Source organism: Pseudomonas sp. S31 (assembly GCF_016648105.1).
In the GTDB taxonomy this organism is placed as follows: Bacteria; Pseudomonadota; Gammaproteobacteria; order Pseudomonadales; family Pseudomonadaceae; genus Aquipseudomonas.
Genome location: NZ_JACVVE010000009.1, coordinates 1 through 115,343, shown reverse-complemented (window position 1 = coordinate 115,343; position 115,343 = coordinate 1). Strand labels below are relative to the sequence as shown.

General features: G+C 63.6%; 96 protein-coding genes and 1 tRNA gene (1 of these 97 running past the window's edge). 41 read left to right on the top strand and 56 right to left on the bottom strand.

Features of this window, described 5'->3' with window-relative positions:
* Together IAE37_RS09480 and IAE37_RS09475 are read right to left on the bottom strand one after the other, a co-directional pair.
* A protein-coding gene (locus IAE37_RS09480) for an XRE family transcriptional regulator (RefSeq protein ID WP_201172659.1) crosses the window boundary here: on the bottom strand, positions 1-244 show its 5' portion. It extends 86 nt beyond the left edge of the window; 244 of the gene's 330 nt are visible here — the first part of the coding sequence; the start codon lies at positions 242-244; the stop codon falls past the left edge of the window.
* Positions 228-596, bottom strand: a complete 369-nt coding sequence (locus IAE37_RS09475; protein ID WP_201172656.1) for a type II toxin-antitoxin system RelE/ParE family toxin — start codon at positions 594-596, stop codon at positions 228-230. The genes IAE37_RS09480 and IAE37_RS09475 overlap by 17 nt, the downstream gene beginning before the upstream one ends.
* Before the next feature lie 400 nt (positions 597-996).
* Here IAE37_RS09475 and IAE37_RS09470 point away from each other — a divergent pair, with 400 nt between their 5' ends.
* From IAE37_RS09470 to IAE37_RS09455, 4 genes are read left to right on the top strand one after another with little or no spacing between them, the layout of a single operon-like run.
* A complete protein-coding gene (locus tag IAE37_RS09470; protein WP_201172653.1) occupies positions 997-1,710 on the top strand; it encodes an ABC transporter permease in 714 nt (237 codons plus the stop codon).
* 12 nt (positions 1,711-1,722) lie between these two features.
* Positions 1,723-2,634, top strand: a complete 912-nt coding sequence (locus IAE37_RS09465) for a glycine betaine ABC transporter substrate-binding protein (RefSeq protein ID WP_201172650.1) — start codon at positions 1,723-1,725, stop codon at positions 2,632-2,634.
* Positions 2,631-3,284 carry an ABC transporter permease gene (locus IAE37_RS09460; RefSeq protein ID WP_201172647.1) on the top strand — a complete coding sequence of 218 codons (654 nt, stop codon included), beginning with the start codon at positions 2,631-2,633 and terminating at the stop codon, positions 3,282-3,284. Before IAE37_RS09465 ends, IAE37_RS09460 begins: the two co-directional genes overlap by 4 nt.
* Complete coding sequence (locus IAE37_RS09455; protein ID WP_201172645.1) at positions 3,281-4,438, top strand: osmoprotectant ABC transporter ATP-binding protein OsmV; 1,158 nt, start codon at positions 3,281-3,283, stop codon at positions 4,436-4,438. Before IAE37_RS09460 ends, IAE37_RS09455 begins: the two co-directional genes overlap by 4 nt.
* 87 nt (positions 4,439-4,525) lie before the next feature.
* Here IAE37_RS09455 and IAE37_RS09450 read toward each other — a convergent pair whose 3' ends face one another.
* The 3 genes from IAE37_RS09450 to IAE37_RS09440 all read right to left on the bottom strand — a co-directional run bounded on the left by IAE37_RS09450 (position 4,526) and on the right by IAE37_RS09440 (position 8,532).
* The gene (locus IAE37_RS09450) at positions 4,526-6,955 is read right to left on the bottom strand and encodes a TonB-dependent receptor family protein (RefSeq protein WP_201172643.1); all 2,430 of its coding nucleotides are present in this window, start codon (positions 6,953-6,955) and stop codon (positions 4,526-4,528) included.
* Positions 6,956-7,063: 108 nt separating this feature from the next.
* Entirely contained in the window at positions 7,064-8,026 is a 963-nt protein-coding gene (locus IAE37_RS09445) for a FecR family protein (protein ID WP_201172642.1), read from the bottom strand.
* A 17-nt stretch (positions 8,027-8,043) separates the two neighbouring features.
* Positions 8,044-8,532 (bottom strand): sigma-70 family RNA polymerase sigma factor, encoded by a 489-nt coding sequence (locus IAE37_RS09440; RefSeq protein WP_201172641.1) that lies wholly within the window; start codon positions 8,530-8,532, stop codon positions 8,044-8,046.
* Between the two features lie 506 nt (positions 8,533-9,038).
* On the opposite strand from IAE37_RS09440, the gene IAE37_RS09435 reads away from it, so the two are divergent.
* The gene (locus tag IAE37_RS09435) at positions 9,039-10,202 is read left to right on the top strand and encodes a type III PLP-dependent enzyme (RefSeq protein WP_201172639.1); all 1,164 of its coding nucleotides are present in this window, start codon (positions 9,039-9,041) and stop codon (positions 10,200-10,202) included.
* A gap of 172 nt (positions 10,203-10,374) precedes the next feature.
* Here IAE37_RS09435 and IAE37_RS09430 read toward each other — a convergent pair whose 3' ends face one another.
* Together IAE37_RS09430 and IAE37_RS09425 are read right to left on the bottom strand one after the other, a co-directional pair.
* Positions 10,375-11,124, bottom strand: a complete 750-nt coding sequence (locus tag IAE37_RS09430) for a tetratricopeptide repeat protein (protein WP_201172637.1) — start codon at positions 11,122-11,124, stop codon at positions 10,375-10,377.
* 2 nt (positions 11,125-11,126) lie between these two features.
* On the bottom strand, positions 11,127-11,807 hold the full coding sequence (locus tag IAE37_RS09425; RefSeq protein WP_201172635.1) for a Fe2+-dependent dioxygenase: 681 nt from the start codon (positions 11,805-11,807) through the stop codon (positions 11,127-11,129).
* Between the two features lie 221 nt (positions 11,808-12,028).
* Here IAE37_RS09425 and IAE37_RS09420 point away from each other — a divergent pair, with 221 nt between their 5' ends.
* Both IAE37_RS09420 and IAE37_RS09415 read left to right on the top strand, forming a co-directional pair.
* Positions 12,029-14,269 (top strand): TonB-dependent receptor, encoded by a 2,241-nt coding sequence (locus IAE37_RS09420; protein WP_201172633.1) that lies wholly within the window; start codon positions 12,029-12,031, stop codon positions 14,267-14,269.
* Between the two features lie 102 nt (positions 14,270-14,371).
* Complete coding sequence (locus IAE37_RS09415; protein ID WP_201172632.1) at positions 14,372-16,924, top strand: PepSY domain-containing protein; 2,553 nt, start codon at positions 14,372-14,374, stop codon at positions 16,922-16,924.
* A 108-nt stretch (positions 16,925-17,032) separates the two neighbouring features.
* Here IAE37_RS09415 and IAE37_RS09410 read toward each other — a convergent pair whose 3' ends face one another.
* The 21 genes from IAE37_RS09410 to trmJ form a co-directional block, all read right to left on the bottom strand.
* Entirely contained in the window at positions 17,033-17,824 is a 792-nt protein-coding gene (locus tag IAE37_RS09410; protein ID WP_201172631.1) for an amidohydrolase, read from the bottom strand.
* Positions 17,812-18,960: a pyridoxal phosphate-dependent aminotransferase gene (locus tag IAE37_RS09405; protein WP_201172630.1), complete on the bottom strand. Its 1,149-nt coding sequence runs from the start codon at positions 18,958-18,960 to the stop codon at positions 17,812-17,814. The genes IAE37_RS09410 and IAE37_RS09405 overlap by 13 nt, the downstream gene beginning before the upstream one ends.
* A gap of 148 nt (positions 18,961-19,108) precedes the next feature.
* The gene (der, locus tag IAE37_RS09400) at positions 19,109-20,572 is read right to left on the bottom strand and encodes a ribosome biogenesis GTPase Der (protein WP_201172629.1); all 1,464 of its coding nucleotides are present in this window, start codon (positions 20,570-20,572) and stop codon (positions 19,109-19,111) included.
* A 117-nt stretch (positions 20,573-20,689) separates the two neighbouring features.
* Complete coding sequence (bamB, locus tag IAE37_RS09395; protein WP_201172628.1) at positions 20,690-21,832, bottom strand: outer membrane protein assembly factor BamB; 1,143 nt, start codon at positions 21,830-21,832, stop codon at positions 20,690-20,692.
* A 1-nt stretch (position 21,833) separates the two neighbouring features.
* Positions 21,834-22,475 carry a tetratricopeptide repeat protein gene (locus tag IAE37_RS09390; protein WP_201172626.1) on the bottom strand — a complete coding sequence of 214 codons (642 nt, stop codon included), beginning with the start codon at positions 22,473-22,475 and terminating at the stop codon, positions 21,834-21,836.
* A 39-nt stretch (positions 22,476-22,514) separates the two neighbouring features.
* Positions 22,515-23,804 (bottom strand): histidine--tRNA ligase, encoded by a 1,290-nt coding sequence (gene hisS, locus IAE37_RS09385; protein ID WP_201172624.1) that lies wholly within the window; start codon positions 23,802-23,804, stop codon positions 22,515-22,517.
* A gap of 24 nt (positions 23,805-23,828) precedes the next feature.
* Entirely contained in the window at positions 23,829-24,938 is a 1,110-nt protein-coding gene (gene ispG / locus IAE37_RS09380) for a flavodoxin-dependent (E)-4-hydroxy-3-methylbut-2-enyl-diphosphate synthase (RefSeq protein WP_201172621.1), read from the bottom strand.
* A 3-nt stretch (positions 24,939-24,941) separates the two neighbouring features.
* Entirely contained in the window at positions 24,942-25,961 is a 1,020-nt protein-coding gene (locus tag IAE37_RS09375; protein WP_201172618.1) for a RodZ domain-containing protein, read from the bottom strand.
* On the bottom strand, positions 25,958-26,719 hold the full coding sequence (gene pilW, locus IAE37_RS09370; protein ID WP_201172615.1) for a type IV pilus biogenesis/stability protein PilW: 762 nt from the start codon (positions 26,717-26,719) through the stop codon (positions 25,958-25,960). The genes IAE37_RS09375 and pilW overlap by 4 nt, the downstream gene beginning before the upstream one ends.
* Positions 26,720-26,732: 13 nt before the next feature.
* Positions 26,733-27,878 (bottom strand): 23S rRNA (adenine(2503)-C(2))-methyltransferase RlmN, encoded by a 1,146-nt coding sequence (gene rlmN / locus IAE37_RS09365; RefSeq protein ID WP_201172614.1) that lies wholly within the window; start codon positions 27,876-27,878, stop codon positions 26,733-26,735.
* A 24-nt stretch (positions 27,879-27,902) separates the two neighbouring features.
* On the bottom strand, positions 27,903-28,334 hold the full coding sequence (gene ndk, locus IAE37_RS09360) for a nucleoside-diphosphate kinase (protein ID WP_013971021.1): 432 nt from the start codon (positions 28,332-28,334) through the stop codon (positions 27,903-27,905).
* An 89-nt stretch (positions 28,335-28,423) separates the two neighbouring features.
* The gene (gene iscX, locus IAE37_RS09355) at positions 28,424-28,624 is read right to left on the bottom strand and encodes a Fe-S cluster assembly protein IscX (protein WP_133326497.1); all 201 of its coding nucleotides are present in this window, start codon (positions 28,622-28,624) and stop codon (positions 28,424-28,426) included.
* Between the two features lie 10 nt (positions 28,625-28,634).
* Entirely contained in the window at positions 28,635-28,976 is a 342-nt protein-coding gene (gene fdx / locus IAE37_RS09350; protein ID WP_201172613.1) for an ISC system 2Fe-2S type ferredoxin, read from the bottom strand.
* 3 nt (positions 28,977-28,979) lie between these two features.
* Positions 28,980-30,842 carry a Fe-S protein assembly chaperone HscA gene (gene hscA, locus IAE37_RS09345; protein WP_201172612.1) on the bottom strand — a complete coding sequence of 621 codons (1,863 nt, stop codon included), beginning with the start codon at positions 30,840-30,842 and terminating at the stop codon, positions 28,980-28,982.
* A gap of 42 nt (positions 30,843-30,884) precedes the next feature.
* Positions 30,885-31,406 carry a co-chaperone HscB gene (hscB, locus tag IAE37_RS09340; protein WP_201172610.1) on the bottom strand — a complete coding sequence of 174 codons (522 nt, stop codon included), beginning with the start codon at positions 31,404-31,406 and terminating at the stop codon, positions 30,885-30,887.
* Between the two features lie 8 nt (positions 31,407-31,414).
* Positions 31,415-31,738 carry an iron-sulfur cluster assembly protein IscA gene (gene iscA, locus IAE37_RS09335; RefSeq protein WP_136916535.1) on the bottom strand — a complete coding sequence of 108 codons (324 nt, stop codon included), beginning with the start codon at positions 31,736-31,738 and terminating at the stop codon, positions 31,415-31,417.
* 32 nt (positions 31,739-31,770) lie between these two features.
* On the bottom strand, positions 31,771-32,157 hold the full coding sequence (iscU, locus tag IAE37_RS09330) for a Fe-S cluster assembly scaffold IscU (protein WP_007929523.1): 387 nt from the start codon (positions 32,155-32,157) through the stop codon (positions 31,771-31,773).
* 46 nt (positions 32,158-32,203) lie between these two features.
* Positions 32,204-33,418: an IscS subfamily cysteine desulfurase gene (locus tag IAE37_RS09325; RefSeq protein ID WP_201172607.1), complete on the bottom strand. Its 1,215-nt coding sequence runs from the start codon at positions 33,416-33,418 to the stop codon at positions 32,204-32,206.
* Positions 33,419-33,471: 53 nt separating this feature from the next.
* Positions 33,472-33,963 carry a Fe-S cluster assembly transcriptional regulator IscR gene (gene iscR / locus IAE37_RS09320; protein ID WP_136916537.1) on the bottom strand — a complete coding sequence of 164 codons (492 nt, stop codon included), beginning with the start codon at positions 33,961-33,963 and terminating at the stop codon, positions 33,472-33,474.
* Positions 33,964-34,142: 179 nt separating this feature from the next.
* Complete coding sequence (gene cysE / locus IAE37_RS09315; protein WP_201172602.1) at positions 34,143-34,928, bottom strand: serine O-acetyltransferase; 786 nt, start codon at positions 34,926-34,928, stop codon at positions 34,143-34,145.
* 4 nt (positions 34,929-34,932) lie between these two features.
* Positions 34,933-35,703 (bottom strand): tRNA (cytosine(32)/uridine(32)-2'-O)-methyltransferase TrmJ, encoded by a 771-nt coding sequence (gene trmJ / locus IAE37_RS09310; RefSeq protein WP_201172598.1) that lies wholly within the window; start codon positions 35,701-35,703, stop codon positions 34,933-34,935.
* 151 nt (positions 35,704-35,854) lie between these two features.
* Here trmJ and suhB point away from each other — a divergent pair, with 151 nt between their 5' ends.
* Positions 35,855-36,673, top strand: coding sequence for a type III secretion system regulator SuhB (suhB, locus tag IAE37_RS09305; protein ID WP_201172582.1), 819 nt, complete (start codon positions 35,855-35,857; stop codon positions 36,671-36,673).
* Between the two features lie 157 nt (positions 36,674-36,830).
* Here the strand turns inward: suhB and IAE37_RS09300 are convergent, their stop codons facing one another.
* The 6 genes from IAE37_RS09300 to queA all read right to left on the bottom strand — a co-directional run bounded on the left by IAE37_RS09300 (position 36,831) and on the right by queA (position 42,897).
* Entirely contained in the window at positions 36,831-37,373 is a 543-nt protein-coding gene (locus IAE37_RS09300) for a glycine zipper 2TM domain-containing protein (RefSeq protein ID WP_201172580.1), read from the bottom strand.
* 119 nt (positions 37,374-37,492) lie between these two features.
* Positions 37,493-38,401, bottom strand: coding sequence for a protein translocase subunit SecF (gene secF / locus IAE37_RS09295; protein ID WP_201172578.1), 909 nt, complete (start codon positions 38,399-38,401; stop codon positions 37,493-37,495).
* A 10-nt stretch (positions 38,402-38,411) separates the two neighbouring features.
* The gene (gene secD / locus IAE37_RS09290) at positions 38,412-40,274 is read right to left on the bottom strand and encodes a protein translocase subunit SecD (RefSeq protein ID WP_201172575.1); all 1,863 of its coding nucleotides are present in this window, start codon (positions 40,272-40,274) and stop codon (positions 38,412-38,414) included.
* A gap of 65 nt (positions 40,275-40,339) precedes the next feature.
* Complete coding sequence (gene yajC, locus IAE37_RS09285) at positions 40,340-40,675, bottom strand: preprotein translocase subunit YajC (RefSeq protein WP_201172566.1); 336 nt, start codon at positions 40,673-40,675, stop codon at positions 40,340-40,342.
* Positions 40,676-40,717: 42 nt separating this feature from the next.
* Positions 40,718-41,833, bottom strand: a complete 1,116-nt coding sequence (gene tgt / locus IAE37_RS09280) for a tRNA guanosine(34) transglycosylase Tgt (protein ID WP_201172743.1) — start codon at positions 41,831-41,833, stop codon at positions 40,718-40,720.
* A gap of 14 nt (positions 41,834-41,847) precedes the next feature.
* Positions 41,848-42,897, bottom strand: coding sequence for a tRNA preQ1(34) S-adenosylmethionine ribosyltransferase-isomerase QueA (gene queA, locus IAE37_RS09275; RefSeq protein ID WP_201172563.1), 1,050 nt, complete (start codon positions 42,895-42,897; stop codon positions 41,848-41,850).
* Positions 42,898-43,004: 107 nt separating this feature from the next.
* Between queA and IAE37_RS09270 the strand changes: the two genes are divergently transcribed.
* The 3 genes from IAE37_RS09270 (at position 43,005) to IAE37_RS09260 (ending at position 46,459) form a co-directional block, all read left to right on the top strand.
* Positions 43,005-43,089, top strand: a tRNA-Leu gene (locus IAE37_RS09270).
* A 163-nt stretch (positions 43,090-43,252) separates the two neighbouring features.
* A complete protein-coding gene (locus IAE37_RS09265; RefSeq protein WP_201172560.1) occupies positions 43,253-44,572 on the top strand; it encodes a tyrosine-type recombinase/integrase in 1,320 nt (439 codons plus the stop codon).
* An 894-nt stretch (positions 44,573-45,466) separates the two neighbouring features.
* The gene (locus IAE37_RS09260; RefSeq protein ID WP_201172558.1) at positions 45,467-46,459 is read left to right on the top strand and encodes an integrase domain-containing protein; all 993 of its coding nucleotides are present in this window, start codon (positions 45,467-45,469) and stop codon (positions 46,457-46,459) included.
* A gap of 299 nt (positions 46,460-46,758) precedes the next feature.
* Here the strand turns inward: IAE37_RS09260 and IAE37_RS28775 are convergent, their stop codons facing one another.
* Together IAE37_RS28775 and IAE37_RS09255 are read right to left on the bottom strand one after the other, a co-directional pair.
* Positions 46,759-46,965: a DUF3131 domain-containing protein gene (locus IAE37_RS28775; protein ID WP_236409865.1), complete on the bottom strand. Its 207-nt coding sequence runs from the start codon at positions 46,963-46,965 to the stop codon at positions 46,759-46,761.
* 15 nt (positions 46,966-46,980) lie between these two features.
* Positions 46,981-47,190 (bottom strand): hypothetical protein, encoded by a 210-nt coding sequence (locus IAE37_RS09255; protein ID WP_201172556.1) that lies wholly within the window; start codon positions 47,188-47,190, stop codon positions 46,981-46,983.
* Between the two features lie 610 nt (positions 47,191-47,800).
* On the opposite strand from IAE37_RS09255, the gene IAE37_RS09250 reads away from it, so the two are divergent.
* From IAE37_RS09250 to IAE37_RS09210, 9 genes are all read left to right on the top strand, one after another.
* The gene (locus IAE37_RS09250; RefSeq protein WP_201172553.1) at positions 47,801-49,354 is read left to right on the top strand and encodes a recombinase family protein; all 1,554 of its coding nucleotides are present in this window, start codon (positions 47,801-47,803) and stop codon (positions 49,352-49,354) included.
* Positions 49,354-50,250, top strand: a complete 897-nt coding sequence (locus IAE37_RS09245) for a ParB/RepB/Spo0J family partition protein (protein ID WP_201172550.1) — start codon at positions 49,354-49,356, stop codon at positions 50,248-50,250. The genes IAE37_RS09250 and IAE37_RS09245 overlap by 1 nt, the downstream gene beginning before the upstream one ends.
* Positions 50,247-51,152 carry a ParB/RepB/Spo0J family partition protein gene (locus IAE37_RS09240; RefSeq protein ID WP_201172548.1) on the top strand — a complete coding sequence of 302 codons (906 nt, stop codon included), beginning with the start codon at positions 50,247-50,249 and terminating at the stop codon, positions 51,150-51,152. Before IAE37_RS09245 ends, IAE37_RS09240 begins: the two co-directional genes overlap by 4 nt.
* 361 nt (positions 51,153-51,513) lie before the next feature.
* Positions 51,514-51,930, top strand: a complete 417-nt coding sequence (locus IAE37_RS09235) for a hypothetical protein (protein WP_201172546.1) — start codon at positions 51,514-51,516, stop codon at positions 51,928-51,930.
* A gap of 230 nt (positions 51,931-52,160) precedes the next feature.
* A complete protein-coding gene (locus IAE37_RS09230) occupies positions 52,161-52,469 on the top strand; it encodes a hypothetical protein (RefSeq protein ID WP_328822710.1) in 309 nt (102 codons plus the stop codon).
* Between the two features lie 27 nt (positions 52,470-52,496).
* Complete coding sequence (locus tag IAE37_RS09225) at positions 52,497-53,090, top strand: sugar O-acetyltransferase (RefSeq protein ID WP_201172544.1); 594 nt, start codon at positions 52,497-52,499, stop codon at positions 53,088-53,090.
* A 94-nt stretch (positions 53,091-53,184) separates the two neighbouring features.
* Complete coding sequence (locus tag IAE37_RS09220) at positions 53,185-53,697, top strand: sigma-70 family RNA polymerase sigma factor (protein ID WP_201172542.1); 513 nt, start codon at positions 53,185-53,187, stop codon at positions 53,695-53,697.
* Positions 53,698-53,700: 3 nt separating this feature from the next.
* A complete protein-coding gene (locus IAE37_RS09215; RefSeq protein ID WP_201172540.1) occupies positions 53,701-54,648 on the top strand; it encodes a FecR domain-containing protein in 948 nt (315 codons plus the stop codon).
* Between the two features lie 103 nt (positions 54,649-54,751).
* Positions 54,752-57,238 carry a TonB-dependent siderophore receptor gene (locus tag IAE37_RS09210; RefSeq protein ID WP_201172539.1) on the top strand — a complete coding sequence of 829 codons (2,487 nt, stop codon included), beginning with the start codon at positions 54,752-54,754 and terminating at the stop codon, positions 57,236-57,238.
* A gap of 125 nt (positions 57,239-57,363) precedes the next feature.
* Here IAE37_RS09210 and IAE37_RS09205 read toward each other — a convergent pair whose 3' ends face one another.
* The 4 genes from IAE37_RS09205 to IAE37_RS09190 all read right to left on the bottom strand — a co-directional run bounded on the left by IAE37_RS09205 (position 57,364) and on the right by IAE37_RS09190 (position 62,373).
* Positions 57,364-58,287 carry a 2-hydroxyacid dehydrogenase gene (locus IAE37_RS09205; protein ID WP_201172538.1) on the bottom strand — a complete coding sequence of 308 codons (924 nt, stop codon included), beginning with the start codon at positions 58,285-58,287 and terminating at the stop codon, positions 57,364-57,366.
* Complete coding sequence (locus tag IAE37_RS09200; protein WP_201172536.1) at positions 58,284-59,651, bottom strand: MFS transporter; 1,368 nt, start codon at positions 59,649-59,651, stop codon at positions 58,284-58,286. The genes IAE37_RS09205 and IAE37_RS09200 overlap by 4 nt, the downstream gene beginning before the upstream one ends.
* 92 nt (positions 59,652-59,743) lie before the next feature.
* Positions 59,744-61,327, bottom strand: a complete 1,584-nt coding sequence (locus IAE37_RS09195) for an aldehyde dehydrogenase (NADP(+)) (RefSeq protein WP_201172534.1) — start codon at positions 61,325-61,327, stop codon at positions 59,744-59,746.
* A 101-nt stretch (positions 61,328-61,428) separates the two neighbouring features.
* A complete protein-coding gene (locus tag IAE37_RS09190; RefSeq protein ID WP_201172531.1) occupies positions 61,429-62,373 on the bottom strand; it encodes a LysR family transcriptional regulator in 945 nt (314 codons plus the stop codon).
* A 116-nt stretch (positions 62,374-62,489) separates the two neighbouring features.
* Here IAE37_RS09190 and IAE37_RS09185 point away from each other — a divergent pair, with 116 nt between their 5' ends.
* The 6 genes from IAE37_RS09185 to IAE37_RS09160 all read left to right on the top strand — a co-directional run bounded on the left by IAE37_RS09185 (position 62,490) and on the right by IAE37_RS09160 (position 70,088).
* Complete coding sequence (locus tag IAE37_RS09185) at positions 62,490-63,671, top strand: fumarylacetoacetate hydrolase family protein (RefSeq protein WP_201172529.1); 1,182 nt, start codon at positions 62,490-62,492, stop codon at positions 63,669-63,671.
* Positions 63,672-63,719: 48 nt separating this feature from the next.
* Positions 63,720-65,108, top strand: coding sequence for an MFS transporter (locus tag IAE37_RS09180; RefSeq protein ID WP_201172527.1), 1,389 nt, complete (start codon positions 63,720-63,722; stop codon positions 65,106-65,108).
* A gap of 30 nt (positions 65,109-65,138) precedes the next feature.
* Complete coding sequence (locus tag IAE37_RS09175; protein WP_201172524.1) at positions 65,139-66,926, top strand: IlvD/Edd family dehydratase; 1,788 nt, start codon at positions 65,139-65,141, stop codon at positions 66,924-66,926.
* Between the two features lie 162 nt (positions 66,927-67,088).
* Positions 67,089-68,168: a hypothetical protein gene (locus tag IAE37_RS09170; protein WP_201172520.1), complete on the top strand. Its 1,080-nt coding sequence runs from the start codon at positions 67,089-67,091 to the stop codon at positions 68,166-68,168.
* Positions 68,169-68,374: 206 nt separating this feature from the next.
* Positions 68,375-69,022: a trypsin-like peptidase domain-containing protein gene (locus IAE37_RS09165; RefSeq protein ID WP_201172740.1), complete on the top strand. Its 648-nt coding sequence runs from the start codon at positions 68,375-68,377 to the stop codon at positions 69,020-69,022.
* A 175-nt stretch (positions 69,023-69,197) separates the two neighbouring features.
* Entirely contained in the window at positions 69,198-70,088 is an 891-nt protein-coding gene (locus IAE37_RS09160; protein ID WP_201172518.1) for a bestrophin family protein, read from the top strand.
* 68 nt (positions 70,089-70,156) lie between these two features.
* Here the strand turns inward: IAE37_RS09160 and phnE are convergent, their stop codons facing one another.
* From phnE to IAE37_RS09140, 4 genes are read right to left on the bottom strand one after another with little or no spacing between them, the layout of a single operon-like run.
* Positions 70,157-70,924 (bottom strand): phosphonate ABC transporter, permease protein PhnE, encoded by a 768-nt coding sequence (gene phnE / locus IAE37_RS09155; RefSeq protein WP_201172516.1) that lies wholly within the window; start codon positions 70,922-70,924, stop codon positions 70,157-70,159.
* A complete protein-coding gene (locus IAE37_RS09150) occupies positions 70,921-71,748 on the bottom strand; it encodes a PhnE/PtxC family ABC transporter permease (protein ID WP_201172513.1) in 828 nt (275 codons plus the stop codon). The genes phnE and IAE37_RS09150 overlap by 4 nt, the downstream gene beginning before the upstream one ends.
* Positions 71,742-72,536 (bottom strand): phosphonate ABC transporter ATP-binding protein, encoded by a 795-nt coding sequence (locus IAE37_RS09145; protein ID WP_201172510.1) that lies wholly within the window; start codon positions 72,534-72,536, stop codon positions 71,742-71,744. Before IAE37_RS09145 ends, IAE37_RS09150 begins: the two co-directional genes overlap by 7 nt.
* Positions 72,533-73,387 (bottom strand): putative selenate ABC transporter substrate-binding protein, encoded by an 855-nt coding sequence (locus IAE37_RS09140; RefSeq protein ID WP_201172507.1) that lies wholly within the window; start codon positions 73,385-73,387, stop codon positions 72,533-72,535. The genes IAE37_RS09145 and IAE37_RS09140 overlap by 4 nt, the downstream gene beginning before the upstream one ends.
* 129 nt (positions 73,388-73,516) lie before the next feature.
* Here IAE37_RS09140 and selD point away from each other — a divergent pair, with 129 nt between their 5' ends.
* Positions 73,517-74,551: a selenide, water dikinase SelD gene (gene selD, locus IAE37_RS09135; protein WP_201172504.1), complete on the top strand. Its 1,035-nt coding sequence runs from the start codon at positions 73,517-73,519 to the stop codon at positions 74,549-74,551.
* The gene (gene mnmH, locus IAE37_RS09130; RefSeq protein ID WP_201172501.1) at positions 74,551-75,657 is read left to right on the top strand and encodes a tRNA 2-selenouridine(34) synthase MnmH; all 1,107 of its coding nucleotides are present in this window, start codon (positions 74,551-74,553) and stop codon (positions 75,655-75,657) included. The genes selD and mnmH overlap by 1 nt, the downstream gene beginning before the upstream one ends.
* Positions 75,658-75,680: 23 nt before the next feature.
* Here the strand turns inward: mnmH and IAE37_RS09125 are convergent, their stop codons facing one another.
* The 12 genes from IAE37_RS09125 to hmpA form a co-directional block, all read right to left on the bottom strand.
* Entirely contained in the window at positions 75,681-76,067 is a 387-nt protein-coding gene (locus tag IAE37_RS09125) for a lysozyme inhibitor LprI family protein (protein ID WP_201172499.1), read from the bottom strand.
* Between the two features lie 22 nt (positions 76,068-76,089).
* The gene (locus tag IAE37_RS09120; RefSeq protein WP_201172496.1) at positions 76,090-76,629 is read right to left on the bottom strand and encodes a hypothetical protein; all 540 of its coding nucleotides are present in this window, start codon (positions 76,627-76,629) and stop codon (positions 76,090-76,092) included.
* Positions 76,630-76,682: 53 nt separating this feature from the next.
* Complete coding sequence (locus IAE37_RS09115) at positions 76,683-77,246, bottom strand: GNAT family N-acetyltransferase (RefSeq protein ID WP_201172493.1); 564 nt, start codon at positions 77,244-77,246, stop codon at positions 76,683-76,685.
* 100 nt (positions 77,247-77,346) lie between these two features.
* Positions 77,347-77,730 carry a YkgJ family cysteine cluster protein gene (locus IAE37_RS09110; RefSeq protein WP_201172490.1) on the bottom strand — a complete coding sequence of 128 codons (384 nt, stop codon included), beginning with the start codon at positions 77,728-77,730 and terminating at the stop codon, positions 77,347-77,349.
* Between the two features lie 149 nt (positions 77,731-77,879).
* Positions 77,880-79,088, bottom strand: coding sequence for an alanine transaminase (gene alaC, locus IAE37_RS09105; protein WP_201172487.1), 1,209 nt, complete (start codon positions 79,086-79,088; stop codon positions 77,880-77,882).
* Between the two features lie 316 nt (positions 79,089-79,404).
* Entirely contained in the window at positions 79,405-80,292 is an 888-nt protein-coding gene (gene cyoE / locus IAE37_RS09100; RefSeq protein ID WP_201172484.1) for a heme o synthase, read from the bottom strand.
* 11 nt (positions 80,293-80,303) lie between these two features.
* Positions 80,304-80,636 carry a cytochrome o ubiquinol oxidase subunit IV gene (gene cyoD, locus IAE37_RS09095; protein ID WP_201172483.1) on the bottom strand — a complete coding sequence of 111 codons (333 nt, stop codon included), beginning with the start codon at positions 80,634-80,636 and terminating at the stop codon, positions 80,304-80,306.
* Complete coding sequence (gene cyoC / locus IAE37_RS09090) at positions 80,636-81,259, bottom strand: cytochrome o ubiquinol oxidase subunit III (RefSeq protein WP_201172481.1); 624 nt, start codon at positions 81,257-81,259, stop codon at positions 80,636-80,638. Before cyoC ends, cyoD begins: the two co-directional genes overlap by 1 nt.
* 3 nt (positions 81,260-81,262) lie before the next feature.
* A complete protein-coding gene (cyoB, locus tag IAE37_RS09085) occupies positions 81,263-83,281 on the bottom strand; it encodes a cytochrome o ubiquinol oxidase subunit I (RefSeq protein ID WP_201172480.1) in 2,019 nt (672 codons plus the stop codon).
* A 3-nt stretch (positions 83,282-83,284) separates the two neighbouring features.
* Entirely contained in the window at positions 83,285-84,226 is a 942-nt protein-coding gene (gene cyoA, locus IAE37_RS09080; RefSeq protein ID WP_201172479.1) for a ubiquinol oxidase subunit II, read from the bottom strand.
* Between the two features lie 557 nt (positions 84,227-84,783).
* Positions 84,784-85,290 carry a disulfide bond formation protein B gene (locus IAE37_RS09075; protein ID WP_201172478.1) on the bottom strand — a complete coding sequence of 169 codons (507 nt, stop codon included), beginning with the start codon at positions 85,288-85,290 and terminating at the stop codon, positions 84,784-84,786.
* Positions 85,291-85,694: 404 nt separating this feature from the next.
* Positions 85,695-86,873 carry an NO-inducible flavohemoprotein gene (hmpA, locus tag IAE37_RS09070; RefSeq protein WP_201172477.1) on the bottom strand — a complete coding sequence of 393 codons (1,179 nt, stop codon included), beginning with the start codon at positions 86,871-86,873 and terminating at the stop codon, positions 85,695-85,697.
* Positions 86,874-87,029: 156 nt separating this feature from the next.
* Between hmpA and norR the strand changes: the two genes are divergently transcribed.
* The 13 genes from norR (at position 87,030) to IAE37_RS09005 (ending at position 115,237) form a co-directional block, all read left to right on the top strand.
* Complete coding sequence (norR, locus tag IAE37_RS09065) at positions 87,030-88,580, top strand: nitric oxide reductase transcriptional regulator NorR (protein ID WP_201172476.1); 1,551 nt, start codon at positions 87,030-87,032, stop codon at positions 88,578-88,580.
* A gap of 199 nt (positions 88,581-88,779) precedes the next feature.
* Positions 88,780-100,521, top strand: a complete 11,742-nt coding sequence (locus tag IAE37_RS09060) for a BapA/Bap/LapF family large adhesin (RefSeq protein ID WP_201172474.1) — start codon at positions 88,780-88,782, stop codon at positions 100,519-100,521.
* A gap of 62 nt (positions 100,522-100,583) precedes the next feature.
* The gene (locus IAE37_RS09055) at positions 100,584-102,017 is read left to right on the top strand and encodes a TolC family outer membrane protein (protein ID WP_201172471.1); all 1,434 of its coding nucleotides are present in this window, start codon (positions 100,584-100,586) and stop codon (positions 102,015-102,017) included.
* Positions 102,014-104,182, top strand: a complete 2,169-nt coding sequence (locus IAE37_RS09050; protein ID WP_201172469.1) for a type I secretion system permease/ATPase — start codon at positions 102,014-102,016, stop codon at positions 104,180-104,182. The genes IAE37_RS09055 and IAE37_RS09050 overlap by 4 nt, the downstream gene beginning before the upstream one ends.
* Complete coding sequence (locus IAE37_RS09045) at positions 104,179-105,363, top strand: HlyD family type I secretion periplasmic adaptor subunit (protein ID WP_201172467.1); 1,185 nt, start codon at positions 104,179-104,181, stop codon at positions 105,361-105,363. Before IAE37_RS09050 ends, IAE37_RS09045 begins: the two co-directional genes overlap by 4 nt.
* Positions 105,364-105,526: 163 nt before the next feature.
* Positions 105,527-106,426: a chemotaxis protein gene (locus IAE37_RS09040; protein ID WP_201172465.1), complete on the top strand. Its 900-nt coding sequence runs from the start codon at positions 105,527-105,529 to the stop codon at positions 106,424-106,426.
* A 135-nt stretch (positions 106,427-106,561) separates the two neighbouring features.
* Positions 106,562-106,873, top strand: coding sequence for a hypothetical protein (locus tag IAE37_RS09035; protein ID WP_201172463.1), 312 nt, complete (start codon positions 106,562-106,564; stop codon positions 106,871-106,873).
* Between the two features lie 134 nt (positions 106,874-107,007).
* Positions 107,008-108,171 carry an efflux RND transporter periplasmic adaptor subunit gene (locus tag IAE37_RS09030; protein ID WP_201172461.1) on the top strand — a complete coding sequence of 388 codons (1,164 nt, stop codon included), beginning with the start codon at positions 107,008-107,010 and terminating at the stop codon, positions 108,169-108,171.
* Positions 108,168-111,260 (top strand): multidrug efflux RND transporter permease subunit, encoded by a 3,093-nt coding sequence (locus tag IAE37_RS09025; RefSeq protein ID WP_201172459.1) that lies wholly within the window; start codon positions 108,168-108,170, stop codon positions 111,258-111,260. The genes IAE37_RS09030 and IAE37_RS09025 overlap by 4 nt, the downstream gene beginning before the upstream one ends.
* Before the next feature lie 9 nt (positions 111,261-111,269).
* Positions 111,270-111,944: a heavy metal response regulator transcription factor gene (locus tag IAE37_RS09020; RefSeq protein WP_201172456.1), complete on the top strand. Its 675-nt coding sequence runs from the start codon at positions 111,270-111,272 to the stop codon at positions 111,942-111,944.
* Entirely contained in the window at positions 111,919-113,316 is a 1,398-nt protein-coding gene (locus IAE37_RS09015) for a heavy metal sensor histidine kinase (RefSeq protein WP_201172453.1), read from the top strand. Before IAE37_RS09020 ends, IAE37_RS09015 begins: the two co-directional genes overlap by 26 nt.
* Before the next feature lie 156 nt (positions 113,317-113,472).
* Entirely contained in the window at positions 113,473-113,694 is a 222-nt protein-coding gene (locus IAE37_RS09010) for a hypothetical protein (protein ID WP_201172450.1), read from the top strand.
* 205 nt (positions 113,695-113,899) lie between these two features.
* Entirely contained in the window at positions 113,900-115,237 is a 1,338-nt protein-coding gene (locus IAE37_RS09005) for an OprD family porin (RefSeq protein WP_201172448.1), read from the top strand.
* The last annotated feature ends 106 nt before the right edge of the window (positions 115,238-115,343 follow it).

Here is a 115,343-nt window from a genome sequence, read left to right as displayed (position 1 = left end):
CCCCCATCGCCTCTACATAGCCCCGTAGCGTCGAAATCAGCATGTCAGTACGCTTCTCGACCTTGGATATATTGGCCTGGCGAATGTCCAGTCGCTGGGCCATGCCTTCTTGCGTCAACTCCAGCTGCTTACGCAGCGCCTGCAAAGTCATCTCCTCACGGATCAGCTCGCGCCCACGTTCCTCAGCCGCAGCCCGGAGCTCCGCGGGCAAGCTGTTCATTACCTCATCAAGCGTCTTGGACATTACGTTCTCCCCTGAGCAAATACTTGTCAAAACGATCATCGGCACGCTTTATCAGGCGCCGATAAAAAAGCTTCTCGCGTAACCCCGCCTTATCCCCTGCAACCAGGATCACGGCACTTCGCGCTGGATCGAATGCAAAAGCAACTCGCCAGACGCCATTGCCTGCGCAGAACCTCAACTCCTTCATGTTGTGATGCCGGGATCCCTTCAGCGTATCGACTCGCGGACGCCCCAGTACCGGCCCCAGAAGCTCCAGCAACCTGAGCTGACCTACCAGCTCTTTCTTGATCGCACTCTCGAGCCCGTCGAAATCGGCAACGAACTCCGTGCAAAAACTGATCGACCACGCCAACAAAATACCTCCAGAGGAATATTCCCTCAAGCGAATATTGAAAAAATCAGGAAGAGAATTTTGTCGATAGGCGAAGGTAGATCGATAGCAGGTAATTCAACGCCTTGAAGTAAGAATTACGCTTATTTTTTGTGCGAAATATACATAGTTCCAGTGATTAACGCTGGCCAAATGCCGCCTCAGATGGGAACCTTTACGCCCACGGAGACGTCCACTCCCCTGCAACCCGCTTCGGTTGGGGACTGGTTTCATCAGCATTTTCGGGCCCGACGGGGTTCGGCTCATGGCCTGATCGCAGCCTTCGGTTGCCTCACGCTGCTACTCGCGAACACACCCACCGCCGCCAAGAAAAGGCGGCAACAAAAGAAGTGTGCTCGCCGACAACACAAGGAGTCCGCCTGTGGCTAAACGCTACGGAAAGGGGCTGTTGGGATGGGCCGCCGTGCTCGTCATCCTGGCCCTGCTGGTCCACTGGATCGGCATCGACACGATCGCGCGTTATCGCGACGATCTTGGTTTCTACCTGCAAGCGCACCTGGTCCTGGTGCTGGCTTCGATGGCGGCGGCGTTGGCCGTGGGCATCCCTGCCGGCATTGCCTTGAGTCGACCGCACCGGGTCGACAAAGCCGAACGCTTCATGCAGTTCTTCAACGTAGGCAACACCGTTCCCCCTCTGGCCGTTCTGGCCATCGCCCTGAGTATCCTGGGCATCGGCGCCGGTCCCGCGATCTTCGCGCTCTTCCTCGCCTCCCTCCTGCCCATCGTGCGCAACACCTACGAAGGCCTGAAAAACGTCCCCGCCTCGCTCAAGGAGGCCGCCACCGGCATCGGCATGACCCCGCGCCAGCAACTGTGGCAGGTCGAGTTGCCCAATGCCGTGCCGATCATCGTCGGAGGTGTGCGCGTGGCCCTGGCCCTGAACGTCGGCACCGCGCCACTGGCCTTCCTGATCGGCGCCAACAGCCTTGGCAGCCTGATCTTCCCCGGCATCGCCCTGAACAACCAGCCACAGCTGCTGCTGGGCGCCGCCTGCACCGCGCTGCTGGCCCTGGTGCTGGACGCCGCGGTGAGTTTCTCCAGCAAGCGCTGGTTGGAACGTGGCCTGGCCCAATAACAGAGGGAACGTATGAAGAAGAGAATCGCCTTGCTGCTGGGCGCGGCCCTGCTGTTCGCAGGATTTGCCCAGGCAGCGGAAAAACCGCTGATCCGCATCGGCGCGCGCGTCTTCACCGAACAGACCGTGCTCGCCGAGATCACCGCACAGTACCTGCGCGCCAACGGTTTTGACGTACGCGTGACCACCGGCCTTGGCAGCAGCATCGCCCGCCAGGCCCAGGAAACCGGCCAGCTCGACCTGATGTGGGAGTACACCGGGGTCTCGCTGGTGTCCTACAACCATATCGACGAACGTATGCCCGACGCCGCGGCCACCTACGCCAAGGTCAAGGAACTGGATGCCAAGAAAGACCTGATCTGGCTGACTCCGTCCAAGTTCAGCAACACCTATGCCTTGGGTCTGCCCAAGGAAGTTGCCTTGCAATACCCGCAGGTCAACACCATCAGCGATCTGAACCAGGTGCTGCGCGATGAAAGCAAGCGCAATCACCTGGTGGCACTGGACACCGAGTTCGCCAACCGCCCGGATGGCCTGGTCGGCCTCAAGGAGCTGTACGACCTGCAAGTGGGTCGCGCCAACATCCGCCAAATGGATGCCGGCCTGGTCTATACCGCCATGCACAACAACCAGGTGTTTGCCGGCCTGGTCTACACCACCGACGGCCGCCTCAACGCGTTCAACCTCAAGCTACTCGAGGACGACAAGCACTACTTCCCCGACTACACCGCCGCCCCGGTGATCCGCAAGCCGGTGCTCGACGCCAACCCGCAATTGGCCGGCCTGCTCAAGCCGCTGGCCGAGCAGCTCGACGACGAGACCATGCGCCAGCTCAACGCCAAGGTCGACGTCGAGCACCAGAGCCCGACCGCCGTGGCCGCTGACTTCCTGCGCGAACACCCCCTCAGCGAGGTACAGCCATGAACCTGCTCGACACCTTCGCCCACCTTGACTGGGCCCAGGTCCTGCAACTGACCTGGCAGCACGTCATGCTGGTCGGCATCGCCGTCGGCCTGGCCATCCTCGTCGGCGTGCCGCTGGGCATCCTGATGACCCGCTTCCCGGCCCTCGCCGGCCCGTTGCAGGCCAGTGCCACGGTGCTGCTGACCATCCCGTCGATCGCCCTGTTCGGCCTGCTGCTGCCGTTCTACTCCAAGTTCGGCCAGGGCCTGGGGCCGCTTCCGGCGATTACCGCAGTGTTCCTTTATTCACTGCTGCCGATCCTGCGCAACACCTACCTGGCCCTGACCAACGTCGAGCCCGGCATCCGTGAAGCCGCGCGCGGCATCGGCATGACCTTCGGCCAGCGCCTGCGCATGGTCGAACTGCCCATCGCGGTGCCGGTGATCCTCGCTGGCGTGCGCACCGCCGTGGTCATGAACATCGGCGTCATGACCATCGCCGCGACCATCGGTGCCGGTGGCCTTGGCGTGCTCATCCTCACCTCCATCAGCCGCAGCGACATGTCGATGCTGCTGGTCGGCGCCGTGCTGGTCAGCCTGCTGGCCATCGTCGCCGACCTGCTCCTGCAAACCCTGCAACGTGCCCTGACTCCAGAAGGACTGCGCTCATGATCGAACTCAAGAACCTCAGCAAGACCTTCAACGTCAACGGCAAGGACGTCAAGGCGGTCGACTCGGTAAGCCTCACCGTCAACGAAGGCGAGATCTGCGTGTTCCTCGGCCCCTCGGGCTGCGGCAAGAGCACCACGCTGAAGATGATCAACCGCCTGATCACGCCCACCTCCGGGCAGGTGTTCATCAACGGCGAGGACACCAGTGCCCTGGACGAAGTGACCCTGCGCCGCCATATCGGCTACGTGATCCAGCAGATCGGCCTGTTCCCCAACATGACCATCGAGGAGAACATCACCGTGGTGCCGCGCCTGCTCGGCTGGGACAAGCAGAAGTGCCACGAGCGTGCCCGCGAGCTGATGCACATGATCAAGCTCGAGCCCAAGCAGTACCTGCAACGCTACCCGCGTGAACTGTCCGGCGGCCAGCAACAGCGCATCGGCGTGATCCGCGCACTGGCCGCCGAAGCGCCCGTGCTGCTGATGGACGAGCCGTTCGGCGCGGTCGACCCGATCAACCGCGAGATGATCCAGAACGAGTTCTTCGAGATGCAGCGGGCGCTGAACAAGACGGTGATCATGGTCAGCCATGACATCGACGAAGCCATCAAGCTGGGCGACAAGATCGCCATCTTCCGCGCCGGCAAGCTACTCCAACTGGACCACCCGGACACCTTGCTGGCGCATCCGGTGGATGACTTCGTCAGCAACTTCGTCGGCCAGGACAGCACGCTCAAGCGCCTGTTGCTGGTCCGCGCCGAGGATGCCGCGGACAACGCCCCGTCGGTGAGCCCGGAAACGCCGGTGGCCGATGCCCTGGAGCTGCTGGACGAACACGACCGCCGCTACGTGGTGGTGACCGATGCGCAGAACAAGGCGCTGGGCTATGTGCGTCGACGCGACATGCACCGCCAGCAAGGCAGCTGTGGCGACTTCCTGCGCCAGTTCAATGCCACCGCCTCGCACGACGAGCACCTGCGCATCCTGCTGTCGCGGATGTACGAGTTCAATCGGGCGTGGTTGCCGGTGCTCGATGCCGAGCAGGTGTTCCTGGGTGAGGTGACGCAGGAATCGATTGCAGCTTACTTGAGCTCGGGGCGTTCGCGGGGGGCGAAGACCAGTATCGTTTCGCCGGCCGAGGTGGCGGCGTCCTGATAGGGCTCTTTCGCGGGTAAACCCGCTCCTACAGGTACAGCACGACCCTGTAGGAGCGGGTTCACCCGCGAAGCAGCCGACGCGGTGTCAGAACCCTACACTGGCCTGCACATAGAAGGTCCGTGGCTCACCCACGTAGATGCCGGCATTGTTGTCGCTGGAGCGGGTGAAGTACTGCTTGTCGAACAGGTTCTTCACCCCCGCCGCCAGCTTCAGGTTGGACATCTGCGGCCCGAAGTCGTAGCCACCACGGGCATGCCAGGTCACATACCCCGGAATGTCGCCATACTGCCCATCCGCACTCGGCTCGGTGATGTAGTCACCGGTGAAGCTGCCATCGCTGTTGATCCCGGTCCCCGGCGCGCGCTGCTTGGATTGGGCATAGGCGTCCAGGTTCCAGGTCCAGTGATTGACCTCATATCGCACCCCGGCAGTCGCCACCTGGCGCGAATAGAACGGCAGGTCGCGGCCCTTGAAGCCTGGGATCTCGCCTTCGTAGGTAGCTCGGGTGTAGGTGTAGCCACCATTCACCGAGAGCCCTTCCAGCCGCGGGTCCAGCCCCGCCAGGTCATAGCGCACCGACGCTTCGATGCCCTGGTGCTTGGTCGCGCCCAGGTTGGTCCAGCCCACGTCGTTGCTGATGTACTGCAGCTCGTCGTCGAAGTCGATGTAGAACGCCGTCAACTCCCCGGCGAAACCGCCGTTGTCGTACCGAGTGCCGATTTCATAGGTCTTGGCCTTTTCCGGCTCCAGGCCATTGGCCGTGCTGTCGCCGCTGCCACCCTGGCCCAGCTGGAAGTACTGCAGGCTGCCGAAGGAAGTCTCGTAGTTGGCGAACAGCTTCCAGGCATCGGAGACGTGATACATCACGCTCAGCGCCGGCAGCGGCTCGTTGCTGGTGATGCTTCGGTTCTTCTCCGGCACCGGCTGGCCGTTGGTTCCCAGCACAGGGCGGTCACGCCAGTCGGTATTGATGTGCTCGAAGCGGATGCCTGGGGTAATGGTCCAGTTGCCGACGTCGATCTTGTCATCGATGTAGTAGGCGCTCGCCTCGGTACCACCGCTGCGGTCCTGGAACACGTGGCCGTCGGACGTCGGCGTGGAGGTCGGCACGTTGTCGATCAGTGCCAGGCGCGACGACTGCTCGCGCATGCCTTCCTTCAGGTAGCGATAGCCGACGCTGACTTCCTGGGTGGTCGGGCCGGCGAAGAAGATTCGCGACAAGCGTGGCTCGATGGCGAAGGTGTGGTAGTTGCGCGGGAATGACGACAAGGTTTTCATGTCCCGAGAGGCGATGGCGCTGCCGCGGAAACTGTCGGTGTAGTAGGTCAGCACTTCGAACTGGGTAGCATCGTCGAGCTGGCGTTGCCACTTGAACGACACATCCTTGCGCCGCCCGGCGAAGTAGTCGTAGTCGCGCAGCGACTGGAACGGCTTGCTGTCGTACTGGGCCTGGGTCAGGCCACCCGGCATGTCCGCGCGGCCGTCGTAGTAGTGGAAATTGAGCCAGAATTCGTCGACGTCGGTAGGCGCCCAGTGGGTCTTGAGGATCACGTCGTCGATGTCGTTGCCGTTGTTGCTCTCCCGATAGCCATTGCCGTTGACCCCGGTGTACAGCAAGGCCACGCCCATGCCATTGTCGGCCGTACCGCCGACGAACGCCGACTCGGTGTGCTTCCAGCCACCATGCTGGGAGGTTTCCAGGGTGGTGGAAAGCTCCGCCGAAGCCTTCTCGGGGATCGCCCGGGTGACGAAGTTGATCACCCCGCCGACGTTCTGCGGGCCATAGCGCACGGAGCCTGCACCGCGCACCACGTCGATGCTGTCGAGGTTGCCGGAGGATATCGGTGCCATCGACAACTGCGGCTGGCCATACGGCGCGAAGGCCGCTGGAATGCCGTCGATGAGCACCGTCGAACGGGGCGACAGGCGCGAGGTCAGGCCACGCACGCCAACGTTGAGCGACAGGTCGCTGCCACCGGTGCCGTTGGACTCCTGCACCTGCACGCCAGGGATACCACGCAGCACGTCGCGCACGTTCATCGCGCCCTTCTCCACCATGGCCTCGCGGCGCACCACCGTGCGTGCGCCCGGGTGGTTCTGCACCACGGCCTGGTCGGCATCGCCCAGCCAGTCGCCGACCACCTTGACGTCGGTCGGGGCCAGCTCCAGGCTGCCAGTGGTGAGTGTGCCAGCGGTTTCGGCTGGCTTGACCACCACGGTGTCCTGGGACATCTCGTAGGTCAGCCCGCTGCCCTGCAGCAACAGCTGCAGCGCCTGTTCTGGCGCCAGGCTGCCGGACACCTGCGGCGCCTGCTTGCCGGCCACCAGCTCCGGGCTGAAGAACAATTGCAGGTTGGTCTGCTGGCCCAGTTGGGTCAGCGCCGTGGCCAAGGGCTGCGCCTGGATCTGGATCGTGCTGATGGCTTGGTCGGCCTGGCTGTTGGCAGTGACGGCAGCGACCGCTAGGGCCAGCGCCAGGGCGCGCCAGCGTGGGAATGGCTTGTTGTTGTTCACGTCGTCGAAACATCCTGAAGATTCGGAATGGACCCAACCGCATGCAAATGAAAATGCTTGGCAGTTGCAGCTGGCGGGGAAGACGAACGAGCGAAAAAAAACCTGAATCTATTTCGCGATTATTTCGCGGGAACCATCTTCGTGGGCCTTGATGGCCACCGGCAGGATGTTCGGCAAGGCGCGCAACAGCGCGTCCGTGTCATCGGTGCTGAAGGTGCTGGACAAGCGCAGTCGAGCCACCTTGCCCGGGGCGACCCGCAGTGGCTGGGCACGATAACGCGAGGCTTCGGCTACGACCTCGGCCAGCGTGGCGTTTTCGAACACCAGCTTGCCCTGGCGCCAGGCGGTCAGCGCGGCCGCGTTGACCGCGTAGGGCGCGGCTACCTCGCCCTGCGCATCGATCTGCGTCCCCTGGCCGGCCCCCAGTTGCGCCAGCGAGGCGTCCTTGCCCTGGACCCGGACCGAACCCTGCTCGACCGCCACGCGGGTGGCGGCCGGATCGAGCCGCACATCGAAGCGGGTGCCGGTCACGGTGACACTGCCCTGGGCGGTGGCGACCACGAACGGCCGGCTGCTGTCGTGGGCGACGATGAACATCGCCTCACCCGCATCCAGCTGGATATGCCGGCGCGCACCACTGAAATCGACCTGCAGCCGGGTTGCGCCGTTGAGCTCCAGGCGAGAACCATCGGGCAGCTCGACCTGGCGCCGCTCACCGAAGGCCGTCTGCAAATCATCCTGATGGTTGAGCTGCTGGTACTTCCAGGCGCCCCACCCCAGGCCCAGCGCCAGCACCGCGACACTGGCCGCCAGCGCCTGGTGCAGCAAGCGCCGGCGTGGCAAGCGCTGCACAGGGTCGGCCTGGCACAACGCTTCGAGGCGCTGGCGCGGCACCAGGTCGACCGCCTGCCAGAGCCGAGTCAGGTGCAGGTACTCCTGAGCATGCAGCGGGTCGGCGGCCAGCCAGGCTTGCAAGCGGGCCTGCAGCGCGGCATCGCCAGGCGCATCCTGCGCGCGGGCGAACCATTCGGCTGCCTGTTCGCGGACCGTTTCGCTACCGTGCTGTTTCATGGGAAAGGTCTCCTGCCTCATCTTGCCGACACATCCAGGTGCTCACGCAGATGCCGGAGCGTGCGGATCATATACTTTTCGACCATGTTCTTGGACAACCCCATGCGCTCGGCGATCTCGGCCTGGGTCAGGCCTTCGAGCTTCTGCCAGATGAACACCCGGCGGCAGTTCAGCGGCAGCTCGGCCAGGGCACGCTCGATGCTGTCGGCCAGCTCCAGGGCATGCACATAGGCTTCTGGGTCGCCGTTGGCGGCTGTGCCTTCGTCCAGGGCCTCGCGCTCCAGGCTCTGGCGGCGGTCTTCACGGCGAAAGCCATCCACCGCGATATTACGTGCGGTCTGATGGAGATAGGCGCGAGGCTGCTCTACCTGCTCGCGCGAGGTTTCCAGTACCCGGACGAAAGCATCATGGGTGAGGTCCTCGGCCTGCTGACGACTGCGCAGCTTGCGCGTCCAGGTGCCGATCAGCTCTTGGTAATGGTCGAGAAAGCCTTTGTGTCCAGCCACGGGAGGAGTCGTCAGGGAGGCAGATGAGGGTGCGAATAGTAATGTTTCTCATCAATGGCGGCAAATCCGCATGTCGGTAACAAAAAAATTCATGATTTTTTTCATGTGCCGATGGGCGCCTGAACGTGGCCATAAATATGAACACCGTGAGGGCCTTCGCGGGTAAACCCGCTCCTACAGAAATCTGCAAAACCCTGTAGGAGCGGGTTCACCCGCGAAGGGGTCGACAGCGTCCATTCCACAATTTTTTACGCCTGAAACCTGCGATGGAACATCAGCCGGTCACATGAGTCGGTTATTCAAATGGCTGCTCGTCGATCCGCGACGAACACGCCCGGATTGCCTGTTGATTCTGCATTCTTCACGCCCTAAAGTGCGCGCCGAACGTCCATGCTGGAAACGATCCATCCGGCTCAAGTACTGAGTAGGCGAACCAAAGTGGGGATACGGAGGACGTTCAGTTTGCAGCCACTTAATCTTTCAGTTTGCCCATGGAGTCCCTGAGCATGTCGATCCAGGTCGAAGACTATTTCGCGCGTGACACCTTCCAGAAAATGAAGGCATTCGCCGACAAGCAGGAAACCCCGTTCGTACTCATCGACACCCAGATGATCAGCCAGGCCTACGACGACCTGCGCGCAGGTTTCGAGTTCGCCAAGGTCTACTACGCCGTCAAGGCCAACCCTGCCGTCGAGATCATCGACCTGCTCAAGGAAAAAGGTTCGAGCTTCGACATCGCATCGATCTACGAGCTGGACAAAGTACTGAGCCGCGGCGTCGGCGCCGACCGCATCAGCTATGGCAACACCATCAAGAAGTCCAAGGACATCCGCTACTTCTACGAGAAGGGCGTGCGCCTGTATGCCACCGACTCGGAAGCCGACCTGCGCAACATCGCCAAGGCCGCGCCGGGCTCGAAAGTGTACGTGCGTATCCTCACCGAAGGCTCGACCACTGCCGATTGGCCGCTGTCGCGCAAGTTCGGCTGCCAGACCGACATGGCCATGGACCTGCTGATCCTCGCCCGCGACCTGGGCCTGGTGCCGTACGGCATCTCCTTCCACGTAGGGTCCCAGCAGCGCGACATCAGCGTCTGGGATGCCGCCATCGCCAAGGTCAAAGTGATCTTCGAGCGCCTGAAGGAAGAAGACGGCATCGAGCTCAAGCTGATCAATATGGGTGGCGGCTTCCCGGCCAACTACATCACCCGGACCAACAGCCTGGAAACCTACGCCGAAGAGATCATCCGCTTCCTCAAGGAAGACTTCGGTGACGAGCTGCCAGAGATCATCCTCGAACCCGGCCGTTCGCTGATCGCCAACGCCGGCATCCTGGTCAGCGAAGTGGTGCTGGTCGCCCGCAAGTCGCGCACCGCCGTCGAGCGCTGGATCTACACCGACGTGGGCAAGTTCTCCGGCCTGATCGAAACCATGGACGAAGCCATCAAGTTCCCGATCTGGACCGAAAAGAAAGGCGAGGCCGAAGAAGTGGTCATCGCCGGCCCGACCTGCGACAGCGCCGACATCATGTACGAAAACTACAAGTACGGCCTGCCGCTGAACCTGGCCATCGGTGACCGCCTGTACTGGCTGTCGACCGGTGCCTACACCACCAGCTACAGCGCGGTGGAATTCAACGGCTTCCCGCCGCTGAAGGCTTACTACCTGTAATGCGAAACGGGGCCGAAAGGCCCCGTTTCCATATGTGCCGTCCTGCACCGGCCTCTCGCGGGACAAGCCCGCTCCCACAGGAGCAGTGTTTCCTCAGGTCAGTCACTGTACCTGTGGAAACACTGCTCCTGTAGGAGCGGGTTTACCCGCGAAGAGGCCGGCACAGGTAACATCAGGCCTCGCGCCGTTCGATCTCCTCGGCATAACGCCCGGCAAAGCTCATCAGCACCGGCCCCGCGTCCTGCAATGTCACCAACGCAGCCCGCAGGAAGTTCAGGTTGCCCTCGATCCTGGCTCGCTCCAGCCAGGGCGCAGCCTCGCCCACCTGACCCCGCTCGACCAGCACCATCGCCAGGCTGAACATCCCACGAAAATCCCCCGCCTCGGCCGAGCGCCGATACCAGCGCACCGCGCGCACCGGGCTCGGCGTGGTGGCGATGCCATGCTCCAGGTAGCGCCCATAAAGGTTCATCGACTTGGCATGGCCCATCTGCGCGGCCTTTTCGTAGCAGTTCAGCGCCTGGGCCTGATCGGCCGGTAGCCCACGCCCGGTCGCCAGCAGGTTGCCCAGGTTGTACAGGCCCCAATCAAGGCCGGCGTCTGCCGCTCGCGCATAGTGGATGGCGGCCTGGGACGGGTCCACCGCGCCTCCCCAGCCATGCTCCAGGCAGCGCCCGAGCATGTTGTGGGCCATGGCGCTACCGCCCTGCGCGGCGATGCCGAACCAACGCCGTGCCACGCTGGCGTCCTGCTGGATACCACGCCCGTCGAGCAGAATCTGCCCGAGCAACAGCTGCGCCTCGCTCACGCCCTGCCCCGCCGCCGCCAGAATCGCCTGGGCCGCCTTGCCTGGGCTGTGCTCGAGCATCGCCTGCAGGCCAGCGACATCCAGCACTTCCTCACGACGCAATTGATAGGACATGGTCAGACCTCGGCCCAGCGGCGCAGCAGGTTATGGTAGGTGCCGGTCAGTTGCAGCAAGGACGGATGGTCCGGCACGTCGGCGGTGAGTTGCTGGATGGCATTGTCCATCTCGAACAGCAACGCCCGCTGGCTGTCCTCGCGCACCAGGCTCTGGGTCCAGAAGAACGCAGCAAGACGGGTACCACGGGTCACCGGGTTGACCTTGTGCAGGCTGGTGCCGGGGTACAACACCAGGTCGCCGGCCGCCAGCTTGACCTGATGGGTGCCGTAGGTGTCCTGGATCACCAGCTCGCCGCCGTCGTAGCTGTCCGGCTCGCTGAGGAACAGGGTCGAGGACAGGTCGGTGCGCACCCGCTCGACGCTGCCTTTGGGCTGGCGCAGGGCGTTGTCGATGTGGAAGCCGAAGCTGCCGCCTTCGCGGTAGCAGTTGATCAGCGGCGGGAACACCTTGTGCGGCAGCGCGGCCGACATGAAGCGCGGGTTGCGCCACAGGCGCTCGATCAGTGCGCCGCCGATCTCCTTGGCCAGCGCGTGCCCTTCGGGCAGTTGCAGGTTGTACTTGGCTTTGGCCGATTGGTAGCCAGCGGTGACCTTGCCATCCGCCCAGTCGGCTTGCTCCAGGGCCTCGCGGATACGGGCGAGCTCGCCTTGGTCGAACAAGCCGGGGATATGAAGCAGCATGGCGGCGGCACCGTGAAGAAATGTAAAGGGCCAATGATATTGATTCCCTTTTACACCGCACAAGCCCTTTTGTGACGTTTCACGTTTCAGCAAATGTAAACCAGAAACCGAAATTGTAAAGAATGTAAATTTCTAACGAATGGTAATGACTCTCAATTGTTAGTCACAATTGCTTACATTAAGATCCGCGGCCTTCACACCTTGGGGAAGGTCCTACAACCATGAGTCACGTACCATCTGCAGTGAGTTCGCCACGCCGAATTGCTTCTGCCATCGGAGTCGCCATTTCCGCCGCGTCATCTACACAGATCGCCCTGGCGGCCGACACCGACAACAGCTCCGTAGTATCGCTGGATGCAACCAGCGTCAACGCGACTCAGGACGTCACCAGCTACAAGACTGACGTCTCCAGTTCGAAGAAATACACGGCGCCCCTGCGCGAAACGCCTAAGAGCGTGACCGTCATTCCCCAGCAGGTGATCCGCGATACCGCAGCTACCAGCCTGGCGGATGCGCTGCGTACAACGCCTGGCATCACTTTCGGAGCCGGTGAAGGTGGCAACCCGGCAGGTGACCGCCCGATCATCCGCGGTTTCAACGCCGAGAGCGATGTCTTCGTCGATGGCATGCGTGATGTAGCGTCGCAAAGCCGCGAGATTTTCAACGTCGAGTCCATCGAAGTCAGCAAAGGCCCAGGCTCGGCCTTCACTGGAGCAGGCTCCACAGGCGGCAGTCTGAACCTGGTGACCAAATCGGCGAAGCTGGGTGACAGCTACAACGGTGGTTTCACCTGGGGCTCGGATCAGACCAAACGCACTACCCTGGACTTGAACAAGCAACTTACCGATTCCTCGGCATTTCGTCTGAACCTGATGAAGCACGAGGCCAACGTCGCAGGGCGTGACGACGTCGATGTGAGCCGGTGGGGGGTCGCCCCTTCCTTCGCCTTCGGTCTGGGCACCGATACACGTGTGACCGTCGGCTACTACCATCTCAAGACGGACGACATGCCCGACTACGGCATTCCACTGAACCGAAGCGCCGATCGCAGCAAGTACAACGTCGACGGCCCCGCGCATGTCGACCGAGACAACTTCTACGGCCTCAATGATCGCGACTACCGCAAGACAACCAACGACAGCGGTACGATTCGCATCGAACATGATCTGAACGATAGCCTGACGTTGTCGAACAGCTTCCGCATGTCCCGCTCGACGCTGGACTACATCGTCACCAACCCAGATGACAGCAAGGGCAACGTGGCCAACGGCACGGTGTACCGCTCGACCAAAAACCGCAACTCGACATCCAAGGGGTGGGTCAACCAGACCGACCTGAGCGCCAAATTCAATACCGGGTTCGTCGAGCACAGCCTGGTAACCGGGTTGGAGTTCACCTACACCGACACCCACAATCGCGGCTATGTGATCACTTCGGACGCCGGCACCGGCACCGTTTGCACCCCTGCCCTGCTGGCCTCGGGGGACTGCACCAGCCTGCACGATCCGTCGCCGGACGACAGCTGGTCGGGCACCATCACCGACAGCAAGGCCTTTACCGACACTGACACCAAAACCAGTGCCGCCTACGTGTTCGACACCCTGACGTTCAATGAGCAGTGGTCGTTGAACCTCGGCCTGCGCTACGACGACTACCGGACCAAGTCCAGCGGCTACAGCACGGGCGGTCGTGGCTCGGTGGCCGGAGATTTCTCTCGCGAGAACAATGCCCACCTGTGGAACTACCAGGTTGGCGTGGTCTACAAGCCATTGCCGAACGGCAGCATCTATGCTGCCTGGTCGACCTCAAGCAACCCATCCGGCGAAACTAGCGGTAACGGCGGCCTGGAACTGGCCACCAACAACAGCGATCTGGATCCGGAACGCAACCGCAACTACGAGATCGGCACGAAGTGGGACTTCTTCGATGAGAACCTGTCGCTGACCGCCGCTCTGTTCCGTACCGACAAGACCAATGCCCGGGTCACCGATCCTGACAACGCGACCTACCAGGTTCTGGATGGCGAACAACGCGTGCGGGGCGTGGAGCTTACCTACTCTGGCAACCTGACCAGCAAATGGAAGGTCTACGGCGGCTACACCTACATGGAAAGCGAGATCGTCAAGACCAGCACTGCGGCCAACGAAGGCAACCACATGCCAAGCACGCCTCGGAACAACTTCACCTTCTGGTCGACCTACGACATCATCCCGCAGTTGACCGTCGGGGCCGGTGCCACTTTCGTCGACTCACGCTTCGGCGACGAAGCCAACTCGGTCGAGGTGCCCTCGTACTGGCGCTACGACGCCATGGCCACCTATCGTCTGACCAAGAACGTCGATCTGCAACTGAACGTGCAGAACCTCACGGACAAACGCTACTTCGACCAGGTGTTCGCCCCTCACTACGCTCACGTAGCGCCAGGACGCACCGCCCTGATGAGCGCGAACTTCCACTTCTAAAGCAGCCTCCCCGAGCCCCGTTCATTCCAGTGAGCGGGGCTTTTGCGTATCGAGGCATAATGCACGCCGCGCAGAACGCGGCGGCAATACAAGGTGAGAGATGTGGTGAAGAAGACGCTGTTCCAACTGCACTGGTTCTTTGGCATCACCGCTGGCCTGGTGCTGGCCTTGATGGGCATCACCGGGGCGCTCTACTCGTTCCAGGAAGAACTGCTGCGCGCGTTCAACGCCGATGTGCTCAAGGTCGAGGTACGCCCCGAGGGCGTGCTGCCGCCCGCTGAGCTGGTGCGTCGGGTCGAAGCCGAGCAAGGCGACAAGGTCTCGATGTTGTGGGTCGATGTGCGCGAAGGCAATGCCGCACGGATCTTCTTCACCCCACCGCCGGGCGAACGCCGTGGCGAGCTGCGCTATGCCGACCCGTACACCGGCGAGCTCAAGGGCGAGGCAACTGGGCAAGGCTTCTTCAACCTGATGCTGACCCTGCACCGCTTCCTCGCCATGGGCGATACCGGCCGGCAGATCACCGGTGCCTGTACCCTGATGCTGGTGTTCTTCTGCCTCTCCGGCCTGTACCTGCGCTGGCCGCGCAAGGCGCTGAACTGGCGCACCTGGCTGACCTTCGACTGGGCCAAGAAAGGCCGGGCCTTCAACTGGGACCTGCACGCCGTGGCGGGTACCTGGTGCCTGCTGTTCTATCTGCTGTTCGCCCTCACCGGGCTGTTCTGGTCCTATGAGTGGTACCGTTCGGGCCTGAACAAGCTGCTGGCCGACGCACCCGCTGCCGGGCAGCAGAAGCGCGGTGAAGGCCGTGGCCGACATGGCCCGCCCAAGGTCGACAAGAACGCACCGCCGCTGGTGGTCGACTACGACGCCATCTGGGCCAATCTCAAGGATGCCGCAGGTCCCGGCCTGGCCATGTACAACCTGCGCCTGCCACCGGCCGGCGGCCAGCCGGCCAATCTGTTCTACCTGCTCGAGGACGCCGCTCACCCGCGCGCCTTCAACACCCTGGTGATCGACCCGGCCAGCGGCCAGGTGAAAAGCCACGACCGCTACACCGACAAATCCTTCAAGGCACAGCTGCTGCAAAGCGTCTACGCCCTGCACGTGGGTGAGTACTTCGGCCTGCCGGGGCGGATCATCGTCACCATTGCCAGCCTGACCATGCCACTGTTCTTCGTCACCGGCTGGCTGCTCTACCTCGACCGCCGCCGCAAGAAGCGCCAGGTGCGCGCAGCCCGCGGCAGCGTGGGTGCCACGGCGGCCAGCGACGACAGCTGGCTGATCGGTTTCGCCAGCCAGAGCGGCTTCGCCGAACAACTGGCCTGGCAGAGCGCCGGGCAATTGCAGGCCGCTGGCCTGCCGGTACAGGTACGCGCTCTGGCCGACCTCGGCGAAGACGACCTGCGCCACGCCCGCCGCGCCTTGTTCGTGGTCAGTACCTTCGGCGACGGCGAAGCACCCGACAGCGCCCGTGGCTTCGAACGCAAGGTACTGGGCCAACCTTGGGCCCTGGACAACCTCAGCTACGCCCTGCTCGCCCTGGGCGACCGCCAGTATCCGCACTTCTGCGGTTTCGCCCGACGCCTGCAGGCCTGGCTCGGCGAACGCGGTGCCAGCAGTGCGTTCAGCCCGGTCGAGGTGGACAACGCCGACCAGGCCGCCCTGCAACAGTGGCAACAGGAGCTGGCACAACTGACCGGCGCCCAGCCGGTGGCGGCCTGGCAACCGCCGAGCTTCGGCAACTGGAGCCTGGTAAGCCGCGAACGCCTCAACCCCGGTAGCCAGGGGCAACCGGTCTATCTCCTCGGCCTGCGCCCGGAACAACCCGCGCAGTGGCAGGCCGGCGACCTGGTGGAGATCCTGCCGCTCAATGGCCAGCCCCGCATCAGCGCCTTCCTCGCAGGCCTGGCGCTGGATGCCGATACCAAGGTACAGGTCGATGGCCTCGCGGAAACCCTTGGCCAGGCGCTGTCCGGCCGCCAGTTGCCGATACGCCGCGACCATTTGGTCGGCCTGCATGCGCAGGCGCTGGTCGATGCGCTGGTGCCGATCGGCAGCCGCGAGTATTCGATCGCCTCGATCGCCAGCGATGGCGTGCTGGAGCTGATCGTGCGCCAGGAGCGCCACGCTGATGGGCACCTGGGCCTCGGCTCGGGCTGGCTGACCGAGTACCTGCCGCTGGGTGGCACCTTGAGCCTGCGCCTGCGTCGCAACAGCGGGTTCCACCTGCCGGAAACCTCTGCACCGATGATCCTGATCGGCAACGGCACTGGCCTGGCCGGCCTGCGCAGCCTGATCAAGGCACGTATCGGCAATGGCGAGCAGCGTAACTGGCTGCTGTTCGGCGAACGCAACCGGGCGCATGACCTGCTGTGTGGCGCCGAGTTGCAGGGCTGGCTCGATAGTGGCGACCTGGCACGGCTGGACCTGGCATTTTCCCGGGATCAGGCCGAGAAGGTGTATGTGCAGGATGTGCTGTTGCAGCACGGCGATGAGTTCAAGCGCTGGGTGGCCGATGGGGCTTGCGTGTATGTCTGTGGCAGCCTGCAGGGCATGGCTGCGGGCGTGGATGCGGCGCTGCATGGGCTGCTGGGCGAGGAAGCGGTGCAACAGCTGATCGAGGATGGGCGGTATCGGCGGGATGTGTATTGATCTGAAATCGAGGTAGTCAGGGCCGGCCTCTTCGCGGGTAAACCCGCTCCTACAGGGATCACACGGTACCTGTAGGAGCGGGTTTACCCGCGAAGAGGCCGGGCCTGCTCAATGCAACTCGAAGGTATCGGCATCCAGATTCGCCGGGAAGCGCGTCCGGTAGCTCGCCAGCTCCGCCGCGCTCAGCACCGCCGTGAACACCCCATCCGCCTCGCCCGCGCTCAGCAGGCTCTCGCCCTGGAAGTCCAGCACCTGGCTATCCCCTGAATAGGCGAAGCCCTTGCCGTCCGTCCCCACCCGGTTCACCGCCGCCACATAACACAGGTTCTCTATGCCCCGCGCCGGCAGCAACCGGTTCCAGTGCTGGCGGCGCGCTGCCGGCCAGTTGGCGGTGTACAGCAATAGGTCGGTGTCCTGAGCGTCGCGGCTCCACACCGGGAAACGTAGGTCGTAGCAGATCAGCGGGCGCACGCGCCAGCCCTTGACCTCGAACTGCACCTGGCGCTCACCGGGGGTGTAGTGCTTGTGCTCGCCGGCCATGCGGAACAGGTGGCGCTTGTCGTAATGCAGGATCTCGCCATCCGGTCGCGCCCACAGCAGGCGGTTGCGGTGGCTGCCGTCGGCATCCTGGACGATGATGCTACCGGTGATCACCGCGTCGATTTTCTTCGCCTGGGCCTTGAGCCATTTGTAGGTCGGGCCATTCTCGGGCTCTGCCAGGCGCTCGGACTCCATCGAGAAGCCGGTGGTGAACATCTCTGGCAGGATCACCAGGTCGGCGTCACCGACCTGCTCCAGCAACACCTCGAAATGCGCATGGTTGGCCTCGCGGTCGTGCCAAGCCAGGGTGGTCTGCACCAGGGCGATTTTCAGGTTGGGCAGTTGACTCAGATCGCGCATAGTTTTTCCGCCGCCTGACGCAGCGTCTCCTCTCGTTTGGCAAAGCACAGGCGCACCAGGCGTTGCTCGGGGATGGGTTGCTGGTAGAACACCGACACCGGAATGGTCGCCACGCCGTGCTCGCGGGTCAGCCACAGGGCCATGTCGACATCATTGAGGTCGGGGCGGAGCTGCGAATAGTCCACCAGTTGGAAGTATGTACCCGCCGTGCGGGTGAAGCGCAGCCGCGAGCCTTCGAGCAGGTCGCAGAACAGGTCACGCTTGGCCTGGTAGAAGCCCGGCAGCTCGTCGATGTGCTGCGGATGCTCGGCCATGAAGTCGGCCAGCGCACACTGCAGCGGCGTGACGCCACAGAAGTTGACGTACTGGTGCACCTTGCGCAACTCGGCGCTGAGCGCTGCCGGGGCGACCACATAGCCGGTCTTCCAGCCGGTCACGTGATAGGTCTTGCCGAACGAGCTGACCACGAAGGCGCGGGCGTACAGTTCGGCGTGGGCCAGCACGCTGGCGTGCTGCACACCGTCGTACACCAGATGTTCGTAGACCTCGTCGCTGACCAGGTAGATGTCGCGGTTGGCGATCAGCCGGGCGAGCTGGTCCAGGTCTTCGCGGGTGATCAGCGCGCCACTGGGGTTGTGCGGCGAATTGAGGATGACCATGCGCGTGCGCGGGCTCAGCGCATCACTGAAGGCCTGCCAGTCGATGCGAAAGTCGCCGTCGCCCAGTTGTACATGCACGCAACGCCCGCCAGCCAGGGTCACCGAGGGCTCGTAGCTGTCGTAACAGGGGTCGAAGACGATCACTTCGTCGCCGGCCTGGACCACCGCCTGTATCGCACAGAAGATCGCCTCGGTGGCGCCGGGGGTGATGGTCACTTCCTGGTCGGCATCGACCTTGGCGCCATACAGGCGCTCGACCTTGGCCGCCACCTGTTCGCGCAGAGCCGGCAGGCCGGTCATCGGGGAATACTGGTTATGCCCGGCAGCCACATGCCGGCCCACTGCATCGAGCAGTGCCTGGGGACCGTTGAAGTCGGGAAAACCCTGGGAGAGGTTGAGCGCGCCGGTTTGCGCAGCGAGCTGGGACATGGTGGTGAAGATGGTCGTGCCGACGTTCGGCAGTTTGCTGCAGATCATGGAGCCCTCTTTCCTGGGGTGTATCCGGCACGGGGTGGAGTCCGAGCATAGCGGATCGAGCAGTCAGGAAAAAGGTTGAAACAATAGGGGGATTGCCTGGAGTCAGAAGACCTCTTCGCGGGAAAAACCGCGAAGAGGTCGGCGGGCATCAGCGCTTGTCGCGGCGCTTCTTCTCAGCCTTCTTGTGGTGCGACATCAAGCGGCGCTTCTTGTTGACCTGACGATCGGTAAGGGTGTTCTTCTTGCCCTCGTACGGATTTTCCCCGCCCTTGTACTCGATGCGGATCGGCGTACCGACCAGTTTCAGCACGCGGCGGTAGGTGTTTTCCAGGTAGCGCGAGTACGACTTGGGAATCTTCTCGGTCTGGTTGCCGTGGATCACGATCAGCGGCGGGTTGGCACCACCCAGGTGGGCATAGCGCAGCTTGATACGGCGGCCGTTGACCAACGGCGGCTGGTGCTCGCTGACCGCATCCTCGAGGATCTGCGTCAGGCGGCTGGTCGGCCAACGGGTAACTGCCGACTTGAACGCAGCCTGCACCGACTTGTACAGGTGACCCACGCCGGTACCATGCAGCGCCGAAATGAAGTGGATATCGGCGAAGTCGACGAAGAACAGCCGGCGCTCGAGCTCGGTCTTGACGTAGTCACGCTCGCCAGGCTCCATGCCATCCCACTTGTTCAGGGCGATGACGATGGCGCGGCCGGCTTCCAGAGCGAAGCCCAGCAGGTTGAGGTCATGGTCGACCACGCCTTCGCGGGCATCCATGACGAAGATCACCACGTTGGCGTCCTTGATCGCCTGCAGCGTCTTCACCACCGAGAACTTCTCGACTTCCTCGTGGATCTTGCCGCGCTTGCGCACACCCGCAGTGTCGATGAAGGTGTACTTCTCGCCATCACGCTCGAACGGGATGTAGATACTGTCGCGGGTGGTGCCCGGCTGGTCATACACCACCACGCGCTCTTCGCCGAGCATGCGGTTGACCAGGGTCGACTTGCCCACGTTCGGACGGCCGATGATGGCGATCTTGATGCCATCCTTTTCACTCGGGCCAGGAATGCGTACCGCTTCCTCGCCTTCGGCGACTTCCTGGTCGAGGGCTTCTTCTTCGGCGTCGCGTGGAATGTGGCCGAGTACCGACTCCATCAGGGCATTGATACCACGGCCCTGGGAGCCGGCCACAGGAATGGCGTTGCCCATGCCCAGTGGCGAGAACTCGGCGCGCGCGACGTCGGCGTCGATGTTGTCGATCTTGTTGGCCACCAGGATCGCCGACTTGTTGCGCTTGCGCAGATGCTCGGCAATCATCTGGTCGGCAGCGGTCATGCCGGCGCGGGCATCGACCAGGAACAGGACGTAGTCGGCTTCCTCGATGGCCATGAGCGACTGCTCGGCCATCTTCTCGTCCATGCCCACTTCATCACCGGTGATGCCACCAGTGTCGATCAGGATGAACGAACGACCCTGCCAGGAAGCGTCGCCGTACTGGCGGTCGCGGGTCAGTCCCGACAAGTCGCCGACGATGGCATCGCGGGTCTTGGTCAGGCGGTTGAACATGGTGGATTTGCCGACGTTCGGCCGGCCCACCAGGGCGATTACGGGAACCATGCGGCTCTCCACTCTTGAATTCTTGAAAATGCAAAGGCCGCTGCAAGGCAGCGGCCGGAGTTCGGGCGGCGTGTCCTACGCCGCGGCTTGAAGCCCGCCAAGGCTTCAAGCATAGCTTCAGCGGATGGTCAGTGCCTCGAGCTTGCCGCTGTTGCCGAAGACATAGATGGTGTCGCCGACCACCAGGGGCCGAGCGCGCAGGCCATCGCTGTCGATACGCTCACGGCCGACGAAGCGGCCATCGACCTGGCTGAGCAAGTGCAGGTAACCCTCGAAGTCACCCACCGCCACGTAGCTGGAGAACACCTCGGGGGCGGTCAGCTGGCGGCGGGCCATCGAGTCGTTGCTCCACAAGGCGCTGGTCGAGCGCTCGTCAACGCCTTCGACGGTGCCGGAGGCCTCGCTGACATAGACGTTGCCGAAGCCCTGGGCGACACCGACGTAGCTGGAGGCATCACGCTGCCACAGCACGCGGCCGCTCTCCAGGTCGAGGCCAGCCATACGGCCCTGGTAGGTGCTGACATACAGGGTACCACCGGACAGCAGCAGGCCACCGTCGATGTCGACCACGCGATCCAGCTCGGAACGGCCCTGCGGGATGGCCACGCGGCTTTCCCACACCGGCACGCCGTTGTTGATGTCGACTGCCACCACCTTGCCGGTGGACAGGCCGGCAACGGCCAGGCGGTTGGTGGCGATCGGCGCACCGGTGCCACGCAGGGTCAGCACGGCCGGAGTGTTATCGTAGGTCCAGCGGCGGTCGCCGGTGGCGGCGTCGAGGCCGATCAGGCGGTCGTCCTGGGTCTGCACGACGACGACATCACCGTTGGTCGCAGGCGGGGCCAGCACTTCGCTGGTCACGCGCGAGCGCCAGCGTTCCTCGCCAGTGCTGGAGTCGAGGGCGATGACCTCGCCTTTGAGGGTACCCAGCATGACCAGGCCGTAGCCGACGCCGACAGCACCGGAAACCGGCAGGTCGAGGTCCTTGTTCCAGACCACCTTGCCGGTGATGCGGTCGAGGGCGTAGACCTCGCCGTTGACATCGGAGGCGTAGATGCGGTCGTTCTCGATGGCCGGAACCAGGGTGTTGTAAGTCTCACCCTGGCCGTCACCGATCGAACGGCTCCACTGTTTCTTCAGCACCACTTCCTCGGTGAACTTGGTCAGCTCGGCCGGGGGCAGTTCCTTCTTGCTGTTGCTGCTGCAACCTGCGGCCAATACGGCCAGGGTCAGCACTGCTGCTTGTTTCCAACCGATCACGTCACGCGTCCCCTTTGGCCAGGTCGTCCAGCTTCAGTTGCAAGCCACCGACCGCGGCGTCATCCGACAGCGCAGCCTTGGCTTTTTCATATGCAGCGTGGGCATCGTCGGCGCGACCCAGCTGTACCAGCAGGTCGCCCTTCAATTCCTCGCGGCTGGCCAGGAAGGCCTTGTCGGTGTCGCCATCGAGCAGTTTGAGGGCATCGGCGGCCTTGTCCTGTGCAGCCAGCACACGCGCCAGGCGCTGACGCGAGATCTCGCCCAGGGTCACATCGGCGGGTTTGTCCAGCACACCCTTAAGCTCGGCGACGGCGTCGTCGAGCTTGCCGCTCTCGACCGCGACCTTGGCGACGAACAGGCTGCCGTACTGGGCATAGGCGGTACCGCCGAACTCGCTCTTGAGCTTGCCGGCCAGTTCCGCGACCTTGGTCGCGTCAGGCTGACCGCTTGGCGTGAGGCTGGTTTCCAGCAGGGCCTGGTACAACTGCGAGGCACCTTGCGACTGGTTGCTCTGGTACTTGTGCCAGGTGTTCCAGCCCAGCACCACCACACCGGCCAGCAGCGCGCCGGTCAGCAGCGGCTTGCCGTTGCGGTTCCACCAGTCCTTGACCCCTGCCAGGTCATCATCATCGGTACTCGACACCCCAATACTCCTTTTCGCCTATTCGCTTGTCGGACCGCGTTACGCCTGGGCGATCGCGGTTTCCAGGTGCTCAGCCAGAGCATCCCAGGCAATGTTCTGTTGTTCGCCCTGGCCACGCAGGGGCTTCAGGCCGATCTCTTGCTTGGCCAGTTCGTCGTCGCCGAGGATCAGGGCGAACAGCGCCCCGCTCTTGTCGGCCTTCTTGAACTGGCTCTTGAAGCTGCCACCGCCGGCATTCACCGCCAGGCGCAGGCCCGGCAGACGGTCACGCAGGCTTTCGGACAGGCGCAGGCCGGCAATTTCGGCCTGTTCGCCGAAAGCGCACAGGTAGACGTCGATCTGGCGGTTGATCGACTCGGGCACCTTGCCCAGGGTCTCCAGCAGCAGGATCAGGCGCTCGATACCCATGGCGAAACCCACGCCCGGAGTCGGCTTGCCGCCCATCTGCTCGACCAGGCCGTCATAGCGGCCACCGGCGCAGACAGTACCCTGAGCACCGAGCTTGTCGGTCACCCACTCGAACACGGTCTTGCTGTAGTAGTCCAGGCCGCGGACCAGCTTGGTGTTGATCACGAACGGAATGCCGGCGGCATCCAGGCGGGCCTTGAGGCCGGCGAAGTGCACGCGCGAATCTTCGTCCAGGTAGTCTTCCAGCTTCGGCGCGCCGACCAGTACGGCCTGGGTGCCCTGGTCCTTGCTGTCGAGGATGCGCAGCGGGTTGCTCTTGAGCCGGCGCTGGCTGTCTTCGTCGAGCTGCTCGAGGCGCGCCGAGAGGAACTCGACCAGCGCGTCACGGTAGCGGGCGCGGGCTTCGCTGGTACCCAGGCTGTTGAGTTCGAGCTTGACCGCGTCCTGGATGCCCAGCAGGCCCCACAGGCGCCAGGTGAGCATGATCAGTTCGGCGTCGATGTCCGGACCGTCGAGGTTGAACACTTCCACGCCGATCTGGTGGAACTGCCGGTAACGGCCTTTCTGCGGCCGCTCGTGGCGGAACATCTGGCCGATGTACCAGAGTTTCTGCACCTGGCCGTTGCCGGTGATGCCATGCTCGAGCACGGCGCGCACGCACGCGGCGGTGCCCTCGGGCCGCAGGGTCAGCGAATCGCCGTTGCGGTCCTCGAAGGTGTACATCTCTTTTTCGACGATATCGGTGACTTCACCGATCGAACGCTTGAACAGCTCGGTGAACTCGACGATCGGGGTACGGATCTGGCTGTACCCGTAGGTGTCCAGCAGGCCGGCCACGGTGCCTTCGAAATAGCGCCACAGGGGTGACTGCTCGGGCAGGATGTCGTTCATGCCACGGATGGCTTGCAGCGATTTGCTCACGAAATGTCCTTACGAATCTGTGTGTCAGCCACGGACGATCAACGCCGCGTCGGCTTCGGCCTTCTCGGCCGCTTTCTGGCGGATGAGCTTTTCCAACTCATCGACCAGGTTGTCATTGGTCAGCTTCTGCGATGGTTTGCCGTCGATATAGACCAGGTTCGGCGTACCGCCGGTCAGCCCCACGTGGGACTCCTTGGCTTCACCCGGGCCGTTGACCACGCAGCCGATCACCGCCACGTCCAGCGGTACCAGCAGGTCTTCCAGGCGCCCTTCCAGCTCGTTCATGGTCTTGACCACATCGAAGTTCTGCCGCGAGCAGCTCGGGCAGGCGATGAAGTTGATGCCACGCGAACGCAGGTGCAGCGACTTGAGGATGTCGTAGCCGACCTTCACTTCCTCGACCGGATCGGCGGCCAGGGAGATGCGGATGGTATCGCCAATCCCCTCGGCCAGCAGCATACCCAGGCCGACCGCGGATTTCACCGTTCCCGAACGCAGGCCACCGGCTTCGGTGATACCCAGGTGCAGGGGCTGGACGATCTGCTTGGCCAGCAGGCGATAGGCTTCCACGGCCATGAACACGTCGGAGGCCTTGACGCTGACCTTGAAGTCCTGGAAGTCCAGGCGGTCGAGATGCTCGACATGGCGCAGGGCCGACTCGACCAGTGCAGCCGGGGTCGGTTCGCCGTACTTCTTCTGCAGGTCCTTTTCCAGGGAACCTGCATTGACCCCGATGCGGATCGGGATACCACGATCGCGAGCGGCATCGACTACCGCACGCACGCGGTCTTCACGGCCGATGTTGCCTGGGTTGATGCGCAGGCAATCGACGCCAAGCTCGGCCACGCGCAGGGCGATCTTGTAGTCGAAGTGGATATCGGCGACCAGCGGCACGCTGACCTGCTGCTTGATGCGGCCAAAGGCTTCGGCGGCGTCCATGTCCGGCACCGAGACGCGCACGATGTCGACACCGGCGTCGACCAGGCGCTGGATCTGCGCCACGGTGGCCGCCACGTCGTTGGTGTCGGTGTTGGTCATGCTCTGCACCGCGATGGGGGCATCGCCACCCACCGGTACATTGCCGACCCAGATTTTGCGGGATTCGCGACGTTTGATCGGAGATTCGCCGTGCATGACTTACTGTCCCAACTTCAGGCGAGCGGTCTCGCCACTGGTGAACGGGGCAACATCGACGGCCTGGCCGTTGAAGCTGACCTGGGCGCCGCGGGCAAAGCCCAGGCGCACCGCGAACGGCGGCTTGCCGTTCAGGTCGAGGTTGTCGCCCTTGCGCTTGATGCCGCTGAACAGCACCTTGCCGTTGCCGTCGGAGACCTGAGTCCAGCAATCGGCGGTGAATTGAATGGCGACCTTGGCGCTACCGGCAGGCACTGCAGCTGGCTCGGCGGCGGTTGCCGGTACGCTGGCGGCAGGGGCAGCGGGCGCGACTGGCGCGGCCGGAGCCGGGGTCGCGGCTGGCGCGGCCTGCTCGACGGGAGCAGGCGCCGGGGCGACGGCGGTTGGCGTAGACGGTGCTGTTTCGCCAGCCGGCGCAGCATCGCTGGTGGCTTCGCCTGCCGGCTCGGCGTTGGCCGACTCGAGCGGCAACGGCGCAATCTCAGGCTGCTGCCCGGCAGTCACCGCCTGATCTTCGGGCTCGTCCAGTGGGTGGATCTGGGTGGTGCCGTCAGCGCTCTCGACCTCGACGTGCTCCAGGGCGATCTTGGCCAGGTCCTTGCCTTTCAGGCTGCCCTTGTCCTGCCACCAGACGAAGCCGCCGCCGACCACGGCCACCAGCAGCAACAGGCTGACGCCGCGCAGGATGTTGTGCGACAGACGCACCGGCTCTTCGATACGGCCCAGCGAGTGCACCTCGCTGCCCTTGGCGTGGGTACCGGTGTACTGGTCGAAGGCGGCGACCAGGGGCGCCTGGTCCATGTCCATCAGCTTGGCATAGGCGCGAATATAGCCACGGGCGAAGGTATGCCCCGGCAGCTTGTCGAAGGCTCCGGTTTCCACGTGGTTCAGCGAACTTACGGTGAGGTTCAGCTTGCGGGCCACCTCGGCTTGCGACCACTCGCGTTTCTCGCGGGCCTGGCGCAACAGCTCGCCGGGGTTCTGGCCAGTCGCTGCTGCTACTTCGGGATGCGCGGCTTTCATCGTTGCTCCGACAGGTATTGCTGATATTCCGGCGTACCGGGATAAAGTCGTTGTAGTTGCTGGCCCAGTTCGGCCTGCGTGCCCTGCTCGTCGAACGCCCTGGCAAGGCGGCTGCCCAACAGGAGACTACGGGCGCCATGCTCGCTCAACTGGCTGAAACGTTCGTAGTAATCCCGGGCCGGCACATAATGCCTGTTTTCGAAGGACAACTCAGCCATTTCCAGCAACGCCCTGGGTTGCCGTGGGTTGAGTTGCAAGGCCTTGGTCAGGTAAGCGTGCGCCTGGTCGTGGGCACCGAGCCGCAGGGCTGTAAGGCCGAGGTTCTCGTACACTCGCGAACGTTCAGGATACAGGGTATCGGCACTGGCCAGGCGAAACATCTGCTCAGCTTCGGGGAAACGTTGCTGAGCATATAGGAAACTGCCGTAGTTGTTGCGAATTCGCGTGTCATCGGGGCGCGCCGCCAGCGCTTGGCGAAAGTGCGACTCGGCCAGCGCCGGCTCGGCCTCGGCGGCGAACACCAGGGCCAGGGCAGCATGGGCATCGGCGTCACGGGGGCTGAGGGCAAGCGCCTTGGCCAGTGGCGCCTTGGCCTGCTCGGTCAAACCTTGTTGCAAATAACCCAGGCCCAATTGCACATAAGCCCGCCCCGCCTCGGCCCGCCCCTGGCTGCTGGCCAGGGGATGATGCGCGCCGCCCGACACACAGCCGGCCAGCAGCGAGAGCGCAAGGATCGACAGCGCGACGCGCAGGCTCATGGCAGGCCCGGACTCAGTGGCGCACGGCGCTGTCTGAAAGCTCAGCGTCGGCGGACAGCTGGCGCACGGCGATGTAGCGCTCGCTGCGGCGGGTACGGTCGTTGACCTGGCCGACCAGCTGACCACAGGCAGCGTCGATGTCATCACCACGGGTGGTGCGAGTGGTCACGTTGAAGCCACCGTGGTGCAGCAGGTCCTGGAAGCGGCGGATCGCGTTGTTGCTCGGCCGCTCATAGCCCGAATGCGGGAACGGGTTGAACGGGATCAGGTTGATCTTGCAAGGTACGTCGCGCAGCAGCTCGATCATCTGCGCGGCGTGCTCGGGCTGGTCGTTGACGTCCTTGAGCAGGGTGTACTCGATGGTCAGCACGCGCTTGCCGCCCAGGGTCGACATGTAGCCCATGCACGAGTCCAGCAGCATCTTCAGCGGGTACTTCTTGTTGATCGGCACCAACTGGTTGCGCAGTTCGTCGTTCGGCGCGTGCAGCGACAGGGCCAGCGACACGTCGATGTGCTTGGCCAGCTCGTCGATCATCGGCACCACGCCCGAGGTGGACAGGGTCACGCGACGCTTGGAGATGCCATAGCCCAGATCTTCCATCATGATCTTCATGGCGGCGATGACATTGTCGAAATTCAGCAGGGGCTCGCCCATGCCCATCATGACCACGTTGGTAATCGCGCGGTCGATCTTGGCCGGAACGGTCCCGAAGGATTTGTTCGCAAGCCACACCTGGCCGATCACTTCGGCGGCGGTGAGGTTGCTGTTGAAGCCTTGCTTGCCGGTGGAGCAGAAACTGCAGTCCAGGGCGCAGCCGGCTTGCGACGAAACGCAGAGGGTGCCGCGGTCGTCGGTGGGAATGTAGACGGTCTCGACGCAGCTGCCGGAGGCAACGCGGACCACCCACTTGCGGGTACCGTCGGCGGAAATGTCTTCACTGACCACTTCCGGGCCCCGAATCTCGGCAACGGCCTCGAGCTTTTCGCGCAAGACCTTGCCGACATTGGTCATGGCGGCGAAATCATCGACGCCATAGTGGTGAATCCATTTCATGACCTGACCGGCACGAAAACGCTTCTCTCCGATCGACTCGAAGAATTTTTCCATTTCCTGCAGGGTCAGGCCCAACAGGTTGATCTTGCCAGTCATGTCACTCATGGAATCACCCAAGACCTGCTTCGCTTAGCGAATGCGGTCGCACAGCTCGGTAGCGGAGAAGAAGTAAGCGATTTCGCGGGCAGCCGAGGCTTCCGAGTCGGAACCGTGAACGGCGTTCTCGTCGATGGAAACGGCGAAGTCGGCGCGGATGGTGCCGGCAGCGGCTTCTTTCGGGTTGGTGGCGCCCATCAGCTCACGGTTGGCCAGGACGGCGTTTTCGCCTTCCAGAACCTGGACGATGACTGGACCGGAGGTCATGAAGGCAACCAGGTCGCCGAAGAAGCCGCGCTCTTTGTGCTCAGCGTAGAAGCCTTCGGCTTCGGCTTTGGACAGTTGCTTCATTTTCGAAGCGACGACGCGCAGGCCGGCTTTCTCGAAGCGAGTGGTGATCTCGCCGATGACGTTCTTGGCAACGGCGTCAGGCTTGATGATGGAGAAAGTACGTTGAACAGCCATGGAAAACTCCAGAAATATGAGTGTTGCGAAAAATTAAACCCGCGAATTATACGCGGGTTCCAGGGGATTGCCTAACCTGCAGAATGCGTTCAGTCGGCTTCTTCGATCCAGGCCGCCTGGATGGCCTCGAGCACTTTCTCACCGCCACGTGACGGATCGTCGCTGAACTCTGGCAGGGCCAGCACCCAACGGTGCAGATCGACGAAATTCACATATTTAGGATCGACCTCAGGCTTGCTTTCCGCAAGCTGGATGGCGATCTCAAGTACATCAACCCATTTCAGACTCATGTACAAAACCTCAGTGCGGCGCTTCGGCGGCGTGGTTGAGCGAATACTTTGGAATCTCGATGACCAGGTCCTGGTCGGCGACGACTACCTGGCAGCCAAGACGCGATTGCGCCTCCAGGCCCCAGGCCTTGTCCAGCATATCCTCTTCCAGCTCGTCGGCCTCTTCCAGCGAGTCGAAGCCCTTGCGCACGATGCAGTGGCAGGTGGTGCAGGCCTTTACGCCGCCGCACGCGCTCTCCATCTCGATATGATGGTCGTGGGCCAGCTCCAGGATGTTGGTCCCGGCAGGCACTTCCACGGTCAGCCCCTCGGGGCAGAACTTCTCATGCGGCAGGAATGTTACCAGCGGCATCGATTACTCCTCGATCTCATTCAGGTTGCGCCCGGCCAGTGCGGCTTTGACCGTCGAATCAAGGCGACGGGCGGCAAAAGCATCGGTCACCTGCGACAGACGCTTGGTCTGTTGCTCGATGGCCGCGCCATCGGTGCCGCGCAGCAAATCACGCAATTCTTGCATCTGGAACTCGATGGCGATCCGCTCGTCTTCGCTGAGCAGGCGCTCGCCGTCAGCGTCCAGGGCGCCCTGCACCGCTTCGAGCAAGCGCTCGGCGTCGACCTGGTGCTCGCGCAACTGGCGGGCCTGCTTATCGACGCCTGCGTGCTCGAAGGAGTCCTTGAGCATGCGGGCGATCTCGCCATCGGTCAGGCCGTAGGACGGCTTGACCTGGATGCTGGCTTCCACGCCCGAGCCCAGCTCGCGGGCGGCGACGCTGAGCAGGCCGTCGGCATCGACCTGGAAGGTCACGCGGATCTTCGCCGCACCGGCGACCATGGCCGGAATGCCGCGCAGCTCGAAACGCGCCAGGGAGCGGCAGTCGCTGATCAGCTCGCGCTCGCCCTGCAGCACATGGATCATCATGGCCGACTGGCCATCCTTGTAGGTGGTGAACTCCTGGGCCCGAGCCACCGGAATGGTGGTATTGCGCGGGATCACCTTTTCCATCAGACCGCCCATGGTCTCGAGGCCAAGGGACAGCGGGATGACGTCGAGCAGCAGCAGTTCGCCACCCTCACGGCGATTGCCGGCCAGGGTATCGGCCTGGATCGCGGCACCGATGGCCACCACCTGGTCAGGGTCGATCGAGGTCAGCGGGGTGCGGCCAAACAACGCACCCACGGCTTCACGGACACGCGGCACACGGGTCGAACCACCGACCATGACCACCGCACCGACCTCTTCCAGCTCCACGCCACTGTCACGCACGGCGCGGCGGCAGGACTTGAGGCTACGGGCGATCAACGGCTCGATCATGGCTTCGAAGGCAGCGCGGCTCAGTTCGCCCTGCCAGTTGCCATGGCTGACGCTAACCACGTCGGCGTCGGTCAGGGCTTCCTTGGCGGCACACGCGGCCTCCAGCAGCTGGCGCTGGGTAGCCGGGTCGAGGTCGGACGACAACCCGGCCTGGTCGATGATCCAGCCAGCGATGGCCATGTCGAAATCGTCACCGCCCAGGGCGGTATCGCCACCGGTGGCCAGCACTTCGAAAACGCCAGCGGTCAGGCGCAGGATGGAGATGTCGAAAGTACCACCGCCCAGGTCGTAGATCGCCACCACGCCTTCGGCGTTCTGGTCCAGGCCATAGGCCACGGCAGCGGCGGTCGGTTCGTTGAGCAGGCGCAATACGCTCAGCCCGGCCAGGCGCGCGGCGTCCTTGGTGGCTTGGCGCTGGGCATCATCGAAGTAGGCCGGCACGGTGATCACCGCGCCCACCAGCTCACCGCCGAGCGTCTGCTCGGCACGCTCGCGCAGCACCTTGAGGATATCGGCCGACACTTCCACCGGGCTTTTCGGACCCTGGACGGTGTCGATGAACGGCATGTGCGACTCACCGCCGACGAACCGGTACGGCAGCTGCTCGCCCAATTGCTTGACGTCGGCCAGACCACGCCCCATCAGGCGCTTGACCGACAACACGGTGTTGAGCGGATCGCTGGACGCGGCCTCGCGCGCGGCCAGGCCGACTTCGCTGTGGCCGGCCAGGTAACGCACCGCCGAAGGCAGGATGACGTTGCCCTGCGCATCGGGCAGGGGCTCGCTGCGACCGCTGCGCACGGCAGCGACCAGGGAATTGGTGGTGCCCAGGTCGATACCCACCGCCAGGCGACGCTGGTGCGGCTGCGGGCTTTGACCGGGTTCGGCGATCTGCAGTAGGGCCATGCTTATCTGAGTACCTTAGGCGTCATCACGGGCGACACCGGGTTAATCGTCGAGGCGCTCTTCGAGTTGGCGCACTTCTTGGGCGAGCTTGTCGAGGAACTGCATGCGGCGCATCAGGCGTTCGGCCTGTTCACGCTCGGCAGGCACATCCCAGCAGGCGGCGAAATCGTCGTCGAGCGTGCTCTGGGCGATCTTCAGGCGCTTCTTGAACACGGCCACACCGTCGAGATCGGCATCGTCCTGCAGCTCTTCGAGCTCTTCACGCCATTGCATCTGCTGCAACAGGAAGTCCGGGTCGTGAACCGTGACTTCCTGCGGCACTTCATGGCCACCGATGGCCAGCAGGTAACGGGCGCGACGCGGCGCACTGCGCAGGGTCTGGTAGGCGTCGTTGAGGGCGGCGGACTTTTCCAGCGCCACGCGCTGCTCACGCTCGGAAGCGTCGGCAAAGCGGTCCGGATGTACCTCGCGGGCCAGCTCGCGGTAGCGAGTGGCCAGCTTATCGAGGTCCAGGCGGAAGCTGGGCTGGAGGTCGAACAGAGCGAAATGACAAGGAGTACCCACAGCCAGCCTCAGACGTTGAAGCTTTCGCCGCAGCCACACTCACCGCGCACGTTGGGGTTGTTGAACTTGAAGCCTTCGTTCAACCCTTCCTTGACGAAGTCCAGCTCGGTGCCATCGAGGTAGACGAGGCTCTTGGGATCGATGATCACCTTCACCCCGTGGTTCTCGAACACGGTGTCTTCCTCGGCCAGCTCGTCGACGAACTCCAGCACGTAGGCCAGGCCCGAGCAACCGGTGGTGCGCACGCCCAGGCGAATACCCTCACCCTTGCCGCGCCCGTCAAGGGAACGGCGAATGTGGCTGGCGGCGGCTTCTGTCATGCTGATAGCCATCGGAACTCCTCAATTACCTTGCAACAGGCGGCTTAGATCAAGCCTTTCTTCTGCTTGTAGTCGCGAACGGCTGCCTTGATGGCATCTTCGGCGAGTACCGAGCAGTGGATCTTGACCGGCGGCAATGCCAGTTCTTCCGCCAGTTGGGTGTTCTTGATGGTTTCGGCTTCGTCCAGGGTCTTGCCCTTCATCCACTCGGTGGCGAGGGAACTGGAAGCGATGGCCGAACCGCAGCCGTAGGTCTTGAACTTGGCGTCTTCGATGATGCCTTGCTCGTTGACCTTGATCTGCAGACGCATCACGTCACCACACGCAGGGGCGCCGACCATGCCGGTACCGACATCCGGGTCCTCGGCATTCATCTTGCCGACGTTGCGTGGGTTTTCGTAGTGGTCGATGACCTTTTCACTGTATGCCATGGTGTTATTCCTTCCTCATCAGGGAGCCGCTCTTGCCGGCGACTGCTTAGTGGGCGGCCCACTCGATCTTGGAGATGTCAACGCCGTCTTTGTACATATCCCACAGCGGCGACAGCTCACGCAGTTTGTTAACGGCCTCGCAGACTTTCTGCGCGGCGTAGTCGACTTCTTCCTCGGTGGTGAAGCGGCCGAAGGAGAAGCGGATCGAGCTGTGCGCCAGTTCGTCGTTGCGGCCCAAGGCGCGCAGAACGTAGGACGGCTCGAGCGAAGCGGAGGTACAGGCCGAACCCGAGGAGACCGCGATGTCTTTCAGGGACATCAGCAGCGACTCGCCTTCGACGTAGTTGAAGCTCAGGTTCAGGTTGTGCGGTACGCGGTGGGTACGGCTGCCGTTGACGTACAGCTCTTCGAGGTTGGAAACCTGCTCGAAGAAGCGGTCGCTCAGGGCTTTGATACGCGCGTTCTCGGCGACCATTTCCTGCTTGGCGATGGCGAAGGCTTCGCCCATGCCGACGATCTGGTGGGTCGGCAGGGTGCCCGAACGCATGCCACGCTCATGACCACCGCCGTGAATGATGGCTTCCAGGCGTACGCGAGGCTTGCGGCTGACGTACAGTGCGCCGATGCCTTTCGGGCCGTAGACCTTGTGCGCCGAGAACGACATCAGGTCGACCTTGAGCTTCTGCAGGTCGATCTCGACCTTGCCGGCCGACTGGGCGGCGTCGACGTGGAACAGCACGCCGCGCGAGCGGGTCAGCTCACCGATGGCGGCGATGTCGTTGATCGAACCGACTTCGTTGTTGACGTGCATCAGCGAGACCAGGATGGTGTCGTCGCGCAGCACAGCCTCGACCATGGCCGGGGTGACGATGCCGTCTTCGCCGGGCTCGAGGTAGGTGACTTCGAAACCTTCACGCTCGAGCTGGCGAGCGGTATCCAGGACCGCCTTGTGCTCGATCTTGGAGGTGATGATGTGTTTGCCCTTGGTCTGATAGAAGTGCGCCACGCCTTTCAGTGCGAGGTTGTCGGACTCGGTGGCACCGCTGGTCCAGACGATTTCGCGCGGGTCGGCGTTGATCAGCTCGGCAACCTGGCGGCGACCGTTTTCGACGGCTTCCTCGGCCTTCCAGCCGAACACGTGGGAACGCGAGGCCGGGTTACCGAAGTTCCCGTCGACCAGCAGGCAATCGGCCATTTTCTGGGCGACGCGCGGGTCGACTGGGGTGGTCGCTGAGTAATCGAGGTAGATCGGCAACTTCATTGGGTATCTCCTATCAGGCGGTGGCGTCGCTCGTCGCTGTCATCGGATCCGGGTCAATCGACGGCGGACGTCTCAATCTTGTCCAACTGGGCGCAGCGGCCTGCGACACGACGCAGGTCCTGGCGCTGGGCAACTTCCTGCACCTCACGGCGCATGACGAGGTCGGCCAGGCTGATGCCGCTGAGGAATTCGTGGATCTGCTGGCTGAGGTCGCACCACAGGTGGTGGGTCAGGCAGGTGTCACCGGCATGGCAGTCTCCCAACCCCTGGCAACGGGTGGCATCGACCGATTCGTTGACCGCATCGATGACCTGGGCAACCTGGATGGTCTCCATGCCCCGCGACAGCTGGTAACCACCGCCCGGGCCGCGCACGCTGGAAACCAGGCTGCTGCGGCGCAGCTTGGCGAACAGCTGCTCCAGATAAGAGAGGGAGATGCCCTGGCGTTCGGAAATGTCGGCCAAAGACACAGGCCCATGCTGCGCGTGCAGTGCCAGGTCGAGCATGGCAGTCACGGCGTATCGGCCTTTGGTAGTCAGTCGCATGGCTAATGGGTACCACGGGAGTTACAGGATGTGAGCGAGTATGCGATTCCCGAGCATTTAAGTCAACTATTAGACCTACTGCTTTAGTCGGGTTTGCATCGGGGAGGCGGGCGCGATTGTAGCAGCAATGGGGCGTGAGCACACGCCCCATATGTCAGTAGGCCTTCAGTGCGGCGCAATCAATGCGACTGAGTGTCGCGCTGGGCGGCCTGCGCCTCCTCGGCGAAGTCGTCCTCCGGCAAGGCCGGCAACTCTTTGGCGCAATAGTCGCTGCCCATCTTGGTCAGCGCACCGCACATGCCTTCGAGGCGCTCGTCCACCGCCTGCAAGTGGTCGAGCATCTGGCCGATGGCGCGCGCCACCGGGTCGGGCATGTCGCCGCTCACGCCATAGGCATCGAAGCCGATCTTCTCAGCCATGGCCTTGCGTTTGGCCTCGACCTCGCCGTCTTCGCTCTTGACGATGATGCGCCCAGGAATGCCCACCGCGGTGGCGCCAGCCGGCACCGCCTTGGTGACCACCGCGTTGGAACCGATCTTGGCCCCGGCACCCACGGTGAACGGGCCAAGCACCTTGGCGCCGGCACCGACCACCACGCCGTTTTCCAGGGTCGGGTGGCGCTTGCCTTTGTTCCAGCTGGTGCCACCCAGGGTCACCCCCTGGTACAGGGTGACATCGTCGCCGATCTCGGCGGTTTCACCGATGACGATACCCATGCCGTGATCGATGAAGAAGCGCCGACCGATGGTCGCACCGGGGTGGATCTCGATGCCGGTCAGCCAGCGGCCGAAGTTCGACACCAGGCGTGCCAGCCACTTGAAATCGCGCATCCACAGCGCGTGGCCAAGGCGGTGCAGCCAGATCGCATGCATGCCCGGGTAGCAGGTGAGTACCTCGAAGGCGTTGCGCGCCGCCGGGTCACGATGGAATACGCTCTGGATATCTTCACGCAGACGTTCGAACATCTGTTCAGTCCTTCCGTTTATGCGGCTCGCCCCGGACGACCTTCTGGGTCTCGGTGAGGATGCCACGCAAAATGCTCATTTCCGAACGATTGACCGCGCTGCGCCCGTACAGCCGACGCAGGCGCGGCATCAGGTGCTTGGGCTTCTCGGGGTCAAGAAAGCCGATGCCCACCAGGGTTTTCTCCAGGTGTTCATAGAACAGCTCCATTTCGTCCATGGTCGCCGGCTCGTTGCTGCGCAACGAATTGGCCTCGAACTTCTCGATTTTCGACGGCTCGCCCTCGGCCGCCAGCCAGGCCATGCGCACCTCATAGGAGAGCACCTGGACCGCTGCGGCAAGGTTCAGCGAGCTGAAGTCGGGGTTCGACGGAATGTGCACGTGGAAGTGACATCGCTGCAGTTCTTCGTTGGTCAGGCCGGCGTGCTCGCGCCCGAATACCAGAGCGATTTCTTCGCCGGCGCCGGCATGCTCCACGGCCTTGGCCCCGCACTCGCGCGGACCGATCAATGGCCAGGGGATGCTGCGCTCCCGCGCGCTGGTGCCCATCACCAGCGCGCAACCGACCAAGGCGTCCTCGAGGCTGTCGACCACCTGGGCATTGGCCAGGATATCGTCGGCTCCCGAGGCGCGCGCAGTGGCATCGGCCGCTGGGAACTCTTTCGGCTGCACCAGCACCAGGCGCGACAAGCCCATGTTTTTCATGGCACGTGCAGCGCCGCCGATGTTGCCGGGGTGGCTGGTATTGACCAGAACAACACGAATATTTTGCAGCAAGGTGTTGTGCTCACAGATGCAGGTAAAGGGGCCAACGATCTTACAGAACCGACCAGCGTAACGCCATGAAAGCAAATGTGACACTTCTGCCGCCAAACTTTTCTGCTAGAATGTGCGGCTTTCTTCTTTAACATCCCCAGGTGACCCGCCCATGCAGCCTATGCTGAATATCGCCCTGCGCGCCGCTCGCAGCGCCAGTGAACTGATTTTCCGCTCCATCGAACGCCTGGATAGCATCAAGGTCGACGAGAAAGAGGCAAAGGACTACGTCTCCGAGGTTGATCGCGCCGCCGAACAGAGCATCGTCAATGCCCTGCGCAAGGCCTACCCGAACCACTCCATCCAGGGCGAGGAAACCGGCCTGCACGCCGGCACCGGCGAAGAAGGCAAGGACTACCTGTGGATCATCGATCCACTGGACGGCACCACCAACTTCCTGCGTGGCGTCCCGCACTTCGCCGTCAGCATCGCCTGCAAATACCGTGGCCGCCTCGAGCACGCCGTGATCGTCGACCCGGTTCGCCAGGAAGAGTTCACCGCCAGCCGTGGCCGTGGTGCCCAGCTCAATGGCCGCCGCCTGCGCGTCAGCTCGCGTACCAGCCTGGAAGGCGCCCTGCTGGGTACCGGCTTCCCGTTCCGGGACAACCAGATGGCCGACATGGACAACTACCTCGGTATGTTCCGCGCCCTGACTGGCCAGACCGCCGGCATCCGCCGCGCCGGCTCCGCCAGCCTGGACCTGGCCTACGTGGCCGCCGGCCGCTTCGACGCCTTCTGGGAGTCGGGTCTGTCCGAGTGGGACATGGCTGCGGGCGTACTGCTGATCCAGGAAGCAGGTGGCCTGGTAAGCGACTTCAACGGTGGCCACGACTTCCTCGAGAAAGGCCACATCGTTGCCGGCAACATCAAATGCTTCAAGGCCGTACTGACCGCTATCCAGCCGCACCTGCCTGAGTACATGAAGCGCTAAGCGCAGATTGCAGGCATGAAAAAGCACCCCTCGGGGTGCTTTTTTTGTGCCTGTGGCCTGGCTGCGCCTCTTCGCGGGTAAACCCGCTCCTACCTGCGCCGCGCAATGCCTGTAGGAGCGGGTTTACCCGCGAAGAGGCCAGCCCAGGCACCGTCCATCACTGCCCCGCTTCGCTCAGGATCAGCTTGCCGTTCTTGTCCACCGGAATGGTCGAACCAGGCTCGCGATCCATCTTCACTTGCCCGACTTGGTCACCGAGGGTGTACTTGACGTTGTAGCCAACCACCTTCTCGCTGATGTCGTTGACCGTGTTGCAACGGGTTTGCGTAGTGGTATAGGTGTCACGCTCCTGCATGCCTTCCTGCACCTTGTTACCCGCATAACCGCCACCAACCGCGCCGGCCACGGTGGCGATCTTCTTGCCGGTACCGCCACCGATCTGGTTGCCCAGCAGGCCACCGGCCAGGGCGCCGACCACTGTGCCTGCGATCTGGTGCTGGTCCTTGACCGGCGCCTGACGCGTCACGGTAACGTCCTTGCAGACCTCGCGCGGCGTCTTCACCTGCTGCTTGATCGGCTGCACGTCGGTGACCTGCGCGTACTCAGGGCCTTTGTTCACCAAGCTGTAGGTCGCCACAGCACCTCCGGCGGTTACACCGACAGCACCCAGAACCGCACCCACCAGCATTGATTTATTCACATGAACCTCCTGACCTGACCGCGGGAACCGGCCCGCCTACTCCCTGCCTTGGAGCATAAAAAAAGGCGCAAGTTCAGCACTTGCGCCTTTTGAGTCGCCGAGCGGCGTAGGAAAGACCCTTATGGACGGTCGTCCACACCCTCGGTCTTGGCCGGCGGGATCAGGTCTTCGCTGTTCAGGTTCAGCCAGATGAGCACCACGTTGGCGATGTAGATCGACGAGTAGGTACCCGCCATGACACCGATGAACAGTGCCAGGGAGAAACCGAACAGGTTGTCACCACCAAAGAACAGCAGCGCAGCGATCGCCAGCAGGGTCGACACCGAGGTCGCGATGGTCCGCAGCAGGGTCTGGGTGGTCGAGACGTTGATGTTCTCGATCAGCGAGGCTTTGCGCATCACCCGGAAGTTTTCGCGCACCCGGTCGAACACGACGATGGTGTCGTTGAGCGAATAGCCGATGATCGCCAGCACCGCCGCCAGCACCGTCAGGTCGAAGGTGATCTGGAAGAACGACAGGATACCCAGAGTGACCACCACGTCGTGAATCAGCGAGATGATCGCACCCACGGCGAACTTCCACTGGAAGCGGAATGCCAGGTAGATGAGGATGCCGCCCAGGGCCAGGAGCATGCCCATGCCACCTTGGTCACGTAGCTCTTCACCCACCTGCGGGCCTACGAACTCGACACGCTTGACCGTGGCCGGGTTGTCGCCGCCCACCTTTTGCAGGGCTGCGGCAACCTTGTTGCCCAGTTGCGGGTCGTCGCCCGGCATGCGCACCAGCAGGTCGGTGGTGGCGCCGAAGCTCTGCACCACGGCCTCGTGGAAGCCGGAATCGACCAGTTCGGCACGCACCGACTTGAGGTCGGCCGGGCGTTCGTAGGTCAGCTCGATCAGCGTACCGCCGGTGAAGTCCAGGCCGAAGTTCAGGCCTTTCTGCCACCAGCTGAACAGCGCCAGCACGGTGAGGAGCACGGTAATGGCGAACGCGACATTGCGCACGCCCATGAAGTTGATGGTTTTCATCGCAGCTCCCTCAAACCCACAGCTTCTTGATGTCACGCCCGCCACAGGTCAGGTTGACCATGGCGCGGGTCACCATGACCGCGGTGAACATCGAGGTGAAAATCCCGAGGGACATGGTAACCGCGAAGCCTTTGACCGGGCCGGTACCCATGGCGAACAGGATACCGCCGACCAGCAGGCTGGTCAGGTTGGCATCGATGATCGCGGTATAGGCACGGTTGAAGCCTTCGTGGATGGCGCGCTGCACCGACATGCCGGCTTTGAGCTCTTCGCGGATACGCGAGAAGATCAGCACGTTGGCGTCCACCGCCATACCCATGGTCAACACGATACCGGCAATACCCGGCAGGGTCAGGGTGGCGCCCAGCAACGACATCAGCGCCAGCAGCAACACCATGTTGCCCGCCAGGGCGATGGTGGCGATCACGCCGAAGCCGCGGTAGATGGCGATGATGAACAGCGAGACGAACAGCATGCCCCACAGGGAAGCGTCGATACCCTTGGTGATGTTGTCGGCACCCAGGCTTGGGCCGATGGTGCGCTCTTCGGCGAAGTACATCGGTGCAGCCAGACCACCGGCACGCAGCAGCAGGGCCAGTTCGGACGATTCACCCTGGCCGTTGAGGCCGGTGATGCGGAACTGGCTACCCAGCGGCGACTGGATGGTCGCCAGGCTGATGATCTTCTTCTCTTCCTGGAAGCTCTGCACGGCAACGTCTTTTTCGACGCCGTCGACGGTCTGCTTGACGTAGCGGGTGATCGGCTTCTGCTCGATGAAGATCACCGCCATGCTGCGGCCGACGTTGCTGCGCGTTGCGCGGCTCATCAGCTCGCCGCCGTGGCCATCCAGACGGATGTTGACCTGCGGGCGACCGTGCTCGTCGAAGCTGGCCTGGGCATCGGTGACCTGGTCACCGGTGATGATCAGGCCACGCTCGACCGGCGCGGAGCGGCCGCCTTCACGGAACTCGAAGACCTCGGTAGTGGCCTTGGAGGCGCCCGGCTCGGCACCGAAACGGAACTCGAGGTTGGCGGTCTTGCCGAGAATACGCTTGGCTTCGGCAGTGTCCTGTACACCTGGCAGTTCGACCACGATGCGGTTGGCGCCCTGGCGCTGAACCAGCGGCTCGGCGACGCCCAGCTCGTTCACCCGGTTGCGGACGGTGGTGAGGTTCTGCTTGATCGAGTATTCGCGGATCTCGGCGACCTTGGCCTGAGTCAGCGCCAGACGCAGCACGGCGAGGTCGTTGCGCTCGGTGGTGGTCAGGTCGAAATCATTGAAATTCTTGCGGATCAGGGCACGCGCCTGTTCGCGGGTGGCATCGTCGGCAAAGCCCAGCATCACGGCGCCGTCCTGCTGCGGCAGGCTGCGATAGCGGACGCGCTCTTTGCGCAGCAAGGTCTTGACCTCGCCTTCGTAGACTTTCATGCGGGCCGTCATGGCCTTGTCCATGTCCACTTCCAGCAGGAAGTGCACACCACCGGACAGGTCTAGGCCCAGTTTCATCGGGCTCGCGCCCAGGTTGCGCAGCCATTGCGGAGTGGTCTGGGCCAGGTTCAGGGCCACGACGTAATCATCGCCCAGGGCCTTGCGCACGACATCCTTGGCCGGCAGCTGGTCTTCCTGGTTGGTCAGGCGGATCAGCCCACTGCCCTTCTCGCCCAGGCTCGCGCCCTTGACGGTGATCTTGGCATCGACCAGGGCCTTGGAGACGCGATCGAGGTCGGCCTGGCTCACCTGCAGCGCCGAGCTGGCACCGCTGATCTGCACCGCCGGATCATCCGGGTAGAGGTTGGGTGCGGAATAAATAAAGCCGATCGCCAGTACCAGCACGATCAGTGCGTATTTCCACAGAGGATATTTGTTCAGCATCACGCCGCCCGTTCAAGACGCGGGGCGCGTTGCGCGCCCCGACTGGAAAAAGTAAAACCGGTAACTCAGATAGCCTTGAGCGTACCTTTAGGCAGGGTCGCGGCGATGGCGCCCTTCTGGAACTTCAGTTCGACGTTGTCGGACACTTCCAGGACCACGAAATCGTCGGCAACCTTGACGATCTTGCCGGCGATACCGCCGTTGGTGACAACTTCGTCACCCTTTTGCAAGTTGCCCAGCAGGTTCTTCTGCTCTTTGGCACGCTTGGCCTGCGGGCGCCAGATCATCAGGTAGAAGATGACCAGGAAACCGACCAGGAAAATCCACTCGAAGCCGGTACCGGCAGGGCCAGCGGCAGGTGCTGCAGCGTCCGCGTAGGCGGCGGGGATCAAGAAGCTCATTGGGCACTCCTAATGTAATTTTCTAATAATGGATGCGAACAGTCAGTCCAAAGGCGGCACGGGAAGCCCACGTTTGGCGTAGAAGGCGTCGACGAAGGCGGCCAATTTACCCTGTTGAATAGCCTCGCGTAAACCGGCCATCAAGCGCTGGTAATGGCGCAAGTTGTGGATGGTATTCAGCATGCTGCTCAACATTTCGCCGCACTTGTCCAGATGATGGAGGTAGGCGCGGGAGAAGTTGCTGCAGGTATAGCAATCACAGGTCGGATCCAGCGGCGATTCATCATGGCGATGGAACGCGTTGCGGATCTTGATCACCCCTGTATCGACGAACAGATGGCCGTTGCGCGCGTTACGCGTCGGCATCACGCAGTCAAACATGTCGACGCCGCGGCGCACACCCTCAACGAGATCTTCCGGTTTGCCTACCCCCATAAGGTAACGAGGTTTGTCAGCAGGCATCTGGTCCGGCAGGTAGTCGAGCACCTTGATCATTTCGTGCTTCGGCTCGCCCACCGACAGGCCGCCGATGGCCAGGCCGTCGAAGCCGATGTTCTCCAGGGCCTCCAGCGAACGCATGCGCAGGTCCTGGTACATGCCACCCTGGACGATGCCGAACAGCGCCGCGGTGTTGTCGGCATGGGCGTTCTTCGAGCGCTGGGCCCAGCGCAGCGACAGCTCCATGGAGGTACGTGCCACGTCGTGCTCGGCCGGGTACGGGGTGCATTCGTCGAAGATCATGACGATGTCCGAGCCCAGGTCGCGCTGCACCTGCATCGATTCCTCGGGGCCCATGAACACCTTCGAGCCATCGACTGGCGAGGCGAACGTCACGCCCTCTTCCTTGATCTTGCGCATGGCCCCCAGGCTGAACACCTGGAAACCACCGGAATCGGTGAGGATCGGGCCCTTCCACTGCATGAAGTCGTGCAGGCCGTTGTGCTTCTTGATCACTTCGGTGCCTGGGCGCAACCACAGGTGGAAAGTGTTGCCGAGGATGATTTCGGCGCCGATGGCCTCGATATCGCGCGGCAGCATGCCCTTGACCGTGCCATAGGTGCCCACCGGCATGAAGGCTGGGGTCTCGACCGTGCCACGGGGGAAGGTCAGGCGGCCGCGACGGGCCTTGCCGTCGGTGGCCAGCAGTTCGAAGGACATTCGACAGGTGCGACTCATGCTTGATCCTCTGGGCCGCGTGGCGCCGGATTGCGGGTGATGAACATGGCATCACCGTAACTGAAGAAGCGGTAGCCCTGCTCGACCGCCGCCGCGTAGGCGGCCATGGTCTCGGGGTAACCAGCGAAGGCCGAGACCAGCATCAGCAGCGTGGACTCTGGCAGGTGAAAGTTGGTGACCAGGGCATCGACCACATGGAACGGGCGGCCCGGGTAGATGAAGATGTCGGTGTCGCCGCTGAAGGCCTTGAGCACGCCATCGCGGGCCGCGCTCTCCAGCGAGCGCACGCTGGTGGTGCCCACGGCGATCACCCGCCCGCCACGGGCACGACAGGCCTCGATGGCGTCGACCACGTCCTGGCTCACTTCGAGCCATTCCTTGTGCATGTGGTGGTCTTCGATCTTGTCGACCCGCACCGGCTGGAAGGTACCGGCGCCGACGTGCAGGGTGACGAAGGCGCGTTCCACGCCCTTGGCGGCGATCTTTTCCAGCAGCGTTTCGTCGAAATGCAGCCCGGCGGTAGGCGCGGCCACCGCACCGGCGCGCTCGGCATAGACCGTCTGGTAGCGCTCGCGGTCGGCGCCCTCGTCGGGGCGGTCGATGTACGGCGGCAACGGCATGTGGCCGACGCGGTCGAGCAGCGGCAGCACGTCTTCGCTGAAGCGCAGTTCGAACAGCGTGTCGTGGCGCGCGGTCATTTCCGCTTCGCCGCCGCCGTCGATGAGAATCTGCGTGCCGACCTTGGGCGCCTTGCTGGCGCGCACGTGGGCGAGCACGCGGTGGCTGTCGAGCACCCGCTCGACCAGCACTTCCAGCTTGCCGCCGGTGGCTTTCTGGCCAAACAGCCGCGCCGGGATCACCCGGGTGTTGTTGAACACCATCAGGTCGCCTGGGCGCAGGTACTCGAGCAGGTCGGGAAATTGCTGGTGCGCCAGCGCCCCGCTCGGCCCATCGAGGACCAGCAGGCGGCTACCATGGCGCTCGGCCAGTGGATGGCGAGCGATCAGGGAATCAGGGAGTTCGAAGGAAAAATCGGCGACGCGCATGATGATGTTCGGTTCGGCAGGGCCGGGAAGTTTAGCCCAATGCGTGAAAATTGACCATGAAACCCGATTGACCGGCGTATGGCACCTCTCTATACTGCGCGCCACACGCCCTGATGGCGGAATTGGTAGACGCGGCGGATTCAAAATCCGTTTTCGAAAGGAGTGGGAGTTCGAGTCTCCCTCGGGGCACCAATACGTGTATATAGACGTCCAATGACGGCTACGCAATACCCAAGAAGCCCGCTAACTGCGGGCTTTTTGGTCTCTGGGGTTCCACCCCCGTCTCTTGTCAGCCACTCTCTTTTTGGTACATTTTCTGTACAGATTCCAGTTCGAGAATTGGAGGTGTACAGATATGCCACTCACAGCCTTGCAGATCAAAGCCTCCAAGCCGACGGACAAGCAATACATGCTTGGTGATAGTTCGGGTCTTGGCCTATTGGTTCACCCAAACGGAAGCAAGTACTGGCATTTTCGGTACACCTACCGTGGTCGAGCGATGAAAATGTCACTTGGTGTCTGGCCGGTAGTGTCGCTGCAGGAAGCTCGTGACAAGGCCGCAGAGTGCCGCCGACTCGTGAAAATCGACATCAACCCAGGTGCTAAGGCTCGGGCAGATAAACGTGAAAAACGAGAAGCCGGACTCAACACCTTCAAGCGTGCAGCCGAATACTGGTATCAGTTCAAAGCCGACTCTGGACGCGCCCAGGCGACGCTGAAGAAGATTCGTGACTACCTAGACAAGGACCTCCTCCCAGCATTGGGTTCAAAGCAATTGGAAGAAATCACGAGGGCTGACTGCGCACGATTACAGGCAAGCATCGAAAAACGTGGCGCGTTCAATGTTGCCGACAAAGCACGGACTTGGCTCAAGCAGATTTTCAGTCAGGCAATTGCTCGCGGATTGTGCGAACACAACCCAGCATCAGAGCTCCACACGATCGCCCTCGCTCCTCCTCCCACCCTGCACTACCCCCACCTGCACGAAAATGAGCTCCCAGAATTTCTCCAAGCATTAAGTAGAACCACTAGCCGCTTACCCGCGCGAGTAGCTGCTTGGATGGCCATACTGACTGCTGCTCGCCCCGGTATGGTTCGCTACGCAGCTTGGGAAGACATCGATTTTGAGGAAGGAACGTGGACCGTTCCCGCAGAGCGTATGAAGATGCGCCGAGATTACGTCACCCCCCTACCCCACCAGCTCATCGCGAAGTTGGTTGAGCTTCACCGACTAACCGGGCGCAGTCGCTACCTGTTTCCGGGCAATGGCAATAAACGTGCTGTGCTCTGTGAAAACACTATAAATCTAGTCTTCGTGAAGATTGGCTATCAGGGCCGGCTAGTCAGCCACGGAGTTCGCCACACAGCGAGTACGCTCCTCCGAGAGCATGGCTGGCTGAAGGATCACGTTGAAAGCCAGCTTGCGCATGTCGAGGGCGGCATCGCTGGCGAATACAATCAAGCCCTTTACATGACACAAAGGCGGATCATGATGCAGTGGTACGCCGACTACCTTGATGCACTCCGAGAAGGAATGACCCCAGATCTGCGAGACCAGCTTGACGCGAGGGTAAACCAATTCCTGTCGCACAAGGCGACAGTACTCTTGGGGAACAACGCTACCAGTTTTGGTCACAATGGAATGGAAGGACAACGCGGCGCGCTTCAGCGATAGTTCTGCCGCAAGATTTGCACCGATTTTGCTTTCTTCGCGGGTCCATCCAAACAGGGCTGCAAAGCCGCCCTGTTTGGATGGACCTCACCTGAAAAGTCAAAAGCACCACATCGGCCACTGGAAACCACGGGACTCCGTACACACCCAATGCCATTTTCAACCACAAAATCCTGCGGGCGAGTCGCTTGACCCTCTCGGATTGCGGGCGTAGAAAAGACAGTGCAAAGGCTGTCGTTGACAGCCCCCAGGTGACCCGAGCCTTCAAGGTCACGCTGCTCTCGCAGTGGTTCTCCCCAAGGGCGATTCGCATTCGGCAGCTCGCCCGGTCACTACCCATGTGATGGATGCTCTTACACATATAGCGCTCGTGCGCCAGATACACCGTACTTCGCTGCCCTGCAGCAACCTATCCGCTTGGCCGAATATTGCGCCAACCTGTGCCCGTCTCTTTCTTTTGGAAAGAGACGGGCACTTCTACCACTGCTGCAGCCCTGATCGCACAAGGCTTTGCGGCATTTCCCCTCGTGACAATCGGCGTGACAAACGCCGATGTCACCAGCAACAGCGCTGTAGATGATGGTGCCGCAGACCACGGAATGGACTGCACCTGACTGACAGTCAGGTATGCCCCGGTCATCGCATTGCTGCTTGCACATGGCTCAGGATCTTCAGGCGCCGGTCTCGTCAGCCAGTGCTGCCTCCACCCGCCCACCGGTAACGGTGTTCAGGAGGCCAGATCATGAGATGCCCTTGCTCCCGGTCGTAAGGAGCCGCCAGTCCCGCGTAGAGGACACTCCCCACAGGTCGCAGGGGCCTTGATCCCTGATAACACTCATCATTCTTGGCGGGATGACGTGGGGCGAGGATCGGAGGTCGGAAGATGAGGTGACTGACATGGCATTGGTGGGTAGACGCGATGGCCGCAATTTCGGCTATGACAGACAGTTGAGCTACGCAGGGCCGCAAGCGCTGAAAGACATGTTCGGCGGAGGCCACTACGGCACGGTCAAGGCGCACTGTGATCGGTGGCAGGCATTCGTGAAGTGGTGCCGCTCCGAACAAGGGCCAGGTATCAATGATGCGCGGCAGATTGATCGGAAGGTATTGGCGGACTATGCGGCGTATCTGCGCGATGCGGTTGAGTGCGGTAGCCTCGCCATCAGCACCGCACAAAACCGCCTATCCAGCGTTAACAGGACCATGGCAGCGCTGCGCGGTGATCAGTGTGTGAAATTGCCCAGTCCGAGCAAGGCGTTGGGAATGCAGCGCACCGGAGTTCGCCAATCGGCTCCGCAAGGCCAAGACCGCGAACAGGTTAAGCAGATCGTCGATGCGCTTTGTCGCGATCATCAGCAACGGGCCGCAGCGATTGTTCTGTTGGCGCGAGCCACCGGCATGCGCCTGCGTGAGGCCATCCTGGCTGACCTGCCACGGTTAAGTCGTGAGGCTAACGACCTAGGCAAGATCAACATCCAGGATGGCACCAAAGGCGGCCGAGCTGGCGCCTCAGCGCCACGATGGATTGCGGTGGACCACCATGTTCAAGACGCACTAGGATTTGCACGGCAGGTGTCGCCTGCGAGTAGCCGTAACCTGATTGCGCCAGACGAAAGCTATCTGAATGTTCTGCAGGAAATCATCCGCCCAGCGCGGGACGTCCTCCAAGCGCATAACGTAAAAGGCTTCCACGAATTTCGAGCTGCCTATGCCTGCGAGCGCTTTGAAAAAATCACGGGGTGTACTGCTCCGGTCAACGGTGGATGGCTTCATCGGGCTAACCCACATCTTGATCAGTTAGCACGCAAGCAGATTAGCTGTGAGTTAGGGCATGGGCGAGTTGATGTGGTAGCGGCCTATATCGGAGGGAGACGCGGCCATGGCATTTGACATGTCAATATTCTTGTCCGGAGTTCTGAGTGGTGCGCAAGTTACGCGCGGCAGGCATATAAAGCAGGCTTTAGCTATTCAATCAGCGATTTCAGAACGATGGGGTATTGCGAATCCTTGGCTCTGGAAGCGGAAGCACCTCATATGGTTTCGGCGTCATCACCTAAAAAATCACTCAGAGTCAAGCCGCTATTACTACCTGCTGACGATGCGGCTAATTGTGCAAAGGATGGAGAGGCCTTGGTATCCGCGAGACCTTTGAGGTCGCTACGAAGCAACCTCTCACCTGACCAATCCACTCAATGAACAGAGCCGCCGGGGAGCCCAAAAGCCCGGAGTTGATAGTCTGTGACAGCTTGAAACATCGACTCAGCGACCTGCCTCAGCCGCTCGACTTCCACAATGGATGCACCGCCATCCCTAGCCTCCTGCCAGCGGCGCATGGCTTCGACGGCGTCGGTGTACGCGGGATGATCGGGGAGTAAGACCTCAAGCGGATTAGGCATTTGCCACCTGGTTGATTAGTGGAACGACTCTGACAGACCACCGCCTTTCAAAATTTGATAGTCCACAACTGTTTGGAAAAGTGAATCTGCAAGCAGGCGAAGCCTTTCAATTTCATCTCCAGGAGCATCATCTATGACCGCTTGGCGATGAGCCCTAATCGCTTCTAGCGCCTGCCGCAAAAGCGGCTCGCCGGCTAACGCTATGCCTTCCAGGGTTCGCTTCATTCCTGTTCCTGCCCCCTCTTCCAATCAGCACCAGCCTCGAATCGCTCTGCAGCGCGTCTTAGCGTCAGCCCTCACGGCTTTCCGTGCCACCTAACGCTGCTCACCGCAAAGGCTTTCAGGACCACTCAACCACCAACAATCACGTTTTGACTGAGTGCGAGCTAGGCCCGAGGCACGAATCAATCAGCTCAGCAGTATCTAGCAAACGCTGCCTCAAAGCAGGAAGCAGCACGATACCAACGATGGATCTACGTTGGGCCAACTCAAGTACCGCATGAAGAACCGTATCAGAGTGCCGCATTATTTCTATCAGATGTAGCCCACTAGGTCCATTAGCACCAGCCAGCCAATTTTTTGTAGTTCTCTCACTCGCATTGGTCCAGTTTCGTAGGGTCTTTATGGCACGGTGCGAATTCCCGAGCTCGTCCAGCAGTGCTGATGCTAGGGCATGAGCATAGACATCTGCACTGATTGGAAAGGAAATGCCCATTTTCGCGATCATTTTTCCACCTCCCCTTCCTAGATTTAATAGTTGATGACCAGCGATAGGCGTACAGCAAGCTGCCTCACCCTTACTGGTATGCCATGAACCGACACAATAGGTCTGCCCATGCGACAAATTACATCATTTAGCGCAGAAGCTAATAACAACGCAGCGGCTTATGTCCGGATGTCGACAGAGCACCAGCAGTATTCTACAGAGAATCAACTGGACACTATCAACATCTATGCACAGACCCATAATCTTAATGTTGTTAAGATTTACACTGACGCGGGAAAAAGCGGGCTTAATCTAGAGGGTCGCGAAGCCCTCCAAAGACTCCTATCTGATGTCGAGTACAAACACAGTGACTTCTCCACCGTTCTCGTCTATGACGTAAGCCGATGGGGTCGCTTTCAAGACCCAGACGTTAGCGCAAGCTACGAAGTGCGATGCCGGCAAGCTGGAGTACGAGTAGAATATTGCGCAGAGCAATTTGTAAATGACGGCTCTCCCGTTTCCAGCATAATAAAAAGCGTTAAACGCATGATGGCGGGCGAATATAGCCGCGAACTTTCCGTTAAAGTATTCGCCGGACAGTCCCGCCTAATCCAGTTAGGGTATCGACAAGGCGGAGCTGCAGGCTATGGCTTGCGCCGCCAACTGATTGACCAGACAGGGAAACCTAAAACCACTCTGCATCAAAAGGAGTACAAAAGCCTTCAAACTGACCGCATAATTCTTACACCAGGGCCGAAGACAGAACAAGAAGTAGTACTGGAGATATATAACGCCTTCATAAAAAAAGCTCAGACTGAAAAGGAGATTGCTGAATCGCTGAATAGACGTGGTTTACTGACCGACCTAAATAGGCCGTGGACCCGCGGGGTGGTTCATCAAATCCTTGTGAACGAAAAATACATTGGAAACAATGTATGGAACCATACGTCATCAAAACTGAAAATGCCTCGAACTATAAATCCCTCTAAAGACTGGGTACGAGCAAACGCAGCTTTCCCTGCAATAGTTGACCAATCTCTATTCATCGCTGCCCAAGCGATCATCCAAGCCCGCACACGCTATTGGTCAAACGAGGAAATGCTCACAGGTTTAAAGGATTTATTCCAAGAAAGAGGCTGCCTATCTGGCCTTATTATAGATGAACAGGAAGATTTACCTTCGAGTAGCTGTTACAGAAAAAGATTTGGAAGCCTGATTGATAGCTATCGCCTAATAGGATATGAACCAACTCGAGATTATGGATTCATCGAAGCCAATCGACATCTACGCGAGCGATTTCCGGAAATCCTAACTGATACTCAATCAAAAATTGAGGCGGTAGGCGGCAAAATTTCAGTGGACCCTAAGACACAATTAATACTTGTCAATGAAGAATTCACAGTCTCAGTGGTTCTATGCCGCTGCCAATTAGTTGGCAGCACACGTCGACGCTGGCAGGTACGGTTTGACTTCAGCTTATTTCCAGACATCACCATTGCCGTTCGTATGCTACCCGGAGAAAGAGAAGTATTAGACTATTACCTTTTCCCTATGATTGACCTGATAGCACCAAATTTGAGACTGGCCGAATTTAACCCTCGAGAGCTTGAGCTATATCGATTTGAAAGCCTGGACATATTGTCCACTCTTAGCAAACGGTTTCACTTGTCGAGCGCCGCATAATGAACGCGCCTCAAGAGACCCCCTTGACATTACATGTTGCTCGGGCCTCAACAATTGAACAAATACCACTTGAACTTATACGAGTTATCAACCCTAGACAGCGAAATAAGAAAGTATTCTCCAGACTGGTCGATAGCATTGCGACTTTAGGATTGAAGAGACCGATAACGGTAGCCCGCACTAGTACAGGTTTTGATCTAGTATGTGGTCAAGGGCGACTGGAAGCGTTCAAGGCTCTCGGAGAACGAAGCATACCATGCGTAATCATACTGGCTAGCGAAATAGAAAGGTATTTAATCAGCCTAGTCGAGAATCTAGCTAGGCGTAAACACTCTAAACTTGACCTATTAGAAGCAATTAACTCACTCCACGACCGAGGATATACAACCAAACAAATATCGGAAAAAACCTGCCTTGATTATAACTATGTGGGCGGAATATTAATCTTACTTCGCCAAGGAGAGGAAAGATTAATCAGCGCCGTGGAAAAGGGTTGGCTCCCGATTAAAATAGCCATAACAGTTGCACGATCTGACGACACCGTTATTCAAAACGCCATGCTTGAGGCATATGAGAGCGGACTGTTAAAGGGCAATCAACTGATGAAGGTGCGCCAGTTGATAGACAGTCGCCGAGCAACTGGAAAATGCTTCAGCCACCAAAAAAAACAAGAGCAGATTACAACTTCGCGCCAGTTGCTTAATGCCTATCAATCTGAGGTTCGCAGACAAAGAATCATGGTAAAAAAAGCAGACATCGGAGAGCAGCGCCTACTTTTCGTCGTTACCGCCCTAAGGAAACTCCTATCAGATGAATACTTCTGTTCCTTGCTGAAAAGCGAAGGAATTGAAGACATGCCACAGGTTCTGGCGGACCGGGTAAAGGGGGAAACATGAGCGAAGTTAAAAATGCTTTTGACAACAACCTAATAACCATTCCAACCTCCCAGCTACTGCCATCAAGAATAATTCCAGCTGCCACTTTTGGCTCACCTAAATATTTATCAATACTCGCATCCGTGCGAGAGCTCGGAATAATTGAACCACTTGCCATCCATCACGAGCCTATCGATTTAAACGAACAACCGCCAAGATACTTAATACTTGATGGACACCTGCGGCTCGCTGCATTAAAACAGCTTGGAGCACGACACGCACTCTGCTTACTCTCTACAGATGACGAAGGCTTCACATACAACAGACAAATAAACAGACTGACGCCAATCCAAGAAAGCAAGATGATTATACAGGCAATCGAGAGAGGAGTTTCAGCTGAAAGAATTGCTGAGGTTCTCAACATTAGCATTGATCGAATTCATATACGCCAAAACCTATTAAAGGGCATAGCGACCGAGGCCATTGAATTACTAAAAACACGGATGGTTGGGCAACCCGTATTCCACATATTGCGTAAAATGAAACCAATGCGTCAAATTGAAGCTGCAGAAATGATGATCTCAGCCAACTGTTACACTGGACGCTATGCGCATATGGTTCTTACCGCCACGAGACCTGAAGACTTAACGGAGTCGAAAAATTCCGTTGAAGGGGTATCTCCAGAAAACATCCTGAAAATGGAACGCGAGATGGAGAGACTTTATCATGACTATCGACTTGTTGAGGATACTCTGGGTGAGACTATGCTAGTCCTCGTAGTAGCCAAGGGTTATCTCTGTAGGCTCCTACGCAACGAAGCTATTTCAGCGTACTTAAATCGTTTTGAACCTGACCTGTCTCGTGAACTAGTTGGCATCATGGATGCGGTAACAGCAGACTCTAGAAATCTAGATCGAGAGTAGCTATATATAAAGCTGAAGAAATCACTGGGATGTTTATAACTAAAAGCTATGGCCAAAAATAAAGATCAGATGATGCGCCCTTGCGGAGTCATCCACTCGTCGGGTATTTGTCCGTCAAGCTACATGACGATCCAGCGCCTACCGGAAAAATCAAAAATCATGCCAAAAATCAATAATCTGTACAAAAACCTCAACCCCTGAAAAATTTTTCAGCAAAAACAGATGGCTAGATCACAGTTGGAGTTACCCTCGGGGCACCAAATCCAGAAAAAAACCTTGCTTCGGCAAGGTTTTTTTTTGCCTGGGATTCAGGTTTTCAAGGAAGAACGCGCATGCTTTCGTACGCGAAGCGCAGTCGCAAATGGCGGCTGCCCAGTTTCATGAGGGTTTTGGCGACATCACCCCAAAGGTGCTTTCAGCGAAGATCACCACTTCCCTGGAGGCGTTGCTGGGCATGGCCTACGGCGTGACCGCCGTGTTCATCTTCCTGGGGCGCCTGGCTTGGCGCAATACCAAGGGCGAGGCTGATCAGCCGGAGTCTGGACGCAGCGGCGCGATCCAGCCTGAGCCTCAAACAGATATCGAAGCGCTCTTGCAGCAGTCCACTGTCCTGTCCGAACAACTCGCCGAACTGCGCGCTCTGCATGACACTCACGTCAGCGAGGTGAGTCAACGCTTGAATCGGCTGACCACCGCAGCCTGGATTCTGACCTGCCTGGTGGCGATCCTCACGGTGGCCTGCACATTCCTCACAGTGCTTCTACTTCGCCTTGGTTGATTCGTGACCACTTCGCGCGCCCATGCTGATCAACCACTCGGCAGGGTCGGTTTTTTGTACCTGGAGTTATGCTAGGTCAGTCCCTGCAGCGCCTCCACAATCGCCTGAGGCAGATCGCCAGTTCGTAACAATACCTGTTCACACCCGCCGACATGCGCCGCTCATGACTCTCAGGTGAACCCCGCACGCTGCCAGCTACTCCACAGCGAAACCAAGCTGTGGAGCCTGTCATGACCACACTCACCCCGCCTGCAACACCGAGCGATCTGCGGATGCTAGCGATCGATACCTGGTACGCCACGTACGAAGACGTGGCGCTACGCAAGGAATGCCCAAGTACCTACCACGAGACGCTGCTGCGCCAGGCGGATGAAATGGACCGTCAGAAGCTCGTCGAGTGGAAGGAGTGGCGCGACTTGCGCGTCTTGGCCGATGAGGCCTTTCTGGTAGCGGTAGCCGGTGGCGATTATCGCGGCGGTTCGACCTGTTCGCCGCCGAGGCAAGATTTGTACAGCGACAACGTCGATGCGTTAGGGTGAGCACTCACGCCTAGAGGAAATTTTCGAGTGCCACACATCGAAGAGCAACTGGCCCACATCCGCACCGGTCAGATGTACAACGACCTGACCCCGGAACTGGTCACCGCCCGCGAGCAGGCAGTCTTGCTCAGCAATGAATACAACGGCGCCTTTTCCCGCCCCATCGCCGAGCGCCAGGCCATCCTGAGCCGGTTGCTCGGTAGCATCGGCGAGGGCGTGCATTTCGAGCCGACCTTTCGCTGCGAGTTCGGGCGCAACATCCATATCGGCAACAACTTCTACGCCAACTTCGATTGCGTCATGCTCGATGGCGGCGGCATCTACATCGGCGACGACGTACTGCTGGGGCCACGGGTCGGGATCTACACCTCCAACCATGCCATCGACCCAGCCGAGCGGGCTGCGGGGGGCTGCTACGCCAAGCCGGTGCGCATCGGCAATCGGGTGTGGATCGGCGCTGGGGTGCATGTCAACCAGGGCGCGACCATCGGCGACGGCAGCATCATCGGCTCAGGTAGCGTGGTGACCTCGGACATCCCTGCGAATGTCGTGGCCGCCGGTGTGCCGTGCCGTGTGCTGAGGCCGATCACCGAAGCCGACAAGACCGGTTTCATGGCCTGAGGCCGATCGCCGGGTTGCCGATGGCAGCGCCGCTTGCATCTACAGGCATCAGTGTCGGAGAATCGATGAAACAATTCTCATTCACTGACAACCCATGCCAGCATCCTCCCCCCCTTCTCCACAGGACACCGTCGGCTCGCTGTACCGCGAACACAGCGACTGGCTGCACCAGTGGCTGCGCAAGCGCATGGCCTGCAGCGAGAGTGCAGCCGACCTCGCCCATGACACCTTCGTGCGCCTGTTGAGCAGCCGTCGGGTGTTCGACCTGCGCCAGCCGCGGGCCTACCTGAGCAGCGTGGCGCGCAGCCTCCTCATCGACAGCTATCGCCGCCGCTCGATCGAGCGCGCGTACCTGGAAACCTTGGCAAACCTGCCCGAGGCCGTGGAGGTCTCCCCGGAAACCCGCCTGCTGATCCTCGAGACCCTGGTCGAGATCGATGCCATGCTCGACGGCCTGGGGGCCCGCACCCGCAGCGTCTTCCTGCTGTCTCAGCTCGAAGGCCTGAGCTACGTGGAGATCGCCCGGCGCCTGTCGCTGTCGGTGACCACCGTGAAGAAGCACGCGACACGGGCACTGACCCATGTGTTGTTGCACCTGGAAGGCTGAGCGATGACGCCTGCATTGAATCGCGAAGTGCTCGAAGCGGCCGCCAACTGGTACGTGGAACTGCGCTGCGCGCCAGGCGACTTGGCGCTAGTCGGTGCGCACAGCCGCTGGCTGGCCGCAGACCCCAGCCACGCGGCGGCCTGGAGCCGGGTGGGCATGTTGCAGAGCAAGCTCGATCGGATCACCCCCGGTGTCGGCGAGCGCACCCTGAACAGCGCATTCGCCCGCCGCCGCGCCAGCCTCAAGGTGCTCGGCGTGCTCATGCTCGTGGGTGGCAGCGGCCTGCTTGGCTGGCAACAGACGCCCATGCGCGCCCTGCGCGCCGACGAGCAGACCGCCATCGGCGAGCAGCGCGGCCTGACCCTGGCCGACGGTAGCCAATTGCAACTCAACACCGGTAGCGCAGTGAACATCCATTTCGATGCACGCCTGCGCAGCATCGAACTGGTCCGCGGCGAGATCGCCATCAGCACCCGCCCCGACCCCTTGGCCAGGCCTTTTCTGGTGCACACGCCCGATGGCTCGGTACGCGCCCTGGGGACGCGCTTCGTGGTGCGCCGTGACAGCCAGGGGTCGCAGGTCAGCGTGCAGGAACATGCCGTGGAAGTACGCCCAGCTGCGGCGCCTGGATACGCCACCCGTGTCGAAGCCGGCCAGTGCGCAAGCTTCGACGCGCAAGGGTGCCAGGCGGTCCTGCCGGCCAGCGGTGACGAAGATGCCTGGGTCCAAGGCATGCTGGTGGTCCACGATTGGCGCCTGGAGACCTTCTTGCGCGAACTCGGGCGTTACCGGCACGGCCACCTGGGCTGTTCCAAGGCGGTGGCCGGGCTGCGCATCTCCGGCGCGTTCCAGCTCGACGACAGCGACCTGGTACTGCGCAACCTGTGCACCACTCTGTCACTCCGGGCCCGCCACTTCACCCGCTACTGGATACAGCTGGAACCTGCATGAAGAATCGCTGAAAAAAAGTTCGCCGAGGGGTTATCGATTTTCTTTCTCATTCGACTTGGTCTGTAACTGCACTCACCTGGCCAGCTCGGCGAAAGGAAATCACATGCCCTCTACCCCACTCAACCGCGGACACCGACGCGCCCCCTTGCAACAGGCTTTGCGCCGGGCGCTGCTAGGCAGCGTACTGGCATTCGCCGCCGTGCCGCTGCAGGCCCAGCCGCACTCGACCGCGACCACCGTGGCGATCGCCGCCGGCCCGTTGGAAACGGCGCTCAAGCAGTTCGCTGCCGCCACCTCGACCAGCGTTTCCTATGAGCCGGCCTTGGTCCGTGGCCTGCGCAGCCCGGGCGTCAGCGGCCAGCACAGCCCGAGCGAAGCCTTGCAGATCCTGCTCGGCGGCACCGGCCTGCACATCATTGCCGTCGACGACGGCAGCTTCTCCCTGGCCCCAGACAGCGAAGGCGCCCTGGAGCTGGGCGCGACCACCATCTCCAGCCAGACCCTCAACCCGACCTCCGAGGGTACCGGCTCCTACGCCGCCCGCGCGGTGACCATCGGCAAGGGTGTGCACAGCCTGCGCGAGACCCCGCAGTCGGTCACCGTGATGACCCGCCAGATGATGGACGACCAGAACCTCAACACTCTCGAACAGGTGCTGGACAAGACCCCGGGGATCACCGTCTACGACTCGCCCATGGGCGGCAAGTACTTCTACTCCCGCGGCTTCAACCTCGACGGCCAGTACCAGTACGACGGCGTGCCGCTGGATGTCGGCGGCAACTACGTGCAGGCCAACAGCTTCTCCAGCGACATGGCGTTCTATGATCGGGTCGAGATCCTCAAGGGCGCGGCCGGCATGATGAAAGGCTCCGGCTCCTCGGCCGGTGGCGTCAACTTCGTGCGCAAGCGCGGCCAGGACAAGGCCACCACCACGTTCACGCTGTCCGCCGGCAGCTGGGACAACTACCGCGGCCAGCTCGACGTGGGCGGCCCGCTGAACGAATCGGGCACCGTGCGCGGCCGTGCGGTGGCATCGCTGCAGGACCGCCAGTACTTCTACGACAACGCCGACCGCCAGGACCAGGTGCTGTACGGCGCCATCGACTGGGACGTCACCGACGACACCACCCTGGGCTTCGGCCTGGCCTACGAGGATGTCGATGCCTCGCCGTGCTACCACGGCCTGCCGCGCTACGCCAATGGCGCCGACCTCAAGCTGTCGCGCTCGACCTGCCTGGGCGCCAGCTGGAACGACCTGCAGAGCCAGCGCATCACCGGCTTCGCCGACCTCAAGCACCGTTTCAACCAGGACTGGACGCTGAACTTCGCCTCGGTCTACACCCACAACAACCAGAACATCGAGTACGGCTACTCCGAAGGTTCGGTGCCGGTGGGTGCCAGCAGCGCCGCCATGAACCGCTACGCCGGGCGCTTCGACTACGACCAGGACGACTACGGCTTCGATAGCTACCTCGATGGCAAGTTCGAGGCCTTCGGCCTGGAGCACGAGATCATCGTCGGCGCCAACGCCAGCGACCAGAAGACCCACGACTACTTCGCACTGATGTCGCTGAGCGGCAGCCAGAACCCGTTCGACCCGTCGTCGAACTTCCCGCGACCGTCCAAGGCCGACTACCTGGCCAACCCGATCCGCGGCGGCAGCGAGCCGACCGACACCCGCACCCGCCAGTGGGGCACCTATGCCAACCTGCGCCTGAAGCTGGCCGAGCCACTCACCCTGGTGCTCGGCGCCCGCGTGAGCTGGTACCGCAACAGCAGCGACTCGTACACCCAGGCCTGGGACTACTGGGTGCACAACCGCAGCCAGGAGAACGGCCAGGTCACGCCGTTCGCCGCCGTGCTCTACGACCTCGACGACCAGTGGACCGCCTACGCCAGCTATTCGGATATCTTCCAGCCGCAGGGCAACCTGGTGAATGCCCAGGGCCAGGCCTTGCAGCCCAAGACCGGTGCCAACTACGAGATCGGCATCAAGGGCGAACTGCTCGACGGCGGCTTGAACACCGCGTTCAACCTGTTCCGTACCATCGAGGACCACCGCGCCGAAACCGACTATGCCGATGTCTGCCCAGGCTCGGGCGATGGCTATTGCTACACCGACAGCGGCAAGGTCCGCGCCCAGGGTTTCGAAGCCGAGATCAGCGGCTCGCCGATGGATCGCCTGCAGCTGCTGGCAGGGTACACCTACACCCAGACCAAGTACCTGAAGACCATCAACGATACCGATCCCACCGAGCTGACCTTCACCTCCAGCTTCATCCCGCGGCACATGCTCAAGGTCTGGGGTGACTACCAGCTGGCCGGCGAGCTGGACCGCTGGACCCTCGGTGCGGGCGTCAGCAGCCAGAGCGAGAACTCGCGCAAGACCGGCAGCACCCGCGTGGTACAGCCGGGCTACACCCTGTGGAGTGGCCGCGTGCAATACCGCATCGACCAGAACTGGAGCATCGCGCTCAACGGCAACAACCTGTTCGACAAGAAGTACTACGCCACCATCGGCGCGCCGGGCTGGGGCAACTTCTATGGCGAGCCGCGCAACTTCATGGTGACCTTGAAAGGCACCTTCTGACCTGACAGTGATGGACAAATCATCCCTGTAGGAGCGGGTTTACCCGCGAAGGCGTCGGTGATTTCACCACAGCCTTCGCGGGTAAACCCGCTCCTACAGGGAACGCGCTGCCTTTGGGAATTCGCCTATCGCGTCAGCACCGCGCGCACCACGTGATCGGCCATCGCCCGTCGCGTCTGCAGCGTTGCGCTGCCCAGGTGCGGCTGCAGCACCACATTGTCCAGGGCGAACAAGGCCTCGGGCACCTGGGGCTCCTCGGCGAACACATCCAGCGCCGCACCGCCGAGCCGGCCATCGCTCAGCCGCGCCACCAGCTCGCTCTCATCGACCACGCTGCCGCGCGCCACATTCACCAACACCCCTTCAGCACCCAGCGCCTCCAGCACCTGGCCATCGACCAGGTGCCGCGAGCCTGTGCCGCCAGCAGCGGCTACCACCAGGATGTCACTGGCCGCAGCCAGGCTGCATGGATCGGGATGGTAGGCATAGGCGCAATCTGCCAGCGCCCTTCGGTTGTGATACGCCAGCTCGACCCCGAACGGCCGCAGCCGCTCGGCGATGGCCTGGCCGATCCTGCCCAGACCGATAATGCCGACTCGCTGCCCGCGCAAACTGGTGCCCAGCAATGGGAAGCCTCCCTGGCGCCAGCGGCCGGCCCTGACGAAACGGTCGGCCACGCACACCTGGCGCAGCAATGCCAAAAGCAGCGCCACCGCCTGATCCGCCACGGCATCGGTGAGGATATCGTCGGTGGTACTGACACGGATGCCGCGAGCGCCAGCCTGCTCCAGGTCGATGGCATCGACCCCTACGCCATTGACCGCGATCAGCGACAGCTTCGGCAACGCCGCCATGAGCGCCGGTGGAACGCCCTGCACGCCATTGGTGACGACTACCTCGAAGCGCTCCGACCGTTCGGCCAACAGCGCCTGGCGGGCGTCGGCGTCATACGCCCGCACCAGCTCGAAACGTTCGGCCAGATAGGCTTCGTGCTCGGCCAGCAGCGGCGCCAGCATCAGCAACGCAGGCTTGCCCTGGATGATGCTCATGCCGCCTCCAGCTGCAGTCGCGTGTCTGCCTGCTCCTTGCGCCGGCCGAGCATCGCCGCCGGAATGGCCAGGATCAGCAAACCGCTGACGAACAGGCACAAGCCAAGCACGTAGGTGCCGTTGTTGATGTCACCGGTGAGGTTCTCCGCCACCGCAGTGATCATCGAGCCGGTGAAACCGGACAGGTTACCGATGGCGTTGATCATGCCGATGCCCGCCGCCGCCGCGACACCCGAGAGCACGGTGCCCGGCAGGGTCCAGTAGATCGGCATGAGGCTGAGCACGCCGGAGGCGGCCACGGTCAGGAACAGGATCGACAGCACCACGTTGCCAGAGAACGCCGCACTGAGGATCAGCCCGCAACCGCCGATGAACGCCGGGATCGCCGCATGCAGGCGGCGTTCGCCGGTGCGGTTGGAGTGGCGCGCGTTGAGGAACATGGCGACCACCGCCACGCCATAGGGGATGGCAGTCAGCAGGCCGATTTCCAGGCTGCTGGTCACCCCAGCGCTCTTGATGATCGACGGCATCCAGAACGCCAGGCCGTAGAAGCCGGTGTTGAAGGTCAGCAGGATGAACACCAGCAGCCACACGCGCGGATTGAAGAACACCTCGCCCAGGCGCGAGACCTTGCCGCCCTCCTCCTGCTGCAGGTTGGCCTTGAGCAGTTGCTTTTCAGCGTCCGACAGCCAGCCGGCCTTGTCGATGTTGTCGCACAGGCAGGTGAACACCACCACCGCCATGATCACCGAAGGCACGCCTTCGAGCAGCAGCATCCACTGCCAGCCAGCCATGTCGTGCCAGCCATCGAGGCTGGTCATCAGCCAGCCCGACAGCACGCCGCCCAGGGTCAGGCTGACCGGCATCGCCATCAGGAAGCCCGACATCACGCGGCTCTGCCGATGGGTCGGGAACCAATAGTTGAGGTACAGGATGACGCCGGGGAAGAAGCCGGCCTCGCAGATGCCGAGCAGGAAGCGCAGCACGTAGAACATGGTGCTCGACTCGATGTGGAAGAACACCGCCAGCGGCTGGGTAAACGCCACGGCCATCGAGATGATCGCCCAGCTCAGCATGATCCGTGCGATCCAGAAGCGCGCGCCGTAGCGATGCAGCAGCAGGTTGCTGGGCACCTCGAACAGGAAGTAGCCCCAGAAGAACACGCTGGCGCCCAAGGCATACACGGTGTTGCTGAACTGTAGGTCGTCGAGCATGCTCAACTTGGCGAAGCCGATGTTGACCCGGTCCAGGTAGGCCGCCATGTAGCACAGCAGCAGGACCGGCAGGATACGCAAGATGACCTTGCGGTAGGTGCGATCTTCGAAAGCCTGATCGCAGGCGGGGTCGACAGTTTGATGTTCCATGGCCAGCCTCTCGGCATGTCATGCATGCCTGATTGTTGTTATCGAAGGGGCACCGGGCGCGAGCACGCCCGGTGGTACTGCTTCAGCGTCGGTCAGCGAATCGGTTCGCGGCTGGGCTGGCCATCGACCAGGCGCAACAGCCCCAGTGGGTTGGCGTCGCGCAGCGCCTCGGGCAGCAACGCATCGGGGAAGTTCTGATAGCACACCGGGCGCAGGAAGCGGTCGATCGACAGGGTGCCGACCGAGGTGCCACGGCTGTCGGAAGTGGCCGGGTATGGCCCACCGTGAACCATGGCGTCGCACACCTCGACACCAGTCGGATAACCGTTGACCAGCACCCGCCCGGCCTTCTGCTCGAGTACCGCCACCAGCGGCGCGGCGTCGGCCAGGTCGCCAGGCTCGCCGATCAGCGTGGCGGTCAGTTGCCCGCCCAACGCGTGCAGCGCGGCCAACAACTGCGCCTGGTCGGCCAGCTCGACCAGCACCGTGGCAGGGCCGAAGACTTCCTCTTGCAGCAGCGGTTCAGCGTCCAGCAGCAATTGCGCATCGGCCTGGAACAGCTGCGGCCAGGCCTGGTTGCCCTGCTGCTCGGCGCCGGCCAGATGGCGAATGCCAGCCTGCGCCTTGAGCGTGGCGACACCGTGGGCGTAGCTGGCCAGGGTGCCGATGTTGAGCATGGTCTGCGGCGCCTGGTCGGCCATCTGCGCCCGCAGGTGCTCGACGAAGGCGCTGAATTCAGGGGAGCGCACACCCAGCACCAGGCCAGGGTTGGTGCAGAACTGGCCACAGCCCATGACCACCGAGGCGGCCAATTCACGGGCCACAGCCTCACCACGGGCGGCCAACGCGCCTGGCAGGACGAGCACGGGGTTGATGCTGCTCATTTCGGCGAACACGGGGATTGGCTGTGGCCGCGCCGCAGCCATGTCGCACAGGGCGCGGCCGCCCTTGAGCGAACCGGTGAAGCCGACCGCCTGGATGGCCGGGTGCTTGACCAGCGCCTCGCCGACCCCACCGCCGAAGATCATGTTGAACACGCCGGCCGGCATGGCGCAGCGCTCGGCAGCGCCGACGATGGCCTCGGCCACCCACTGCGCGGTGGCCATATGACCGCTGTGCGCCTTGAACACCACCGGGCAGCCGGCGGCCAGTGCCGCAGCGGTATCGCCACCGGCGGTGGAGAACGCCAGCGGGAAGTTACTGGCGCCGAACACCGCTACAGGCCCCAGGCCCATGCGGCACTGGCGGATGTCCAGGCGTGGCAGCGGGGTGCGCTGGGGCTGCGCCCGGTCGATGCGGGCACCGGCGAAATCGCCGCGGCGCAGCACCGTGGCGAACAGCCGCAACTGCCCGCTGGTACGTGCCCGCTCGCCCTGGATTCGCGCTGGCGGCAACGCCGTCTCCCGGCAAACGGTGTCGATGAAGTCGTCGCCCAGGGCGTCCAGCGCCTCGGCGATGGCCTCGAGAAATTCGGCGCGGCGCGCTGCGGACAACGCCCGGTAGCTCGGGTAGGCAGCGGCCGCTGCCAGCGCGGCTGCGTCCACTTCCGCGTCGGTGGCCTGATGGAACGCTTCGGGCAGCGCCTGCCCGGTACGTGCATCGACACTGTGCAAGGCCGCTTGGCCGGTAGCGCGGCGAACCCCGCCGATGAATTGTTGGCCTGCAGATGAAGTCATGGGTGGTTCCTTGGCGTTGCGAAAGACATTGGGCGCTAATCTAGGCGGCTCTGCGATTCTTGCCCAATGGCTTTTAGGGATCATTCGATAACGGCTTGTTATCAATCCCCTTGCGTACGCCGTGCATTGGCCACGAGGATCTCGGCGAACTCCAGCGCCGCGCCACTCAAGGGCTCGCCTTTGCGAGTGAGGATGCCGTAATCCTGGGGCGTCAAGTGCAGCGGCGTGTCGAGGTTGACCAGCACGCCGCTGGCCAGGTGCGGCTCGACCATCGCCTGGGGCAGCATGCCGATCATCGGGCCGCCCAGCAGCACCTTGAGGAACGTCTGCATCGAGATGGTATCGATGGTATTGCGCGGCACCGCCACTCCCGCCTCGGCGAACGCCCGTTCCATGCGCCCACGAATCGGCGTGCCCTTGGGGTAGAGGATCCACGGCCATTGCAGCAACTGCGGCAGGGTCACCGGGCCGGCATCGCTCAACGGGTGCTGGTCGTTGACCACGAAGCAGAACGGCTCGGGGGCCAGCGGCTGGAAGTCGAAGCGCTGGTGCTGCGACACATCGGTAAAACGCGCCACGGCCAGGTGCAGGTTCTTGTCTTCGAGCATGGCCATCAGGTGGTCGCTGGTCTGCTCCACCACCTCGATCGACAGCAACGGCTTGCGCTGCTTGATCTCGACGATGGCATCCGGCAGCGCCACGGCGGTGGCAGCAAAGATGCCGCCCACCTTCAAGTGGCCGTGACCGCCCTGGCGCAGGCTGTCGATCTGGTCGACGAAGTTGCGTGCGTCGTTGAGCGCGACCTGGGCATAACGCACCACCTGTTCGCCCAACGCGGTAGGCGGCATGCTGCGCGGCAGGCGCTCGAACAGGGCGAAGCCGAGCAGGTTCTCGATCTCCTTGAGCATCTTGCTGATCGCCGGCTGGCTGAGGTTCATCTGTTGCGCGGCCAGGTGCATGTTGTGGGTGCGCCCGAGCGTGTCGATGAGCAACAGGTGGCGGAACTTGAGCCAGTTGCAGACGTGGGAGAAAGACAGGTCCGACATGGAATCCACCTTTGGTGCAATAACCTGATGTTATCGAATAGTGAAAAGATGCCATTGGAGTTTATCGCGTGGCTTGCCTAGCGTGCAGCTTTCCAGATCCAAGAGACTTTGATGCCATGCCGATGACCCTCACTCCCGCCAACACCCTGCCCGAGGACGGCCTGACCGGCACCCTGATCGGCCGCGCCTGGACCCCTGGCGAGCCGGGGGGCCCTTCGCTGATCACTCTGCGCGCCGACGGCGTGTTCGACCTTTCCGAACGCTTCGCCACCCTCAGTCAGCTGCTTGAATGCGAAGATCCGTTGCAGGCCGTACGCGCCACCCCCGGCCGCTTCCTGGGCAGCGTCGAGGCGTTGCTGGGCAACAGCGGCGAGGCCTTCGACGCCAGCCAGCCCTACCTGCTCGCACCGGTCGACCTTCAGGTGATCAAGGCGGCGGGCGTGACTTTCGCCGCCAGCATGATCGAACGGGTGATCGAGGAGCAGGCCGGTGGCGACGCCAGCAAGGCCGAGGCGGTGCGTGCCACCGTGCGCTCGGTGATCGGCGACAACCTGCGCGCGGTGCGCCCGGGTTCGCAACAGGCCATGGCACTGAAGGCGCTGCTGATCGAGCAGGGCATGTGGTCGCAGTACCTGGAAGTCGGCATCGGCCCGGATGCCGAAGTGTTCACCAAGGCCCCTGTGCTGGCGGCGGTGGGCAGCGGCAGTGCCATCGGCGTGCACCCGCATTCGGCGTGGAATAACCCCGAGCCCGAGGTGGTGCTGGCGGTCGACAGCCGCGGTCGGATCCACGGCGCGACCCTCGGCAACGACGTCAACCTGCGCGACTTCGAGGGCCGCAGCGCCCTGCTGTTGAGCAAGGCCAAGGACAACAACGCTTCCTGCGCGGTCGGCCCGTTCATTCGGCTGTTCGACGAGACCTTCGACCTGGACGCGGTGCGCCACTGCGTGGTCGACCTGGAAGTCCAGGGCGCCGACGGCTACCGCCTGCTCGGCAGCAGCTCGATGGACCAGATCAGCCGCGACCCCGAAGACCTGGTGCGGCAGACCCTCAACGAAAACCACCAGTACCCGGACGGTTTCCTGCTGTTCCTCGGCACGCTGTTCGCGCCCACCGAAGACCGCGACCAGCCAGGTGCCGGTTTCACCCACAAACCCGGTGACCAGGTACGCATCGCCAGCCCGCTGCTGGGCCAGTTGCACAACCAGGTCACCACCAGCGACCAGGCCCGCCCCTGGACCTTCGGCCTCGGCGCGATGATGCGCAACCTGGCCGCCCGGGGGCTGCTGCAAGGCTGAAGCGACCGACAACTGCGGCACCCATAACAACAAGAAGCGAGGCAGAACATGCAAACCCACGCCAGGGACACCGCTCCCGACCCGCGCCAACTGCGCCGGGCCATCTATACCGGCGCCATCGGCAGTGCCCTCGAGTACTACGATTTCGCCATCTATGGACTGGCCTCGGCGCTGGTCTTCGGTCATATCTTTTTCCCTTCGCTGGGCACCACCGGCGCGCTGCTGGCCAGTTTCGCCACCTATGGCGCGGGGTTCCTGGCGCGACCGTTCGGCGGGTTGTTCTTCGGCTCGCTGGGCGATCGCAAGGGGCGCAAGCTGGTGCTGCTGCTGACCATCGCCCTGATGGGCAGCGCCACCACCCTCATCGGCCTGCTGCCGACCGGCGCCACCGGTGCCGTGTTGCTGGTGCTGCTGCGCCTGCTGCAGGGCTTCGGTGCCGGCGCCGAACAGACCGGCGCGGCGACGCTGATGGCCGAACTGGCCCCCCGCGAGCGCCGCGGCTTCTATGCCGCGCTGCCGTTCATCGGCGTGTTCAGCGGCTTGGCCCTGGCCACTATCACCTTCCGCGTGATGCAGACCTCGCTGACCCAGGAACAACTGCTCGACTGGGGCTGGCGCGTGCCGTTCCTGGCCAGCGTGGTGCTGATCTTCATGGCCGTGTGGATCCGCCTCAAGCTCAAGGAAAGCCCGGTGTTCCAACAGCTCAGCCAGAGCCAGCAGGTGATCGAGTCGCCGATGCGCGCGGTGTTGCGCAATGCCCGCCGGCCGCTGGCGGCGACCACCTTGATGCGCATGGCCGAAACCGGTTGCTCGACCCTTTATGCCACGGTTTCCATCGCCTTCCTCACCGGCTTCGCCAGCCGTCGCCTGGGCGAGAGCGGCGCTGACCTGGCCAGCATCGGCACCAATGCGGTGCTGGCCGCCAGTGTCCTCAGTGTGCTGACAACACCCCTGTTCGGCGCCCTCTCCGACCGCTTCGGGCGCCTGGCGGTGTACCGTGGCGGCGCGCTGTTCGGCGCATTGTGGGCGTTCCCGTCCTGGTGGATGATCGACAGCGGTGACCCGACCCTGGTGTGCATCGCCGTGGTCGGCGGCTTCGCCCTCGCCGCCAACAGCATGCTCGGTGCCCAATGCGCGCACTTCACCGAACTGTTCGGCAACCGCTACCGCTATTCCGGCGTGGCCCTGGCCCGGGAAATCGGCGCCATGCTGTCCGGCGGCCTGGCGCCGATCCTGGGTATCTTCCTGGTCGGCCTGGCCGGCGGTGCCTACTGGGTGCTGGCGCTCTATACCCTGGCGCTGACCGGGCTGACCCTGATCGGCACCTGGCTGTCGACCGAAACCCGTGGCCGCGACCTCACCGCCCTGGACGATGCGGTGGGCAGCGGCGCATCAACCGTGCACAGCCCTGCAGGCGCCGGCGTGCTGCAACGCTGACCGGCGCCAATGAATACAAGAGAGAACGACATGACCGATACCCCGAAACGCCCGCTGCGCAGCCAGCAATGGTTCGACGACCCGAGCCACGCCGACATGACCGCGCTGTATGTCGAGCGCTACATGAACTACGGCCTGACCCGTGACGAACTGCAGTCCGGGCGGCCGATCATCGGCATTGCCCAGACCGGCAGCGACCTGACGCCCTGCAACCGCCACCACCTGGAGCTGGCCCAACGGGTCAAGGCCGGTATCCGTGATGCCGGCGGTATCCCGATGGAGTTCCCGGTGCACCCGATCGCCGAGCAGAGCCGCCGGCCGACCGCCGCGCTGGACCGCAACCTGGCGTACCTGGGCCTGGTGGAAATCCTCCACGGCTATCCGCTGGACGGCGTGGTGCTGACCACCGGCTGCGACAAGACCACCCCGGCCTGCCTGATGGCCGCCGCCACCACCGACCTGCCGGCCATCGTGCTGTCCGGTGGGCCGATGCTCGATGGCCACCACAAGGGCCAGCTGATCGGCTCGGGCACGGTGTTGTGGCATGCCCGCAACCTGATGGCCGCTGGTGAGATCGATTACGAAGGCTTCATGGAAATGACCACCGCCGCGTCGCCATCGGTGGGCCACTGCAACACCATGGGCACCGCGCTGTCGATGAATGCCCTGGCCGAGGCGCTGGGCATGTCGCTGCCTGGCTGCGCCAGCATCCCCGCGCCCTACCGAGAGCGCGGGCAAATGGCCTACGCCACCGGCAAGCGCATCTGCGAGCTGGTGATGCAGGACGTGCGCCCGTCATCGATCATGACCCGCGAAGCCTTCGAGAACGCCATCGCCGTGGCTTCGGCCCTGGGCGCTTCGAGCAACTGCCCGCCGCACCTGATCGCCATCGCCCGGCACATGGGCATCGAGCTGTCGCTGGACGACTGGCAGCGCATCGGTGAAAACGTCCCGCTGCTGGTCAACTGCATGCCGGCCGGCAAGTACCTGGGCGAGGGCTTCCATCGCGCTGGCGGCGTGCCGGCCGTGATGCACGAGCTGCGCAAGGCCGGTCGCCTGCACGAATCGTGCGCCACGGTCAGCGGCAAGACCATCGGCGAAGTGGTCAGCGACACCGTCACCAGCAACCGCGAGGTGATCCTGCCATTCGACGAGCCGCTCAAGCACAGCGCCGGTTTCATCGTGCTCAGCGGCAATTTCTTCGACAGCGCGATCATGAAGATGTCGGTGGTCGGCGAAGCGTTCCGCAAGACCTACCTGGCCGAGCCTGGCAAGGAGAACAGCTTCGAGGCCCGGGCGATCGTGTTCGAGGGCCCCGAGGACTATCACGCGCGCATCGACGACCCGGCGCTGGACATCGACGAGCGTTGCATCCTGGTGATCCGGGGCGCCGGCACCGTGGGTTACCCGGGCAGTGCCGAAGTGGTCAACATGGCGCCGCCAGCGGCGCTGATCAAGCAAGGCATCGACTCGCTGCCCTGCCTGGGCGACGGCCGCCAGAGCGGCACCTCGGCCAGCCCGTCGATCCTCAACATGTCGCCGGAAGCGGCGGTAGGCGGCGGCCTGGCACTGTTGCAGACCAACGACATGCTGCGCATCGACCTCAACCAGCGGCGCGTCGACCTGCTGGTTGACGACGAAGAAGTAGCGCGCCGACGTGCAGCCTGGAAGCCGAGCATTGCGCCTTCGCAGACCCCTTGGCAGGAGCTGTACCGGCAATTGGTGGGGCAGTTGTCCACAGGCGGCTGCCTGGAGCCTGCGACCCTGCACATGCGCGTGATCGCCCGTGAGGGCGGGATGCCAAGGCACTCGCACTGACACCTGCAGGGTCGCGAATCGCCGGCAAGTCGGCGATCGCGGCCTGCAGGGCCACAAACTAACCACACCGCCCCCCACCGCGCACCTGGTAAAACTGCCAGTTTCCTGCAAGCGGAACGTCTTTTAGGCTCGATTCGACTTCCCGCCTCAGGAAACGTTGCCATGTTCGCGCGAGCCACCACCATAACAACGCTGTTTTTCACCATCGCTGCCCAGGGTGCGGTTGCCGCCGATGCCGAGCGAACCGCACGCTCGGTCACGCATCATGTGGCGCCGTGCGTCGCCGCCACGCAGCTTTCCCCTGGTGACAACAATTCGGTATGCCAGGTGTCGGGAGTGATCCGTAGCGGCGAGGCGCTGGTGTTCGCCAACGACAAGCCGATCCCCGTTGAAGGCAACCCGGCGATCTTCAGCCTGCCGCTGGCAGACGGCAAGGTCGGCGACACGCCACTCAGCTACCTGCACGCCCCGGCCATCGATGGCGCCGACAAGTTCGAAGCGCTGACCTCCACTGCCGATGGCCGCTACATCATCGCCAGCACCGCATTCATCCGCAGCGGTACCGAGAACGATCCTAAGGATGACAAGCTCAATGCCATCGTCTATTGGCCGGCAGACGCCGTGCAGAAGGCGAAAGTCCTCGAGCCGATGACTCGCGGCGGCATCACCAGCTCAATCAACCTGCGCAAGCAGATCAGCGAGGCCACCGGCTCGGGCTATTTCAAGGTCGAGTCCCTGGCGGTGGCACCCGGAAACCAGCTGGTGCTGGGCATCCGCAAGCATGGCAACAGCTCCCGCGACTCAGCCCATTCGTTCTTGCTCATCGCAGCCCCGTTCCACCTCAACAAAGATGTGATGAAACTCACCGGCACCTTCCACAAGATCCTCGATGCCAAGCTGTCCGTTCCACAGCAAACGCGCCTGCTCGGGCTGTCGGGGCTGGTATTCGACAGCTCCAGCGACCGCCGTTTCTACGCGGTGACCAGCATGGAGGACGACCAGGGCATCGGCGGCTATCTGTGGGAGGTTCCCTGGGCCGAAGGCAAAGCGGGCGAGCCAATACTGGTGAAAGACGCCAACGGTGAGCCACTGCGCTTCGCCAACAAGCCCGAAGGCATCACCACCCTCGGCTCCCATCAGTTGCTGGTGGTGCACGATGACGACCAGATCCAGGTCCAGACTTCGCTCAATGGCATCGCCCACCGACCGAATGAATTCGCCTACAGCATCATCAAGTTCTGACGCTTGCGGGCAGGGCCTGCACCATGCGGTGAAAACTTCGCTCGTGTTTCACCGCATACGGCCGATAACACGGCAGCTGGCCCAGCCATACGTCGGATATATCATTAAGGCATTGATGTCATATTGGCAGCATCCGATAGTACTATCTCCAACCAACTATCACCGCCGCCATTATGAAACCTACCCTGCCCTGCCTGGCAGCCATGATGCTGCTCAGTGGGTGCAATGGAATGCCCACGACGTACGTTTCCGACCCCGTCTACGACCAAGCTTTCGTGGTTACCTCAGGCCCACCCTTGCCGATGCTGCTGATGGCCACCGCCATCCAGTGGAACGACGACTACGCCGTCACCGCCAAGCACACGCCGTTCCTGCGCGGGGTGGTGCATGAGGGTCTGGGCGACCTGGTGTTCTTCAAGCACAAGGCCCGCACCGTGCCCCTCTGGCGTCAGTACGTGCCCGGCGAGCAAGTCACGGCAGTGGGCTTCAATAGCCTGATGATGCCCGTGCAAGGCAAAGGCCACGCCCTGTCCTCGCTGGTGCGCCTGGAAGGCACCCCTGGCAGCGTGTTCTATTCGGTGCATGACGGGCCGATGGTCAAGGGCATGTCCGGTGGCCCGGTGTTCGCCGACGACGGCAAGGTCGTGGGCATCAACGTCGCGTTCATCCCCACCCGCGGGATCGATGCGCAGAAGCGCCCCGACCTGGCAGGTCGCGAGCGGGTCAGCGTGTTCATGTCGTACGCCGAGATCGACAAGGAATGGCGCCGCTACCAGTATTTGCTGGCGCACAAGAACAAACCCCGGGCCCCTGCCGCCGTGCAGGGCTTCGTCGCGGTGGCCAGCAAGCCCTGAGGTTCAGGCCGAGCGCTCGGCCTGCTGGCGCGTAAAAAACTCAGTAGCCTCTTAAGCTGATATCAGATAATTCCGTTGCATGCACCCACCAAAACCTCTTGCAACACCCCTGTAACGAACCTTCCCCCACCCTCGACGTCGGATTCTTCATCCCACGCACTTCGAGGTAGCCCGTGTGAAAGAGATCATCGCCCGCAAGTACCGCCTGATGGTGAAGACCTTCGGCTACATCGGCTGGTCGCTGTTCTGGCTGCTGCTCTGGGACGTGCTGGTCACCATCGACTTCATGCTGTTCTTCAACAGCAGTTTCAGCCTGCCGCTGATCCCCCTGACCCTGCTCGGCTCGGCGCTGGTGGTGCTGGTGAGTTTTCGCAACAGCAGTGCCTACAACCGTTGGTGGGAGGCGCGCACGTTGTGGGGGGCGCTGGTCAACAGTTCGCGCAGCTTCGCCAGGCAGACACTGACACTGATCGACGACCCCGAAGAAGGGCTGAACCCGGTCAAGGCCACCCTGCTGCGCCGCCATATCGCCTATGTGAATTGCCTGGCCGCACACCTGAAGGGCGAGAGCTGTCCCGACGAGCTGATGGCCTTCATCCCTCCGGCCGAATTCGAGCGGCGCAACAAGTCGAACAACTTCGCCAACGATATCCTCGGCGGCTCGGCCGCGCTGTTGGCCCGGGAATACCAGGCCGGGCGCCTGGACAGCATCCGCCTGGCACGCCTGGAATCGACCCTGGTCGACCTGTCCAATGCCCAGGGCGGCATGGAGCGCATCGCCAACACGCCGCTGCCCTACCCCTATGTGTATTTCCCGCGCCTGTTCATCACGCTGTTCTGCCTGATCGTCCCGGTGGGGCTGGTCGAGTCGTTGGGCTGGTTCACGCCACTGGCATCGACGGTGGTCGGCTTCATGCTGCTGGCGATCGAACGCATCGGCACCGACCTGCAAAGCCCGTTTCGCTTCAGCGAGCATCAGATCCAGATGGACACCATCTGCGAGACCATCGAGCGCAACCTGGAGTCGATGCAGCGGGAAGCCCAATGTGGAGATCTGGTCCACTAGAAGGGGGCCGCTCTTGTGTAGGAGCTGGCTTGCCCTGCGATGGGCCGCACAGCGGCCCCGGCTATCGTTCAGGCCCGCACGTAGCGCTGGCGCAGCACATCGCTGAACGCATCCACCAGCAACACCAGCACCAGCATGGCGATGATCACCGTGCTGGCCTGCGCTTCCTGGAACAGGCTCAAGGTGGTGTAGAGCATCTGCCCCAACCCGCCGGCACCGACGAAGCCCAGCACGCTGGCCATGCGGATGTTGTTCTCCCAGCGGTACAGGCTGTACGCCAGCAGCTGCGGCCAGAGGTTGGGCAAGGTGCCGAAACAGAACGCCGCCAGTTGCCCACCACCGTGCAGGCGAATGGCCGCCGCTGGCTCGGCAGGTGCGTTTTCCAGCGCCTCGGCGAATAACCGCCCCAACACCCCCGTCGTGTGCAACGCCAGGGCCAGGGTACCGGCATTCGGGCCGAGCCCTGCGGCCAACACCGTCAATGCTGCCCAGACCAGCTCGGGGATGGCCCGCAAGGCGTTCAGCAGCAGCCGAGCAGCGGCCTGCAGGGGCCAGCCAAAGCGCCCGGCCGCCGGCAGCGCGAGAAGCATGCCCAGGGCCATTGCCAGCAACGTCCCCCACCCCGACATGGCCAGGGTTTCCAGAGCACCTCGGGCGACCGCGCGCAGGTGCTCGGCAGACAGGTCAGGCTGCAGGAAGCGGCCGGCATACTCGCCCATCTGCCCCAGCCCGCCATCGCCAACCAGCGCATGCAGGTCCAGTTCCAGGTAGCCGAACGAAGCCACCACCGCCGCAACGATACCTACCAGCAGCAAAAAGTTTATCGCCCGGTTCATGCCAGCCTCCCGCGCAACAAGCGGCTGAGCAGGTCGGCCAACAGCACCAGGCCGAGGAAGGCCAGCAGCATGCTCGCCACCTCGCCGCCGGCGAACATGCGCATCGACAGGTCGATCTGCTGCCCCAGCCCGCCTGCGCCCACGAAGCCCATCACCACCGAGGCGCGCACCGCGCACTCCCAGCGATAGACCGTGTACGACACCACCTCCGCCGCCGCACTGGGCAGGATGCCGTAGAAGAACGCCGCCAGCCGGCCACTGCCGGCCTGCAGCAAGGCATGCGCCGGGCGCTGGTCGACCGATTCGAAGATTTCGGCGTAGACCTTACCCAGCATGCCGCTGTAGGTGATGGCGATGGCCAGCACGCCAGCGGTCGGTCCCAGGCCCACCGCGCGCACGAACAGCAGCGCCCAGACGATCTCCGGCACGCTGCGCAGGAAGATCAGCAGGCCGCGCACCGGCAAACGCAGCAGCCGGGAGGCAACGCCGGCACGCCCGCCACGGGAGGCCGCGCGCAACGACAGCGCGCGGCTGGCCAGCAGGCTGGTGGGAATCGCCAGCAGCAGCGCCAGGGCCATGCCGGCGGTGGCCACGGCCAGGGTCTGCAGGGTCGATTGGTAGAGCAATTCGAGGAAATCGGCATCGTGCGCCGGAGGCCAGAAGGCACTGGTGAAACTGGCGATCTGCTGCCGGTTCTCCGCCTGCAGCAATACCCCTGGATTCAGTTCGCTCAAGCGCAGTCCAGGCCATAACACAGCCAGGGCCAGCACGGTCAGCAATACGCGCGGCAACGTTGCCGGGTCGCGGGTAGCGGCCTTCAGCATCGTGGAATCTGCACGCTCAGGGTCGGCCCCTGGACCTGATGTGATGCAAGCTGCTCGTTGGCATACAGCGCATCGAGCAAGACCTCGGTCACCGCCTCGGCCGGGCAGTCGAACGCCACCTTGCCTTCACGAATGCCGATGACCCGTGGAAAGTGCGCCAACGCCAGATCGACCGCATGCAGGCTGGCCACCAGGGTGACGCCGTTGGCCTGGGCATGGCGGTTGAGCAGCGCCAGGCTGTGGTCGGCGAGCACCGGGTCCATCGCCGACACCGGTTCGTCGGTCAGCAGTATCTCGGGGCGCTGGTACAGCGCCCGGGCGATGCCGACGCGCTGCAACTGGCCGCCGGACAACTGACCGCACTGCACGAACAGCTTGTCCGCCAGACCCAGTTCAGCCAGTACCTGGCGCACCCCCGGGACATCGGTCGGGTACACCAGGTTAAGCAAGCCGCGAAGCGTGCTCCACTGCCCCAGGCGCCCGGCCAGTACCGCGGTGACCACCCGCTGGCGCGGTGGCAGCGGTGGCGCCTGGTGCACCAGGCCGACACGCGCGCGCAGGCGTTGCCGGGCCCCGGCCGACAACGCCCAGGGCTGCTCACCGAACAGCTCCAGGTGCCCGCTGCTGGGTTGCACGGCAGTGGCCATCAGGTGCAGCAGGCTGGACTTGCCAGCCCCGGACGGGCCGATGATCGCCACCCGTTCGCCCTGCTCGACACCCAGGCTGACCCCGTCGAGCGCGCGAACCTGGCCATGGCGCAGGCCGGCGCCTTGTACATGGATAGTCACTTGAGCAGGCCGGCCTCGCGTGCCGCTTGCTCGGTGCCCGCGTAGTTCTCTGGCTTGGTCTCGATGAAACGGCTGGCAGCCTGCAGGTCGAGGATCGCCTTGTGCTCAGGGTTGGCCGGATCGAGGTCGAGGAAGGCCTTCTTGATCTTCTCTTTCAGCGCCGGGTCCATGTTGCCGCGCACGGTCCAGTTGTAGTCGTAATAGGCCGGCGTGGTGGCGAACACCTTCACCTTGCTGGTGTCGACCTTGCCGGCATCGACCAGCTTCTGCCACACGCTGGCGTTGAGCACGCCGCCGTCGACCTTGCCGGCCTGGACCCAGGCCACGGTCGCATCGTGGGCACCGGAATAGGCCACCCGGCCGAAGTAGCTCTCGGGCTTGATGTTGTCTTCCTTGAGCATGAAGTAGCGCGGCATCAGGCTGCCCGAGGTGGACGAAATCGAACCGAACGCGAACGACTTGCCCTTGAGGTCGGCCAGGCTCTTCACCTCAGGGTTGGCGGTGATGAACTTGGAGGTGAACTGCGCGTCCTGCTCACGCTGCACCAGAGGCGTGGCGGTGGGGTCCTTGAGGTGCACCTGGACGAAGGTGAAACCGCCCAGCCAGGCCATGTCCAGGCGATCGCTGGCCAGCGATTCGACCACCGCCGGGTAGTCGGCCACCGGCACGAACTTCACCTCCATGCCCAATCGCTTGGACAGGTACTCGCCCAGCGGCTTGAACTTGCGCAGCAGTTCGGTCGGCGCTTCGTCGGGGATGGCGCTGACTCGCAGGGTGTCAGCCGCCTGGGCGACAACGGCACAGCAGGACAGCACGAGGCCGGCGGCGAGCGCCATAGGGCGTTTGAGCATGGGAGTTCTCCGGTTCGATAGCGGGGCTGGTGCCGGCAACGCGCCGACGCTGGGAAGTATAAGAGTCACGGGCGCAAAGGCCAGCTTTGCTACAATCGCGCAATCATTCATCTGCCCACAGAGGTGCGTATGAGCGAACCGATTCGCCTGACCCAGTACAGTCACGGTGCCGGCTGTGGTTGCAAGATTTCCCCCAAGGTGCTGGACGTGATCCTCGCCGAAAGCGGCGCCCAGGCCCTGGACCCTAAGCTGTGGGTCGGCAACGCCTCGCGTGACGACGCCGCCGTGTATGCCCTGGACGACGAACGCGGGGTGGTCTCGACCACCGATTTCTTCATGCCGATCGTCGATGACCCGTACGACTTCGGCCGCATCGCCGCGACCAACGCCATCAGCGACATCTACGCCATGGGCGGCGACCCGCTGATGGCCATCGCCATTCTCGGCTGGCCGGTCAACGTATTGCCGCCGGAAGTCGCCCGCGAGGTGATCCGCGGGGGCCGCGCCGTCTGCGCCGAAGCCGGCATCCCGCTGGCCGGCGGCCACTCCATCGACGCCCCCGAGCCGATCTTCGGCCTGGCCGTGACCGGCGTGGTCAGCAAGCGCCACCTCAAGCGCAACGATACCGCCAGTGCCGGCTGCCGCCTGTACCTGACCAAACCGCTGGGCATCGGCATTCTCACCACTGCCGAGAAGAAGGCCAAGTTGCGCGAGCAGGATCAGGGCCTGGCGCGTGACTGGATGTGCACCCTCAATACCCCGGGCAGCCGCTTCGGCAAGCTCGCCGGGGTCACGGCAATGACCGACGTGACCGGCTTCGGCCTGCTCGGCCACTTGGTCGAACTGGCTGAAGGCAGCGGCCTCACCGCACTGCTCGACTACGCCGCGGTGCCCCGCCTGCCGAGCGTCGAGCACTACCTGGCCGAAGGTTGCATCCCCGGGGGCACCCTGCGCAATTTCGACAGCTACGGGCACAAGCTCGGCGCCTTGAGCGACGAGCAGAAACACTTGCTGTGCGACCCGCAGACCAGCGGTGGCCTGCTGGTGGCGGTGACGCCCGAGGGCGAAGCCGAGTTCCTTGCGGTGGCCGCCGAGCTCGGCCTGCAGCTGTCGCCGATCGGCCAGTTGGTCGAGCGACAGAGCCACGCGGTCGAGGTGAATTGATGCGCCCCGACTGCACCGACTTCCGCCAACTGTTCCTCGATGACGCGCCGATGATGGACATGCGTGCGCCCATCGAATTCGTCAAGGGTGCCTTCCCTGGCACCGTCAACCTGCCGCTGATGAACGACCAGGAGCGGCAGAAGGTCGGCATCTGCTACAAGCAGCAGGGCCAGGCCGCCGCCATCACCCTCGGCCACCAGCTGGTCAGCGGCGCCACCAAGCGTGAACGCCTGCATGCCTGGGCCAGCTTCGCCAAGGCGCACCCGGACGGTTACCTGTACTGCTTCCGTGGCGGCCTGCGTTCGCTGATCGTGCAGCAATGGCTGCGCGATGAGGCCGGCATCGACTACCCGCGCATCAAGGGGGGCTACAAGGCGTTGCGGACTTTCCTGCTGGAGACTACCCAGCAAGCCGTGGACCAATGCGATTTCGTGCTGGTCGGTGGCCTGACCGGCACCGGCAAGACCGACGTGCTGCACCAGTTGAACAACGTGCTGGACCTCGAAGGCCACGCCAACCACCGTGGCTCGAGCTTCGGCAAGCGCGCCACCGCGCAGCCGGCGCAGATCGACTTCGAGAACAAGCTGGCCATCGACCTGCTGAAAAAACGCGCCCGGGGCGTCGAGCAGTTCGTGCTCGAAGACGAGGGCCGTATCGTCGGCAGCTGCTCGGTGCCGCTGGCGTTGTACCAGGGCATGCGACACTACCCGATGGTGTGGCTCGAGGACAGTTTCGACAACCGGGTCGATCGCATCCTGCGCGACTACGTGATCAACCTGTGCGCCGAGTTCATCGACGTGCATGGCGAGGAACAGGGCCGCCGGCTGTTCGCCGAGCGGATGCTGCAGAGCATGAACAACATCCACAAGCGCCTGGGCGGCGAGCGCTTCCAGCGGTTGTCGGAGATCCTGCGCCAAGCCTTGGAAGAGCAGCAGCGCAGCGGCACGGTGGATCTGCACCGGGGCTGGATCGAAGGCTTGCTGAAGGAGTACTACGACCCGATGTACGCCTACCAGCGCGAGGCCAAGGCTGAGCGCATCGAGTTCGCCGGCGATGGCGTGGAAGTGCGTGAGTACCTCAGAGCCCGCGAAGCACGGTCCCTGTAGAACGGTTCAAAACCTCGGCATCATCACTGGCCAGGGCTAAGCACCCTCTCAAGCTCCGCACCACGCTCGCGGGTCAGATCCAGCACGCACATGCCCCCTTCCAGTTGCGCCATGGTCCCTCCGCTGGCCTGCACATGGAATTTGCAATTGGCGTCGCGATAGGCGATCCACTGGCGCTGCACATCGCGCAGGCTCTTCTTCGGGCCGGTATCGAGCTTGGTCATCAACTGTTTGTACACGCGGTTCAGCCGCTCATCCTGCAGCTGGGTCTCGGCCTGGATACAACTGCTCATGGCCACGGTACTGGACGCCTTGTCCATGCATTGCGTGTAGGCCGCAGAGTTGTCCTCGGCCATGGCCAGCGGAGCCAGGCAGGCCAGCGCAAAGCCGATCAGGTGTCGCTTGTTCATCGAGTATCCCTCCAGGTGAACATCAAAGCGTCTGTGCCGGCTCAGGCGGCATCAGCACCTTGCCCGGCTCGAAGCGCAACGCCGGCATCTGCGTGGCGGCATACAACGTCACCGCCAACGCCGCGATCAGTACCACGTCGAGCCAGTGCCAACCCGGCACATCCGCAGCGCTGCGGGCCTGCCAGCATTGCCAGGCCTGGCCGGCGCAGAACACCAGCAGCGCCAGCAACCACAGGTAGAAACCGGCACCGAAGCCGGTGAGGTCGTGGAACGCGTAACTCAGGTTATCGGGCAGCCGTTCGATACCCAGGCTGCTGGCCGCCAGGTACAGGGCTGCCAAGCCCAGCACCAGGGCCAACCGGCGAAACCGCCGATGGGCCAGGATCGCCACGGCCAGCAACGGGTTGGCGAACCACTGGAACAATCCGAAGGGCACGCCCCAGGGCCCGTACAGCAGCATCTGCAAGGCCGGCATATGCCGCCCGCCCCCCATCAGGGCGCCATCGAACGCCAGGCTGAGCAAGTACAGGGCGAGGCTGATGGCGATGTAAAAGGCTGGCAAACGTTCGCTCCGCGTCAGGTCGTGAGAAATGCCGACCATACCGTACGATGGCGTCAGGCGACAGGCGGTTCGAGCAGCAACCCGTAGATCCCCGAGTCGGACAACTCGCCGGCGACGCACCACCGCGCCCGCAAAGTGCCTTCCAAGACGAAGCCCTGGCGTTCGAGAGTGCGCGCCGAACCCTGGTTACGTGGGTCGATCTCGCCTTCCAGGCGGCGCATGTGCAGGGTGTGGGCGAGGTAGTCGATGAAGCAGGTGAGCGCTTCATCCATGTAGCCCCTGCCCTGCACCGCACTGGCCAGGCAATAGCCGATCTCGCCGCGGCGGGAAACATCATCGATGTTGAACAACTGAACCATGCCAATCAACTCACCGTTGTCGCGGCGGTACATGCCGAGCTTGAGCTGGTCGCCGTTGGCATAGGCTTCGCGGTCCGCCGCCAGGGCGCTCTGGGCTTCGGCCAGGTCCTGCCACGGCGCATGGTGCCAGTAGCGCATGACCTCGGGGTCGGCCATGATCGCCAGCCATTGCGCGGCATCGGCGTGGCGCATGGGGCGCAGTTGCAGGCGCGGGCTGTCGAGGCAGAGGTCACTGGGGAAATTGCGGGGTGGGGTCACGCCGGATCTCCTGTCCATGGCTGAGGAGATGACAGTTTAACGTCAAGCGGCGGATTGTCGCACCCAATCGCCGGCACGCCGGCGATTGGGCCAGTCCGGATCAGGCCACCTCGGCCCCATCGTCCGGCCAATGCGGCTCGTTGGCCCCCGGCGGGGTCAGCGGTGGCAGGCCATAGGCCGCCCGGGCAGCGTCGCAACTGGGGTTGTGCATCCCGCCTTCCCACGATGCCTCGAACTCACGGCATGGGCTGGAGCGGTTGGCGTAGATGGTACAGGCCACGTCCTTGCCGATTTCGCCCTGCAGGCTCACGCAGCGGCATGGCTTGGCATCGGTGCCGATCATGGCAACACGGGAGGGGTTGATCTGCACCACCAGGTCATCCGGCACGAGACCTCCGGCAGACTGGCATTCACCCCAAAAGAAAGACACACGGAAAAACCCGCAGCAGGCGCCGCAGTCAAGGCAAGGGTTGTATTCGGACATGATGGCACGGAGGGAAGGTTGTTGTTATCGGGGCTCGCCCGCGGCGCCATTTGTAATCCAACCGAGGTCGGCTGAGAAGAGGGGCAAGCAAAAAAACATTGCCACCGATCCGGTGGCAGTGGGGCCGCCTTGCGGCCCCTGCATCGCAGTTACTTGCGGGCCAGCCCGTCAGCCCGGAACATCTGCCGGATGCCGCGGATCGCCTGGCGAATACGGTCCTGGTTCTCGATCAGGGCGAAGCGCACGTGGTCGTCACCGTAGTCGCCGAAACCGATGCCCGGCGATACGCAGACCTTGGCCTCGGCCAGCAGCTTCTTGGAGAACTCCAGCGAGCCCAGGTGCGCGTACTGCTGCGGGATCTTCGCCCAGACGTACATCGACGCCTTGGGGTTCTCGACCATCCAGCCCAGCTCGTGCAGCCCCTTGACCAGCAGGTTGCGCCGCTGGCGATACTGCTCGGCGATATCGCGTACGCACTGCTGGTCGCCTTCCAGCGCGGCAATGGCCGCGACCTGCAACGGCGTGAAGGTGCCGTAGTCGTGGTAGCTCTTGATGCGCGCCAGGGCACTGACCAGCTCGGGGTTGCCAACCATGAAGCCGATGCGCCAGCCAGCCATGTTGTAGCTCTTGGACAGGGTGAAGAACTCCACCGCGATGTCCTTGGCGCCCGGCACCTGCATGATCGAGGGCGCCTTCCAGCCGTCGTAGACGATGTCGGCGTAGGCCAGATCGTGCACCACCAGCACATCGTACTGCTTGGCCAGCGCCACTACGCGCTCGAAGAAGTCCAGTTCCACGCACTGGGCGGTAGGGTTGGACGGAAAGCCGAGAATCATCATCTTCGGCTTGGGGATCGACTCGCGGATCGCCCGCTCCAGCTCGTTGAAGAAGTCCACGCCAGGCACCAGAGGCACCGAACGCACTTGGGCACCCGCGATGACAGCGCCGTAGATGTGGATCGGATAGCTGGGGTTTGGCACCAGCACGGTATCGCCATGATCGAGGGTGCCGAGCATCAGGTGCGCCAGGCCCTCTTTCGAGCCGATGGTGACGATGGCTTCGCTTTCCGGGTCGATCTCGACCTCGTAGCGTTCCTTGTACCAGTTGGAGATGGCTCGACGCAGGCGTGGGATGCCGCGGGAGGTGGAGTAGCCATGGGTGTCGTCGCGCTGGGCAACCTGCACGAGCTTTTCGACGATGTGCGGCGGCGTGGCACCATCAGGGTTGCCCATGCTCAGGTCGATGATGTCCTCGCCACGGCGGCGGGCGGCCATCTTGAGCTCGGCGGTGATGTTGAAGACGTAGGGGGGGAGACGATCGATGCGCGCAAAGCGGCGCGGCGAACCTGGGTTGGCCATGGCTTCCTCTGGAGACGTAAGCGCCCGGAACCGTCCGAGCGACGCTGGCCGATATAGCGGCCTGGATCAGAAGATAATGCCGAAACTCATTTTATGTAAAGGATAATTTCTCGTTTTATTATATCTTTTCAGGTGGATGCCTTAAAAATTCAAGATCTACATTTTCAAGCTAGGCCTCTTCGCGGGTAAACCCGCTCCTACAGGTAATGTGGAACCCTGTAGGAGCGGGTTTACCCGCGAAGAGGCCATTACAGGAAAACATCCATAAAAAAACCCGGCACGATGGCCGGGTTTTTTCAGCTGTAACAGGCGAGCATCAGCGTGCGTAGGTCATCAGCACGTCCGCAGCAGTCTGGCTGTCCACACCCATCATCACGCTCAGGGCAGTAACGGTGAGAATGGAGAAACCAAACACCTTGCGCGCCCACTTGCTGTCGTCCTCGGCCTTGTAGCCAGCCCAGGCCATGTACAGCCAGTACAGGCCCATGGCTGCCGCCACGGCCAGGTAGCCGAGGCCGGCGTAACCGCCGAGGGTGAGCATCAAGGTCGCGAGCACGAAGGCCAGCACGTACAGCACGATCTGCTTCTTCGCCGCGAGGATACCGCGCGCCACCGGCAGGACCGGGATGTTGGCAGCGCTGTAGTCCTTGAAGCGGAAGATGGCGATGGCGAAGCTGTGTGGCATCTGCCACAGGCTGAACATCACCAGCAGGGTCACCGCAGCCAGGTCGAAGCTGTTGCTCACGGCGCAGTAGCCGATCACCGGAGGCATGGCACCGGAGAGGCTGCCGACCAGGGTGCCGTGCACCGATTTGCGCTTCAGCCAGAGGCTGTAGAAACCGACGTAGACGATGAAGCCGATCAGCGCACAGAACGCCGACAGCGGGTTGGCCTGGACATACAGCAGGCTGAAGCCCGCCACCCCGAGCAGGGTGGCGTAGATCAGTGCGAGGGGCAGCGACATGCCGCCCTGTACCATGACGCGGTTCTTGGTGCGCTCCATCTTGTGGTCGATGTCACGGTCGATGCAGTTGTTGAACACGCATCCGGACGCCACCACCAGCGAAGTACCGATCACCACCGCCAGGAACAGGGCGAAATCCACATGGCCCTTCGCGGCAAGGAAGAATCCGCCTGCCACGGAAAGCACGTTACCGAAAATGATCCCCGGTTTGGTGATTTGGATAAAGTGCTTAACGGACATGCAGTCTTACCTCACTTGGCCAGCATTTCGGTGTGGATGCTGAACATGATCCACAGCGACAGGCCGACCAGCAGCGCGATCACCAAGGTGGTGAACAGGAACGTCGACACATTGGAACGCTGCTCTTTCGAGCGATCCATGTGCAGGAAGTACACGAGGTGTACGACAACCTGAATCACAGCCATGGCCACGATGATCAGAACGGTCAGGTTCTTCGGCAGGCTTGGCGACATCGCCAGGCCGAACGGGATCGCGGTCAGGATGATCGACAGGATGAAGCCGATCATGTACGACTTGACGCTGCCGTGATTACCTTCGTGATGAGTGTCGTGTGCGTTAGCCATTACAGAACTCCCAGCAGGTAGACGACGGTGAACACGCAGATCCAGACCACGTCCAGGAAGTGCCAGAACAGGCTCAGGCAGCTCATGCGGGTCTTGGCGGTCGACGTAATGCCGTGCTTGTTGATCTGGTACATCATGATTGCCATCCAGATCAGACCGGCGGTCACGTGCAGACCGTGGGTACCTACCAGGGCGAAGAAGCCCGACAGGAAGCCACTGCGGGTCGGGCCGAAGCCTTCGCCGATCAGGTGATGGAATTCATAGATTTCCATCGCGATGAAGCCTGCACCGAACAGGAAGGTCACGGCCAACCAGCCCAGCACGCCCGCTTTCTTGCCGGCGAACATCTTCAGCATGGCGAAGCCGAAGGTGATCGAGGACAGCAGCAGGAACAGCGTTTCAACCGCTACGAAGTCGAGCTGGAAGATGTCGTGACCCGACGGGCCGCCGGCAAAACTGCCGGACAGCACCGCGTAGGTGGCGAAGAGCGACGCAAACAGGATGCAGTCGGTCATCAGGTACAGCCAGAAACCGAGGACGGTCATCTGGCCCGAGTCGTGGTGGTGGTCATCGTGCGCATGGTCGTGACCATGCGCGCCACCGTGGATTACTTGGCTGGACATTGATTACACCCGTTCAAACGATTCGACACGTGCGCCGGCAGGCAGAGCACCTGCATTGGCCAGCGCCTTGAGACGCTCGCCTTCGATGCGCGCCACTTCTTCGGCCGGAACCATGTAGCCCTGGTCGTCACGCGCGGCGTGGCGAACGAAGACCGCGATGGTTGCCAGCAGGCTCGCGCCGACCAGCCACCAGATGTGCCAGATGAAAGCGAAGCCGAAGACAGTCAGGAACATACCCATGAACAGACCGGTAGCGGTGTTGTTCGGCATGTGGATCGCTTCGTACTTGCCCGGAACCTTGTAGGCAACACCGGCTTCCTTGGCTTCGTTCCAGCAGTCCAGGCCAACTTTCTCTGGCATGTGGGCGAAGTTGTAGAACGGAGGTGGCGACGAAGTCGACCATTCCAGGGTACGGCCGCCCCATGGGTCGCCGGTCACGTCCAGGTTCTGCTCGCGATCGCGGATCGAAACGACGATCTGGATCAGCTGGCAGGCGATACCGAACAGGATCAGCACGGCGCCGGCAACGGCTACGTACAGGTAGGGTTCCCACAGCGGGTTGTCGGAGTGGTTCAGACGACGGGTCATGCCCATGAAGCCCAGGGCGTACAGCGGCATGAACGCTACGTAGAAGCCGGAGATCCAGAACCAGAAGGCAGCTTTGCCCCACTTCTCGTTCAGCTTGAAGCCGAACGCTTTTGGCCACCAGTAGGCGAAGCCGGCGATGTAGCCGAATACCGCACCACCGATGATCACGTTGTGGAAGTGAGCGATTACGAACAGGCTGTTGTGCAGAACGAAGTCAGCACCTGGAACAGCCAGCAGAACGCCAGTCATGCCACCGATCGAGAAGGTGATCATGAAGCCCAGGGTCCACAGCATGGGTGGCGTGAAACGCACACGGCCCTGGTACATGGTGAACAGCCAGTTGAACAGCTTCACACCGGTCGGAATGGAGATCAGCATCGTCGCCAGGCCGAAGAAGGTGTTGACGCTGGCGCCGGCACCCATGGTGAAGAAGTGGTGCAGCCATACGGCGAAGCCCAGCACGGCGATGGCTCCCGATGCGTAGATCATCGAGTGGTGGCCGAACAGACGCTTGCCAGAGAACGTCGAGGTGACTTCCGAGAACACGCCGAAGGCCGGCAGGATCAGGATGTATACCTCAGGGTGACCCCACGCCCAGAACAGGTTGACGTACATCATCGGGTTCCCACCAAGCTCGTTGGTGAAGATGTGGAAGTCCAGATAACGGTCAACGGTCAGCAGAGCGAGTGCAGCGGTCAGGATCGGGAACGAAGCGACGATCAGCACGTTGGCCCAGGTGCAGGTCCAGGTGAAGATCGGCATGTCCATCAGCTTCATGCCAGGTGCGCGCATCTTCATCACGGTGACGAGGAAGTTCACACCGGTAAGCGTCGTACCAAGGCCGGATAACTGTAGCGCCCAGATGTAGTAGTCGACACCTACCCCAGGACTGTACTGGATGCCTGCGAGCGGCGGATAGGCAACCCAGCCGGTCTTGGCGAATTCACCAACGCCCAGCGAGATGTTGACCAGCAGCACGCCTGCCAGCAGCAGGTAGAAGCTCAGGGAGTTCAGGAACGGGAAGGCAACGTCACGTGCACCGATCTGCAGAGGAACCGCCAGGTTCATCAGGCCGGTGAAGAACGGCATCGCCATGAAGATGATCATGATCACACCGTGAGCGGTGAAGATCTGGTCATAGTGTTCAGGCGGCAGGTAGCCTTCGGAGCCACCGGTAGCGGCAGCCAGCTGAGTACGCATCATGATGGCGTCGGCAAAGCCGCGCAGCAGCATGACCATCGCGACGACGATATACATCACCCCGATTTTCTTGTGGTCGACCGTGGTCAGCCACTCGCTCCACAAGTAGGTCCACTTGCGGAAATAGGTGATAGCACCAACGACAGCGATACCCCCGAGCGCGATCATGGCAAGCGTCACCATGACTATCGGCTCGTGGAAGGGTATCGCCTCCAGGGTTAATTTACCGAACATCTCTTACTCCTCTGCACCGGCAGCTGGTTGCATACTCGATTCCACACCCTTGGTTGTGGCCAGATCTTTGCTGCCTGCTTCTTCGTGACCACGACCGCGGTTCATGCCTTCGTACTTGTCGACGATCAGCTGGAACTGCTCTGGCGAAGCCTCGCTATACAGCACGACTGGGTTGTTTTCGCTTGGTTTGGCCAGGGCGTCGTATTCAGCCTTGTCCAGTTTCTTCGGCGACTGCTTGACCTCGGCGACCCACTTGTCGAAGTCTTCCTGAGAGGTGGCAGTGGCCTTGAATTTCATGCCGGTGAAGCCAGCACCGCTGTAGTTGGCGCTGATACCGTCGAACTCGCCGTTTTCGTTGGCGATCAGGTGCAGCTTGGTGGTCATGCCGGCCATGGCGTAGATCTGGCCGCCCAGGCCCGGGATGAAGAACGAGTTCATCACGGCGTCGGAAGTGACGCGGAAGTTGACCGGGGTGTTAGCTGGGAAGACGATCTTGTTGACCGTGGCGATGCCCTGCTCCGGGTAGATGAACAGCCACTTCCAGTCCAGCGCGACCACGTCGATCTGCACCGGCTTCACATCGGAATCCAGCGGACGATACGGGTCCAGCTTGTGGGTGGATTTGTAGGTGACGTAACCCAGGGCGATGATGATGATGATCGGGATGATCCACACCGCGGCCTCGATCTTGGTCGAGTGCGACCAGTCGGGGGTGTAGGTGGCAGCCTTGTTGGAAGCACGGTACTTCCAGGCGAAGGCCACGGTCATGATGATGACCGGGATGACCACCAGCAGCATCAGGCCGGTAGCGATCAGGATCAGGTTCTTTTGCTCAATGCCGACCTGACCTTTCGGGTCGAGCAGGGTCCAGTTGCACCCACTGAGTAAAAGCATGCCTAAAAAGGGCAATATGCCAAACAGTCTGGGGTAACGCTTTTTACTCATCTCACGACCTCTAGATCAGCTTGCTTCAATGCAATTTGTGTTTTGGTAGCCAACACCTCGTCCTGCCAGGTGTCAGCAATGTGCGCCCGTACTCGCTCCCGCCGGGGTCCGACTGCAGGATCCTGGCTTCAAGCGTGTTAGCGGTGCTTTTGGTTTCGTAGGCACAGGCCTGTACTTCAGACCAAGTCCATTTGGTGCGGAAAACGCGGAGGGGGGTCCGCCCGGTATCGCCGTTGGGCGAAACTTGACGAAGTCAGCAAAAAGGAGCGCTGGGGCTTCCTTCAATCCTGCGACTTGCAAGCAGTGCCGAACGGAAATTGGGGGCGATTGTAGATAGGTCGCCAACCCTTGACTATGACTTATTGAGCAACAGTCTTTTACAGAATACGCAACAATCAAGCCCGATAAATCAACTTCGCGACAGTTTGTCGCACCCCGCCTGATAGCCCTCAAGGCCTTGCCAGACAAGGCCTTGAGCTTGATCCGGAGCAACCGGCGGGGGACTTTTCACTCGTCTCGTCCGGCGTAAAAGCCCCTGCGTAATTCGGGACTTTTGTCTAACCCCGGCGCCGGTTGCGGAGGATGCCCAGCGGCACCAGCACGGCCGTGAGAACGAAGGCCACCAGAGCCCATTGCGCCAACGACAAGCCGAGGATCGGCGGGTATGGCGTGCTGCAGAAGCCATCGACCTGGAACACCAGTGGCCAGACCTTGGCCAGGGGCAGGTCATCGACGATCGGTTGGAGCGTATCGATGCCGCAGCTGACCATCGGGTTGGCGAGTATATACACATGGTTGCCGGCTGCAATGATTCCGCCAACCGCACTCAGCACCACCAGCCCCTCGAACAGCGTCAGGCTGCGTCGCCCCGGCATGGCCGCGCCGATGAAGGCGAACAGCGCGATCAGCAGCAAGGCATAGCGTTGCAGGATGCACAGCGGGCAAGGCGCCTCGCCGAGCACCACCTGCATGTACAGCGCACCGCCGATCAGCGAGAGGCAGATTACCCCAAGCAGCACCAGGAAGCGCCGCTCGCGATTCAGGCGCAGTGTTTGTTCGTTCATTGCCGGTTCCTTCGATGGATAGTGGCAGCGTGGTTGCCTGCCTCGCGCAAGTCTACACGCTGGCATGGCCCTGGGAGCATGCCGAGGAAGCGGCCGGAGCGCTGCGCGGAGCTATTCATGGAAGCTATCGGCAGAGGCCATGTGACCGGCGAGAGCCGAACGGGTTCAATGCCGGCCGGCAAAAAGCGCCTGCCCGGGCGTCGCGCAGGGGCAAGCCCCTCGACACCCGGGAGTGAAGGATACCGTGATTAAAGGAGGATTAAAGATGAAAAATCGCCCAGGGGGCGTTCATCTTCTTCCTTTATATATAGGCAGGAAGTGTGTGCCTGTGCTGGCGGATTCGCGGGGCAGTCCACTTTGTGGGAGCGGGCTTGCCCCGCGAAGAGGCCAGCACAGGCGCTGCATCACTCCAGCGCTGCCGCCGGCCCGAAGAACTCGTAGCGGCTCTGCTGCTCCGGCACACCCAGCCCTTTGAGCTGGCGCTTGACCGCCGCCATGAAACCTTTCGGCCCCAGGAAGTAGGCATCGACGTCACGCTCCTGCGGCAACCACTGGCCCAGTTGCTCCTGGCTCAGCAGGCCCACGGCGCTGGCGGCCTGGCTGCCGTCGTCCTCGGCATAGCAGTAGAAGCGCTTGAGCTGCGGATGGCGTGCCGCCAGGGCGTCGACCCAGTCACGGAAGGCATGCACCGCGCCGTTGCGGGCACAGTGGATGAAGTGCACAGGACGCTCGCCCTGCAGCGCCGCCTCGAGCATGGCCAGGGTCGGGGTGATGCCCACGCCGCCGCTGATCAGCACCAGTGGCTTGTCACTGGCTGCCAGGGTGAAGTCGCCTGCCGGCGGGAACAACTGCAGGGTGTCGCCGACCTGCAACTGATCATGCAGGTAGTTGGAGACCTTGCCTTGGGCCTCGCGCTTGACGCTGATGCGGTATTCCTTGCCATCGCACAGGGCCGACAGGGAATAGTTGCGGCGCTGTTCGGCACCGTCGATGAACAGTTGCAGGCCGATGTATTGGCCAGGCTCGGCCTTGAGCACCGGCTTGCCGTCGACTGGGGCAAAGTAGAACGAGACGATCTCGCTGCTTTCCTGCTCACGGCGCACCACGCGGAACTCACGGCTGCCACGCCAGCCACCCGCTGCCTCTTCCTTCTGTTTGTACAGGCCTTCCTCGGCACCGATCAGGATGTCTGCGAGCTGACCATAGGCCGCGCCCCAGGCGTCGATCACCGCCGGGGTGGCGATGTCTTCGCCGAGCACTTCCTTGATCGCACGCAGCAGGCAGCCTCCGACGATCGGGTAGTGCTCCGGCAGGATCTGCAGGGCAACATGCTTGTTGATGATCTGCCCGACCAGCCCGCCCAATTGCTCGAGCTGATCGATGTGCCGGGCATACATCAGCACGCCGTTGGCCAGGGCCCGTGGCTGGTCGCCACTAGCCTGGTGGGCCTGGTTGAACAGTGGGCGAACTTCCGGGTGCTCGCTGAGCATCATCTTGTAGAAGTGGGTGGTCAGTGCCTCGCCACCGCTTTCCAGCAGCGGAACGGTAGCCTTGATGATTGCACGTTGTTCGGCAGTGAGCATTTGCAACGACTCCTAAGCCTGCGGCTTCGAATGGGTTGCCATGGATGTATCAGCAATCGTGCCAACTCTGCGGCCTAGTAAAACCAAGGGCTAGGCGCTAGCCATGTCAAAACGACATAGGGCGGCGTATAGTCATAACGACTCACAGGAGTCCATATGACTGCAAAGCCACTGCTCACCGCCCTCCTCCCCCTGGTCAGCGACCTGTCCCGCGACCTGCCCGACCAGGAACGCTACCGACGCCTGCTGCAAGCCATGCGCGGCCTGCTGCCGTGCGACGCCGCCGCGTTGCTGCGCCTGGATGGCGAATGGCTGGTGCCGCTGGCAGTCGATGGCCTGTCCGCCGATACCCTGGGGCGGCGCTTCCGGGTCAGCGAACACCCCCGTTTCCAGATCCTGCTCAGCCACCCCGAGCCCACGCGCTTCGCCAGCGACTCGCCATTGCCCGACCCCTACGACGGCCTGGTCAACGCCCCCCATGCCGACCTGGAAGTCCACGACTGCATGGGCTGCCCGCTGATGGTCGACGAACGCCCCTGGGGGCTGGTGACCCTGGATGCCCTGACCCCCGGCCAGTTCCAGAGCCTCGAGCTCGACGCCCTGCAGGCCTTCGCCAGCCTGGCGGCGGCCACCGTCACCGTGGCCGAGCGTATCGAAGGCCTGGCCCTGCGCGCCGAGGACGAGCACCAACGCGCCGAGGTCTACCGCCAGGCCAGCGGCCAGGACCGCGAGCTGATCGGCCAGAGCAAGGCGCACAAGCGCCTGGTGGAAGAGATTCGCCTGGTCGGCGGCAGCGACCTGACCGTACTGATCACCGGCGAGACCGGCGTCGGCAAGGAGCTGGTCGCCCAGGCCCTGCACCAGGCCAGCAGTCGCGCCGACAAGCCGTTGATCAGCCTGAACTGCGCGGCTTTGCCCGACACCCTGGTGGAAAGCGAACTGTTCGGCCATGTGCGCGGCGCCTTCACCGGCGCCCACGGTGAACGTCGTGGCAAGTTCGAACTGGCCAACGGCGGCACGTTGTTCCTCGACGAAGTCGGTGAGCTGCCGCTGGCCGTGCAGGCCAAGCTGCTGCGCGTATTGCAGAGTGGCCAGCTGCAACGCCTTGGCTCGGACCGCGAGCACCGGGTGGACGTGCGCCTGATCGCCGCGACCAACCGCGACCTGGCCGCCGAGGTGCGCAGCGGCAACTACCGCGCCGACTTCTACCACCGCCTGAGCGTGTACCCGCTGCAGGTGCCGCCGCTGCGCGAGCGAGGCCGCGATGTGCTGCTGCTGGCCGGTTACTTCCTGGAGCAAAATCGCTCGCGGCTTGGCCTCGGCAGCCTGCGTCTGAGCAGCGAGGCCCAGGCCGCGCTGCTGGCCTACGACTGGCCGGGCAACGTGCGCGAGCTGGAGCACCTGATCGGCCGCTCGGCGCTCAAGGCCATGGGCCAGCACCCGCAACGTCCGCGCATCCTGACCCTGGAAGCCGGCGATCTCGACCTGCATGCCGTGGCACCCCTCGCCGAAACGACCGCTCCAGCACCGACTGCCCCCTTGGAATTCCCCGGGGGAGGGCTGCGTGAAGCGGTCGACGACTACCAGCGCAAGCTCATCGAAACCTGCCTGCACAAGCACCAGGACAACTGGGCGGCAGCCGCTCGTGAATTGGGACTCGATCGCGCCAACCTGAGCCGCCTGGCACGCCGTCTGGGCGTACGCTGAAGCGCTCCGTTAACGAAAGGATTAACCCAGAAAGCCATCTGGCCGGGTGCCACCAGGCTGCTATATCTCCCTAACGAACCGGTAACAGGGCCGTTACTCCGCCAACATGTTGCGCACTTCGTCCAGTGACCGGACGACCTGCGCGAACCCTGCTGGTCGGCAGTCGATCCTCTACCGCGAACATCAGCAGGGAGCACCCATGGACAACATCGTCGTCGCCGATAAGCAATCCGCAGTCGCCACTCAGAACGCCTGGGGCAACATCAGCCTGAACAGCCCAGGTGTCGTGCAGATGCCTGTTTCTCCCGACCAGGTGGCCACGGTCACGCAGCGCGGCCAAGACCTGATCGTCACGCTGAAGTCTGGAGAGAAAGTCACCGTCGCCAACTTCTTCGCCGTGGACCAGACGGGGATGGCCAGTGACATGGTGTTCGTCGGTGAGGACGGCACGTTGTGGCATGCCAATTACGACGCCCAGGCCTTCAACGGCTTCACCTTCGATGAAGTCAACTCCCTCGATGAACTGGTCGCAGGTGTCGGCGAGGCCGGCGGCGCCATGCCCACCTGGGCCATCGCCGGCCTGAGCCTGCTGGGCATCGGCGGCGCGGCTGCCGCCGCTGGCAGCAGTGGCGGTGGTGGCAGCAGCGGTGGTGGCGGCGGTGCTGACACCGACGCGCCAGCCACGCCCATCGACTTGCTGGTATCCCCGGACGGCCTGCGCCTGACCGGGCGCGGCGAGCCAGGCACCACTGTGAACATACGCGACGCTGCCGGTCATCTGATCGGCACTGGCACGGTCGGCGCCGATGGAAGCTTCGACATTGCGCTCAACCCGCCACAGGTCAACGGTGAGGACCTCGACGTCACCCTCACCGACGACGCCGGCAACGTATCTGCCCCCGGTAACGTCGCAGCCCCCGACATCACCGCCCCGGACGCCCCCACCGACCTGGCCCTGGCCAACGGCGTGACCCTGACCGGCCACGGCGAGCCCGGTACCACGGTACAGGTGCGCGACGCCGCAGGCGTACTGATCGGCAGCGGCCGGGTCGGCGCCGATGGCAGCTTCACCCTCACCCTGTCGCCGGCCCAGGCCAACGGCGAGGCGCTCGACGTGCGCCTGGTCGACGCCGCCGGCAACAGCTCGCCACCCCTGCAATTCGACGCCCCGGACATCACCGCGCCAGCCGAGCCCACCAACCTTGCGGTATCCGCCGACGGCACCCACCTCACCGGCCGCGCCGAACCCGGCAGCACCGTGCGCGCACTGGCCGCCGATGGCACCGTGCTCGGCACTGCCACTGCTGGCGCCAACGGCGTGTTCAGCATCACCCTCAACCCGCCACAGATCGATGGCGAACAACTGCGCGTCATCGCCAACGACCGCGCTGGCAACGCCTCCGAGGCCGGCACCGTCACCGCGCCGGACGGCGGCGCGCCGACCGACACCACCCCGCCGCAAGCGGCCAGCGAGCTGGTCATCAGCAAGGATGGCCGTACCGTGTCCGGCCGTGGCGAAGCGGGCTCCACCGTGCGCATCCTGGATGAACAGGGCAACCTGGTGGCCACCGGCACGGTGGGCGCGGATGGCCATTTCACCCTGCAACTGGGGACTCCGATCATCAATGGCTCGACCGTACAGGTCACCCTGACCGACGCTGCCGGCAACGTATCCGCCCCAAGTTCGTTGAAGACCCCTGACCTGGTGGCACCAGGGCAACCCCAGGACGTTGCGCTGACCAATGGCACCACCCTCACCGGCCATGCCGAGGCCGGTGCCCGTGTGGAGGTACGCGACGCCAGCGGCACGCTGATCGGCAGCGCCATCGTCGGCCCCGACGGCAACTTCAGCCTGACCCTCGACCCGGTCCAGGCCAACGGCCAGGCGCTGGCAATCCGGGTGGTCGATGCTGCGGGCAACGCCTCGGCCCCGCTGGCATTCACCGCCCCTGACACCACGCCACCGGCCGAGGTCAGCGGCGTGGTGGTCGGCGCCGGCAGCCTCACGGTCGGCGGACGCGGCGAGCCCGGCGCCACCGTCGAGGTCCGCGATGGCAATGGCAACCTTCTTGGCTCGGCGGTCGTTGCGGCAAACGGTACCTTCCTGGTTGACCTGGATTCGCCGCTCGCAGCGGGCCAGACCGTGGTGCTGTCGCAAACGGATGCCGCGGGTAATGCTTCCGGTGAGCTGTCCATCGTTGTCCCGGCCACGCCGGTGCCGGACAGCCCCGAGGGGCTCAACCTGGCGGGCGACGGATCGTCGATCAGCGGCACCGCGCCGGCGGGCAGCCTGGTCGAGGTGCGCGACGCCAATGGCGATGTGATCGGCAGCGTCCAGGCAGGCAACGACGGCACCTTCACCCTCCCTCTCAACCCGACCCAGGCCAACGGCGAGCTGCTCGACGTGGTAGCCATCGACGCCGATGGCAACGTCTCCCTGCCGACCCAGATCACCGCCCCTGACATCACCGCACCCGCCGAGGCCAGCAACCTGGAACTCAGCGCCAACGGCGTGACCCTCACCGGTCGCGGTGAAGTCGGCGCCCGGGTCGAGGTCACCGATGCCCAGGGCAACGTCCTCGGCAGCGCCGTGGTCGCCGCCAACGGCACCTTCACCGTCACCCTGTCGCCTGCGCAAACCGATGGCCAGGTGCTCGACGTGGTGCTGCGCGATACGGCCGGCAACAGCTCCATCGCCACCCTTACCGCGCCAGACCTCGACGGGCCGCTGCAGCCGACCGACGTCACCGTCGGCAACAACGGCACGCTGGTCACCGGCACCGGCCAGAGTGGTTCGACGGTGACCGTGCGCGATGCCGATGGCAATGTGCTCGGCACCGTAACGGTGGGGGCCGATGGCAACTTCCAGGTACCGCTCGACCCGCCTCAACGCAATGGCGAGAGCCTTACCGTGGAAGCGTCCGATGGTGCCGGCAACAGCTCCGGCACGGTAGACGTCACCGCGCCGGACAGCACCCCGCCGCAACCCATCGCCGCACCCTCCATCGACGGGACCGGCACCACGGTCAGCGGCACCGCCGAGCCAGGCGCCACGGTCATCGTCCGCGCGCCCGATGGCACCGAACTGGGCAGCGCCGTGGCCGATACCGATGGTGATTTCGAAGTCACCCTGGCCCCGCCGCAAACCAACGGCGAGGCCCTGACCGTGGAGCAGCGCGACACGGCGGGCAACGTCTCGTCGGCGGTCGAACTGCCCGCGCCGGACACCCAGACCCCGGATGCTCCCGGCGACCTCGTGCTGTCGGCCGATGGCACCACCGTTACCGGTACCGGCGAACCTGGCGCGCACGTGCGCGTGGTCGGCGAAGGCGGAGTCGAACTGGGCACGGCAGTGGTGCGGCCCGACGGCAGCTTCAGCGCGACGCTGACCCCGGCGCAGCTCAACGGTCAGACGGTATCGGTGACCCAGACCGACGCCGCCAACCATACCTCCGGCGCCAACGAGGTGATCGCGCGGGATGTCCAGGCTCCGGAGCCCGCGCAGGACCTGGCCCTCACCAACGGCGGCAGCGTGCTCGTCGGTACCGGTGAGCCTGGTGCCACGGTGCAGATCCGCAATGCCGCTGGTGACCTGATCGGTGAAGGCGAGGTCGACGACCAGGGCAGCTTCAGCATCACCCTGGATGCACCACAGACCAATGGCGAAACGCTCTCCGTGGTGCTCACCGACGGCGCTGGCAACATCTCCCCCTCCGCCCCCGTCACGGCGCCGGACAGCACTGGCCCCAATGCGCCGACCGGCCTGAGCGTGAGTGCCGACGGCACCTCGCTGCAAGGTTCCGGTGAGGTCGGTGCTAGCGTCGAAGTGCGCGATGCCGACGGCAATCTGCTGGGCACCGTGACCATTCCAGCTGGCGGCAACTTCCAGGTCCTCCTGGCCCCCGCGCAGCTCGACGGCGGATCGCTCACCGTCAGTCTCACCGATGCCAGCGGCAATGCCGGCGGCTCGGCCACCACAACGGCCCCGGACCTCACCGCACCTGCCGACCCGATCGACCTGGAGGTGACCACCACGGGTGGCGTCACCACTGTCACGGGTAACGCGCCGGGTGCCACCGAAGTGACCGTGACCGGGCCCAACGGCACACCGATCTCGGTGCCGGTAGAGGCCGACGGCAGCTTCAGCGTCGACCTCGACGCGCCGTTGAGCAACGGCGAAGCCGTGACCGTGGTGGTCAGCGATGCCAGCGGCAACACTACACAACCGATCACCGTCAATGCCCCCGACACCACTCCTCCCGCCGAGCCGACCAACGTCGCGGTCAGCCCTGATGGTTCGATCGTCGGCGGGGGTGCCGAACCGGGCACTACGGTCACCATCCTTGACCCGGCCGACGACACCGAACTGGGCAACGGGGTGGTGGGTCCGGATGGTACCTTCACCATCCAGGTACAACCCCCGCTCGCCAGTGGCCAAACGGTCAACGTGGTGGTCAGCGACGACGCCGGAAACACCACCATGGTCGCGATCACCGGCCCCGATGGCAGCGAAGTGGCCGCCCCCACCGGCCTGGACCTGAGCGACGACGGCTTCGTGCTGACCGGCCAGGGCACGGTCGGCACGCTGATCACCGTGACCTCCGGCGGCACCACGCTCGGCACCGCCACGGTCGGCAGCGACGGCACCTTCCGCGTGTTCTTCACCAACGCCCAGCTCAATGCGCAGACGTTGCAGGTTTCGGCCCGTGCAGGCGTCGATGGCAAGCCATCGCTGCCGACGACCATCGTCGCCGACGACACCACCGCGCCGGATGCGCCGACCAACGTCGCCATCGACCGCAGCGGCACCACCGTCACCGGGCGCGGCGAAGTCGGCGCCACCGTCAACATCGTCGACGCCCAGGGCACCGTGGTCGGCACCGGCACCGTCGACAGCAACGGGCTGTTCAACGTGACCCTGCAACCGGCCCAGGCCAATGCGCAGAACCTGGTCATCACCCAGGCCGATGCCGCCGGCAACGCCTCGCTGGCCGCCACCGTGGTGGCCCCCGACCTGCTGGCACCGACCGCTGCCACCGGCGTCACCCTCAACAATGCCGCCACCGTGGTCAGCGGCCAGGGCGAGGCTGGCTCGACAGTTACCGTGCGCGATGCCAGCGGAGCCGTGCTGGCCACCGGCACGGTGAACCAGAGCGGCCAGTTCCAGATCACCCTGCCCAGTGCGCAGACCAACGGCAGCCCGCTGCAAGTGACGCTCACCGATGCTGCGGGCAACACTTCCGCCCCGACCAACTTGGCAACTCCGGACCGCACGCCACCGGCCGCCGTTGCCGATGCGCTGCTCAGCGGCGATGGCCGGCAGTTGTCCGGCAGCGGCGAAGTCGGGGCCACGGTGCAAGTGCGCAACGCGGCGGGCACCGTGCTGGGCACCGCCACGGTCGGTGCCGACGGCCGCTTCACAGTCACCTTCGACACGCCACAAGCCACGGGCCAAGCCATCGGCGTGACCCAGGTCGATGCCGCCGGCAATACCTCGCCAGCGGTCAATGTGACGACGCCTGACCTGACCGCACCGGTGCCATTGACCAACCTGGTGCTCAACAACAACGGCCTGACCCTCACCGGCCTGGGCGAAGCCGGCGCCACCGTGACCGTGCACGGCCCGGACGGCACGATCATCGGCACTGGCCTGGTGGCGGCCAACGGCAGCTTCACCCTGACCCTGGACAGCGCGCAGCTCAATGCCCAGCGCCTGAGCGTCACCCAGACCGATGCAGCCAACAACACCTCCAGCCCGACCCCGGTCATCGCGCCGGACTTCACCCCACCCGCGGCACCCACCGGCTTGGCCTTGGCCAATGCCGGCCTGCAACTGAGCGGCACCGCCGAAGCCGGCAGCACAGTCACCGTGCGCGATGCTGCGGGCAACGTGCTGGGTACGGCGGTAGCCGCTGCCAACGGCACCTTCCAGGTGACCCTGAACAGCGCCCAGACCAATGGTCAGGTGTTGCAGGTTACTGCCACGGACGCCGCCGGCAATGTGTCGCCGAACGCCCCCTACACCGCAGCCGACACCACCGCACCGGTCGCCGTGGCCAACCTGGCGGTAACGGCTGACGGCGCCACGCTCACCGGTACCGGTGAGGCGGGTGCCACGGTCACAGTGCGCGCCGCCGACGGTACCGCCCTGGGCACCGCCACCGTGGGCGCCGACGGCCGCTTCACGGTCACGGTGGCCCCACCGGCAGCCACAGGCGACAGCCTCAGCGTGGTCCAGGCCGACGCCGCCAACAACACCTCGCCGGCACAATCGGTCACCGCTCCTGGCGCCCTGGCACCGGACATTCCGGCTGACCTGGCGTTGTCCGCCAACGGCCTGGTGCTCACCGGCAGCGGCTCACCGGGCAGCACCGTCAACGTCCATGGGCCCAATGGCGTGCTGCTGGGCAGCGCACCGGTCGCCAACGACGGCACCTTCACCGTCAACCTGGGCAGCGCCCAGGCCAACGGCGAAGTGCTGCAAGTGAGTGCCGTGGGCACCGATGGCAGTGCCTCGCTGCCTGCGACCCTGCAAGCGCCAGACACCACCGCGCCACAACCGCTCACCCAGCTGACGCTGTCCAGCGATGGCACGGTGCTCACTGGCCACGGCGAGCCGGGTGCCACGGTCACCGTGATCGGTGAAGGCGGCATCGACCTGGGCACCGCCGTGGTCGCCGCCGACGGCAGCTTCAGCGTCGACCTCGCCACGGCCCAGATCAACGGCGAACAGCTCAGCGCCAGCCAAGCCGACCCGACTGGCAACGAGTCCGACAGCATCAACCTCACCGCGCCCGACCGCGTGGCACCCGATGCCGCCGAAGACCTCGCCTTCAGCGGCGGCGGCAGCCTGCTCGACGGTACCGGCGAGGCCGGTGCCAGCGTGCGTGTGCTGGGTGCCGATGGCACCGAATTGGGCAGGGCCGTGGTACGCGACGACGGCACCTTCCAGGTGCCCCTGGCACCGCCACTGGCCAACGGCCAGGCCGTCCAGGTGGTGCTGACCGATGCGGCGGGCAACCAGTCGGCTGCCAGCCCCATTACCGCGCCAGACACCACCCCACCGACCGCCCCGGCCGAGCTGGCCATCAGCAGCGATGGCGCGACCATCACCGGCCGTGGCGAACCAGGCGCCGAAGTGGTCGTCAACAACCCGGCGGGCGAGCCGATCGGTACCGCCACCGTCGATGCCAGCGGCTACTTCACCGTCACTCTCGATACGCCGCTGAGCAACGCCGAACTGCTGAGCGTGGTGCAGACAGACGGCGCAGGCAACGCATCGCCTGTCGCCACCCTGCAGACTCCTGACTTCACGCCACCCGACCAGCTCACCGACGTGGTCATCAATGCCGATGGCAGCGTGGTCAGCGGCCTGGGTGAAGCAGGCGCGACCGTCACCGTGACCGACCCCAACGGCGTGGTGATCGGCACCACCACGGTGCTGGCCGATGGCAGCTTCCGCGTCGAGTTGAACCCGGCGCAGATCAACCAGCAGCTGCTGTCGGTGCAACAGGCCGACCCACCTGGCAACGTCAGCTCGCCGGTCGATGTCCAGGCACCGGACCTCACGCCACCGGAGGCGGCCAGCGGCTTGCGCCTGAACGCCGACGGCACGCAGCTGAGCGGCATCGGTGAGGCCGGCACCACCGTCACCGTCTACCTGGGCACCCAGGCCATCGGCACCGCAGTGGTGGCCGCCAACGGCACCTTCGTGGTGACCCTGGACGAACCGCAGACCAACGGCGAAGTGCTGCAGGTCACGCTGACCGACGCCAGCGACAACGTCTCGCCGATCAGCAGCCTCACAGCCGCAGACACCACACCGCCTGCAGCCGTCACCGCCACCCTCAACGCCAGTGGCACCCAGCTCACCGGCAGTGGTGAGGCCGGTGCACGCCTTGTGGTGATGAACGACCGGGGCGACATGGTCGGTGAAGGGGTGATCGATGCCGAAGGCAACTTCGTGCTCAACCTCACTGCGCCACAGGTCGATGGCCAGGTGCTGACCATCATTTCCCGCGATGCCACCGGCAACCCGTCTACGCCTACCGATGTGACCGCCCCGGACCTGACCGCACCGGATGCGCCGATCGTGACCGAACTGACCGGTAACGGCACGGTACTCACCGGCACCGCCGAAGCGGGCACCACAGTCACCGTATACGCACCCGACGGCACGGACGTCGGTAGCGTTCTGGTGCCAGACAACGGCCAGTTCAGCGTCACCCTCGCCCCTGCGCAGAACAACGGCCAGGCACTGACCGTGGTCGCCACCGACGCAGCGGGCAACGACTCGCTGCCAACGCCCTTCCAGGGCCCTGACACCGCACCGCCCGCCATCGTCACCGAGCTGTCCATCAACAACGCATACGACCTGCTCAGCGGTAAAGGTGAGCCTGGCGCAGCGGTGACGGTCAGCGATGGCGACGGCAACGTCATTGGCCGGGGCACCGTCGATGCCAATGGCTTTTTCCAGGTGCAATTCGACACGCCAGTCGAGGCCGACGCGACCTTGTCCGTCACTCAGACCGACGCGGCCAGCAATACCTCCGACGCGACGTCGTACCAGACGCCACTGCTTGCGCCACCCGTTGCGCCAACCGGGGTCACGCTGGGGGCCGATGGCCTGACCGTGACCGGCACAGCGACCGCCGGCGCCTCGATACAGGTGTACGACGCGGCGGGCAACGTGATCGGATCGGGCCTGGCCGACAGCGACACCGGCGCCTTCACCCTGCAGTTGGACAGTGCCCAGCTCAACGGCGAGACCATTGCGGTCAGGGCGGTCACCAGCGACGCCCAATCCGAACCGGTAGTGCTCCAGGCAGCCGACGTCACCGCACCGGATGCGCCGGTGGTCACCGCCCTGTCGGCCAACGGCCTGGTACTCACCGGTACCGGTGAGGCCGGCGCCCGAGTCACGGTGACTGGCACGGACGGTACCGTGCTCGGCACCGCCGTGGTCAACACCGCTGGCGGCTTCAGCGTCAACCTGTCCAGCGCCCAGCTCAACGGCCAGGTGCTGGGCGTGACCCAGACCGACGCCGCCAACAACGCGTCGGGGAGCACCCGCTTCACCGCAAGCGACGTGCAGGCGCCAGTGGCACCGAGCAACCTCGCGGTCACCAACGCGGGTGCCACCCTCATCGGTGTCGGCGAACCCGGCGCCACCGTGACGGTGCTCGGCCCCAACGGCACCTCGCTCGGCACCGCCACCGTGCTGGTCAACGGCACGTTCAGCGTGGACCTCAGCGCCACGCAGAACGACGGCCAGGTGCTCACCGTGCGCCAGAGCGACGTGGCCGGCAACCAGTCCGGCAGCGCCAGCGTCACCGCTCCGGACACCACGCCCCCGGCGGCGCCTACGGCGACCATCAACACCAACGGCACCTCGATCAGCGGTACCGGGCAAATCGGCAGTACAGTCACCGTGCGCAATGCCGCCGGCACCGTGCTCGGCACCGCCACCGTGGGCAGCAATGGCGTGTTCGTGGTCAGCCTCGCTGCGGCGCAGGTCGACAACCAGGCGCTGAGCGTCACCCTCACCGATGCTGCGGGCAACACCTCGACGCCGACCGCCGTCACCGCGCCGGACTTCACCCCGCCGGCCGCTGCCGCCAACCTGGTGGTCAGTGCCGATGGCAGTACCCTCACCGGTACTGGCGAAGCCGGCGCCACGGTGACCGTGCGCAGCGCCTCGGGCACCGTACTGCAAACCGGCACGGTGCAAGCGGACGGCACCTTCAGCGTGACCCTGAGCCCGGTCCAGGACAACGGCCAGGTGCTGTCGGTGACCCTCACAGACCCGCGCAACAACGTCTCCGGCAACGTCAACATCACCGCACCGGATGTCGATGCCAACGCGCCGGTGGTGGCCAGCGACAACCTCGCCACCGCTACCGTCAACCTCGCACCGGTCACTGCCACGACCACCTACACCGACAACTTCACCACCCTCATCTCCGGCTTCAGCAAGACCTACACCTGGACGGTGGCAGCCGGCACCACGGTTGATCCGACCCTGACGCTGACCACCAACAGCGTGCTGGCATTGCTCAACAACTCCACGTTCACCTTGCAGGTCAAGGATGCCAGCGGTGCCTGGGTCACCATCGCCACCGGCGGCAGCCAGGGCCTGCTCGACCTGATCGTGCTGCCGCTGGGCCTGCAGGTGGACATCGGCACCCTGCAGGCCGGTGACTACCGGCTGACCGTCGCCAGCGGCGGCATCGGCCTGATCACCAACGTCAGCACCACACTGGATATCACCGCCACCAGCCTGACCCAGTTCACCGGCGTCGGTACCGCGGTGTCCGGCAACGTGGTCACCGACCCGGGCACCGACGGCACGGTGGATGCCCGCGGCCCCGACAGCGGTGCCGTGCTGCAGGTGCTGAAGAACGGCGCTTATGTCAGCGCAGGCGCCGGCACCACGGTGCAAGGCCAGTACGGCACCCTGGTGATCAACGCCGACGGCAGCTACACCTACACCCCCAACGGCAGCCCATCGAGCGTCGGCAAGGTGGACGTGTTCAGCTACCAGCTGGTGCACGCCAACGGCAAGAGCGACGCCGCCAACCTCTATGTGCGCATCGACAGCCCGCAGGCGGCGGAGGTCTGGAACGACAGCGACCTCAGTGCACCGGCCACGGTGGTCGATGCGGTCAACGACGTCAGCGCCACCCGCATCACCCTGGTCAACCACGAGAGCACCAGCAGCGCCACACTAGGCAACATGACGCTGCCGTTGCTAGGCTCGAAACAGGCCATCTACACCACCACCGTCGGTGCCGACACCACCGCCGACCTGCAGGTGGTGCTCAACTCGACCAGCATCCTGTCGCTGCTCAATGGCGCCACCATCGAGCTGCTCAAACTCAACCCCAGCACCGGGCAGTACGTACTGGTGCAGACGGTGCAGGGCAACTCGTTGCTCAGCCTGGGCAGCGGCGCTGCCGGCTACACCTTCCAGGACCAGACCGCCGGCACCTACCACATTCGCGTCACCGCCGGCGGTATCGGCCTGGCCGCCTCGGTCATCACCAACCTCAACACCACCACCACCTACAACAACCAGTTCGATGTCGGCAGCTACACGGCGGTAACCGGCAACCTGCTGACCGGCAGCGGCGCCGACACCCTCGGCTCCCCGCTCACCGTGCTCAGCGTGCTGGTGGCGGCCAATACCTACTCCATCCCCGGGCAGAATGGCGTGTCGGTCACCGGCCAGTACGGCACGCTGCTGGTGCATGCCGACGGCAGCTATACCTACACCCTCAAGAGCGGGCTGACCTCGGAGGTGATCGGCCAGCACGACACCTTCACCTACGAGCTGACCCACCCCAACGGCACCAGCGACACCGCCACGCTCACCGTCAACCTGAACAACGCCAGCAACGTCACGTCGTTCAGCTCGCTGCTGGCCGATACCGGCGATGACAGCAGTGCTGTGGCCACCGTGGCGGCGGCCGCTTCCAGCGAGGTGATCGCCGGCACCGACGGCAACGATCATCTCGATGGCAGCCATGGCGGGGCCATCACCCTGCAGGGCGGGGCGGGCGACGACACCCTGGTGGTGGTCGACCAGAACTTCACCAGCGTCGATGGCGGCACCGGCACCGACACCCTGCTGTGGGGCGGTGGCGATGCCGGCATCGACCTGGGCAACCTGATCGGTCGAGTCCACGACATCGAGATCATCGACCTCAACGACACCAGCGCAGTAGCGCTGACGCTCAATCTCGCTGACGTGGTGGCCATTACCGAAACCGGCAAGGACACACTGATGATCAAGGGGGATGACAAGGACTCCGTGCACATGACGGACGACTGGACACTGGTAGGTAACCAAACGGCAGACGGCATCGACTATACCCAGTACACGGCTCAGGAGGATCCGAGCCATCACCTCTGGGTGCAGAACGGCATCCATGTGGTCTGAGCTCGCTGCGACCCGCCGGGCAATCGCCCGGCGGCAAGGATGGACAGCAGTAAGGGAATGACGTGAAGCGAAGCAGTACGCTGTCACCGCTGTTGCTGGGAGCCTGCGGGCTCCTGGTCCTGAATTTCATGCCGGTCGCCCAGGCGGCCGACGACATCGACCCAGCATTGCGGACCATCGGGCCATCGCTACTGCGCGATGCCCCCGATGCCATCCGTGCCCGCCCACCTTCCGGCATGGCCCCTGCCAGCAACGACCGGCTCGGGCTGAGCGAGGCGGTGCTGGCCGCCGCCCAGTGGCATCCGAGCATCGCCGAGGCCGTTGGCAATGTGTACAAGCAGGGCGAAGGCATCACGGTCGCCCGCGCCGGCTACTACCCACAACTCAGTGGCGGCATCCGCGCCGGCTACGACACTGGCAATGGCAGTGACCGCGGCAGCCAGGCACTGAACCTGTCGCTCAAGCAGATGCTCTACGATTTCGGCAAGGTCGACAGCGCGGTGGATGCCGCCCGCGCCGCCACCGCCCGAGCCCAGGCCAACGTCCTGCTGGTGGTCGACGAACTGGCCCGCGACACCGCCTACGCCTGGATCGAGACCCGCCGCTACGAACAACTGATGGTCATCGCCCGCGACCAGATCCGCGGGGTCGGCGACATCGCCGGCATGGCGCGCCAGCGCAGCGACATGGGCGCCAGCACCCGCAGCGACGTGGTCCAGGCCGAGTCGCGGGTCGAGGCTGCCCGCGCCACCCTGGAGGAATACCAGTCGCAATACGAACGCTGGCGCTCGACCCTGGCGGCCCTGCTCGGACGCGTCAGCCCGCCGGCGCTGGCCGAGGAAAGCCCACCGGAACTCACCGCCGCGTGCAAGCGCCCGGCCGCTGGCGACGACCGCCTGCCCGCCGTGCTGATGGCCCTGGCGCTACGTGCGCAGTCCCAGGCAGAGCTGGCCCAGGCCAAGGCCGAGGCCTACCCGACCCTGTCCCTGCAACCGCAGGTCAACCACTACCTGGACAACGACTACGACCGCGACAACGACCGCCTCGACCGCACCCAGGCGGGGATCTACCTCAATCTGGAAGTGCCGATCTACCAGGGCGGCGCCATCAATGCCCGCTCCCGGGCCGCCGGCTACGCACTGACCGCCGCCGATTCGGCCGAGGATGCCGCGCGCCTGCAGGCGCGGCGCGGCCTGGCCGAAGCCACGGCGCAGACCTCCGGCCTGGGTCGCCGCCTGAGTTCGCTCGAAGCGCGTCAGGGCAGCATTCAGGAGGCCCGCATGCTGTATGGCCGGCAGTACCTGGACCTGGGCACCCGACCGCTGCTCGACCTGCTCAACGCCGAGCAGGAAATCTACCAGTCCCGCTTCGACCTCGCCGGCACGCGCTCCGACCTGCTGCGCCTGGATGTCGACTGCCTCTACAACACCGGGGCCATGCGCACCGCCTTCGGCCTCGAAGGGCGCAACCTGCAAGGTGTGGAGATCGAGCCATGAACGATACCGTCAACCTGGCTCAGGCCAGCCAGACGCCGAGCGCCGAACACCTGGTAACGCCACGTCCGGACCTCGGGCCGTGGCTCGAAGTGATGCTCCAGGTCGCCCATCACTACCGCCTGGATGTGTCGCCACAGCGCATTCGCCTGGCGGCGGTCGAGGACGCCCGCCCGCTGGACGAGATCCTCCGGCACATGGCGCGCCAGGCCGGCCTGACCCTGCGCTTCGTGCGCTTCGACGCCAAGGGCTTGCGGCAATGGCGCACGCCGCTGGTGCTGGAGCTCGACGATGGCCAACTGGCCACGGTCGAGGCGGTCACCGAGGAAAACGAACTGGCAGTGGTGTTCGCCGGCGACCAGGGCCTGACCTCGCGCCTGCCCCGCGAAGCGCTGGAGGGCCGCATCGTCCGCGTGGCGCTGATGCGCCCGGCGCGGCCGCTGCGCGACGTGCGCACCGACGACTACACCGCGCCCTACGACCGCCACTGGTTCGCCCGCATCGTGCTGCGCGACCTGCGCCCATATGGCCAGGTGATGATCGCCTCGCTGGTGGCCAACGTGCTGGCCCTGGCCGGTGTGCTGTTCTCGATGCAGGTCTACGACCGGGTCATTCCCGCCGAGTCGCTGCCGACCCTGTACGTACTGTTCGGCGGTGTAGTGCTGGCGCTGGTGTTCGACTTCAGCATGCGCCTGCTGCGCCTGAAGGTCACCGACCTGCTCGGCAAGCGCGCCGACCTGCGGGTATCCGACCTGGTCTATGGCCACGCGCTGCGCTTGCGCAATTCGGTGCGCCCGAAGTCCACCGGCTCGTTCATCTCGCAATTACGCGAGCTGGAGTCGATACGCGACCTGATCACTTCGAGCACCGCCACGGCCCTGGCCGACTTGCCATTCTTCCTGTTGTTCCTGTTCGTGTTCTGGCTGATCGGCGGCGTGCTGGTGCTGATCCCGCTGGTGGCATTGCTGGCCATGGTGTTGCCCGGGCTGCTGGCACAGCGGCGCCTGGCCAGGCTGGCCAACGCGTCGATGCGCGAATCGGCGCTGCGCAACGCCATGCTGGTGGAGAGCATCCAGGGCCTGGACGAGATCAAGGCGCTGCAGGCCGAGGCGCGTTTCGAGCGCCAGTGGAACCAATACAACGCCGCCTGCGCGCATACCAACCTGCGTCTGCGCACCCTCACCAACGGCCTCGTGACCTGGACCCAGAACGTCCAGGGCGCGGTGTTCGCGGTGGTGATCGTGATCGGCGCGCCGATGGTCATCGCCGGCGACCTCACCACCGGTAGCCTGGTGGCCGCCTCGATGCTGTCCTCGCGAATGATGGCGCCGCTGGCACAGCTGACCCACGTACTGACCCGCTGGCAACAGGCCAAGGTGGCCTTGCAGGGGCTGGACAAGCTCATGCAGTCGCCGGTCGATCACCCCGAGGGCGAGGCCCGCGTGCACCTGCCGGCGATCAGGGGCGAGTACGCGCTGCGCCAGGCCAACTTCCGCTACAGCCCCGAAGCGCCGCCAGTGCTGAGCATCGGCCAGCTGGACATCAAGCCGGGCGAACGCATCGCCGTGCTCGGGCGCAACGGCGCCGGCAAGTCGACCCTGCTGCAGGCGCTGGGGGGAGCCATGGACCTGGTCGAAGGCGAGATCACCCTGGACGGCATCGCCCTGGCCCACCTCGACCCCGCCGACCTGCGCCGCGACGTCGGCCTGCTGCCACAGTATGCCCGCCTGTTCCACGGCACCCTGCGGGAAAACCTCACCCTCGGTGCCGGCCAGGCCAGCGACCAGGAGCTGGTCGCTGCGCTGGCCGCCACCGGCGCACTGGACTTCGTGCGGCGCCTGCCCAAGGGCATGGACCACCTGGTCCTCGAAGGCGGGCTGGGCCTGTCCGGCGGCCAGCGCCAGGCCCTGGTGCTCACGCGTCTACTCGTGCGCCAGCCACAGGTGCTGCTGCTCGACGAACCCACCGCGTCGCTGGACGACATGACCGAGCGCAAGCTGCTCGACAACCTCGAACGCTTCTGCCAGGGCCGCACCCTGGTGATCGCCACCCACCGCCTCAGCGTGCTGCAACGGGTCGACCGGATCATCGTGCTCGACGGCGGGCGCATCGTCGTCGACGACCTGCGCGACGCTGCGCTGGCCAAACTGCAAGGAGGCCAGGCATGAGCGACCACGAACTCCCCGCCTCGTATCTCGATGGCCAGGACGACCAGGCCGTGCTGCGCGCCGGCCGAGTCATCACGGTTTGCGCCGTGATGCTGGCGGCGTTCCTGGCCTGGGCGGCCTGGTTCGAAGTGACCGAGGTCTCCACCGGTACCGGCAAGGTCATTCCCAGCTCCCGCGAGCAGGTGATCCAATCGTTCGAGGGCGGCATCGTCGCGAAGATGAACGTCGCCGAAGGCGACCTGGTCGAGCGCGAGCAGATCCTCGCCCAACTCGACCCCACCAAGACCGCCTCAAGCGTCGGTGAAAGCGAGGCCAAGTACCGCGCGGCCACCGCCAGCGTGGCGCGCCTGCGCGCCGAAGTCACCGGCAAGCCGCTGAAGTTTCCCGACAGCCTGAGCGGTTCCCAGGAGCTGATCGAGACCGAAACCGCCCTCTACCAGACCCGCCGCCGCGGCCTGGAGCAGACCCTGGCAGGCATCGAAGATTCGTTGCGCCTGGTGCGCAGCGAACTGCAGATCACCGAGAACCTGGCCAAGATGGGCGCCTCGAGCCGGGTCGAAGTGATCCGCCTGAACCGCCAGCGCTCGGAGCTGGAGCTCAAGGCCAACGAAGCCCGCTCCGACTACCTGGTGCGTGCCCGCGAAGAGCTGGCCAAGGCCAGCGCCGAGGCCGACAGCCTGGCCGAGGTGATCCGCGGGCGCAGTGACTCGCTGACCCGCCTGACCCTGCGCTCGCCGGTACGCGGCATCGTCAAGGACATCGAGGTCAACACCTTGGGCGGCGTGGTGCAGCCGGGCGGCCAGGTGATGAAGATCGTGCCGATGGACGAGCGCCTGCTGATCGAAACCCGCATCGCCCCGCGCGACATCGCCTTCATCCACCCCGACCAGGCGGCCAAGGTGAAGATCAGTGCCTATGACTATTCGGTGTACGGCGGGCTGGATGGCAAGGTCGTGGGGATCTCGCCCGACACCCTGCAGGATGAGGTGAAGCCGGAGATCTACTACTACCGGGTGTTCATCCGCACCGAACAGGACAGCTTGCAGAACAAGGCTGGCAAGCGCTTCTCGATCGTGCCGGGGATGGTTGCCATGGTGGATATTCGGACGGGGGAGAAGACGATTCTCGATTATCTGATCAAGCCGTTGAACCGGGCCAGGGAGGCTTTGCGCGAGCGGTGAGAGTGTACGCCTGGGGATTTGCAGGGGGGCGGAGATCGAGCGCCGCGCGGGCGGCGCTCGATTTCAGCGCCACTGCAAATCCATCGCCATACCCCACATCCCCCTAAAGCCCTCCCAATCCAGGCCGATAACCCGTCATCCCCTGTCTTCCACGAAGGTCACCATGGCCACGCAAAACGCCCGCGCGGACTCGCTGTCGCTGCTGCTGTTCACCCTGCGCAGCGGCAAGCTGATGGCAATCAACCTGCTCAAGGTCAGCGAAATCATCCCCTGCCCGCCGCTGACCAAACTGCCGGAGGCACATCCGCACGTCAAAGGCGTGGCCACCCTGCGTGGCAATTCGCTGTCGGTGATCGACCTGTCGCGTGCCATCGGCGAGCGCCCGCTGGCCGACCCGGATGGCGGCTGCCTGATCGTCACCGAGATCAGCCGCTCGCGCCAGGGCCTGCACGTGCAAGCGGTGAGCCGCATCGTGCACTGCCTGAGCACCGACATCAAACCGCCGCCGTTCGGCTCGGGCAGCCGCTCGTTCATCACCGGCGTGACCCGCGTGGACAACACCTTGGTGCAGGTGCTGGACATCGAAAAAGTCATCCATGCCATCGCCCCGCCCGCTCCCGAGGCGCAGCCCGGCGAACTCGGCGAAGAAGACGCCAGCCTGCTGGCCGCCGCCAACATCCTGGTGGTCGACGACAGCCAGGTCGCCTTGCAGCAATCGGTGCACACCCTGCGCAATCTCGGTATCGAGTGCCACACGGCACGTAGCGCCAAGGACGCGATCAACGTGCTGCTGGAGCTACAGGGCACGGCCCAGGAAATCAACATCGTGGTTTCCGATATCGAGATGTCGGAAATGGACGGCTATGCCTTCACCCGCACCCTGCGCGAGACACCGGACTTCCAGCACCTGTACGTGCTGCTGCATACCTCGCTGGACAGCACCATGAGTGGCGAAAAGGCCCGCCAGGCCGGCGCCAATGCGATTCTCACCAAGTTCTCCTCGCCCGAGCTCACCGATTGCCTGGTGGTGGCGGCGCGGGCCGTGGTGTTCGCCGAGCGCTGAGCGCCCCCTGTCATAATTGACAGGTGAGGCCCCTGCCCAGCCGCTGTTATATTCAGCGACAAACTCCCTGGCCCCGTGCCAGGGGTGTCTCGGGCATAATTCGCGCCCCTCGCATGTTTTTTGCCGGAATTGTGTATGAAGTTTCTCAGCACTCTCCTGATGTCCTGCGCTTTGTTCAGCGGTGTCGCGCAGGCCTCCAGCAGCCAGGCCTGGGACGACTACCGCAAGAAAGTCGTCGATGCCTGCCTCCACGCCAGCCAGCTCAAAGCCCCCTATGTGCTCAGCAAGCTCGCCGAGTTCGACGACCAGGTCGGCATCAGCGCGCTGTTGATCGAAGGGGTCTATCCGCAGAAGCACATGAATGGCCAGCGCGGCACCGAGCTGTGCCTGTACAACCGTGACAAGGCTCAGGCTGCGGTCAGCGAGTGGAGCCCAGGGGGCAAATAGGCAAGGCGCAGTCATTGGCAATTGGCCACTGCCGCGGCGAAACTGTCAGCGCTGTCAGCCTGACGTCACGCTGGCGACCCGGTTCGGGCGCTATAACCTGACTATTCCCTACCCTGGCCAAGGTCCCCGCCACGATGCGCCTTCGCACCCGTTCCCTGTTCCTCGCCGGCGCAGCACTGCTGGCCCTGTTGCTCCTGGCTGCCTGGTTCGGCTTGCGCCAAAGCCCCCCGGCCAGCCATGCCCAGGCCGCCGTACCGGTGCGAGTGGTCAGCGTCGTGCAGCAGGACGTGCCCCGTTTCGCCAGCGCCATCGGCTCGGTGCAATCGTTGCACAGCGTCGAGATTCGGCCCCAGGTCGAAGGCGTGCTGACCCAGGTGCTGGTCAAGGAAGGCCAATGGGTGAAGGCCGGCGACCTGCTCGCTACCCTCGACGACCGGGCGATACGCGCCCAGCTCGACCAGGCGCAGGCGCAACTGGGCCAGAGCCAGGCGCAGCTCCAGGTGGCCGGGGTCGATCTCAAGCGCTACCGCCTGCTGAGTACCGACAACGGCGTGTCGAAGCAGACCCTCGACCAGCAGCAAGCGCTGGTCAACCAGCTGCAGGCCACGGTCAAGGGCAACCAGGCGGCCATCGCCAACGCCCAGGTGCAACTGTCGTACACGCAGATCCGCTCGCCGGTCACCGGGCGGGTCGGCATCCGCAATGTCGATCCCGGCAACCTGGTGCGCACCAGCGATACCCAAGGGTTGTTCAGCGTTACCCAGATCGACCCGATCGCCGTCGAATTCGCCCTGCCGCAACAGATGCTGCCCACCTTGCAAGGCTTGCTCGCCGCGCCGACGCCGGCCCTGGTGGAGGCCTACATGGACGCCGATGGCGAACGCAACCTGCTCGGCGAGGGCCACCTGGCGCTGATCGACAACCAGGTCTCGGCCAACACCGGCACGGTGCGGGTCAAGGCCGAGTTCGACAACAAGGCTGGCCACCTCTGGCCGGGCCAGTTGGTCACCATCCGCCTGCGCACCGCCATCCAGGAAAACGCCCTGGTGGTGCCGCCGCCCGTGGTGCAACGGGGCGCCGAAGGGCACTTCGTCTACCGCTTGGACGGCGACAAGGTCACCAGCGTGCCGGTCAAGGTGCTGTACCAGGACAGTGGCCTGAACGTGATTGCCGGGGTCGAGCCCGGTGAGCGCCTGGTCGTCGACGGCCAGTCGCGGCTCAAGCCGGGCGCACGCGTGGAGGTCACCCCCGGCGCGCCACCCGCCGCGGATGTGGCCGACCGCCGGAGCCTGCCATGAACACGCGCAACGGTGTTTCGGCCTGGTGCATCGATCACCCGATCGCCACCTTGCTGCTGACCTTCGCCCTGGTCCTGCTCGGTGCCATCGCTTTCCCGCGGCTGCCGGTGGCACCGCTGCCTGAGGCGGACTTTCCGACCATCCAGGTCACCGCCCAACTGCCTGGCGCCAGCCCCGAGACCATGGCCTCGTCGGTGGCCACCCCGCTGGAAGTGCAGTTCAGTGCCATTCCCGGCATGACCCAGATGACCAGCAGCAGCGCGCTGGGTTCGACCACCCTGATCCTGCAGTTCACCCTCGACAAGAACATCGACACCGCCGCCCAGGAAGTCCAGGCGGCGATCAACACCGCCACCGCCCGCCTGCCCCAGGACCTGCCCAACCCGCCGACCTGGCGCAAGGTCAACCCGGCCGATAGCCCGGTGCTGGTGCTCACCGTCAGTTCCGAGCAGATGCCCGGCAACGACCTCAGCGACTACGCCGAGACCCTGCTGGCGCGCCAGTTGAGCCAGATCGAAGGGGTCGGTCTGATCAACATCACCGGCCAGTTGCGCCCGGCGATCCGCGTCCAGGCCCAGCCGGAGAAACTCGCCGCCATCGGCCTGACCCTGGCCGACCTGCGCCTGGCCATCCAGCAGACCAGCCTCAACCTGGCCAAGGGCGCGCTGTACGGCGAGCATAGCGTGTCGACCATCGCCGCCAACGACCAGCTTTTCCACCCCGAGGACTACGCCCGGCTGATCGTCTCGTACCGGGACGGCGCGCCGGTGCACCTGCAGGATGTCGCCAAGGTGATCGATGGTGCCGAGAACGCCTACGTCAAGTCATGGTCGGGCGAGAAGCCCGGGCTCAACCTGGTGGTGTTCCGCCAGCCCGGCGCCAACATCGTCGACACCGTGGACCGGGTCCTGGCTGCCTTGCCCAAGCTCCAGCAGATGCTCCCCGCGTCGGTCGAGGTCTCGGTGCTGCAAGACCGTACCCAGACCATCCGTGCCTCGCTGCACGAGGTGGAACTGACCCTGATGATCGCCGTGGCCCTGGTGATCGGGGTGATGGCGCTGTTCCTGCGCCAGTGGTCGGCCACGCTGGTGGTCTCCAGCGTGCTCGGGGTGTCGCTGATCGCCAGTTGCGCCCTGATGTACGTGCTGGGCTTCAGCCTCAACAACCTGACCCTCGTGGCCATCGTCATCGCCGTGGGCTTCGTGGTGGACGATGCCATCGTCGTGGTGGAGAACATCCACCGCCACCTGGAGGCCGGCGACGACAGCCGCACCGCAGCGCTCAAGGGTGCCGGCGAGATCGGCTTCACCGTGGTGTCGATCAGTTTCTCGCTGATCGCCGCGTTCATCCCGTTGCTGTTCATGGGCGGGGTGGTCGGCCGGCTGTTCAAGGAGTTCGCCCTGACCGCCACGGCCACCATCCTGATCTCGGTGGTGGTCTCGCTGACCCTGGCGCCGACCCTGTGCGCGCTGTTCATGCGCCGCCCGCCCAGCGGGCACCACGGAGGCTTGGGCGAGCGCCTGGTGCGCTGGTACGAAAAGGGCCTGGACCGCGCCCTTGCCCACCAGCGCCTGACCCTTGGCGTGTTCGGCCTGACCTTGGCCCTGGCCGTGGTCGGCTACGTGGCCATCCCCAAGGGGTTCTTCCCCCTGCAAGACACCGGTTTCATCCTGGGCACCACCGAAGCGGCGGCGGACATCTCCTACCCCGCCATGATCGAGAAGCATCTGGCGCTGGCCAAGATCATCGAAGCCGACCCCGCCGTGCGCGCCTTCTCGCATTCCGTGGGCGTGACCGGCAGCAACCAGACCATCGCCACCGGGCGCTTCTGGATTGCCCTCAAGCCACGCGGCGATCGCGACGTCTCGGCCAGCGAGCTGATCGACCGATTGCGGCCCAAGCTCGCCCAGGTGCCGGGCGTGGTGCTGTACATGCGCGCCGGCCAGGATATCAACCTCAGCTCCGGGCCCTCGCGCACCCAGTACCAGTACGTGCTCAAGAGCAACGACGGCGCGGCGTTGAACCTGTGGACCCAGCGCCTGACCGAGCGCCTGCGGGAAAACCCAGCGTTTCGCGACCTGTCCAACGACCTGCAGCTGGGGGCGAGCGTCACCCGGATCGACATCGATCGCCAGGCTGCCGCGCGCTTCGGCCTGACCACCACCGACGTCGACCAGGCGCTGTACGACGCCTTCGGCCAGCGGCAGATCAGCGAATTCCAGACCGAGACCAACCAGTACAAGGTCATCCTCGAACTCGACGCCCAACAGCGCGGCAAGGCCGAGAGCCTGAACTTCTTCTACCTGCGCTCGCCGCTGACCAACGAAATGGTCCCGCTGTCAGCGGTGGCACACGTCGCCCCGCCCAGCACCGGGCCGCTGTCGATCAGCCACGACGGGCTGTTCCCGGCCGCCAACCTGTCGTTCAACCTGGCGCCCGGCGTGGCCCTGGGCGATGCGGTGCAGATCCTCGACCGCACCCAGCGTGAACTGGGCATGCCCGACTCGATCAGCGGCAACTTCCAGGGCGCGGCCCAGGCCTTCCAGAGTTCGCTGTCGAGCCAGCCGTGGCTGATCCTCGCTGCGCTGGTAGCGGTGTACATCATCCTCGGTGTGCTCTACGAGAGCTTCGTGCACCCGCTGACGATCATCTCCACCCTCCCCTCGGCGGGCCTTGGCGCGTTGATCCTGCTCTGGGCCATGGGCCAGGACTTCAGCATCATGGGCCTGATCGGCGTGGTGCTGCTGATCGGCATCGTCAAGAAGAACGGCATCCTGCTGATCGATTTCGCCCTCGAAGCCCAGCGTCACCAAGGCCTGACGCCCGAGCAGGCGATCCACCAGGCGTGCCTGACTCGCTTCCGGCCGATCATCATGACCACCCTGGCCGCCCTGCTCGGCGCGGTGCCGCTGATGTTCGGCTTCGGCACCGGCGCCGAGCTGCGCCAGCCGCTGGGTATCGCCGTGGTTGGCGGGCTGCTGGTGAGCCAGGCGCTGACGCTGTTCACCACCCCGGTCATATACTTGGCCCTGGAACGCCTGTTCCATCGCCGCCAGGCCGCCCCAGCGGCCGCGCCCAGTGCCAGTTGAGAGCAAGCCATGCGTGTGCTGATCATCGAAGACGAAGAAAAAACCGCCGACTACCTGCACCGCGGCCTGAGCGAGCAGGGTTTCACCGTTGACCTCGCCCGGGACGGCATCGATGGCCTGCACCTGGCGCTGGAGGGCGACTACGCGGTGATCGTGCTGGATGTGATGTTGCCTGGCCTGGATGGCTATGGCGTGTTGCGCGCCGTGCGTGCGCGCAAACAGACGCCGGTGATCATGCTCACCGCCCGCGAGCGCGTCGAAGACCGCATCCATGGCCTGCGCGAAGGCGCCGACGACTACCTGGGCAAGCCGTTTTCCTTCCTCGAACTGGTCGCTCGCCTGCAGGCCCTGACCCGTCGCAGCAGCGCCCACGAGCCGCTGCAGATCCAGGTCGGCGACCTGTGGATCGACCTCATGGCGCGCAAGGCCAGCCGTGCCGGCCAGCGCCTGGAGCTGACCGCCAAGGAGTTCTCGCTGCTCAGCGTGCTGGCCCGGCGCCAGGGCGAGATCTTGTCCAAGACCGCCATCGCCGAGCTGGTCTGGGACATCAACTTCGACAGCGACGCCAATGTCGTCGAGGTGGCGATCAAACGCCTGCGCGCCAAGCTCGACGGGCCGTTCGACAACAAGCTGCTGCACACCATCCGAGGCATGGGCTATGTCCTGGAAAACCGTGCCGGTTAACTCCATCGCCCTGCGCCTGTCGGCGCTGTTCATCCTGGTGGCGCTGGGGGTGTTCGTGTTGATCGGCTCGGCGTTGTATCGCCAGGTCGACCGCAGCCTCGACCTGCTGCCGGCGGCCGAGCTGGACGCGCGCTTCAGCGTGCTCGAATCCACCCTCAACCGCTTCGGCACGCCAGATCACTGGGCGAAGATCTACAACAAGCTGAACCTGCTCAGCGAAGAGGACAAGCGCATCCGTTTCTGGGTGGTCGGCAGCGACCCGGACTTCGAATACGGCCATCCCAGCGCGCTGGTACGTGCCTTCGCCAAAGGCGCCGAGGGCATGCGCGACCTGTACCTGCCCGAGCATCCCTATCCGTACAAGGTGCTGGTCAGCGAGCTGCCGGCGTTGGGCCAGCGCCCCGCGGTGCGGTTTCTGATCGGCATCGACACCGAGACCTTCTGGCAGGCGCAACACAGCCTGCTGGTGGCCATCGTCGGCCTGGCGGTACTCGGCGTGCTGCTGGCCTCGGTGCTCGGCTACTGGGTCGCGCGCATCGGCCTGCGCCCGCTGCTGGCGCTGTCCAACGAGGCCCAGGCGCTGGCGCCGCCACGCCTGGACGGCCGCCTGCAAACCGTGAACCTGGCACCGGAACTGGCGCAGTTCGCCGGCGCCTTCAATGCCGCGCTCGACCGGGTCAGCCAGGCCTATTCGCGGCTGGAGGCATTCAACGCCGACGTCGCCCATGAACTGCGCTCGCCGCTGACCAACCTGATCGGCCAGACCCAGGTCGCCCTCACCCGTGGTCGCAGCGCCGAGCACTACTTCGAGGTACTGCAATCGAACCTGGAAGAACTCGAGCGCCTGCGCAGCATCATCAACGACATGCTGTTCCTGGCCAGTGCCGACCAGGGCAGCAAGGCCACCGCGCTGACCCAGGCCTCGCTGGCCGAGGAAGTCGCCACCACCCTCGACTACCTGGACTTCATCCTCGAGGATGCCCAGGTCAGCGTAAGCGTGAGTGGCGATGCCCAGGCGCCGATCGAGACGGCGCAGTTGCGCCGGGCGCTGATCAACCTGCTGAACAACGCCGTGCAGCACACCGCGCCGGGCCGGATGATCGAGGTACGCATCGAAGCCGGCGACGGGCAGGTCAGCATCGCCGTGAGCAACCCTGGGCCGGCCATCGACGCCGCGCACCTGCCACTGCTGTTCGAGCGCTTCTACCGGGTGGATGCCGCGCGCAGCAACAGCGGTGGCGGCAACCATGGCCTGGGGCTGGCGATCGTCAAGGCCATCGCCCTGATGCACGGTGGCGAGGTGTTCGTGCACAGCGAAGGCGGCGCCAATACCTTCGGCCTGCGCCTGCCCAGCCAAGGTCAAAGGCTCTAGCACGGGCTTTTCCTACATTTAGCTGCTATTTAGCCGCCTGATCGTTACCTTTTGCGCAACAGTGCTTATCGCCGTGGGGGCTGTTTCCAGCAGACCGAAGCGACTAACTTAGGCTCTGTCCTCATAGCACTTGCATCGCAAGAAGGTAAGAAACAAATGTCCAACAGTATGGGTGTTGCCAGCGTTTTCATTCTGTCTTCCCTGTTGTTGTCGCCCCTGGCCATGGCCGAAGAATCCCAGGCTTTCGTTGCCCGCAATGCCGAACTCGCCGCGGTTCACCAACACGCCCGCGAAGTTGTTGCGCAAAAGGCAGATTCCGCCAAAGCCGCAGAGCAGACCGTTTCGAAAACCAGCCAGGGCGCCAATGCCGACAGCTGATCTTGCCCTGCAAGCGTTTCCGATTTCCCTCGGCTACACCATGGGCAGCCTTGCTGCCCGTATGTTAGCCTTTCAAAGCCGCTGCCGATCAGCGGCTTTTTTTATGTGCTTGTAACGCTAAGCCCCGGCGTTTCGTTCCTAATAAGAAAGTTGCACATTCAAAAATAAAAACTGCCACAACGTCAGACCAAAGGAGCTAGTACCGGTGCCTAACGCGTTCCGTTTCACCCCGCTGTTCATTGCATTGGCCGCAACGATGCCTTTCGCCGCCCAGGCAGATGAAGACCAGGCAGAGGGCTTCATCGAGGGTTCCTCGCTGAACCTGCATCTGCGCAACGCCTATTTCAACCGCAACAACCACGACACCGGCAAGAACGACACCCGTGAGTGGGGCCAAGGTGCCGTGCTGCGCTTCGAGTCCGGCTACACCCCGGGCACCGTCGGCTTCGGCCTCGACGCCCACGCCATGCTGGGCTTGAAGCTCGATGGCGGTGGCGGCCACGCGGGCAGCAGCATCCTGCCGATCCACCAGAAGAACGAAGACGAACTGGGCGCCGCGCCCCACTCGTTCTCTACCGCAGGTGCTGCAGTCAAGGTCAAGGCCTTCGACACCGAACTCAAGGCCGGTGACCTGTTCCTCACCAATCCGGTGATCGCCGGCGGTGAGACGCGCATGCTGCCGCAGACCTTCCGTGGCTTCAGCCTGACCAACAACAGCATCGACGGGCTGATGCTCGAAGGTGGCCAGGTCAGCTTCACCAAGCCGTACAACCAGAGCGGTCACCGCCGTATCGACACCTTCTACGGCCTGCTGCAAGGCAACGCCAAGAGCAAGCACCTGAACTGGGCCGGTCTGTCGTGGAGCGGCACCGAGAACATCACCGCCAACCTGTACGCGTCCGAACTCAAGGACATCTGGAACCAGTACTACGCCGACTTCGACTACACCTACGTGGTCAACGACCTGGTCAGCCTCAACCCGGGCGTGCACTTCTACCACACCCAGGACACCGGCCAGGCACTGCTCGGCAAGATCGACAACAACACCTACAGCGTGCACTTCACGGTCAACGCCGGTTACCACAGCGTCACTGCCGCCTATCAGCGGGTCAATGGCGACACGCCGTTCGACTACATCAACCAGGGCGATAGCGTGTACCTGGACAACTCACGCATGTACTCGGACTTCAACGCTCCGAACGAACGCTCGTGGAAGTTGCAGTACGACTACAACTTCGCCGGCCTGGGTATCCCCGGCCTGACCACGTCGCTGTCGTACTCGCGCGGTAAGGCCGACCTGACCAAGGCCGACCAGAACAACGACAGCTACAAGTACTACTACAACCCCGAAGGCAAGAACGCCACGCACTGGGAACGCGACCTGGACGTCAAGTACGTGTTCCAGGAAGGCGACCTGAAGGACCTGGCGGTGCAGGTGCGCTACGCCACCCACCGTGGTGGCCAGGGCTACTCGGCGGCCGATGCGACCAAGGACAACGACGAACTGCGCGTGATCGTCGATTATCCGTTGAATATTTTCTAAGTCGGCATCATGGGGGCCGGATGTTGGCCCCCTGTGTGCGCTTGAGAGTTGTGGCGGGGGGGGGGGGGGGGGGGGAGAGGAGGCCGGCGCGCGGAAGGGGGGGGGG

Bases quoted from the DNA above. Each gene is read 5' to 3' on its own strand.
- IAE37_RS09465 (WP_201172650.1), top strand. From the start codon at position 1,723: ATGAAGAAGAGAATCGCCTTGCTGCTGGGCGCGGCCCTGCTGTTCGCA.
- IAE37_RS09460 (WP_201172647.1), top strand. From the start codon at position 2,631: ATGAACCTGCTCGACACCTTCGCCCACCTTGACTGGGCCCAGGTCCTG.
- IAE37_RS09455 (WP_201172645.1), top strand. From the start codon at position 3,281: ATGATCGAACTCAAGAACCTCAGCAAGACCTTCAACGTCAACGGCAAG.
- IAE37_RS09445 (WP_201172642.1), bottom strand. From the start codon at position 8,026: ATGAAACAGCACGGTAGCGAAACGGTCCGCGAACAGGCAGCCGAATGG.
- IAE37_RS09435 (WP_201172639.1), top strand. From the start codon at position 9,039: ATGTCGATCCAGGTCGAAGACTATTTCGCGCGTGACACCTTCCAGAAA.
- IAE37_RS09430 (WP_201172637.1), bottom strand. From the start codon at position 11,124: ATGTCCTATCAATTGCGTCGTGAGGAAGTGCTGGATGTCGCTGGCCTG.
- IAE37_RS09425 (WP_201172635.1), bottom strand. From the start codon at position 11,807: ATGCTGCTTCATATCCCCGGCTTGTTCGACCAAGGCGAGCTCGCCCGT.
- IAE37_RS09420 (WP_201172633.1), top strand. From the start codon at position 12,029: ATGAGTCACGTACCATCTGCAGTGAGTTCGCCACGCCGAATTGCTTCT.
- IAE37_RS09410 (WP_201172631.1), bottom strand. From the start codon at position 17,824: ATGCGCGATCTGAGTCAACTGCCCAACCTGAAAATCGCCCTGGTGCAG.
- IAE37_RS09405 (WP_201172630.1), bottom strand. From the start codon at position 18,960: ATGATCTGCAGCAAACTGCCGAACGTCGGCACGACCATCTTCACCACC.
- der (WP_201172629.1), bottom strand. From the start codon at position 20,572: ATGGTTCCCGTAATCGCCCTGGTGGGCCGGCCGAACGTCGGCAAATCC.
- ispG (WP_201172621.1), bottom strand. From the start codon at position 24,938: ATGCACGGCGAATCTCCGATCAAACGTCGCGAATCCCGCAAAATCTGG.
- IAE37_RS09375 (WP_201172618.1), bottom strand. From the start codon at position 25,961: ATGAAAGCCGCGCATCCCGAAGTAGCAGCAGCGACTGGCCAGAACCCC.
- pilW (WP_201172615.1), bottom strand. From the start codon at position 26,719: ATGAGCCTGCGCGTCGCGCTGTCGATCCTTGCGCTCTCGCTGCTGGCC.
- rlmN (WP_201172614.1), bottom strand. From the start codon at position 27,878: ATGAGTGACATGACTGGCAAGATCAACCTGTTGGGCCTGACCCTGCAG.
- ndk (WP_013971021.1), bottom strand. From the start codon at position 28,334: ATGGCTGTTCAACGTACTTTCTCCATCATCAAGCCTGACGCCGTTGCC.
- iscX (WP_133326497.1), bottom strand. From the start codon at position 28,624: ATGAGTCTGAAATGGGTTGATGTACTTGAGATCGCCATCCAGCTTGCG.
- fdx (WP_201172613.1), bottom strand. From the start codon at position 28,976: ATGCCGCTGGTAACATTCCTGCCGCATGAGAAGTTCTGCCCCGAGGGG.
- hscA (WP_201172612.1), bottom strand. From the start codon at position 30,842: ATGGCCCTACTGCAGATCGCCGAACCCGGTCAAAGCCCGCAGCCGCAC.
- iscA (WP_136916535.1), bottom strand. From the start codon at position 31,738: ATGGCTATCAGCATGACAGAAGCCGCCGCCAGCCACATTCGCCGTTCC.
- iscU (WP_007929523.1), bottom strand. From the start codon at position 32,157: ATGGCATACAGTGAAAAGGTCATCGACCACTACGAAAACCCACGCAAC.
- IAE37_RS09325 (WP_201172607.1), bottom strand. From the start codon at position 33,418: ATGAAGTTGCCGATCTACCTCGATTACTCAGCGACCACCCCAGTCGAC.
- iscR (WP_136916537.1), bottom strand. From the start codon at position 33,963: ATGCGACTGACTACCAAAGGCCGATACGCCGTGACTGCCATGCTCGAC.
- cysE (WP_201172602.1), bottom strand. From the start codon at position 34,928: ATGTTCGAACGTCTGCGTGAAGATATCCAGAGCGTATTCCATCGTGAC.
- suhB (WP_201172582.1), top strand. From the start codon at position 35,855: ATGCAGCCTATGCTGAATATCGCCCTGCGCGCCGCTCGCAGCGCCAGT.
- secF (WP_201172578.1), bottom strand. From the start codon at position 38,401: ATGAAAACCATCAACTTCATGGGCGTGCGCAATGTCGCGTTCGCCATT.
- secD (WP_201172575.1), bottom strand. From the start codon at position 40,274: ATGCTGAACAAATATCCTCTGTGGAAATACGCACTGATCGTGCTGGTA.
- yajC (WP_201172566.1), bottom strand. From the start codon at position 40,675: ATGAGCTTCTTGATCCCCGCCGCCTACGCGGACGCTGCAGCACCTGCC.
- tgt (WP_201172743.1), bottom strand. From the start codon at position 41,833: ATGTCCTTCGAACTGCTGGCCACCGACGGCAAGGCCCGTCGCGGCCGC.
- queA (WP_201172563.1), bottom strand. From the start codon at position 42,897: ATGCGCGTCGCCGATTTTTCCTTCGAACTCCCTGATTCCCTGATCGCT.
- IAE37_RS09265 (WP_201172560.1), top strand. From the start codon at position 43,253: ATGCCACTCACAGCCTTGCAGATCAAAGCCTCCAAGCCGACGGACAAG.
- IAE37_RS09260 (WP_201172558.1), top strand. From the start codon at position 45,467: ATGGCATTGGTGGGTAGACGCGATGGCCGCAATTTCGGCTATGACAGA.
- IAE37_RS28775 (WP_236409865.1), bottom strand. From the start codon at position 46,965: ATGCCTAATCCGCTTGAGGTCTTACTCCCCGATCATCCCGCGTACACC.
- IAE37_RS09255 (WP_201172556.1), bottom strand. From the start codon at position 47,190: ATGAAGCGAACCCTGGAAGGCATAGCGTTAGCCGGCGAGCCGCTTTTG.
- IAE37_RS09250 (WP_201172553.1), top strand. From the start codon at position 47,801: ATGCGACAAATTACATCATTTAGCGCAGAAGCTAATAACAACGCAGCG.
- IAE37_RS09245 (WP_201172550.1), top strand. From the start codon at position 49,354: ATGAACGCGCCTCAAGAGACCCCCTTGACATTACATGTTGCTCGGGCC.
- IAE37_RS09240 (WP_201172548.1), top strand. From the start codon at position 50,247: ATGAGCGAAGTTAAAAATGCTTTTGACAACAACCTAATAACCATTCCA.
- IAE37_RS09235 (WP_201172546.1), top strand. From the start codon at position 51,514: ATGGCGGCTGCCCAGTTTCATGAGGGTTTTGGCGACATCACCCCAAAG.
- IAE37_RS09230 (WP_328822710.1), top strand. From the start codon at position 52,161: ATGACCACACTCACCCCGCCTGCAACACCGAGCGATCTGCGGATGCTA.
- IAE37_RS09220 (WP_201172542.1), top strand. From the start codon at position 53,185: ATGCCAGCATCCTCCCCCCCTTCTCCACAGGACACCGTCGGCTCGCTG.
- IAE37_RS09215 (WP_201172540.1), top strand. From the start codon at position 53,701: ATGACGCCTGCATTGAATCGCGAAGTGCTCGAAGCGGCCGCCAACTGG.
- IAE37_RS09210 (WP_201172539.1), top strand. From the start codon at position 54,752: ATGCCCTCTACCCCACTCAACCGCGGACACCGACGCGCCCCCTTGCAA.
- IAE37_RS09205 (WP_201172538.1), bottom strand. From the start codon at position 58,287: ATGAGCATCATCCAGGGCAAGCCTGCGTTGCTGATGCTGGCGCCGCTG.
- IAE37_RS09200 (WP_201172536.1), bottom strand. From the start codon at position 59,651: ATGGAACATCAAACTGTCGACCCCGCCTGCGATCAGGCTTTCGAAGAT.
- IAE37_RS09195 (WP_201172534.1), bottom strand. From the start codon at position 61,327: ATGACTTCATCTGCAGGCCAACAATTCATCGGCGGGGTTCGCCGCGCT.
- IAE37_RS09190 (WP_201172531.1), bottom strand. From the start codon at position 62,373: ATGTCGGACCTGTCTTTCTCCCACGTCTGCAACTGGCTCAAGTTCCGC.
- IAE37_RS09185 (WP_201172529.1), top strand. From the start codon at position 62,490: ATGCCGATGACCCTCACTCCCGCCAACACCCTGCCCGAGGACGGCCTG.
- IAE37_RS09180 (WP_201172527.1), top strand. From the start codon at position 63,720: ATGCAAACCCACGCCAGGGACACCGCTCCCGACCCGCGCCAACTGCGC.
- IAE37_RS09175 (WP_201172524.1), top strand. From the start codon at position 65,139: ATGACCGATACCCCGAAACGCCCGCTGCGCAGCCAGCAATGGTTCGAC.
- IAE37_RS09170 (WP_201172520.1), top strand. From the start codon at position 67,089: ATGTTCGCGCGAGCCACCACCATAACAACGCTGTTTTTCACCATCGCT.
- IAE37_RS09165 (WP_201172740.1), top strand. From the start codon at position 68,375: ATGCTGCTCAGTGGGTGCAATGGAATGCCCACGACGTACGTTTCCGAC.
- phnE (WP_201172516.1), bottom strand. From the start codon at position 70,924: ATGAACCGGGCGATAAACTTTTTGCTGCTGGTAGGTATCGTTGCGGCG.
- IAE37_RS09150 (WP_201172513.1), bottom strand. From the start codon at position 71,748: ATGCTGAAGGCCGCTACCCGCGACCCGGCAACGTTGCCGCGCGTATTG.
- IAE37_RS09140 (WP_201172507.1), bottom strand. From the start codon at position 73,387: ATGCTCAAACGCCCTATGGCGCTCGCCGCCGGCCTCGTGCTGTCCTGC.
- selD (WP_201172504.1), top strand. From the start codon at position 73,517: ATGAGCGAACCGATTCGCCTGACCCAGTACAGTCACGGTGCCGGCTGT.
- mnmH (WP_201172501.1), top strand. From the start codon at position 74,551: ATGCGCCCCGACTGCACCGACTTCCGCCAACTGTTCCTCGATGACGCG.
- IAE37_RS09125 (WP_201172499.1), bottom strand. From the start codon at position 76,067: ATGAACAAGCGACACCTGATCGGCTTTGCGCTGGCCTGCCTGGCTCCG.
- IAE37_RS09110 (WP_201172490.1), bottom strand. From the start codon at position 77,730: ATGTCCGAATACAACCCTTGCCTTGACTGCGGCGCCTGCTGCGGGTTT.
- alaC (WP_201172487.1), bottom strand. From the start codon at position 79,088: ATGGCCAACCCAGGTTCGCCGCGCCGCTTTGCGCGCATCGATCGTCTC.
- cyoE (WP_201172484.1), bottom strand. From the start codon at position 80,292: ATGTCCGTTAAGCACTTTATCCAAATCACCAAACCGGGGATCATTTTC.
- cyoD (WP_201172483.1), bottom strand. From the start codon at position 80,636: ATGGCTAACGCACACGACACTCATCACGAAGGTAATCACGGCAGCGTC.
- cyoC (WP_201172481.1), bottom strand. From the start codon at position 81,259: ATGTCCAGCCAAGTAATCCACGGTGGCGCGCATGGTCACGACCATGCG.
- cyoB (WP_201172480.1), bottom strand. From the start codon at position 83,281: ATGTTCGGTAAATTAACCCTGGAGGCGATACCCTTCCACGAGCCGATA.
- cyoA (WP_201172479.1), bottom strand. From the start codon at position 84,226: ATGAGTAAAAAGCGTTACCCCAGACTGTTTGGCATATTGCCCTTTTTA.
- IAE37_RS09075 (WP_201172478.1), bottom strand. From the start codon at position 85,290: ATGAACGAACAAACACTGCGCCTGAATCGCGAGCGGCGCTTCCTGGTG.
- hmpA (WP_201172477.1), bottom strand. From the start codon at position 86,873: ATGCTCACTGCCGAACAACGTGCAATCATCAAGGCTACCGTTCCGCTG.
- norR (WP_201172476.1), top strand. From the start codon at position 87,030: ATGACTGCAAAGCCACTGCTCACCGCCCTCCTCCCCCTGGTCAGCGAC.
- IAE37_RS09060 (WP_201172474.1), top strand. From the start codon at position 88,780: ATGGACAACATCGTCGTCGCCGATAAGCAATCCGCAGTCGCCACTCAG.
- IAE37_RS09050 (WP_201172469.1), top strand. From the start codon at position 102,014: ATGAACGATACCGTCAACCTGGCTCAGGCCAGCCAGACGCCGAGCGCC.
- IAE37_RS09045 (WP_201172467.1), top strand. From the start codon at position 104,179: ATGAGCGACCACGAACTCCCCGCCTCGTATCTCGATGGCCAGGACGAC.
- IAE37_RS09040 (WP_201172465.1), top strand. From the start codon at position 105,527: ATGGCCACGCAAAACGCCCGCGCGGACTCGCTGTCGCTGCTGCTGTTC.
- IAE37_RS09035 (WP_201172463.1), top strand. From the start codon at position 106,562: ATGAAGTTTCTCAGCACTCTCCTGATGTCCTGCGCTTTGTTCAGCGGT.
- IAE37_RS09030 (WP_201172461.1), top strand. From the start codon at position 107,008: ATGCGCCTTCGCACCCGTTCCCTGTTCCTCGCCGGCGCAGCACTGCTG.
- IAE37_RS09025 (WP_201172459.1), top strand. From the start codon at position 108,168: ATGAACACGCGCAACGGTGTTTCGGCCTGGTGCATCGATCACCCGATC.
- IAE37_RS09020 (WP_201172456.1), top strand. From the start codon at position 111,270: ATGCGTGTGCTGATCATCGAAGACGAAGAAAAAACCGCCGACTACCTG.
- IAE37_RS09015 (WP_201172453.1), top strand. From the start codon at position 111,919: ATGTCCTGGAAAACCGTGCCGGTTAACTCCATCGCCCTGCGCCTGTCG.
- IAE37_RS09010 (WP_201172450.1), top strand. From the start codon at position 113,473: ATGTCCAACAGTATGGGTGTTGCCAGCGTTTTCATTCTGTCTTCCCTG.